This is a genomic window from Paenirhizobium cremeum (assembly GCF_022884085.1).
GTDB classification, from domain to species: domain Bacteria; phylum Pseudomonadota; class Alphaproteobacteria; order Rhizobiales; family Rhizobiaceae; genus Allorhizobium; species Allorhizobium cremeum.
This window is the reverse complement of record NZ_JAGGCS010000007.1, coordinates 113,081-226,742: the sequence shown is the minus strand read 5'-3', so window position 1 is coordinate 226,742 and position 113,662 is coordinate 113,081. Positions and strand designations below refer to the sequence as shown.

The 113,662-nt window shown below is 63.1% G+C and carries 98 protein-coding genes and 3 pseudogenes (2 of these 101 cut by a window edge); 54 read left to right on the top strand and 47 right to left on the bottom strand.

The features are described 5' to 3' along the window. The 3 genes in view from J5N58_RS14860 to J5N58_RS14850 are tightly spaced (at most 45 nt apart) and all read right to left on the bottom strand, a layout consistent with a single transcriptional unit that may run on beyond the window. On the bottom strand, window positions 1–602 hold the 5' portion of the coding sequence (locus J5N58_RS14860) for an ABC transporter ATP-binding protein (protein ID WP_112826999.1). Its footprint begins 229 nt before the window's first position; 602 of the gene's 831 nt are visible here — the first part of the coding sequence; it begins with the start codon at window positions 600–602; the stop codon falls past the left edge of the window. A 12-nt stretch (window positions 603–614) separates the two neighbouring features. Beyond that, entirely contained in the window at window positions 615–1,616 is a 1,002-nt protein-coding gene (locus J5N58_RS14855) for an ABC transporter substrate-binding protein (RefSeq protein WP_112827000.1), read from the bottom strand. Between the two features lie 45 nt (window positions 1,617–1,661). Beyond that, the gene (locus tag J5N58_RS14850; protein ID WP_244711417.1) at window positions 1,662–2,744 is read right to left on the bottom strand and encodes a 4-oxalomesaconate tautomerase; all 1,083 of its coding nucleotides are present in this window, start codon (window positions 2,742–2,744) and stop codon (window positions 1,662–1,664) included. Between the two features lie 114 nt (window positions 2,745–2,858). Between J5N58_RS14850 and J5N58_RS14845 the strand changes: the two genes are divergently transcribed. Continuing rightward, the gene (locus tag J5N58_RS14845; RefSeq protein WP_112827002.1) at window positions 2,859–3,758 is read left to right on the top strand and encodes a LysR family transcriptional regulator; all 900 of its coding nucleotides are present in this window, start codon (window positions 2,859–2,861) and stop codon (window positions 3,756–3,758) included. Between the two features lie 256 nt (window positions 3,759–4,014). Here the strand turns inward: J5N58_RS14845 and J5N58_RS14840 are convergent, their stop codons facing one another. Together J5N58_RS14840 and J5N58_RS14835 are read right to left on the bottom strand one after the other, a co-directional pair. After that, window positions 4,015–5,067 (bottom strand): Gfo/Idh/MocA family protein, encoded by a 1,053-nt coding sequence (locus J5N58_RS14840; protein WP_244711415.1) that lies wholly within the window; start codon window positions 5,065–5,067, stop codon window positions 4,015–4,017. A 1-nt stretch (window position 5,068) separates the two neighbouring features. After that, window positions 5,069–5,851, bottom strand: coding sequence for a ThuA domain-containing protein (locus tag J5N58_RS14835; RefSeq protein ID WP_244711413.1), 783 nt, complete (start codon window positions 5,849–5,851; stop codon window positions 5,069–5,071). Window positions 5,852–6,192: 341 nt separating this feature from the next. Here J5N58_RS14835 and J5N58_RS14830 point away from each other — a divergent pair, with 341 nt between their 5' ends. Together J5N58_RS14830 and treZ are read left to right on the top strand one after the other, a co-directional pair. Beyond that, on the top strand, window positions 6,193–6,756 hold the full coding sequence (locus J5N58_RS14830) for an MgtC/SapB family protein (protein WP_342346000.1): 564 nt from the start codon (window positions 6,193–6,195) through the stop codon (window positions 6,754–6,756). Window positions 6,757–7,031: 275 nt separating this feature from the next. Further along, entirely contained in the window at window positions 7,032–8,882 is a 1,851-nt protein-coding gene (gene treZ / locus J5N58_RS14825; RefSeq protein WP_244711411.1) for a malto-oligosyltrehalose trehalohydrolase, read from the top strand. Between the two features lie 34 nt (window positions 8,883–8,916). Here treZ and J5N58_RS14820 read toward each other — a convergent pair whose 3' ends face one another. From J5N58_RS14820 to J5N58_RS26060, 4 genes are all read right to left on the bottom strand, one after another. Beyond that, on the bottom strand, window positions 8,917–9,249 hold the full coding sequence (locus J5N58_RS14820) for a four-helix bundle copper-binding protein (protein WP_112827010.1): 333 nt from the start codon (window positions 9,247–9,249) through the stop codon (window positions 8,917–8,919). A gap of 578 nt (window positions 9,250–9,827) precedes the next feature. After that, window positions 9,828–10,685 carry an SDR family oxidoreductase gene (locus J5N58_RS14815; protein WP_244711409.1) on the bottom strand — a complete coding sequence of 286 codons (858 nt, stop codon included), beginning with the start codon at window positions 10,683–10,685 and terminating at the stop codon, window positions 9,828–9,830. Window positions 10,686–10,758: 73 nt separating this feature from the next. Beyond that, entirely contained in the window at window positions 10,759–12,234 is a 1,476-nt protein-coding gene (glgA, locus tag J5N58_RS14810; RefSeq protein WP_112827140.1) for a glycogen synthase GlgA, read from the bottom strand. Window positions 12,235–13,253: 1,019 nt separating this feature from the next. Beyond that, window positions 13,254–13,553 carry a DUF982 domain-containing protein gene (locus J5N58_RS26060; protein WP_112827013.1) on the bottom strand — a complete coding sequence of 100 codons (300 nt, stop codon included), beginning with the start codon at window positions 13,551–13,553 and terminating at the stop codon, window positions 13,254–13,256. Window positions 13,554–13,804: 251 nt separating this feature from the next. Between J5N58_RS26060 and J5N58_RS14805 the strand changes: the two genes are divergently transcribed. Together J5N58_RS14805 and J5N58_RS14800 are read left to right on the top strand one after the other, a co-directional pair. Continuing rightward, window positions 13,805–14,020 carry a hypothetical protein gene (locus J5N58_RS14805; RefSeq protein ID WP_112827141.1) on the top strand — a complete coding sequence of 72 codons (216 nt, stop codon included), beginning with the start codon at window positions 13,805–13,807 and terminating at the stop codon, window positions 14,018–14,020. 6 nt (window positions 14,021–14,026) lie between these two features. Beyond that, a complete protein-coding gene (locus J5N58_RS14800) occupies window positions 14,027–14,377 on the top strand; it encodes a hypothetical protein (RefSeq protein ID WP_112827014.1) in 351 nt (116 codons plus the stop codon). Between the two features lie 30 nt (window positions 14,378–14,407). Here J5N58_RS14800 and J5N58_RS14795 read toward each other — a convergent pair whose 3' ends face one another. Beyond that, on the bottom strand, window positions 14,408–14,695 hold the full coding sequence (locus J5N58_RS14795; RefSeq protein ID WP_244711407.1) for a hypothetical protein: 288 nt from the start codon (window positions 14,693–14,695) through the stop codon (window positions 14,408–14,410). 165 nt (window positions 14,696–14,860) lie between these two features. Between J5N58_RS14795 and glgX the strand changes: the two genes are divergently transcribed. The 4 genes from glgX (at window position 14,861) to rnk (ending at window position 18,907) form a co-directional block, all read left to right on the top strand. Further along, the gene (glgX, locus tag J5N58_RS14790; RefSeq protein WP_244711404.1) at window positions 14,861–16,990 is read left to right on the top strand and encodes a glycogen debranching protein GlgX; all 2,130 of its coding nucleotides are present in this window, start codon (window positions 14,861–14,863) and stop codon (window positions 16,988–16,990) included. 31 nt (window positions 16,991–17,021) lie between these two features. Continuing rightward, window positions 17,022–17,252: a hypothetical protein gene (locus J5N58_RS14785; RefSeq protein WP_112827017.1), complete on the top strand. Its 231-nt coding sequence runs from the start codon at window positions 17,022–17,024 to the stop codon at window positions 17,250–17,252. 100 nt (window positions 17,253–17,352) lie between these two features. Continuing rightward, entirely contained in the window at window positions 17,353–18,132 is a 780-nt protein-coding gene (locus tag J5N58_RS14780) for an SDR family oxidoreductase (RefSeq protein ID WP_244711402.1), read from the top strand. Window positions 18,133–18,466: 334 nt separating this feature from the next. Next, a complete protein-coding gene (gene rnk / locus J5N58_RS14775; protein ID WP_244711400.1) occupies window positions 18,467–18,907 on the top strand; it encodes a nucleoside diphosphate kinase regulator in 441 nt (146 codons plus the stop codon). A 140-nt stretch (window positions 18,908–19,047) separates the two neighbouring features. Here the strand turns inward: rnk and J5N58_RS14770 are convergent. Then, a pseudogene (locus tag J5N58_RS14770) lies at window positions 19,048–19,188 on the bottom strand (IS5/IS1182 family transposase); the annotation flags it as partial. Further along, window positions 19,181–19,325: pseudogene (locus tag J5N58_RS14765) on the bottom strand (transposase); the annotation flags it as partial. The pseudogenes J5N58_RS14770 and J5N58_RS14765, both read right to left, overlap by 8 nt. Before the next feature lie 95 nt (window positions 19,326–19,420). Between J5N58_RS14765 and bla the strand changes: the two are divergent. Then, the gene (gene bla / locus J5N58_RS14760; protein ID WP_244711397.1) at window positions 19,421–20,383 is read left to right on the top strand and encodes a subclass B3 metallo-beta-lactamase; all 963 of its coding nucleotides are present in this window, start codon (window positions 19,421–19,423) and stop codon (window positions 20,381–20,383) included. A 151-nt stretch (window positions 20,384–20,534) separates the two neighbouring features. On the opposite strand, the gene J5N58_RS14755 is transcribed toward bla, so the two are convergent. Further along, window positions 20,535–21,524, bottom strand: coding sequence for a helix-turn-helix transcriptional regulator (locus J5N58_RS14755; protein WP_244711395.1), 990 nt, complete (start codon window positions 21,522–21,524; stop codon window positions 20,535–20,537). A 184-nt stretch (window positions 21,525–21,708) separates the two neighbouring features. On the opposite strand from J5N58_RS14755, the gene J5N58_RS14750 reads away from it, so the two are divergent. From J5N58_RS14750 to J5N58_RS14700, 11 genes are all read left to right on the top strand, one after another. Beyond that, window positions 21,709–23,844: a TonB-dependent siderophore receptor gene (locus J5N58_RS14750; protein ID WP_244711393.1), complete on the top strand. Its 2,136-nt coding sequence runs from the start codon at window positions 21,709–21,711 to the stop codon at window positions 23,842–23,844. A gap of 31 nt (window positions 23,845–23,875) precedes the next feature. Further along, window positions 23,876–24,571 (top strand): O-methyltransferase, encoded by a 696-nt coding sequence (locus J5N58_RS14745; RefSeq protein WP_244711391.1) that lies wholly within the window; start codon window positions 23,876–23,878, stop codon window positions 24,569–24,571. Window positions 24,572–24,582: 11 nt separating this feature from the next. Then, entirely contained in the window at window positions 24,583–25,710 is a 1,128-nt protein-coding gene (locus J5N58_RS14740) for an ABC transporter substrate-binding protein (RefSeq protein ID WP_113339815.1), read from the top strand. A 54-nt stretch (window positions 25,711–25,764) separates the two neighbouring features. Next, entirely contained in the window at window positions 25,765–26,958 is a 1,194-nt protein-coding gene (locus J5N58_RS14735; RefSeq protein ID WP_113426310.1) for an isochorismate synthase, read from the top strand. 1 nt (window position 26,959) lies between these two features. Further along, on the top strand, window positions 26,960–28,588 hold the full coding sequence (locus tag J5N58_RS14730) for a (2,3-dihydroxybenzoyl)adenylate synthase (protein ID WP_113466205.1): 1,629 nt from the start codon (window positions 26,960–26,962) through the stop codon (window positions 28,586–28,588). Window position 28,589: 1 nt separating this feature from the next. Then, a complete protein-coding gene (locus J5N58_RS14725; protein ID WP_113426312.1) occupies window positions 28,590–29,231 on the top strand; it encodes an isochorismatase family protein in 642 nt (213 codons plus the stop codon). 3 nt (window positions 29,232–29,234) lie between these two features. Further along, on the top strand, window positions 29,235–29,480 hold the full coding sequence (locus tag J5N58_RS14720; RefSeq protein ID WP_112827027.1) for a phosphopantetheine-binding protein: 246 nt from the start codon (window positions 29,235–29,237) through the stop codon (window positions 29,478–29,480). A gap of 3 nt (window positions 29,481–29,483) precedes the next feature. Continuing rightward, window positions 29,484–33,395, top strand: coding sequence for an amino acid adenylation domain-containing protein (locus J5N58_RS14715; protein ID WP_244711388.1), 3,912 nt, complete (start codon window positions 29,484–29,486; stop codon window positions 33,393–33,395). Beyond that, window positions 33,386–34,153: a 2,3-dihydro-2,3-dihydroxybenzoate dehydrogenase gene (locus J5N58_RS14710; protein ID WP_244711386.1), complete on the top strand. Its 768-nt coding sequence runs from the start codon at window positions 33,386–33,388 to the stop codon at window positions 34,151–34,153. The genes J5N58_RS14715 and J5N58_RS14710 overlap by 10 nt, the downstream gene beginning before the upstream one ends. Then, entirely contained in the window at window positions 34,146–35,051 is a 906-nt protein-coding gene (locus J5N58_RS14705) for an alpha/beta hydrolase (protein ID WP_244711384.1), read from the top strand. The genes J5N58_RS14710 and J5N58_RS14705 overlap by 8 nt, the downstream gene beginning before the upstream one ends. 193 nt (window positions 35,052–35,244) lie before the next feature. Then, window positions 35,245–35,898: a 4'-phosphopantetheinyl transferase family protein gene (locus J5N58_RS14700; RefSeq protein WP_162757622.1), complete on the top strand. Its 654-nt coding sequence runs from the start codon at window positions 35,245–35,247 to the stop codon at window positions 35,896–35,898. Here J5N58_RS14700 and J5N58_RS14695 read toward each other — a convergent pair. Continuing rightward, a complete protein-coding gene (locus tag J5N58_RS14695) occupies window positions 35,849–36,409 on the bottom strand; it encodes a TetR/AcrR family transcriptional regulator (RefSeq protein WP_244711381.1) in 561 nt (186 codons plus the stop codon). The two genes, J5N58_RS14700 and J5N58_RS14695, sit on opposite strands and share 50 nt — an antisense overlap. A 109-nt stretch (window positions 36,410–36,518) precedes the next feature. On the opposite strand from J5N58_RS14695, the gene J5N58_RS14690 reads away from it, so the two are divergent. Continuing rightward, a complete protein-coding gene (locus tag J5N58_RS14690) occupies window positions 36,519–37,262 on the top strand; it encodes an SDR family NAD(P)-dependent oxidoreductase (protein ID WP_244711379.1) in 744 nt (247 codons plus the stop codon). A 154-nt stretch (window positions 37,263–37,416) separates the two neighbouring features. Here J5N58_RS14690 and J5N58_RS14685 read toward each other — a convergent pair whose 3' ends face one another. The 3 genes from J5N58_RS14685 to J5N58_RS14675 all read right to left on the bottom strand — a co-directional run bounded on the left by J5N58_RS14685 (window position 37,417) and on the right by J5N58_RS14675 (window position 40,224). Next, window positions 37,417–38,409 (bottom strand): MBL fold metallo-hydrolase, encoded by a 993-nt coding sequence (locus J5N58_RS14685; protein ID WP_113438365.1) that lies wholly within the window; start codon window positions 38,407–38,409, stop codon window positions 37,417–37,419. 160 nt (window positions 38,410–38,569) lie between these two features. Further along, complete coding sequence (locus J5N58_RS14680) at window positions 38,570–39,484, bottom strand: LysR family transcriptional regulator (protein ID WP_113438306.1); 915 nt, start codon at window positions 39,482–39,484, stop codon at window positions 38,570–38,572. Window positions 39,485–39,594: 110 nt separating this feature from the next. Beyond that, entirely contained in the window at window positions 39,595–40,224 is a 630-nt protein-coding gene (locus tag J5N58_RS14675; protein ID WP_113438307.1) for a TetR/AcrR family transcriptional regulator, read from the bottom strand. Between the two features lie 72 nt (window positions 40,225–40,296). Here J5N58_RS14675 and J5N58_RS14670 point away from each other — a divergent pair, with 72 nt between their 5' ends. Then, on the top strand, window positions 40,297–41,028 hold the full coding sequence (locus tag J5N58_RS14670; protein WP_113339826.1) for an SDR family oxidoreductase: 732 nt from the start codon (window positions 40,297–40,299) through the stop codon (window positions 41,026–41,028). Between the two features lie 126 nt (window positions 41,029–41,154). Here J5N58_RS14670 and J5N58_RS14665 read toward each other — a convergent pair whose 3' ends face one another. Then, window positions 41,155–42,135 (bottom strand): hypothetical protein, encoded by a 981-nt coding sequence (locus tag J5N58_RS14665; protein ID WP_113487067.1) that lies wholly within the window; start codon window positions 42,133–42,135, stop codon window positions 41,155–41,157. 310 nt (window positions 42,136–42,445) lie between these two features. On the opposite strand from J5N58_RS14665, the gene J5N58_RS14660 reads away from it, so the two are divergent. The 3 genes from J5N58_RS14660 (at window position 42,446) to J5N58_RS14650 (ending at window position 47,636) form a co-directional block, all read left to right on the top strand. Beyond that, window positions 42,446–43,690, top strand: a complete 1,245-nt coding sequence (locus J5N58_RS14660; protein ID WP_113426320.1) for an efflux RND transporter periplasmic adaptor subunit — start codon at window positions 42,446–42,448, stop codon at window positions 43,688–43,690. After that, entirely contained in the window at window positions 43,687–46,749 is a 3,063-nt protein-coding gene (locus J5N58_RS14655) for an efflux RND transporter permease subunit (protein WP_244711377.1), read from the top strand. The genes J5N58_RS14660 and J5N58_RS14655 overlap by 4 nt, the downstream gene beginning before the upstream one ends. A gap of 164 nt (window positions 46,750–46,913) precedes the next feature. Beyond that, window positions 46,914–47,636, top strand: coding sequence for a response regulator transcription factor (locus tag J5N58_RS14650; protein WP_112827040.1), 723 nt, complete (start codon window positions 46,914–46,916; stop codon window positions 47,634–47,636). A 57-nt stretch (window positions 47,637–47,693) separates the two neighbouring features. On the opposite strand, the gene J5N58_RS14645 is transcribed toward J5N58_RS14650, so the two are convergent. After that, window positions 47,694–48,542, bottom strand: coding sequence for a MipA/OmpV family protein (locus tag J5N58_RS14645; protein WP_244711375.1), 849 nt, complete (start codon window positions 48,540–48,542; stop codon window positions 47,694–47,696). 336 nt (window positions 48,543–48,878) lie between these two features. On the opposite strand from J5N58_RS14645, the gene J5N58_RS14640 reads away from it, so the two are divergent. Next, a complete protein-coding gene (locus J5N58_RS14640) occupies window positions 48,879–50,204 on the top strand; it encodes an ATP-binding protein (RefSeq protein ID WP_244711373.1) in 1,326 nt (441 codons plus the stop codon). Window positions 50,205–50,299: 95 nt separating this feature from the next. Here J5N58_RS14640 and J5N58_RS14635 read toward each other — a convergent pair whose 3' ends face one another. Beyond that, window positions 50,300–50,746: an Rrf2 family transcriptional regulator gene (locus J5N58_RS14635; RefSeq protein ID WP_244711371.1), complete on the bottom strand. Its 447-nt coding sequence runs from the start codon at window positions 50,744–50,746 to the stop codon at window positions 50,300–50,302. A gap of 117 nt (window positions 50,747–50,863) precedes the next feature. Between J5N58_RS14635 and J5N58_RS14630 the strand changes: the two genes are divergently transcribed. Both J5N58_RS14630 and J5N58_RS14625 read left to right on the top strand, forming a co-directional pair. Continuing rightward, entirely contained in the window at window positions 50,864–51,580 is a 717-nt protein-coding gene (locus tag J5N58_RS14630; protein WP_112827042.1) for a class I SAM-dependent methyltransferase, read from the top strand. A gap of 6 nt (window positions 51,581–51,586) precedes the next feature. Beyond that, entirely contained in the window at window positions 51,587–52,270 is a 684-nt protein-coding gene (locus J5N58_RS14625) for a glutathione S-transferase family protein (RefSeq protein WP_112827043.1), read from the top strand. 184 nt (window positions 52,271–52,454) lie between these two features. On the opposite strand, the gene J5N58_RS14620 is transcribed toward J5N58_RS14625, so the two are convergent. The 12 genes from J5N58_RS14620 to J5N58_RS14565 form a co-directional block, all read right to left on the bottom strand. Beyond that, entirely contained in the window at window positions 52,455–53,960 is a 1,506-nt protein-coding gene (locus J5N58_RS14620; protein WP_112827044.1) for a tripartite tricarboxylate transporter permease, read from the bottom strand. 10 nt (window positions 53,961–53,970) lie between these two features. Beyond that, window positions 53,971–54,432, bottom strand: a complete 462-nt coding sequence (locus tag J5N58_RS14615; protein ID WP_112827045.1) for a tripartite tricarboxylate transporter TctB family protein — start codon at window positions 54,430–54,432, stop codon at window positions 53,971–53,973. Window positions 54,433–54,565: 133 nt separating this feature from the next. Beyond that, window positions 54,566–55,540, bottom strand: coding sequence for a tripartite tricarboxylate transporter substrate-binding protein (locus J5N58_RS14610; RefSeq protein WP_112827046.1), 975 nt, complete (start codon window positions 55,538–55,540; stop codon window positions 54,566–54,568). A 200-nt stretch (window positions 55,541–55,740) separates the two neighbouring features. Next, window positions 55,741–57,099: a sigma-54-dependent transcriptional regulator gene (locus J5N58_RS14605; protein WP_112827047.1), complete on the bottom strand. Its 1,359-nt coding sequence runs from the start codon at window positions 57,097–57,099 to the stop codon at window positions 55,741–55,743. Then, on the bottom strand, window positions 57,096–58,937 hold the full coding sequence (locus tag J5N58_RS14600) for an ATP-binding protein (RefSeq protein WP_113442460.1): 1,842 nt from the start codon (window positions 58,935–58,937) through the stop codon (window positions 57,096–57,098). Before J5N58_RS14600 ends, J5N58_RS14605 begins: the two co-directional genes overlap by 4 nt. A gap of 122 nt (window positions 58,938–59,059) precedes the next feature. Further along, a complete protein-coding gene (locus J5N58_RS14595) occupies window positions 59,060–59,455 on the bottom strand; it encodes a RidA family protein (RefSeq protein ID WP_112827049.1) in 396 nt (131 codons plus the stop codon). Between the two features lie 49 nt (window positions 59,456–59,504). Continuing rightward, complete coding sequence (locus J5N58_RS14590; RefSeq protein ID WP_244711369.1) at window positions 59,505–61,310, bottom strand: ABC transporter ATP-binding protein; 1,806 nt, start codon at window positions 61,308–61,310, stop codon at window positions 59,505–59,507. A gap of 2 nt (window positions 61,311–61,312) precedes the next feature. Next, window positions 61,313–62,167, bottom strand: a complete 855-nt coding sequence (locus tag J5N58_RS14585; RefSeq protein ID WP_112827146.1) for an ABC transporter permease — start codon at window positions 62,165–62,167, stop codon at window positions 61,313–61,315. A gap of 5 nt (window positions 62,168–62,172) precedes the next feature. After that, a complete protein-coding gene (locus J5N58_RS14580) occupies window positions 62,173–63,123 on the bottom strand; it encodes an ABC transporter permease (protein ID WP_113339838.1) in 951 nt (316 codons plus the stop codon). Between the two features lie 25 nt (window positions 63,124–63,148). Next, complete coding sequence (locus J5N58_RS14575; RefSeq protein ID WP_113466216.1) at window positions 63,149–64,666, bottom strand: ABC transporter substrate-binding protein; 1,518 nt, start codon at window positions 64,664–64,666, stop codon at window positions 63,149–63,151. Between the two features lie 65 nt (window positions 64,667–64,731). Continuing rightward, entirely contained in the window at window positions 64,732–66,213 is a 1,482-nt protein-coding gene (locus J5N58_RS14570) for a M81 family metallopeptidase (RefSeq protein WP_244711367.1), read from the bottom strand. Window positions 66,214–66,743: 530 nt separating this feature from the next. Continuing rightward, complete coding sequence (locus tag J5N58_RS14565) at window positions 66,744–67,832, bottom strand: D-TA family PLP-dependent enzyme (protein WP_112827054.1); 1,089 nt, start codon at window positions 67,830–67,832, stop codon at window positions 66,744–66,746. A gap of 192 nt (window positions 67,833–68,024) precedes the next feature. On the opposite strand from J5N58_RS14565, the gene J5N58_RS14560 reads away from it, so the two are divergent. Continuing rightward, window positions 68,025–68,888, top strand: coding sequence for a MurR/RpiR family transcriptional regulator (locus tag J5N58_RS14560; RefSeq protein ID WP_113339842.1), 864 nt, complete (start codon window positions 68,025–68,027; stop codon window positions 68,886–68,888). A 179-nt stretch (window positions 68,889–69,067) separates the two neighbouring features. Next, window positions 69,068–69,973: a LysR family transcriptional regulator gene (locus tag J5N58_RS14555; RefSeq protein WP_112827056.1), complete on the top strand. Its 906-nt coding sequence runs from the start codon at window positions 69,068–69,070 to the stop codon at window positions 69,971–69,973. 59 nt (window positions 69,974–70,032) lie between these two features. Here the strand turns inward: J5N58_RS14555 and J5N58_RS14550 are convergent, their stop codons facing one another. The 5 genes from J5N58_RS14550 to J5N58_RS14530 all read right to left on the bottom strand — a co-directional run bounded on the left by J5N58_RS14550 (window position 70,033) and on the right by J5N58_RS14530 (window position 75,491). After that, window positions 70,033–71,046, bottom strand: coding sequence for an aldo/keto reductase (locus tag J5N58_RS14550; protein ID WP_112827057.1), 1,014 nt, complete (start codon window positions 71,044–71,046; stop codon window positions 70,033–70,035). Window positions 71,047–71,160: 114 nt separating this feature from the next. Then, window positions 71,161–72,831, bottom strand: a complete 1,671-nt coding sequence (locus tag J5N58_RS14545; protein WP_112827058.1) for an acyl-CoA dehydrogenase family protein — start codon at window positions 72,829–72,831, stop codon at window positions 71,161–71,163. Further along, entirely contained in the window at window positions 72,828–73,727 is a 900-nt protein-coding gene (locus J5N58_RS14540; RefSeq protein ID WP_244711364.1) for an amidohydrolase family protein, read from the bottom strand. Before J5N58_RS14540 ends, J5N58_RS14545 begins: the two co-directional genes overlap by 4 nt. A gap of 16 nt (window positions 73,728–73,743) precedes the next feature. Beyond that, window positions 73,744–74,952: a 3-(3-hydroxy-phenyl)propionate transporter MhpT gene (mhpT, locus tag J5N58_RS14535; RefSeq protein WP_113438323.1), complete on the bottom strand. Its 1,209-nt coding sequence runs from the start codon at window positions 74,950–74,952 to the stop codon at window positions 73,744–73,746. A 44-nt stretch (window positions 74,953–74,996) separates the two neighbouring features. Next, the gene (locus J5N58_RS14530) at window positions 74,997–75,491 is read right to left on the bottom strand and encodes a MarR family winged helix-turn-helix transcriptional regulator (RefSeq protein WP_113438324.1); all 495 of its coding nucleotides are present in this window, start codon (window positions 75,489–75,491) and stop codon (window positions 74,997–74,999) included. A gap of 118 nt (window positions 75,492–75,609) precedes the next feature. On the opposite strand from J5N58_RS14530, the gene J5N58_RS14525 reads away from it, so the two are divergent. The 11 genes from J5N58_RS14525 to J5N58_RS14475 all read left to right on the top strand — a co-directional run bounded on the left by J5N58_RS14525 (window position 75,610) and on the right by J5N58_RS14475 (window position 88,695). Further along, window positions 75,610–77,061, top strand: coding sequence for an aldehyde dehydrogenase (locus tag J5N58_RS14525; RefSeq protein WP_113438325.1), 1,452 nt, complete (start codon window positions 75,610–75,612; stop codon window positions 77,059–77,061). 91 nt (window positions 77,062–77,152) lie between these two features. Beyond that, a complete protein-coding gene (locus J5N58_RS14520; protein WP_244711362.1) occupies window positions 77,153–77,983 on the top strand; it encodes a p-hydroxycinnamoyl CoA hydratase/lyase in 831 nt (276 codons plus the stop codon). A 30-nt stretch (window positions 77,984–78,013) separates the two neighbouring features. Further along, the gene (locus J5N58_RS14515; protein WP_112827064.1) at window positions 78,014–79,513 is read left to right on the top strand and encodes an AMP-binding protein; all 1,500 of its coding nucleotides are present in this window, start codon (window positions 78,014–78,016) and stop codon (window positions 79,511–79,513) included. Between the two features lie 289 nt (window positions 79,514–79,802). After that, a complete protein-coding gene (locus tag J5N58_RS14510; RefSeq protein WP_244711360.1) occupies window positions 79,803–80,888 on the top strand; it encodes an ABC transporter substrate-binding protein in 1,086 nt (361 codons plus the stop codon). A 1-nt stretch (window position 80,889) separates the two neighbouring features. Further along, window positions 80,890–81,942, top strand: a complete 1,053-nt coding sequence (locus J5N58_RS14505) for a FecCD family ABC transporter permease (RefSeq protein ID WP_244711358.1) — start codon at window positions 80,890–80,892, stop codon at window positions 81,940–81,942. After that, window positions 81,939–82,697 carry an ABC transporter ATP-binding protein gene (locus J5N58_RS14500; protein WP_113466221.1) on the top strand — a complete coding sequence of 253 codons (759 nt, stop codon included), beginning with the start codon at window positions 81,939–81,941 and terminating at the stop codon, window positions 82,695–82,697. The genes J5N58_RS14505 and J5N58_RS14500 overlap by 4 nt, the downstream gene beginning before the upstream one ends. After that, on the top strand, window positions 82,694–84,004 hold the full coding sequence (locus tag J5N58_RS14495; protein WP_113442475.1) for a hypothetical protein: 1,311 nt from the start codon (window positions 82,694–82,696) through the stop codon (window positions 84,002–84,004). The genes J5N58_RS14500 and J5N58_RS14495 overlap by 4 nt, the downstream gene beginning before the upstream one ends. Then, entirely contained in the window at window positions 83,997–84,506 is a 510-nt protein-coding gene (locus J5N58_RS14490) for a hypothetical protein (RefSeq protein WP_112827069.1), read from the top strand. Before J5N58_RS14495 ends, J5N58_RS14490 begins: the two co-directional genes overlap by 8 nt. Before the next feature lie 359 nt (window positions 84,507–84,865). Then, a complete protein-coding gene (locus J5N58_RS14485; protein WP_113426340.1) occupies window positions 84,866–85,822 on the top strand; it encodes a DMT family transporter in 957 nt (318 codons plus the stop codon). Window positions 85,823–85,912: 90 nt separating this feature from the next. Next, complete coding sequence (locus tag J5N58_RS14480; RefSeq protein WP_244711355.1) at window positions 85,913–86,902, top strand: ROK family protein; 990 nt, start codon at window positions 85,913–85,915, stop codon at window positions 86,900–86,902. Window positions 86,903–86,937: 35 nt separating this feature from the next. Further along, the gene (locus J5N58_RS14475; RefSeq protein ID WP_112827072.1) at window positions 86,938–88,695 is read left to right on the top strand and encodes an amylo-alpha-1,6-glucosidase; all 1,758 of its coding nucleotides are present in this window, start codon (window positions 86,938–86,940) and stop codon (window positions 88,693–88,695) included. A 110-nt stretch (window positions 88,696–88,805) separates the two neighbouring features. Here J5N58_RS14475 and nagB read toward each other — a convergent pair whose 3' ends face one another. Beyond that, entirely contained in the window at window positions 88,806–89,570 is a 765-nt protein-coding gene (gene nagB / locus J5N58_RS14470) for a glucosamine-6-phosphate deaminase (protein ID WP_244711353.1), read from the bottom strand. Between the two features lie 82 nt (window positions 89,571–89,652). Beyond that, complete coding sequence (locus J5N58_RS14465) at window positions 89,653–90,783, bottom strand: ABC transporter ATP-binding protein (RefSeq protein ID WP_244711351.1); 1,131 nt, start codon at window positions 90,781–90,783, stop codon at window positions 89,653–89,655. A gap of 333 nt (window positions 90,784–91,116) precedes the next feature. On the opposite strand from J5N58_RS14465, the gene J5N58_RS14460 reads away from it, so the two are divergent. From J5N58_RS14460 to J5N58_RS14450, 3 genes are read left to right on the top strand one after another with little or no spacing between them, the layout of a single operon-like run. Beyond that, window positions 91,117–92,358, top strand: a complete 1,242-nt coding sequence (locus J5N58_RS14460) for an ABC transporter substrate-binding protein (protein WP_244711349.1) — start codon at window positions 91,117–91,119, stop codon at window positions 92,356–92,358. Then, window positions 92,355–93,302, top strand: coding sequence for a carbohydrate ABC transporter permease (locus J5N58_RS14455; RefSeq protein WP_244711346.1), 948 nt, complete (start codon window positions 92,355–92,357; stop codon window positions 93,300–93,302). Before J5N58_RS14460 ends, J5N58_RS14455 begins: the two co-directional genes overlap by 4 nt. Next, window positions 93,299–94,117, top strand: coding sequence for a carbohydrate ABC transporter permease (locus tag J5N58_RS14450; protein ID WP_112827076.1), 819 nt, complete (start codon window positions 93,299–93,301; stop codon window positions 94,115–94,117). Before J5N58_RS14455 ends, J5N58_RS14450 begins: the two co-directional genes overlap by 4 nt. Window positions 94,118–94,268: 151 nt before the next feature. Here the strand turns inward: J5N58_RS14450 and J5N58_RS14445 are convergent, their stop codons facing one another. Beyond that, window positions 94,269–95,468, bottom strand: a complete 1,200-nt coding sequence (locus tag J5N58_RS14445) for an ROK family transcriptional regulator (RefSeq protein WP_244711344.1) — start codon at window positions 95,466–95,468, stop codon at window positions 94,269–94,271. Between the two features lie 492 nt (window positions 95,469–95,960). Here J5N58_RS14445 and J5N58_RS14440 point away from each other — a divergent pair, with 492 nt between their 5' ends. Both J5N58_RS14440 and J5N58_RS14435 read left to right on the top strand, forming a co-directional pair. Further along, entirely contained in the window at window positions 95,961–97,676 is a 1,716-nt protein-coding gene (locus tag J5N58_RS14440) for a GMC oxidoreductase (RefSeq protein ID WP_244711342.1), read from the top strand. A 235-nt stretch (window positions 97,677–97,911) separates the two neighbouring features. Further along, window positions 97,912–99,837: a PhoX family protein gene (locus tag J5N58_RS14435; RefSeq protein ID WP_244711339.1), complete on the top strand. Its 1,926-nt coding sequence runs from the start codon at window positions 97,912–97,914 to the stop codon at window positions 99,835–99,837. Between the two features lie 135 nt (window positions 99,838–99,972). Here J5N58_RS14435 and J5N58_RS14430 read toward each other — a convergent pair whose 3' ends face one another. Both J5N58_RS14430 and J5N58_RS14425 read right to left on the bottom strand, forming a co-directional pair. After that, window positions 99,973–101,364, bottom strand: a complete 1,392-nt coding sequence (locus tag J5N58_RS14430) for an NAD-dependent succinate-semialdehyde dehydrogenase (protein ID WP_244711337.1) — start codon at window positions 101,362–101,364, stop codon at window positions 99,973–99,975. A gap of 515 nt (window positions 101,365–101,879) precedes the next feature. After that, complete coding sequence (locus J5N58_RS14425) at window positions 101,880–102,152, bottom strand: usg protein (protein WP_112827080.1); 273 nt, start codon at window positions 102,150–102,152, stop codon at window positions 101,880–101,882. A gap of 280 nt (window positions 102,153–102,432) precedes the next feature. Between J5N58_RS14425 and groES the strand changes: the two genes are divergently transcribed. From groES to J5N58_RS14405, 4 genes and pseudogenes are all read left to right on the top strand, one after another. Continuing rightward, the gene (gene groES, locus J5N58_RS14420) at window positions 102,433–102,747 is read left to right on the top strand and encodes a co-chaperone GroES (RefSeq protein ID WP_112827149.1); all 315 of its coding nucleotides are present in this window, start codon (window positions 102,433–102,435) and stop codon (window positions 102,745–102,747) included. A gap of 51 nt (window positions 102,748–102,798) precedes the next feature. Further along, window positions 102,799–104,506, top strand: a pseudogene (gene groL, locus J5N58_RS14415) (chaperonin GroEL). 260 nt (window positions 104,507–104,766) lie between these two features. Then, window positions 104,767–104,994: a hypothetical protein gene (locus J5N58_RS14410; protein WP_112827082.1), complete on the top strand. Its 228-nt coding sequence runs from the start codon at window positions 104,767–104,769 to the stop codon at window positions 104,992–104,994. Window positions 104,995–105,280: 286 nt separating this feature from the next. Next, a complete protein-coding gene (locus tag J5N58_RS14405) occupies window positions 105,281–106,051 on the top strand; it encodes an SDR family NAD(P)-dependent oxidoreductase (protein ID WP_244711334.1) in 771 nt (256 codons plus the stop codon). Between the two features lie 5 nt (window positions 106,052–106,056). Here the strand turns inward: J5N58_RS14405 and J5N58_RS14400 are convergent, their stop codons facing one another. The 3 genes from J5N58_RS14400 to J5N58_RS14390 are packed head-to-tail and all read right to left on the bottom strand — an operon-like array spanning window position 106,057 to window position 109,435. Further along, window positions 106,057–107,271, bottom strand: a complete 1,215-nt coding sequence (locus tag J5N58_RS14400; RefSeq protein ID WP_112827084.1) for an SAM-dependent methyltransferase — start codon at window positions 107,269–107,271, stop codon at window positions 106,057–106,059. Beyond that, the gene (locus tag J5N58_RS14395; protein ID WP_113438336.1) at window positions 107,268–108,080 is read right to left on the bottom strand and encodes a DUF1365 domain-containing protein; all 813 of its coding nucleotides are present in this window, start codon (window positions 108,078–108,080) and stop codon (window positions 107,268–107,270) included. Before J5N58_RS14395 ends, J5N58_RS14400 begins: the two co-directional genes overlap by 4 nt. Continuing rightward, the gene (locus J5N58_RS14390; RefSeq protein WP_244711332.1) at window positions 108,077–109,435 is read right to left on the bottom strand and encodes an NAD(P)/FAD-dependent oxidoreductase; all 1,359 of its coding nucleotides are present in this window, start codon (window positions 109,433–109,435) and stop codon (window positions 108,077–108,079) included. Before J5N58_RS14390 ends, J5N58_RS14395 begins: the two co-directional genes overlap by 4 nt. A gap of 262 nt (window positions 109,436–109,697) precedes the next feature. Here J5N58_RS14390 and J5N58_RS14385 point away from each other — a divergent pair, with 262 nt between their 5' ends. The 3 genes from J5N58_RS14385 to J5N58_RS14375 are packed head-to-tail and all read left to right on the top strand — an operon-like array spanning window position 109,698 to window position 111,310. Next, on the top strand, window positions 109,698–110,231 hold the full coding sequence (locus J5N58_RS14385) for a sigma-70 family RNA polymerase sigma factor (protein ID WP_112827150.1): 534 nt from the start codon (window positions 109,698–109,700) through the stop codon (window positions 110,229–110,231). Further along, window positions 110,228–110,893 (top strand): ChrR family anti-sigma-E factor, encoded by a 666-nt coding sequence (locus J5N58_RS14380; protein ID WP_113339866.1) that lies wholly within the window; start codon window positions 110,228–110,230, stop codon window positions 110,891–110,893. The genes J5N58_RS14385 and J5N58_RS14380 overlap by 4 nt, the downstream gene beginning before the upstream one ends. Window positions 110,894–110,905: 12 nt before the next feature. After that, window positions 110,906–111,310, top strand: coding sequence for a DUF2177 family protein (locus J5N58_RS14375; RefSeq protein WP_112827088.1), 405 nt, complete (start codon window positions 110,906–110,908; stop codon window positions 111,308–111,310). Window positions 111,311–111,448: 138 nt separating this feature from the next. Here J5N58_RS14375 and J5N58_RS14370 read toward each other — a convergent pair whose 3' ends face one another. Both J5N58_RS14370 and J5N58_RS14365 read right to left on the bottom strand, forming a co-directional pair. Beyond that, complete coding sequence (locus J5N58_RS14370) at window positions 111,449–113,104, bottom strand: OFA family MFS transporter (RefSeq protein ID WP_112827089.1); 1,656 nt, start codon at window positions 113,102–113,104, stop codon at window positions 111,449–111,451. Between the two features lie 181 nt (window positions 113,105–113,285). Then, window positions 113,286–113,662, bottom strand: partial view of a sensor histidine kinase gene (locus J5N58_RS14365; protein ID WP_112827090.1) — the final stretch only. The gene runs 1,648 nt beyond the window's last position; 377 of the gene's 2,025 nt are visible here — the last part of the coding sequence; its start codon lies beyond the right edge, outside the window; it ends in the stop codon at window positions 113,286–113,288.

Genomic DNA, 113,662 nt, shown 5'->3' with positions numbered 1-113,662 from the left:
GCGCGCCGTTCCTCCTGCCAGAGCCGCAACAGCTCATTCTGCATCAGGTGTCGGGTATGGATATCGAGCGCCGAGAAGGGCTCGTCCATCAGGATGACCTTGGGGCCGGTAATCAGCGCCTGCGCCATCTGCACCCGCTTGCGCTGACCGCCGGAGAGCTGATGCGGGTAACGGTGCTCGAACCCTTTCAGTCCGACTTTCGCGAGCCACGTCATCGACTGCTCGCGTCGTTCCGCGGCGCCCACACCTTTGAACATGGGGCCGAGCTCCACGTTCTCCAGCGCCGTCTTCCACGGAAGCAGCGCATCCTGCTGGAACAGATAGCCGATGTCGTTCTGGACACCGCGCACCGGCTGGCCGTCGATCGAGACTGTGCCGCTCGACGGTTTCAGCAGGCCGGCGATCGCGTTCAGAATAGTGCTCTTGCCGCAGCCGGTGGGTCCGACGATGGCGAGAAACTCGCCGTCGGCGACGCTCAGATTCACGTCCTGCACCGCCACATAGGCGCCGAAGGACATGGTGACGCTGTCGATGGAAACCATCGACTTCGCCTGACGCGGACTGTCCGCCGGGGGTTTTGTCTTCACTACAGCCAATGCCATGACCTCCTCCTGTCAGTTGGCGACGACGGTGCCGACCTTGTCGACGAACGCGTTCGTGTAGGTCTTCGTCAGGTCGATTTCAGCCGTCGCGACTTTTTCGTTGAAACTCTTCAGGACGGCGAGCGGCGTCTTGATGTCTTCCTCGTCGATACGCCCGTCCTTGGAAAAGATCGCCTTCGCGTTCTCGACCGCCTTGATGTAGGTATCGCGATCCCCGGAGATGAACTCCTTCGGCAGCTTGTCGACGATCTCTTCGGCGGAGTGGCTGTTCATCCATTCCAGCGCCTTGACGGTCGCATTCGTGACCTTCTGGACGGTCTCGGGATTGTCGTCGATGTAGCTCTGTGTCGCGTAGAGAACGGAGGTCGGATAGATGCCGCCGTAGATCGCCTTGGCGCCTTCGTCGCTGCGTCCGTCGATCAGGATCTTGCCGACACCCTTGGCCTCGATGAAGGTTGCCGCAGGGTCGTAGTTGACCAGGAGGTCGACCTTGCCCTGTTCGAGTGCGGCGACCGCCGCCGAGCCGGAGCCGACGCCGATCAGGGAGACGTCGTTTGCGGACAGGCCGTTGCGCTGAAGATAATAGCGGACGAAGAAGTCGGAAGACGAGCCTGGCGAGGTGATGCCGATCTTTGCGCCCTTGATCGTCTCCGGCTTGGCCGGATCGAATGCGCTGCCCTTGCCGCCGGCCAGCACGAGCCCGGAGTTGCGGGCGAGCTGCACGAAGGCGACGACGGCCTTGTTCTGCGACTGCATCTGGATCGTGTGGTCATAGAAGCCGACTGCAATATCCGTCGAGCCGGCCACAAGCGCCTGAAGCGTCTTCGAGCCGCCCGATGCGAAGTTCTCGACGGTTACGTCCAGGCCTTCCTTCTCATAAAGGCCGAGACCCTGGGCGACCGGGAAAGGCAGATTGTTCAGGTTGTAAGAGCCGACACTGATGCGGACGGGGTCCGCGAAAGCTGAACCGGCAAAAGCGACTGTTGCCGCGAGGGCGAGCATGAATTTACGCATGATATTCTCCTCCTGTTGGTGGTGCCCTCCCGGCAACCACGGTTATTATGCCGCACAACCCAGTTGCGTGACAGGTTTTGCGAAGACTTGTCCGTCGAACAGCCGCCTGGCTGTCCGCAGTATCCCGGCAACGATCTTGCCGTCTCTTTCATGAAGCTTGACATTCAGCTGGCCGCTGGGGTGCTCGATGGAAAGCACCAATGGCGGTTTGCGGGCGCCGACAAGAAGGGAAGCAACCGTGCCGTCGGTGATGCAGGCGGTCGCGATCCCGACGGCGCCGGTCGTCGCAAGCGAGGGATGGCATTGATGCGGCATGAAATAGCGCACATTGATGTCACCGCCTGAATTCGGCCTCGATATGAGGACGGGCTTCGGGGTCACCTGGTTGCGCACGTCGCCGAGGCCCATCCGCTCGCCGGCCGCGATGCGCAGCGTTTCGAGCCGTTCCAGCAATGCCCTGTCGGCATTGAGTTCGGCCGCTGTCTCGAAGCCACTTGCGCCGATCGCGGCTGCCTCGATCAGCATCATCGGCATCGCACAGTCGATGCAGGTGACAGCCACGCCATCGATCACGTCCACCGGCTTGCCGGTCGGAAAAAGCTGGCCTGTCCGCGCTCCCGCGGCATCCATGAATGTCAATGCGATCGGTGCTGCACGGCCGGGAACGCCGTCAATTGCAGCATCGCCGAGATAGGAGACGACGCCGTCCGGAGTGGGAACTTCGGCGTCGATCAGCTTGCCGGTGTTGACGTTGTAGATCCGAACGAGCGTCGTTCCCCTGCGTGCGGGGACAAGCCCGGCTTCGATGGCAAAGGGGCCAACCGCAGCCAGCATGTTGCCGCAGTTCGGGGAAGTATCGACGATCTGTTGATCGACGCGCACCTGCGCAAAGAGATAGTCGACATCGGCGCCGGGAATACTCGGCGGCCCGACAATGGCCACCTTGCTCGTGACGGGGTTGCCGCCGCCAATGCCGTCGATCTGCAGCGGATGGCCCGAACCCATTACCGAGAGCAGGATCCTGTCGCGCTCACGAGTATCGGCGGGAAGATCGTGTGCGAGGAAGAACGGTCCCTTCGATGTGCCGCCTCTCATCAGTACGCAAGGGATCGCGAGCAGGTCGTTCATCGCTTGTGCTTCCGTTGAAATTATGTCATCGCCGTATCAATTGGCGCCGTTTGATCCAATTATCGGAAGAAGCGTTTATTTGTGAAATGCTAAGAATCGGAGGATTGATGCAAGATGAGCATTAATTGCGAGATACTCGATCTTCGAGCCTTCCTAAGCGTCGTGGAACTGGAGAGCTTTCATCGCGCGGCCGACGCTCTGCATCTGTCACAGCCGGCGCTGAGCCGCCGCATTCAGAAACTCGAGCAGGTCATCGGGGCGCCGCTCCTGGAACGGACAACCAGGCATGTGTCCGCGACAGCTCTCGGTACCGAGCTCGTGCCGCTCGTCAGGCGCATGCTGGAGGAGTTCGACGGTTCGCTTTTTGCGGTCCGTGACGTCGGACCCAATCGAGGCGGACTGGTGACGATCGCATGCCTGCCCACCGCGGCGTTCTATTTCCTGCCGACCGTTATCCGCCAGTTCAATGCGGAGTATCCGAACATCCGCTTTCGTATCCTCGACTTGCCGGCGACCGACGGTCTTCAAGCGGTGGCGCGAGGGGAGGTGGAGTTCGGCATCAATATCATGGGCACATCGGACCCGGATCTGGTGTTCGATCGGCTCGTGGAAGATCCGTTTGTGCTGGCTGCACGCAGGGATCACCCGCTCGCCGCCAAGTCTACGGTCGGATGGGCGGAGCTTGAGCCCTACCATCTGATTACCGTTCATCGATCGAGCGGCAACAGAACCCTGCTCGACGCGGCCCTGGCAAAATCGAATATCAAGCTGCGCTGGTTCTACGAGGTAACCCATCTGTCCACCTCCCTCGGACTGGTCGAGGCAGGCCTCGGGATTTCGGTGCTGCCCCAAATGGCAACCCCGCGGGAAGATCATCCGTTTCTGGTCACCCGCCCCATCCGCAATCCGGAGATATCGCGCACCATCGGCGTGGTTCGCCGCCGCGGCGGCACCTTGTCCCCGGCGGCAGAGCGGTTTCTCAAGATGCTGATAGATGTATGGGGAGGCGATTGAGACGCATGAGGGAGCCGACCGCGTCAGGTCGGACGCTTCACCGGCCACTCGCGGTCGTCATTGACCTCAAGCTCCGCCTCACGTCTCGCCCTGTTTTTATTTAAGGAAGATGGCCACGGGAAAGGCGATGCCGGTGGTGGACGTCGCTTTCGATGCATAAATCAGGGTCGAGCAGCCCCTTCAAGGCGATTGCCGGAGGTCCATTCTCGCCTCTCCCGCGCATACCGCGGTCTTTCTCGCAAAGCCGTGGCTCCGGTCAAAGCGGCAGCTCACGGCGTTCGATCTCCGCCAGCATGGCGAGGTCGAGGACCTTCTGGAGTTCGGCGGCATGGCGGAAACTCGGCTCCTGCACTCTGCCGTCCCGGATCGCAGCGACGAACTTCTCATAATTCGTCGCAATGGGATCGACGTTGATCTCCCGCCAGACGGCAAGTTCCACGTCTTCCTGCAGGCAGGCCCTAAGCCTGGAGGCATCCATCCTGTGGATCACCTCAAGCGCCCCCTTGTCGCCATGCATGCGCAGCCTGAGTTCGTTCAGATGCCCCGTTGCCCAGCGGCTCGCGTGAATGACGCCAATCGCACCGTTGGTAAATTCCGCCGTCATGGTGAAACTGTCATTGGCGTCGAGTTCATATTCCCCGATGCGGTTGCCGGGCACCTTTTCATAGGTTTTTAACCGGGCAAAGATGTGGTCGATATCGGTTGCGGCGCCATAGGCCGCGAAGTCGAGAATATGAATGCCGACATCGCCCAGGACGCCGTTGGAGCCGTGTTTGGTCGAAAGCCGCCAGAGCCACTGGGTTTCGGTCGACCAGTCGCCCCAGGCCCTCGATACAAGCCAGCTTTGCAGATAGGACGCCTCGATATGCCGGACCGTCCCGATCTCGCCCGCAAGCACCATCTGCCGCGCTTTTTGAACCTGCGCGACATTGCGGTAAGTCAGGTTGACCATGTTGACCAGACCCGAAGCCTCCGCCGCAGCCGCCATTTCGGAGGCCTGCGCATATGTTTCGGCAAGCGGCTTCTCGCACATCACGTGCTTGCCGGCCTTCAGGAGCCGAAGCGTCGTCGGATAATGCACGCGGTCGGGCGTGACGTTGGTGGCAGCGTCGAACTGTCCCCATTCGATGGCTTCTTCAAGGGAGGTGAAGCTGTTCGCAATGCCGTGGCGGACTGCGAAGGCACGCACCTTCGCAAGGTCGATATCGACGGCGCCGACCAGCTTGACGCCGGGAATGGTCGAGAAGTTCATGGCATGCCTGTCGGCCATGCCACCTGTTCCAAGAACCAGAAGACGAACGGGTTCCATGTCAGCGATACCCTGCCTCGCCGGCCTGGTGCAACTTCGGGCCTCGTTCGGAAATGGGTTCGGGTGCGCTGTCGACCGGCACGTTGGGCGCCTCGTGGCATTGGATCGGCGCGGGCTGGGGATTGCAGGCCCAGTGAACCGCGTTGCGGATCACCTTCTGTACGGTTGCGTCATGAAAGGTCGGATAGGTTTCGTGTCCGGGACGGAAGTAGAAGATGTTGCCGGCCCCGCGCCGCCAGGTGAGGCCGGAGCGAAACACCTCTCCGCCGGCGAACCAGGAAATGAAGACGGTCTCCAGCGGTTCCGGGACAGAAAAGAACTCGCCATACATTTCCTCGTTCTCCAGCACGAAATTGTCGGGAATGCCGGAGGCGATGGGGTGTCCGGGATTGACGGTCCATATGCGTTCCCGCTCTCCGGCCTCGCGCCATCTCAGCGCGCACGGCGTGCCCATCAGCCGCTTGAAGGGTTTGCAGAAATGGCCGGAATGAAGAACGACGAGGCCCATTCCTTCATAAACGCGGCGCGCAACCCGCTCCACCACCTCGTCCGACACGGCTCCATGGTCCCGGTGTCCCCACCAGATCAGGACATCCGTTTCGTCGAGACGGTGGGCAGGCAGTCCGTGTTCAGGCTCCTGAAGGGTTGCCGTCGATGCGGCAATCGCCTCGTCGCGCCGGAGCGCCTCCGCAATCGTCGTGTGCATGCCGTCCGGATAGATGCGGCCGACCGTCTCGTTGAGGTGTTCGTGAATGTTTTCGCCCCACACGATTGTTCTAATCATCGTCACTGGTCTCCGGTTTGCTGATTGCCCGGCCTGGGTTCATTGGGGCTGCTCCGCATTGGCCGGTCGCTGGCAGGCAAATCGCTCACGATCGGACGGCGGCATCGTCGCGACATGGACCTTGTGTCCGGACCGCCCCGGCCGGCGCGACAGTCGCCGCAGGCGCGGCAGGCAGCCTCCTCGTCATATATGTCTCCTTCCGAGAGCGTGGATATCTGGCCAAGATAACAGCCTGAAACCGCTTTGGTTCCGGCGGCGTCCGCCGAATGCTCGCTTGCCGTGGGCGGCGGGCCCATCCCCGGAAGCGCTCCGGCCGTTTTTCGGCAAGGCAGGAACAAGGCGTGGCCACGGACGTTGTGGAGACCATGGAAACGATCCTCGCCGATTTCGCCCACGAAACCCATCTCTCCATGGGGGCGGTGACGCTGCGCCTTCTGATTGCCCTGATTTGCGGTGCCGTTGTCGGTATCGAACGGGAGTGGCAGCAGCGGCCGGCGGGATTGCGCACCCATATCCTCATCTGCCTTTCCGCCGCGGCGCTGGCGATTTCGGGCATAGAGATAACCTATCTTTCGACCTTCCAGTCGGATGCGATCAGGATCGATCCGCTGCGCCTGATTGAAAGCCTGACCAGCGGGGTGGCCTTTCTGGCTGCGGGCACCATCGTTTTTGCCCGCGGTGAGGTGAAAGGGCTGACCACCGGCGCCGGCATGTGGCTTGCCGGCACAATCGGTCTGGCTGCCGGGCTCGGCCTCTGGCAGATCGCGGTTGTCACCACCGTCTTCGCCGTCATCGTTCTCTGGCTTCTCCGCCGTCTGGAGGTAGGCCTGAAATTTCGGGAAGGCGGGGACACGTCTTCCGACCAGGGCAAGCAGACAGGCAAGGACCCGCATCCTTCTCCGTGACGCTTGCCACGTGGGCGGGCAGAACACGACATCTTCGAAAACAAGCCGATCGATTTGAGGTCAGGTCATCTCTCGTCGTCCTGTCGTCTTTCCTGCGCTTTGAATTTGAAGGTTCGCCGGGATCGAAATCCGTCACAGCGTCTCTCAGCGAGAGCGGAAGCCGGCAATGTCGGGCCGCGTTCGCCCGGAGACCCGCATCGGGAGGAAAATAGCTGCGGCGGAACCGCTGTGCCGGTCACGGAGTTCAAGCCTTGCAGACGATCGCGGAGGCGGCAATGAACGAAATCCCGGCCAGCAACACTTCGCTCACGGGGTCCACGGAACGGCTCCTGTTTCGCAAATGGGGCGCCGAGTTCGTCGGCACCGGTCAGGTGCGGTTCCGGTTATGGGCCCCAAAGGTGGAGGAGGTCGGGCTGAAGCTCCATGGCAACGATGCGCCGATGTCTCCGACGGGGGACGGCTGGTATGAATTATGGGCGGACGGGGTTTCGGTCGGCGATCCCTATCAGTTCATTCTGCCGGACGGGCGGATGGTTCCCGATCCCGCCTCGCGACAACAGCAGCGGGATGTTCACGGTCCCTCGCTGATCGTCGATCCGACATCGTTTACCTGGCAGAATGCCGAGTGGCGGGGCCGTCCCTGGCACGAGGCGGTCATCTACGAATTGCATGTGGGGGCTTTTACGCCGGAGGGAACCTACGAGGCGGCAATCGGCAAGCTCAAGGACCTCGCGGAAATCGGGATCACCGCCATCGAAATCATGCCTCTGGCTGCCTTCAGCGGGGCGCGGGGCTGGGGCTATGACGGCGTGCTTCTCTACGCTCCCCATCCCGATTACGGTCCCCCGGACGATCTGAAGCGACTGATCGATTATGCGCACGGCCTTGGAATGATGGTCTTCCTCGATGTGGTGTACAATCATCTCGGCGTGTTCGGAAATTACATGCCGCTTTATGGTCCCGCGTTTTTTAAGGAAGGCGGGACGCCCTGGGGCCCTTCGCTTAATTTCGATCTGCCGGAAGCACGGGAATTCGTCGTCCAGAATGCGCTATACTGGCTCGAAGAGTTCTTCTTCGATGGACTGAGGTTCGATGCGGCCGATTATCTGGCCGGGACGGGAGACAGGAAACCCCTCCTCGACGAGATCGGCGAAAGGGTGCGGCAGGAGTTTCCCGATCGACTTGTCCATCTCGTCATCGAGGATCCGCGCAACGTCACCGGACCCCTGGAGGATACGGAGGGACGTGGCCCGCTTTACCGGGCGGAGTGGAACGACGACTTTCACCATGTCGCCCATGTCATCGCGACGGGCGAAACGATTGGCCATTTCGCGGACTTTGTCGACGACCGCTGGAACAGGATGCGAAGGGCGCTCGCGGAGGGTTTCGTCTATCAAGGGGAGCCCCGGCCGTCACACAAGGGACGGCCGAGCGGCGAGCCGAGTGGGCATCTTCCGCCGATCTCCTTCGTCAATTTCCTGCAGAACCACGATCAGGTGGGCAATCGTCTCAAGGGAGACAGACTGCGCAGCCTGGCAGACGGCCAGCTGGTCGACGCCCTGTCGGCGATCCTCTTGCTCAGCCCGCAGATTCCCCTGATGTTCATGGGCGACGAGTTCGGTTCCCGCCAGCCGTTCTGCTTTTTCTGCGATCATCCGGAGGAGAACCATGCGGCCGAAAGGGACAACAGGCTGCGCGAGGCGGCGAATTTCCAGCAAATAACGGATCGCGACGTGCCGGATCCCAATCTTTCTGCGACATTCCGGATGTCGAAGCTGGTCTGGGAAGAGGCGGACAGCGAGGACGGGCGGCGTCACCGCAAGTTCATTGCGGATCTCCTGCAGAAACGCAGGCACCTGATCTGGCCTTTCATCGAAAGCCTCGCAGAGGTTTCGGGGCGAAGTCTGGACGCGGTCGACGGTGTCGTCGCCATCGACTGGACAGCGGGGGATTGCCGGATTGAACTGCGGGCGAACCTGACCGGGGATCTGCTATCCTGCGCGCCGGTGACCGGGAATGTTTTCTATCGATATCCCGCCGATCTTTCGGTCGATATCGGCACGCGGGATTGCCGTCTGCCCGGCTATACCGTCGTCTTTGCCGCGGCGAGGCTCCAGCCGCAATAGCGGCCGGCCTCGTCGCTGTCTCGTTGCGGGATAATTATGCAGCCATTTTCCGGCAGCTCTCGGCGCAGCGGCGGCATGCGTCCACGCAGCTCTGCATATCGCCGATCGCTTCGCAGTCGCGGGCGCATTCCTCACAGATTTCCGCGCATTCGCGGCAGACATGCCTGTGGTGCTGCGAACCGATCAGCATGAAATGGGCGGCCGTGCGGCATATTTCCGCACAGGCGGACATCAAACGGAAATGGGACGGTTCGGTATGCCTGCCGCCGGTTTCCAGGCAATGCCCCATCGCTGTCGAAAGGCACTCGCGGTAGCACGCCAGACAATGATCGATGCAGGTTTTCATCTCGGGTGAAATATGTTTCACGAGGTTTTCCTCCGTCGGTTGGTTGCGTGACCTAACGGCATGGATGCGGAACCGTTCCCTTTTGCCTCTCCATGCGGCGCAAATAATCCGGGGAAGGGCAGGAATTCTGGAACTCTCCGCCGGGGCGCGAGTTAGACACTCGTTTTGAATATCGGGAGAAACCACATGGACGAGCGGAGCAGGGAAGAACGGATTCGCCAGCGTGCCTACGAGTTGTGGGAGGCGGAGGGGCGGATCGACGGCCATCACGAACGGCACTGGCACGACGCCAGCGAGGAGCTTGAGCAGGCGTCGGCCATCTCTGAGGCCGGCGAACAGGCGGATGACGCAGGCGCAAACGTAGCCGCCCCGAAAGTGAAGTCCAGGGCGGTCCGTCCGTCCAAAACAGCCTGAAGACGTCGCCCCGAGACGATTTTCCATGCGGCGGCCTGGGCCGCGATGGGCAGGAAGAGCGTCTTCAGCCTGTACACTCCGGCTGAAGGCGCTTTATCCGGAACGCCGGTTCGGTCTTCCGCTCGCGTTCCCGGCTTGTCGTGCCGGCGAGCGGCGCATCGCCGCGACGCCATGGCAGGGCTTTTCTAAAGGATCGGCTTGCCGCCGGTCACGGCGATCGTGGCGCCGGACAGAAAGCTCGAGAACGGATCGGCGAGCATGACATAGGCGGTTTGAAGCTCCGCCGGCTGGCCGGGCCGCTTCATCGGAACCTGAAGCCCGAAGTCGCGAACCGCCTTTTCCGGCAGGGTCGATGGTATGAGCGGTGTCCAGATCGGACCGGGCGCCACGGCATTGACCCGGATTTCCCGGTTCGCAAGCATCTGCGCGAGGCCGGCGGTGAAGTTCTGGATCGCGCCTTTGCTCGTTGCATAAGCGAGCAGCGACGGATTGGGGGCGTCGGATTTGATCGAGGCCGTATTGATGATGGCGCCTCCAGCCTTCATATGGGGAACCGCCGCCTTGGCGAGGTAGAACATCGCATGGAGATTGACCCGGAAGGTCAGTTCCCACTCCTCGTCCGAAATCTCGCCGATATCGGAAAACGAAGCCTGATGCGCGGCATTGTTGACGAGAATGTCGAGCCCGCCGAGTTCCCGAACCGCGCGTTCGACGATGTCCCGGCAATGGGCCGAAGACTGGATGTCGCCGGGGACCGTGACGCATTTTCGGCCGGCATCCCGCACCCATTTCGCCGTTTCTTCCGCATCCTCATGCTCGTTCAGATAGGAGATCAGAAGATCGGCGCCTTCGCGGGCATAGGCGATTGCGACGGCCCGGCCGATGCCGCTGTCGCCGCCGGTTATGACCGCGCGCAGGCCGCGCAGCCTGCCGGCCCCCCGATAGCTTTTCTCGCCGTGATCCGGCATGGGGTCCATGGCGGCCGTTGTCCCTGGCATCGGTTGCTGCTGCGGTGAAAAGGGAGGCGTGGGATAATTGGTCATCGGATGCTCCTTCCGTTTCATAGATGTTCAAACCACAAACCGGCCCCGGAAGTTCCGGCAAGCTTTTGGTTTTTCAGAGGGAACCCCGGTCGAGCGCGCCAGTGGAAATACGGTTCGTATTTGCGGTGACGAGCTCCCGGTAGAGCTCTGCATATCGTCCTGCACTGCGGCCCCAGCCGAAATCCGCCTTCATCGCCTGCGACTGCAGCCGCCGCCAGAATACGGGGCGGTCGAAGGCGGCCAGCGCCCTGTCGAGCGCATGATAGAGGTCTTCGATCGATCCCGGCTGGAACTGAAAACCGGTGGCGACCCGGGCCTCCATCGCCGCTTCGTTCGCATCGATGATCGTTTCTGCCAGCCCGCCCGTTCGCGCGACCACGGGGATCGCCCCATATCGCAACGCATAGAGCTGGGTCAGTCCGCAGGGTTCGAAACGGGAGGGCTGGAGGATGATGTCGCTGCCGGCATGCAGCAGGTGGGCCCCGGGCTCGCTGTATCCGATATGCATGACCACCTGGCCGGGATATTGCCGTGCCTGTTCCAGGAGCGGGTAGGCGATGGCGGGATCGCCCTCCCCGAAGATGACGAGTTTCGCGCCGCGGTCGACGATGCCGGGAACGACGGGCGCCAAGAGGTCTATGCCCTTCTGCCAGGTCAGACGGCTGACTACGGAGACGATCGGGCGGTCGTTTTCGATCAGCCCGAATTGTCGTTCGACCGTGCGCCGGTTTTCCCGGCGCCTTGCAAGCGTGCGCGTGTCGTAGCCTGCCGGAATATAGGGGTCCTGCGCGGGGTCCCAAATTGTCTGGTCGATGCCGTTGAGGATGCCGCGCAAGGCTTCCTTGCGCGTGAAAAGGATACCCTCCATCCCCATGCCGAGCCCCTCGGTCATGATTTCGCGGGCATAGGTCGGCGAGACGGTCGTCACGGCATCGCTGAGGGCTATCCCGCCCTTCAGGAAGCTGATGTCGCCGTAGTATTCGAGGCAGTTTACATCCAGAAGGGAGGCCGGCAGGCCGAGAGCATGGAACACCTCGGTGGAGAATTGTCCCTGAAAGGCGAGATTGTGAATGGTGAGAACGGCTGGAACGGCCAATCCCATGCTGCGCATGTAACAGATGGCAAGCGCCGTCTGCCAGTCGTGGAGATGCGTGATGTCCGGACGCCAGCCTTCGATGCCGTCGGCGGCGATCCGGGCCGTTGCCAGCGAGAGGGCGGCAAAGCGCTTCCAGTTGTCGTGATGGTCCGTGCCGCTCTCGTCGAGATAGGGCCCACCGCCGCGCCGGTAGAGTGCCGGACAATCGAGGATCAGAAGGTCAAGGCCTTCGTGGCGACCTTGCAGCACCCGGGCGTCTTCTCCAAGCAGGGGAAGATCGAGAACGGCGACGAGATCCCGGCAAGCGGCAAGTACGCCGGGATAACCGGGGATAAGCGTTCGTGTTTCGACCCCGTGTGGCGACAGCGCCCTGGGCAGGGCCCCCACCACATCCGCCATGCCGCCCGTCTTGACGAGGGGAAAGACCTCTGATGCGGAAGACAGCACGCGAATGCGATCCGGAGTGTTTACTTTACCGCTTCTCGCGGTCCGCGGCGTGGCGTCGGTTGCCACGGCCCGTTTTCCGGCGCGGCTCGGCATTTCCATTGTCATGAGGTTTTCAAGCGACGCCATCCTGCCGTTCTCTCTGTCATCCCTGTCGAAAAGCGAAAGGCGCACGCGTTACTCGCGCGGCCATGTTGCCAGTGCCGCGCTTTATGCGCGCCGTTTTGTCAATGCGAGGTCATGAATTGCTTCGAAATCGATTTGCGGCGAAGGAGATGCCTGGACGTTGGCGGATGACCATCGAAAGGGTTCAGTGCTGAAATCGACGGTCTGACGGCTTTGGCGACCAAGACATCCTCCCCGGAAAACCTGACAACACAACGAAGCCGAAATCGCTTTGTTCCGAATTTTGAGGCAGCCGTGGGCGCCCCGCGGGAACTGGCGGTCGGGAGCGGATGGAGAGCCGGGACGATGGACCGGCAGGAGAGATATCGCCGGCGATTTCCGGCTCTCCGCCGGCGCGTGCCACCTGCATGAGATTGTCGCAGAGGTCGGCCAGCTTGACCCGCATGGGCCGCTCGGCCGACATCGATTGGGTGCTGCAATTCGGAATCCATCGCCGTATCCCCGCGCTTGTCGGGCTTGTCTGCCGCTGCCCGGTGAGGTTTCGGCATTCGGCTTGACGACGCTTGACCAGAAGTGTTGCTGCCGACGGATGAGGGAATTTGACGGGAAGGAAACCCTGGCGCAGTATGCGCAAACTACGTCATCGGGTTCAGGCAGATGTCGGACACATTCTTTCGGAAAAGCGGGAGTCTAAGCCCGGACGAACTCGCTCGGGTCCAGGGAATTTTCGACCGCGCCTGCGCCCGCTTCAATCTGCCTGCGGACAGCGATGCCGCGAAGGAAGCCGCGGTCCAGCTCATGGACCTATACCAGCATGGCATTCGCGACGAGGAAATGCTCCTCGCCATGCTTAGGAACTGAAGGCTGAGGACTTTGCGCTTTCCTGCTTTTTACCTTGCCGTTCAAAGCAAGAGATCATGATGCGTTCTGTAGACGGGAGGACTTGCCGCTCTGACGGCGCATGCCATTCCGGCCTCCCCACAGGCTGAAAGAAAGCTCTCCCGCGCTATGGCGAGTGGGGTCATCTTGCCGAGAGCCCCCCTGCACGCATTGACGGCGCTGCGGTGTTGAGGCCCGCCAGGCAGAGGCCATGCCTTTTCCAACAGCTCCAGTGCCTCCTGCGGCGAGGCGAGCGTTCTAACGTCGTTTTGCTGAAATCTGACTGTGACCCATGATGACCACGTGGCGTTTCTGGTCTGCATTTCCTGATCCTCGCGCCTCCCTGTCGGCACATAACGGAGGAGTGCGCTGATTGTTCCTTACCATTCACGTCACGCGCGCCGCGATTCCGAGGTTCACCTTCAGGCCCGCGCATGCGATCGCCGCGGAACCGTCTCGCGCCACGGCTGGCGCGGAATGGTTCGGGCAATCCCGCTCTTTTCGGCCATCCAGCCCAGAGGGGAACCTTCGCGTCCTTCTTTCCGTTTCTTTCATCGAGGAAAGGAGACGCTCCATGACCAGCAACACGCATGCGAAGCAGAAGCGGAAGGAGATTGAAGGCCAGTTCGCACCGGCTCAGGCCGGAGGCAAAAACGATGGCGTCGCGAGCGCCAAGCCTACAGTTATTACCGGCTCCGAGGATGCAACCGTCCATAAATGGCCGCCGGGCACCAAACGCCCGCCGAAGGACTGGGACATCAACCACGATCCTGCAGAGCACGGGGAGTGACGCGCCATGTCCGAATTGAATATCTACCGTCTGGTTCCTTCCGCGCCCGTCGGCGATCCTCGTTGGCAGAACAATCCCTATCAGGAGGAAATCGTGGTCCGCGCCCACTCCAGCGGCGACGCCAGGATCGTTGCGCAGGAGGCCGAGCTTGACTTTCCGGATGTGAACGCAAAGCCGGCCGAGGGTGTGCAGACCGATATGGCTTCGGCATTTCGCAATGAGAAGCTCTTCACAGTCATTCGCGATGATAGCGGCCGGTTTTCCCCGGAAGGCCCTCGCGGTGTTCTGGCCGGTGACATACGTCGCGGGGTGATTGCTGCCGGACATCGTCCGGCTCACGGGCCCATCGCGGGTTGACCCGCTGAACGGCGCTTGCGTGCGGGAGCCTCAATCGAGCCTGGGTCTCACCAGCCTGATGAATCCGGCGGGAGAGAGTGGCCGCGTCTCGACGAGCGAGACATCCGGTCTGCCGAGGCCCCATTTCTCTATGCGCGACCGGGAAAGGCCGCACCCAGCCCAGACGATCGGCAATGGGGGCGGCCTCTGGCGTTCGATGAATTTCTTGAAGCGACCGGTCTTGCCGTTTTCCGTCTTGTCCTGGCGAAGAAAAGCGAGCCGGTTCCCCGCCCATTTGCGGATCTCGTCATGGCCAGTGGTGGCGGCGGTGCTGCTCATGGACACCTCTTGTTCTCGGTGATTTCGACCTTTGCTGTCCAACACATCGGCAAAGTTTCGGGTTCCCTTTCGGTCGCCGCAAGCGCCGGCGCCATCGATGGACGGGGAACCAATCCCTCGGTGAGGTCTTCTTGTTGCGGTTGTCCCCGAAGGAGCATGTGCCGCATGAACAACGAAACGACTTCCAGACGCATCGTCGCCGGAAACTGGGAAACGCTTGGCGCGAATTTCGATGGAGAGGGCGTGAATTTCGCCCTTTTTTCCGCCCATGCCGAGCGCGTGGAACTCTGCCTGTTCGACGAAACAGGTCAGCACGAGGTCCAGCGGCTGGACCTGCCCGAATACACCCACGAAATCTGGCATGGCTATGTGCCGGGACTGAAACCGGATGCCCTTTATGGCTTCCGGGTGCACGGATCTTATGACCCGGCCGGCGGCCATCGGTTCAATCCCAACAAGCTCCTGCTCGATCCCTATGCGCGGGAGCTTGTCGGGGATATTGCCTGGTCGGCCGCGCATTTCGGTTACGATACCGAAAGCCCGGACAAGGACCTCAGCTTCGACAAACGCGACAATGCAGCGGGAATGCCGAAATGCCGGGTGCTCGATCCCTCCGGCTGGACATGGGCGGGAGACAGGAAGCCGAACATCCCCTGGTCACAGACGATCTTCTACGAGACGCATGTGAAGGGCTTCACCCAGCTTCATCCGGCCGTGCCGCCCGAACTGCGCGGCACCTTCGAAGGACTGGCCCATGACGCCGTGGTCGATTATGTCAAAAGCCTCGGCGTTACCTCGGTCGAACTGCTTCCGGTCCATGCCTTTCCCGACGAATCCTATCTCCTGGACAAGGGGCTGCGGAACTATTGGGGCTACAACACGCTCGGCTTCTTCTCGCTGGCTCCGCGCTATTACGGTCCGCGTGGCCTTGCGGGTTTCCGGGACATGGTACGGGCATTCCACGATGCCAATATCGAAGTCATTCTGGACGTGGTCTACAACCACACAGCGGAAGGCAATGAGCTTGGGCCGACACTGTCGTTTAGGGGAATCGACAATTTCTCCTATTATCGCACCCTGCCCAGCGAGCACCGCTATTACATCAACGATACCGGCACCGGGAATACGCTGAACACCTCCCATCCCCGTGTGCTGCAGATGGTGATGGACTCGCTGCGATACTGGGTCGAATGCCTGCATGTCGATGGCTTTCGCTTCGATCTCGGAACCATCCTGGGCCGGGAGCCCGAGGGCTTCGACCAGCGCGGCGGATTTTTCGATGCCGTGACCCAGGATCCCGTGCTGTCCCGGGTGAAGCTCGTGGGCGAGCCATGGGATATCGGTCCGGGCGGTTACCAGGTCGGGGGCTTCCCGCCTGGCTGGGCGGAGTGGAACGACAAGTATCGCGATACGCTTCGGGACTACTGGAAAAACACTCCCCATACAGCCCCCGACTTCGCCACCCGCGTGCTCGGCTCCGGCGATCTCTACAACCAGCGGGGCCGACGTATCTGGGCGAGCGTCAATTTCATCACCGCGCATGATGGCTTCACGCTGCACGACCTCGTTTCCTATGACGGCAAGCACAACGAGGCGAACGGCGAAAACAACAACGACGGTCACAATGACAATCGCAGCTATAATTACGGTGCCGAAGGCCCGACGGACGACGAGTCGATAAACGCCGTGCGCGAACGCCAGAGGCTGAACTTCATGGCCACGCTGCTATTGTCTCACGGCACGCCGATGTTTCCGGCCGGCGACGAGTTCGGCCGCAGCCAGATGGGGAACAACAACGCCTACTGCCAGGACAATGAGCTGAGCTGGCTGCATTGGGAGGACATGCCCGCCTCGGGCAAGCGATTGACCGATGCCGTGAGTCGACTGATCGCCATGCGCCGGGCACAGCCCCTGCTTCGTCGCGACGACTGGCGCGACGGCACAGCCATCACCTGGGTCAATGCGGGAGGAGGGGAGCAACTGCCGGAGCATTGGCAGGAAAGCTTCGGCATGACGCTCGGCGTTCATCTCCATCGAGATGATCTCGATGCCGCCGAGGGGGCCTGGCCGGATGTCCTCATCCTCTTCAATCCGAGCGATGCCCCGGTGGATTTCGTCATTCCGCCGGTCCGGGGCGAGAGCTGGCAGCTGGCATTCTCCACGGACGCGCTTTTTCCCGAAGAGCCCGTTCTTGCCCGCGCCGGAACGGGCTTCGAGCTTTGGCCGCGAAGTCTGGCCCTCTTCCGTTCGCCCGACCGGAAAATCGAAGCGGAGGCAGGAACCCGGACGGGTTAGCAAACGTTTGTTGCTTGTCAGGGAGGACGCCATGGAACGCGAGGAATTTTACGAGATCGTCGCCGACGAGAACGGCTGGGCGATGCTCATCGACGGCGTGCAGCACGATACCTATCCAAGCTGCCATCTGGCGGTGGAGGCGCTGCGGATGAGGAGGGCCCGTGAGCTTCGCCTCAAGGGCAAGATCGTTTTCAGGGTCCAGACGGCGGGAAACCATATGGCGAAACACGTACTGGGGATGGGCGGTATCCTGCAGACCTGAGGCATGTCGGGCAAAGGCCGCAACGGCTCTGAAAGACCTGTACACGCCTTGGCGGGGAGAGGGTCCCCGTTCGGCTGTCGAACAAACCGGGAGAAAAGGCATGGAGGCTGGCAAGGTGGCATTGGTGACGGGAGCCGGATCGGGCATCGGCAGGGCCGCCGCCCGGCGCCTCTCCCGCGACGGCTTCGCCGTTGCCGCGCTGGGTCGAAACCGGCAGGAGATTCTGGCCGTCGCCAGGGAACTGACGGACGAGGGCGCCAGTGCCTTTGATGTCGTGGCCGACATTTCCATAGACGAGGAGATGCGGCTTGCCGTTTCCCAGGTCGCAGAGAGGTTCGGGCGGCTGGACGTGGTGGTGGCCAATGCCGGTATCAACGGCACCTGGGCGCCGATAGAGGATCTGCAGCCCCATGAGTGGGACCAGACCATGGCTGTCAATCTGCGCGGAACCTATCTCACCCTTCATCATAGCGTGCCCTATCTGAAGGCGGCTGGCGGCGGCTCGGTCGTCGTGATTTCCTCGATCAACGGCACGCGGACATTCACCACACCCGGCGCGACCGCCTATTCCGCGACGAAGGCGGGTCAGATGGCGATGGTGCAGCAGCTGGCGCTGGAACTCGCAAGGCACAAGATACGTATCAACGCGGTCTGCCCCGGCGAGATCGATACGAACATCAACGACAATACTGCGCTGCGCGGCGAAGACGAAACCGCGATACCGGTGATATGGCCGGAGGGACAGGTTCCGATCACCGGGGGACGCCCCGGCAGGGCGGAGGATGTCGCCGATGTCATCGCCTTCCTTGCGGGCGAGGGCGCGCGCCACATCACCGGCACTCCGATATGGGTGGACGGCGGACAGGGACTTCTACGCTGAAGCATCGCGAGGTCGTGTTGTGCGGTGAGGTCGCAATTGGCGCGGCTCGTCGCCTGGGGCGGTATAGCGCCCGGGACAGCCTTGCTTGACTTCCACCCCTGTCGCACCCATGTTTGGGGCATGTCGACCGAGCGCTTCCATATAGCCCTTCAACGGGTGTGCCTTATCGCAGGCATGTGACCCCCGGCCCGGTCGCGTCGCGACCCGGTCGTGGGGCATCGGTAGCTTCCCGTCAGTCGGGAATCTGAGCTACGAAGCGACAATCCCTTGAAAATTTTCGAATGACAGCGGCGCGTCCAGCGTCCTGCTGCGTTTTTGTACAGGACAATGAACAATGGCTCCCGAAAAGAAGCTGCATCGCAAACCTCCTATCATCGTCACCAGGTCTGACTACGAGAGGCTGTCGCGTCTGGCGGAGGCCCACGCTTCGCGCAATCCCGAAGTCTCCGAGGAACTGCTGGCGGAGCTCGACCGTGCCCGCATCGTGCAGGATGACAAGATCGGCCGCGATGTGGTGCGTATGGGTTCCACCCTCCGCTTTACCAGCGATCTTGGTGAAGACCGCACTGTCACGCTGGTGTTTCCGGGCGAAGCGGATATCGCCGCCGGCAGGATTTCCATCCTCACGCCTATCGGTGCGGCGCTGATCGGTCTGTCCGCCGGCCAGTCCATCGACTGGACGGCGCGGGACGGTCGTGTCCATCGCCTCCATGTCGAACAGGTGGGCCCCTTGGAGCCGAGCTTTGTCAAAGCCGTTCACGCGGTGGCACGATGATCCGGGTCCGTCCGCTGCCTGAGGCTGATCGTTTATCGCATCCCCGCCGCGCCCCGACACGCGTCTTTGCGTGAACCGGAACGAAGCCGGGAAAACGGGGAAAGCGTTCCCCAAGACCGTTCGCGCGTTTTGGCGGAGGACTAGGGCGTGGACTCATAAAGCTGCAGCCACAAACGGATAGACGCCAATTTGACAAAAGCGAGATAGTTGGCTGCTAGCTTGTCATAACACGTGGCGACTCGGCGGCACTGCTTGATCCGATTGAAGAATCGCTTCTCGCCATGGCGCTCCCGAGCGTAAGACCCAGAAGATTCCGTTGAGAATTCGGTGGTCGTCCACACGGGGGAACTCCACGCGGTTTGCTTGGGAGCATAGGCCTTATGACATTCCATTCGTCGATGGTGAGTTGATATCGCATTGCTGTGTACCCCGGCCATGCGAGTAGAAGGAGCCGATGGCCTCTACGCGCAAGTGTGGTATATATTCAATTTTTGAGGGAGGAACGACATGCGCATGAGCATTCTTCTTTCACCCATCGCCGCAGCGGTTCTTGTTCTTGCGCTACCTGCCGCAGCCCAGGAACTCTCCGCCAAACCTGAACTCCCTACCAAAGAGCAACTGGCGAAGGACAACAATCTCTTTCTAACAATCGCCCGCAAAGCACTCAAATGGGATGTGCCAACGGAGCCGGTGCACATTGCAGGTCCACTGTACTTTGTTGGCACGGCGGGGCTTTCCTCTTGGCTTTTTGCCACGTCCGAAGGACACATTCTGCTAAACACCGGGATGCCTGGCTCTGGACCGATGATAGTGGATTCTATCAAGAAGCTCGGCTTCAAGGCGGAAGACATCAAGATCATTATCAACGGACACGGACATGCGGATCACGCAGGTGATTTTGCCTTCATGAAGAAACTCAGCGGCGCACAGCTTGCTATCATGGAGCCTGATGTTGCGATGATTGAGGACGGCGGGAAGAGCGACTTTCACTACGGCAAGGACTGGAAGATCATGGGACAGCCGCCCGTCAAGGTCGACCGGGTGCTCCGTGATGGTGACACAGTCAAGCTGGGCGAGGTTATACTTACCGCCTACAATACCCCCGGCCACACACGCGGCTCGACGACGTGGGTGACGACGGTGGTCGAGGGCGGGAAGGTGTATTCGGTGGCGTTTCCGGATGGCGGGGGATTCAATCCAGGATATCGCGTGGCCGGTCCAGCCCCCTCTTACTCCGGTATGACAGAAGACTACCGTCGAACACATCACACATGGGAGATGCTCAAGCCGGATATCTGGGGTGGGCACCATACCGAGTATTTCGACCTCGAAGGAAAGCGCGAGCGAGCCAAGACGGAAGGCGTAGCAGCATGGGTCGATCCGGAAGGCTACCGTCGCTTTGTTGCGGGAAAGAAATCAGCGTTTGAAAAAGAGGTTGACGAAGAGCTGAGCGAACCTCAGGCGGAAGGAAAGTAATAATCACGCCGGGTGCTTTGGGACAGCACCCGTTTATGAGTTCACGGCCTAGAGCATTTCCGGCGAAAACGGAATCGCCTCCAATGCTCTATCTCTTTGGTTTCACGCAATTCCGAACGCGAAACCGGTTCCCACTTTTGCTGGAAGTGCTCTAGCCGCGCAAGGCTTTCGGCGGAACGCCGAATTCGCGCCGGAAGGCGGTGGAGAAATTCGCGGGGCTCGAATAGCCGGCGAGATAGGCAGCGCGGGCGATCTGCATGCCTTCGCTCTCGATGGCGAGCCGAGCCTGCCTGAGCTTCGTCGTGCGAACGAAGCTTGCCATGGCAGTGCCTCGACCGAGCCGGATCAAGCGGTGCAGCGTGTTGACGCCGACCGACAGATGGGCGGCGATCTCCTCGGCGGACGGCAGCCGGCCCGTGCAGCCGAGAATATAGTCTTCCGCCTCGTCGAGTTTTCTTTCTTCCGATGCCCGCAGCGCCGAAGACGGCGCTGCAATGTCAGCATTGCTGACGGCAAGCAGCTTGAAGCACTCGTGAATGACGGTGAGGGTCTGGGCTTCGAGGAAGAGGCGGCGGAGGCACGTTTCCTCTTCGGGCGGCGACATGATTCGGTTGGCCAGTTTCAGGAGCGCGGGCGTCGGTTGCCATGACAGCAGTTCGAACTCGGAACGGGCAAAGCGCTCGATCGCGCCGGCGGTGCAATCCGCGAACATGTCGCCGGCCGCCAGCCATTCCGGCTCGATCCTGATCTTCAGCTTGCGGATGTGGTTGCCGACGCTGGTGTGATTGCGGAAACGTTCCCCCTGGCGATTGGCGAGCATGCAGGCCGCCGGGATCCAGCGCGAGGAGGGCGGCACCCGCTGCGGAGAAGGCAGGCGCCGGTTGCCGATCTCAGCATCGACCTTTCCCTCGAAGAAGAATTTGATCGACAGGTGAGGCCTTATTTCGGTTTCGGCGGTCAGGTCGCAGAGACTGACGACGTCCGAGACGTGCACGCTGAGCCCGCGCCGAAGCTCGATGTCGAAGAACCGCCCGCGCATGATCGAGGAATCGGTTCCGGGATCGTTTTCGACCATCGAGATGGTTCGATTTTGCCGCCGCACGCGGTCGATGAAGTCGCCGGCCCGGATGATGTCTCCCATGACGCCCTCCAGGAAGGATGGGTTTCGAATTCGCAAAAGAAATTTTGCGGTGCGCAAAAGACCTCGGCATTGGTCGGCACAGGTCCTTGCTATATAGAAAACATGAGTAATGCAATCATATTAATTCGAAAATCGCGGGGGCCTTGTGAAAGTTCGGGTTGTGCAAACTGCGTTCAGGGGATCGGTGAGCATTCTGGCAGTTCTGGCCGCATGTGCGGCGGCGGCTCAGGATTCGACCGTTCTCAAGGAAATCGTGGTCACCCAGGATGGGGACCAGACAGACAAAAGCGGCGATACCTTCGTCGCCAAGAGCGCGCGCTCCGCGACGAAGACGGGCACGCCCCTCATCAAGACGCCGCAGGCGGTCTCGGTGGTGACGAAGGCGCAGTTCGAACAGCAGGGTGCCGTGACGGCGGCTCAGGCCCTGCGTTACACGCCGGGTGTCACGCCCGACATCCGCAACAACGACCGCTACGACATCGTGCCCGTGCGCGGCATGGGTATGGCCAACTACCAGAATTTCATCGGCTATCTCGACGGCCTGCGCCTGCAGCGCGGGCTTTCCTTCTCGCAGCCGACCGTCGAGCTCTTCGACGTCGAGCGCATCGACGTCGTGCGCGGGCCGTCCTCGGTGCTCTACGGACAGATCGCGCCCGGAGGCTTCGTCAATCTCGTCTCGAAACATCCGACCGAGGAGCCCTATCACGAGACCGGGCTGACGGTCGGCACCGACCGTTATGTCAAGGGAACGCTCGATCTCAGCGGTCCCGTCGCCGGCAGCGACGTCTTCTTCTACCGGCTGGCGGCCTCCGGCCGCTACAACGAGACCAATATGGAAGACGTGACCTCGAAGCGGCTCTCGGTCTCTCCCTCGCTCATGGTCAAACCGGAGGAGGGCACCAGCCTCACTTTTCTGTTCAACTATTCCGACGATCCGGCCAGCGCCTATCCGGCCGGCATGCCGGCGGCCGGCACCGCCTATGCGAACGGCAGCTATGCGGACATTCCCTACGACTTCAACGTTGGCGATCCGGACTTCGACAGCTTCGAGCGCCGCACGACGCGCCTCGGCTACGAGTTCGAGCATGAATTCAACGACACCCTGACCTTCAGGCAGAACCTGCGCTACATGCATGTCGATAGCGAGCATATCGGCCTCAGCGCGCGCTCGATGAGCGGCACCACGATTACCCGGCTCGCCTCGCATCTCGAGGAAGATGTCGACACCTTCGTCGTCGACAACCAGCTCCAGGCCGATTTCGACACCGGGCCGTTTGCCCACACGCTGCTCTTCGGCCTCGACTATCAATATGCCGATGCCGACCGGTTGATGGGGACGGGGTCGGCCTCGTCGATCAATTACCTCAATCCGGTTTATGGCGGGGCGATCGCCGTCCCGGCGTTCACCTCGGACACGCGACAGCTGACGAACCAGACCGGCCTTTATGCACAGGACCAGATCGAGTTCGGCAAGCTCAACGTGACGTTCGGCGGACGCTACGACAGCTACGACATAAAGACCGACACGACGACGCTCGCAACCGACGTCACCACCTCGGCGGAGCAGGACGGCGACGCCTTCACCGGCAGGGTCGGGGCGGCCTATCTCTTCGATTCGGGCATTGCGCCCTATGTGAGCTATGCCACCTCGTTCGAGCCGCCAAGCGGACTCGGCTATAGTGCGGCCGGCGGCGTTATCCTCGATCCCGTCGAAGGCCGGCAGATCGAAGCTGGCGTCAAATACCAGCCGGAAGGCTCGGACAGCTATCTCGCGGCCTCGGTCTATCGCCTCGTGCAGTCCAACATGACGACCTCGGATGCCGCTCATTCCGGCTACTACCTGCAGGTTGCTGAGGTGACGACGACGGGTGTGGAGCTCGAGGCCAAGCTGGCATTCGACGCCGGCTGGGATGTCACCGCAGCCTACACCCATATGGACGCGGAGATGACCGAGAACGCGACGGCTGCCTATGTCGGCAACCGTCCCTATGCCGTGCCTGAGGACACGGCATCGCTCTGGGTCCATTACAGCGTCCAGGACGGAGCGTTCGAAGGCCTCGGACTCGGCGCCGGCGTGCGTTATGTCGGCTCGACTTACGGCGACGAGGCCAACAGCTTCAAGGTCTCCGCCTTCACGCTGTTCGACGCGGCGCTCGACTACGATTTTGGCCGCCGCAATCCCGATCTCGCCGGGCTGAGCCTGAACGTGAGCGCGAGCAACATCTTCAACAAGGAATACGTGTCGAGCTGCAGTTCGACGATCGCATGCTTCTATGGCAGCACCCGCACCGTATACGCCACGCTGAAATACAAGTGGTAAGCGGCAAACAAGAACGAGAATGGAGAGCAGAATGCCGAAGATCTCGGACCAGCAGATCCGCCAGTACGTCATCGATTGCGGCACGCGCCAGACGCCGCTCCTCAGGCGGTTGCGGGAGCAGACGCTGGCGCTTGCCGAAGGTCACATGATGACCACCCCGGCCGCCGGACAGTTGCTCGCGCTTCTCGCCAGGAGCATAGGAGCAAGGCGTGTGCTCGAAATCGGCACGTTTACCGGATATAGCGCCCTGTGCGTCGCGGACGTCCTGCCGGAGGACGGCATGCTCGTCGCTTGCGACGCCAGCGAGGAATGGACGGCGATCGCGAGATCCTACTGGCAGGAGGCCGGTGTCGACGACCGCATCGACCTGCGGCTCGGGGATGCCACGCAGACCCTCGAGGGGATATTGGCGGAGGAGGGTGGCGCCGGCTTCGACTTTGCCTTTATCGATGCCGACAAGGAAAGTTATGACGCCTATTACGAGCTTTGCCTGAAGCTCGTGCGGCCGGGCGGCCTGATCTGCTTCGACAACATGTTCTGGGGACGCTCGGTGGCCGACCCCGAGGATATGCGCCCGGAAACGGTGGCGCTTCGAGACCTCAACCTGAAGATCCAGTCCGACGATCGGGTGGACATGTCGCTCGTGCCGCTCGGTGACGGCATGACCTTCATTCGCCCGCGACCGCGCGCCGTCGAACGGGCGGCGGTAGCAGGCGTGGCCGCCTGAGGGCCGTCGCCATGACCGGACCGAGACATGCTGCCGTGTGGCCGGGAGCGATCCATCGTCTGGCCGCATTGCTCGCAGCCATGCTCTTCACGCTGCTGCCGGCTTACGCCGCAGAGGCCGGGATCGTTGCGACCGACCTGAAGGGTCGCGAAATCCACCTGGAGCAGCCCGCCCGCAGGTTGGCCGTCGATGATCCCCGCATCATCATCGCCCTCTCGTTCACGGGCAAGGAGGCCCCGGCGCTTGTCGCGGCCTGGCCGCACGATGTGGCGCGAATCGGCGAAGATCTCTACCGGACCTATCGCGCGCGCTTTCCGCAGATCGACGGGCTGCCGAAGATCGCCAGCAATCAACAGAACCTTGCGGTGGAGGAAATCGTCGCGGCGAAGCCGGATCTGGTCGTGCTTTCGCTCTATTCACACGTTGCCCCGGAACAGATCGCACAGCTCGAAGCGCTCGGCATACCCGTCGCCTATGTGGACTTCACGCTCGATCCGCTCGCCCATACCGGCGACAGCATTCGCCTGCTCGGCCGGTTGACGGGGAACGAGACCACGGCAGACGCCTTTGCCGACTTCCGCGACGGGGAAATCGCCAGGCTGGTGGCGCGCGTGGACGCGGTTGCCGCGGCCGGATCGCCCTCCGTTTTCATGGAGACGCACGCCTCGGAGACAGAGGCCTGCTGCAATTCTCCGGGAACGGAAAACTTTGGCAGGGTGCTCGCCCTCCTCAAGCTGCGGAATGTCGGCGACATCCTGAAGGGGCGGCCGTTCGGGCAGGTGAGTGCGGAGCACGTGATCTCTTCCGGCCCGGAAGTCTATGTCGCGACTGGCGGTCCCTACATGGAAAAGCGCAACGGCCTGCTGATCGGCCCGTCCTACGACACCGGCACGACGAATGCCTCGCTTGCAAGGCTGCTTTCTCGGCCCGGCTTTTCTAGCCTCCCGGCGGTCTCATCCGGCCGTGTCCACGGCATGTCGTCGCAATTGCTGGCGCCCGGCTTCGACCTCCTGGCCATGCAACTGATCGCCGCATGGTGCTATCCGCAGGCCTTTGGCGAATTCGATGCCGCAGAGGCTCTCCAGGTTTTAAACGCCCACACCGCTGTGCCGCTCGAAGGCACCTACTGGACGAAATGACCCGCCGGACGCCACGGCGTTCGTCGGTAGGAAACCCAGACACAGGAGTCCGCTATGGTCCATCCGTCGACCTTGAATGACGTACTGCCCGAAGATCGGGTCTTCCCGGCAAACCGGCCGTCCTACGTGCTCCGGTCCGGCGACGAGACTCTGCTTGCCTACGGCGTCGCGCGGGAGCTGCCGGGCGGTGCCATCGCCGATCTGGCAGGCCGCGTCCGGCGCCATTTCGAGGAAAATCCGGCCGGTCCCGATATTCTGGTCGGCGCAATCCCCTATGCCCGCGAGGCATCGGCCCATCTCCTTCATCCGGAAAAGGTGCTCCGGGTCATGGGACGCCACGAATTCGCCGCGCCGGCCGGCCATATCGAGACCCATGCCCATGGCATGCAGGTGACGGCGGACCCGTCGGCAGACGCCTTCTCGGCGGCCGTCGCCCGCGGGCTCGCGCGGCTTTGCGAGGCGCCTGACAGCCTGCGCAAGATCGTCCTGTCGCGCAGCCTCAGGATCACCGTCGGAAACGACATCTCCGTTCCCGCTCTCATTGCCAGGCTCGCGGCGGACGACGCCGTCGTGACGTTTGCGACGCCGCTGCCGCCACGGGACGGGACCCCTCGCTTCCTTGTCGGGGCGACGCCGGAACTCCTTGTCGAGCGACGGGGATCGCGCGTCTTCTCCCACCCGCTCGCAGGCTCGGCACGGCGCAGACCCGACCCTGCCGGCGACCGCGAAGCGGCCGATACGCTGCTGCGCTCGGAGAAGGATCGGCGCGAGCATGCGCTGGTGGTCGAGCAGATCATGGACGTACTTTCCCCTCTGTGCACGGAGCTCGCCGCGCCGGAGGGGGTGACGCTCAAGGCCACGCGCAGCATGTGGCATCTCGGCACGCGGATCAAAGGCGTGCTGAAGGATATCGGAACGTCGAGTATCGAGCTGGCGGCGCTCCTGCATCCGACGCCGGCGGTTTGCGGCATGCCGCGCAGAGAAGCCGATGCGGTCATCCGCGATCTCGAGGGCTACGACCGAAGTTTCTACGCGGGCGCGGTCGGCTGGTGCGATTCCTCCGGCGACGGTCGCTGGTATGTTTCGATCCGCTGCGCCGAGATCGAGGGCCGGCATGCCCGCCTCTATGCCGGCGCGGGGATCGTGCCGGGCTCTACTCCGGAAGGAGAACTGGCCGAGACCGCCCACAAGTTTTCCGCCATGCTGGAAGCCTTCGGCCTTTCCGCCGCGCAGATCGGAGAGGCGTGAGATGCTCCCGCTTCGACAGACCTGGCCGCAACATCTTGCCGACCGCTATCGGGAAAAAGGCTACTGGCGTGGCGAAACCATGTTCGGGGTGCTGAGAAGGACGGCGGCCGCCTATCCGGAAAACCTCGCCGTCGTCGGCACCGACGGGCGGTGGACTTACCGCGAACTGTTCGAGCGGGCCGAACGGATCGCCCGCGGACTGATTGCCGCTGGCCTTGCGCCCGGAGACCGGGTGGTGGTGCAACTGCCGAATTGCGCGGCCTTCCTTTCCGTCGTCTTCGGCCTTTTCCGCGTCGGCCTCATTCCGGTGTTTTCGCTTCCGGCGCACAGGGAGGCGGAGATCACGCATTTTCTCCGCCGGGCCGAAGCGGTCGGCTACATTCTCGCGGACCGGCATGGCGGCTTCGACTACCGAGAGCTCGCACGCAAGGTTAGACAGCAGGTGACGGCGCTCCGCCACGTCTTCGTGGTCGGAGAGGCGGAGGAGTTCCAAGGGCTCGACGACCTGCCTGCGGGTGAAGTGGCGCTTCCGGACGAGCCGCGTCCCGACAGCGTTGCCTTCCTGCAGATTTCCGGTGGCAGCACCGGGCTTTCCAAGCTCATCCCGCGCACGCACGACGACTATATCTACAGCTTCCGGGCAAGCGCGGAGATCTGCGGGATGACCCCCGACACCGTCTTCATGGCCAGCCTGCCGGTCGCCCACAACTTTCCGATGAGCTCGCCGGGCGTCTTCGGCGCGATATATGCCGGCGCGCGTATCGTCATGTGCCCGTCGCCGAGCCCCGAGACGGCGTTCCAGTGGATCGAGACGGAGCGGGTGACGATGACGGGGCTGGTGCCGCCGCTGGCGTTGCTCTGGATGCAGGCCGCGGGGCGGACGGCCTTCGACATATCCAGCCTCGACGTGCTGCAGGTCGGCGGCGCCAAGTTTGCGCCGGAGGCCGCGCGGCGGGTCTCCTCGACGCTTCGATGCAGGCTGCAGCAGGTCTTCGGCATGGCCGAGGGTCTTGTCAATTATACCCGGCTCGACGATCCGGAGGACCTGGTGACGGAAACCCAGGGGCGGCCGATCAGCCCCGACGACGAGATCCTGATTGTCGATGACATGGGGCAGCCGGTGCCGGCGGGGGAGCGGGGTCTCCTCCTCACCCGCGGACCCTATACGATCCGCGCCTATCACAACGATCCCTCCGCCAATCAGCGGGCCTTCACCGAAGACGGTTACTACAGGACCGGCGATATCGTGCGCATGACGCCCGAGGGATACCTCGTCGTCGAAGGCCGTGCCGGCGACCACATCAACCGCGCCGGCGAGAAGATTTCCGCCGAGGAGATCGAGGATCACCTGCTCGCCCATCCGGGCGTGTTCGATGCGGCAGTGGTGGCGATCCCCGATCCCTATCTCGGCGAGCGCAGCTGCGCCTTCGTCATTCCGGACGGGCCGAAGCCCGCCACCGCCGATCTCAAGGCTTTCATCCGGGGGCGCGGGCTCGCGGAGTTCAAGGTGCCCGACCAGATCGTCTTTGCCGAGAGCTTCGAGACCACGGCGGTCGGAAAGGTGAGCCGCAAGGTGCTGCGCCAGCGACTGCGGGACGCACTTCTGCTGCGCGAGAAAGAGGAGGCGTAAAATGGGACTGCCGAGGATTGCGCCTTACGACCTTCCCCGCGACGACGAGCTTCCGACCGCGCGTGCGCCGTGGCGGCTCGAGCCGCAGCGCACCGCGCTGCTGATCCACGACATGCAGAACTACTTCATCGGCGCTTTTGCCGCCGATGCTGCACCGATCGCGCCGGTGGTCGAGAACATCCGGGCTCTCGGGCGCGCCTGCCGTGCCAAGGGCATTCCGGTCTTCTACACGGCACAGAACGGCAATCAGGACCGGCGCGACCGCGGGCTTCAGGCCGACCTCTGGGGACCCGGCATGACGAGCGCGCCGGAGCACCAGCACATCGATGCGCGCCTTACGCCCGAGGACGGGGACATGGTGCTGGTCAAGCACCGCTACAGCGCCTTCCAGCACAGCAATCTCGCCCATCTGATGCGCGTTCGGGGCAGGGACCAGTTGCTCATCTGCGGCGTTTACGCCCATATCGGCTGCACGCTGACCGCTGCCGATGCCTTCCAGAAGGACATCGAGCCCTTCCTCGTCGCCGATTGCCTCGCGGATTTCTCCCGCGAGAAGCACGATATGGCGCTCGCCTATGCCGCAAGTACGTTTGCGGTGCCGCTTGGGCTTACCCGTGCGCTTCAAGAGATCGGGGGAGCATAAGCCATGACCGATTTCACCATGGAGACGCTTCGCCGGGACATCGCCCGGATGATCCATGTCGATGCTTCCGAGATCGGCGACGCCGACAATCTGATGGACCTCGGGCTCGACTCCATGAGGGCGATGGCGCTCGTCCTCTCCTGGGAACAGAAGGGCCTCAAGCTCGACTTCTCCCAACTCGCAGCCGACGTCACGCTCGCCGGCTGGTGGGCCGTCGTCGCGCGGCAGCAGGACATGGAAAGGACCTGAGTCATGGCATCCTCGGCCGATATCGTGCGTTCCGACAACTCCGCCGCCCCGGAAGTCCATCCGCTCGGCGAGGCCCAACGCGGATTGTGGTTTGCCCAGGCCCTCGATCCGGAAAATCCCGTCTTCAACACGGGCCAGGTGATGGAGATCTGCGGCGCGCTCGACGTCGAGCGGTTCACCCGTGCCGTCGGAAAGGTCCATGCGGAAGCCGGAAGCCTGTCGCTACGCATTCTTGACGACAGCCGGCAGATCGTCGAGGCCTGCGCGGAGCCGCCGCTTTCGATCGTCGACCTATCGCAAGAGGCCGATCCGGCCGCCGTCGCCCGCAGCGATATCCGGCGCGACATGGAAACGCCGCTCGATCTCGCCCGGCAGAGCCCGGCCCTTTTCCGGCTCTATCGGCTCGGCGAAAACCGCTTCTGGTGGTATGCGCGGCTTCACCACGTCATCGCCGACGGTTTTGCTGTCCATCTCGTCCTCTCGCGGGTGGCCGAGCTTTATAACCGTGGCCCGGCGGACGCAGGCCCGGCGCTTTCTCCCCTCGAGATCGCGCTCGAACAGGATCGGCTTTACGGGCGCTCGCCGCAATATGCCGAGGATCGCAGCTTCTGGACTGACGCCCTGAGGGACATGCCGGAGGTGGCCGGCATCAAGCCGGGACAGGCTCTCACCGCCCACAGCTATCATCATGAGACGCAGCCCGTGCCGGTGGCGCTGTCTGACCGGCTGCGCGATCTGTCGATCGCTCTGAAAACGGGTTGGAGCGACATCGCGACCGCCCTGGTAGCGGCCTATTACGCCCGTTTCGTCGGGCAGCAGGATGTGACGGTCGGCGCGACTTTCATGGGGCGTTTCGGTTCGCCGGCAGCGCGCGTGCCGCTGATGCTGATGAACATTCTGCCGGTGCGCCTGAAGATCGACGAGGACCGGCGCCTCGGTGACTGGCTCGCCGCGGCCGCCGCGACGCTTGCGGCGGCGCGTCGCCACGGGCGCTATCGCCATGAGCATATCCGTCGCGATCTCGGCCTCGGCGGTGGCCAGCGGCGGCTGTTCGGTCCGCTGGTCAACGTGCTGCCCTACGAGGAGGATCTGAGGCTCGATGGCGCCACGGTCACTATGGAGCGGCTCGGAACCGGCCCCGTCGACGACATCACCTTCTCCTTCCGTGGCGACCCCATGCGGGCGAACCTGTCGGTCGAGATCGACGCCAATCCGGACCTCTACGGCATGGCGGAGGTCCGTGCGCATGCGGAACGCTTCCTGCACTTTCTCGACCGGGCGGTCGAAACCGCACTCGCCGACGGAACGCTTGCCGATGTCCCGACGGTGACGGACGCCGAAGCCGCATGGCTGATCGGAACGCTGAACGACACCGGCCATGCGGTGGAGCCCCTAACGCTCGTGGAGGTGATCGAAAGAGCCTTCACCCGGCATGCCGGGCGTGAGGCGCTTCGTTTCGACGTCGAAAGCCTGAGCTACGCCGAACTGGACCGCCGCTCGGCAGCACTCGCCCGGCAATTGATCGCGGCCGGAGCCGGTTCCGACCGTCGGGTCGCCATGGCGCTGCCGCGCTCATCGGAACTCCTGATCGGGCTCGTCGCCATCCTGCGGAGCGGCGCCGCCTACATGCCCGTCGATCTTTCCCATCCGGCCGAGCGGATCGAACGCATGCTCGCCCGCGGCATGCCGGTCCTCGCGCTCGCGCCCGAGGGCGCAGTGCTGGGAGATGTGCAGGTGCTTGCCCCTTCCGCCTGGACAAGCGAGCCATCCAGCGACCTGTTGCCGGCCGTCGATCCCCGTGATGCGGCCTATGTGATCTTCACCTCGGGCTCGACCGGCGAGCCGAAAGGGGTGCTTGTCGAACACCGCGCGATCGTCAACCGGCTGGAATGGATGAAGGAGCATTATGGATTTTCGACCGATGACGTCATCCTGCAGAAGACGCCGATGACCTTCGACGTTTCGGTCTGGGAATTCTTCCTCTCCTTCTTTGCGGGCGGGACCCTGGTGATGGCGCCGCCGGAGGCGCACAAGGACCCCGAATGGCTTGCGCGCCTCATCCGGGAGAACGGCGTGACGACCGCGCATTTCGTGCCGTCGATGCTTTCGGCCTTCCTCTCGGAACCCAAGGCGCAGGGCCTTTCGTTGCGGCGCGTCTTCGCAAGCGGCGAGGAATTGACGGCCGATCTGCGGGACCGCTTTCATCGGGAGATTTCCGCCGAACTCCACAATCTCTACGGTCCGACCGAGGCCGCGGTCGACGTCAGCTACTGGGCGGCGTCTGCCGACGATCGCTCCAATCCCGTCCCGATCGGCCTGCCCGTCTGGAACACCCGTCTCTACGTCCTCGACGCCCGCCTGCGGCCGGTGCCGCCGGGTGTTGCAGGACGGCTCTATATCGCCGGAGTGCAGCTTGCCCGTGAATATGTCGGGCGGTCAGACCTGACGGCCGAACGTTTCGTGTCGGACCCCTTCCATGCTGGCGAGCGGATGTATGATACGGGCGACATGGCGCGGTTGCGGCCGGACGGCGCCATCGACTATCTCGGCAGGCTCGACAACCAGATCAAGCTGCGGGGCCTCAGGATCGAACTCGGCGAGATCGAGGCCGCCATCCTCTCCCATCCGCACGTCACCCAGTCCGTCGTGATCCTGCATCGGGCGGGGGCGGACAAGCGGATCGTCGGTTACTACGTTGCCTCGCCCGCGGTCGAGGAGGCGGCATTGCGCCGGCATCTGGAGAACCTCCTGCCCGACTACATGGTGCCGGCGGTGCTCGTCCACCTTCCCGCCATGCCGCTCTCCGCCAATGGCAAGCTCGACCGCAAGGCCCTGCCGGCACCGCACTTTTCCGCGGGGCAGGGCGAACCTCCGCTGCCCGGCTCCGAGCAGATCGTTGCGGATCTCTTCGCCACCCTCCTGGAACCCGATGAACCGATCAGCCGCGACGACGACTTCTTCGCTATCGGCGGCCATTCGCTGCTGGCGGTGCGCGCGGTGCAACAGCTCGGTCGCCTCTTCGGTCGCGATATCGGGCTCGGTACCCTGTTCCGCCACCCGACGGTGAGGCGGCTTGCCGCCCATCTCGACGGCGAGGTGAGGGCGGCCGACAACGGATTGCAGCCGCTCATCAGGCTCAACGTCACCGACAACGATGCGCCGCCGCTCTTCATGATCCACCCCGCCGGCGGAATTGCCTGGTGCTATGGCGGCTACGCGCGCGCACTTGCCGCCGAACGTGCGGTCTGGGGTATCCAGGCCGATGCACTCGATCCCGGCCATCCCGAACCGGAAAGCCTCGAGGCCATGGCGCGCGCCTATGCCCGACGCGTAGCGGAGGTGGCGGGTGCCCGGCCGGTGCATCTTTGCGGCTGGTCGGTCGGGGGTATCATCGCCCATGCGGTCGCAAACGCTCTCGTCCGCTCGGGCCATACCGTCGGATGCCTCGTCATGCTCGATTCCTATCCGGCGGACTGCTGGCGCAACGAGCCGGACCCGGGTCCCGACGCCGGACTGAAGGCGCTTCTCGCCATCGCAGGCCATGACCCCGACCGGCTTGCCGACCTGCCCATGACACGGGATGCGGTCGGGGATTTTCTCCGTCGTGAGGAAAGCCCGTTCGCAGCGCTGCCGGAGTCGGCCTTCGACGGCATCGTGCGGGTGGTGTGTGGCAACAACCGCCTCGTGCGCGCTCATGTTCACGAAACCTATCCCGGTACAATTCTGCATGTGGCCGCAGCGCCTTCCGGGAAAAGGCCGCTCTCGCCGGCGGATTGGCGAGCTTATGCGGGTGCGGTGAGGGAGCACCGGGTGCCGTTCATCCATGCGGAGCTGACGGCGGCGGCGGCAGTGGAGGCGGTCGCACCGCTTCTTGCCGCGGAAATGGCGGCGCGGGAGGATCGCGGATGCAATTGACGGGACTGGCAGGCAAGGCGGCGTTCGTGACCGGCGCGGCCGGGGGCATCGGCCGTGCCGTGGTCGATGGACTGGTCGCATCGGGGGTAAGGGTTTTCGCGACGGACAGACAGGCGGAGCCGGGCTGGAGCGCTGCGGAGGGCCCCGTGCGAGGTACGGCACTTGACATCAGCGACGAGCGTGCCGTTCAGCGCGTGATTGCCGAGGCGGAGACGGAGATGGGCGGTTTCGACTTCGGCGTGAACGTCGCCGGCATCCTCGATACGACGCCCGTTGCCGATCTTAAGGGTGACGTCTGGCGCCGGGTTTTCGACGTCAACTGCCACGGCGCCTTTTTCGTATGCCAGGCGCTCGCCGCCCGCATGGCGGAACGCAGGCAGGGTTCCATTGTCGTCGTCGGGTCGAATGCGGCCGGCATTCCGCGGAAGAACATGGCGGCCTATGCCGCCTCGAAGGCGGCGGCCACCATGTTCGTCCGGTGCCTCGGTCTGGAAGTGGCCGAGCACGGCGTCCGCTGCAACATCGTTGCACCCGGTTCGACGCTGACGCCGATGCAGACCGGCATGTGGACCACGCCGGCCTCGCAGGAGCAGGTCATCGAGGGCGATCTCGCAAGCTATCGGACCGGCATTCCGCTGAAGAAACTCGCCATGCCCGAGGATATCGCAAACGCGGTGCTGTTTCTTCTTTCCGACCAGGCCGGGCACATCACCATGGCCGATCTCTATGTGGATGGAGGCGCGACGCTGCGTGGCTGAAAACAAGAAAAACATGCGCTTCCAGGCGCTCGAAAATGGCGCGCTTGCCGCGAGAAGCCTCTTCGTTCCGGATTGCGAGCATTTTCCGTTGCCGGGCGCCGATGGCCGGAACCATGAGATCTATGTCCATGTGCCGGCGGTGGAGCCTCCGCCCGGCGGCTTTCCGGTCCTCTACCTGCTGGATGCGAACGCCGATTTCCTTCTTGTCGTGGAGACGCTGCGACGGCTCTCGCGTCGTCCGAAGGCGAGCGGCATCCGTCCGGCGGTCGTGGTCGGCATCGGCTACCCGGACGGCCCGGACTATGATCTCGACCGCCGCTACGAGGATTTCACCCGCGGTCCTCCCGAAATCGACGATGCCGGATGGCAGGCGAGCACCTGCCACGGCGGGCAGGCGGCCTTTATCGATTTCGTCGAAAACCGGCTGAAGCCCTTCATCCGGTCGACCTTTCCCGTCCGGGAAGATCTGTCCGCCCTGCTCGGCCATTCGCTTGCCGGATATCTCGTGCTCGACTGGCTCTGTCAGCGGCCGCAATCTTTCCGGGCATTCCTGGCGGTCAGTCCCTCCATCTGGTGGGGGCGTGAGGCGATGCTTGGCCGTCTCGCCGGTCGGAAAGCGCCCTTCGACGGCCGTTTTCGGGCCTATCTGACGGTCGGCCAATGGGAAGAGGAGCCGGCCCCCTGGCAGGCCGACCTCGCGGCGAACGCGTCGTATACGTCGCTTCGCCGCCGGCGGGCGATGATCGGCAATGTACGGGCCTTTTCCGAGCACATCGGGGAGGCCTATGGCGACGGCGTGACCGTGCGCTGCGATATCGAAGATGGCGGCGAGCATTCGAGCTCGCTCATCACCTGCCTGCCGCGCGCCCTGCGCTTTGCCTTCGATGAAGGCGATTGAACGGCCGTTTGTGCAAGGGGCGCCCGCGATACCGGCAGCGGAAGGGGAGGCAGGTCGCTTGCGCCGAACGGCAGGACACATCGGCAAAGACAGCCCGCCTTCGGCGGCCCCGCTTGATCCGGGGAACGTGCGGCTGCGGTGGCTGCGGACCGAGGATATCGAAACGCAGCCGATCGAAAGGTTGTCCGGGCTCTTGAGCGCTTTTGAACAGGACCGGGCAACGCGCTTTCGCCATCGCGCGGACAGGGCCGCCTACGTTGCCGCCCACGCGCTGCTGCGCCTGATGCTGAGTGAAGCCCTCGGCGGCGATCCAAGGGCGTGGGCATTCGAGACCGGCCCCACCGGCAAGCCGGCGCTTGCGGCCGTTCATCGTCGACCGCGGCTTCACTTCAATATCTCGCACACCCGCGGCCTGGTCGCCTGCGCGATAGCGGGCGTACCCGTCGGCGTCGATGTCGAGGCGAGCGACGGCGACGTACCCCCGGCTGTGGCCGCACGGTTCGCGCCAGGCGAACGCGCAATGCTTGCGAAAGCTGAGGGCCTTGAATACCGCTCGATATTCTTCCGACTCTGGACACTGAAGGAGGCCTATCTCAAGGCAACCGGGGAAGGCCTCTCCGGACGTCTCGACTCTCCCGCCTTCCAGCTCGATCCTCTGCGCGCGACGTTCCTGCCGCAGGAAGGTGATCCCGGCGTGTCAGGCAATTCCGGCATCTGGCGATTTTTCGAGTTTCTGCCCTGCGCCGGATATCGGCTCGCGCTTGCGGTGCGGAGCGCGGAACGGGTGTCCCTGGACGTTATCGCCGGCGATCGTGGGAGACCTGGCGCTCGACGATCCCATCGATGAATATACTCACCAGATGTGCGATGCGCGCTTCCGGCGAACTGTCGTGCTCGGTCGCGAGCGATATCGCGGTCGCCACGCAGACTATGTCGTTAAAGCTGATATCTGGCCGAACGGCGCCCGCCTCCTGCGCCGTATGCAGAAGTCGGGAACCTTCCTCGCTGGTTGCGCGGCAGCCGGGCGTTCCGATCTGTAGAACCGTCCCGAGAGACGCCGCAAAACCGCGATAAACATTCGAATACCGAACGAGTTCCTCGAGGTAGGCGCGCAGGGCGTTCAAGGGTTCGAGAGCGCCTGCCCGGACGCGGCTCGCCTCGGCGAAAGCCAGGAATCGGGCGCTATAGGCTGCGGCGAGCAAGTCTTCCCGCGTCGGGAAGCGGCGATAAAGCGTCGCGATCCCGACCCCGGCGCGCTTTGCGACCTCATCCAGCGAAACGCCCGCGCCCCGCTCCATGAAGACTTCTTCGGCTGCGGCAAGGATTCTTGCCTTGTTCAGCTGCGCATCGGCGCGCAATGGGGTCTCCTCAGCCAAAAAATCTGCCTAACCGTCACTTGTAAGTGGAGTTTATCTCCATATAGTAAGTGGAGCAATCTTCCACTTAATGCGAAAGCGAGCGAACGGCATGACGAAACGATTTGAGGACAAGGTCGTGGTGATCACGGGCGGAACGGACGGCATAGGGCTGACGACAGCCAGGTTGTTCGCCGCGGAAGGCGCCCATGTCTATGTCACGGGACGGCGGCAGGAACGCCTGGACGAGGCGCTTGAGAAAATCGGCAACGGTGCCGTTGGCGTTCAGGGCGATGTCAGCGAGCCTGCAGCGCTCGACAGGCTTTATGCGCAAGTCAAGCGTGACCACGGCCGTGTCGATGTGGTCTTCGCCAATGCCGGCGTGTCCGAGTCCGCGCCGATCGGCGCCATTGAAGAGGATCATTTCGACCGTGTCTTCGGCATCAACGTCAAGGGCACGGTCTTCACCGTGCAAAAGGCTCTGCCGCTGATGTCTGCCGGTGGCGCCGTCGTACTGGCCGGGTCGGGGGCGGGAGCCAAGGGCTTCGCAAACCTGTCCGTCTACAGTGCCACGAAGGCGGCGATCCGCTCCTTCGCTCGAACATGGACGACCGATCTCAAGAGCCGGGGCATTCGTGTGAACGTCGTTTCCCCCGGCATGGTTCAGACACCGGCCATGAAGACCTATCTTCGCAACAATGCCGGTGCCGAGGAATGGATGCAGCAGGCCATTCCGTTCGGCAGGCTCGCCGAGACCGAGGAGATCGCCAAGGCGGTTCTGTTTCTGGCATCTGACGAAAGCAGCTTCGTCGGCGGGGAGGAGCTGTTTGTCGATGGCGGCTTCGTGGCGGTCTGAAAAGGCGTAGCGGTTTCGTGACCTCGCGAAACCTTCGAACGGGTTCGCCGCGAAACTCCCTCGTAAGCGTCGGAGTTTCGCGGCGGAATTTTCACGCTGGAATTTTCACGGTGGCCGCCGATCGTGTCGGGCGAAACCGGGGCCTTGCCAAGTTTTACTTGATAAGCCCGGCTTCTCCATCGGAATAGTTCACCGGCATCCAGTCAAATTGCTGACCATCCTGCAGAACGTTGCCGATGCCGGGAAACGCGATGTGGGCGCCGGCGACAAGATATCCTTCCGCTATCGCTTCGGCGAAAGCCTGTTTGCGGGACTTTACCGCGCTGGGGCGGTCGACATCGAACTCGATCGTCACCTCCGGCTGCTTGAACTGAACGATGTCGCCGTGGGTGATATCCCCCCAGAACACCAGCTTCTTGCCGCCACTCTCGACCACGATGGAGCTATGGCCGGGGGTATGTCCGGGGCGCAGGATCGAACGGAAACCCGCGATGGCCTCCTGATCGTCCTTGAAGCTTTCGACCTTGCCGCGCTGCAGGTATGGGCGCAAACACTCTTCCGCTTCCTTGAACAATTGCTGGTTCAGGCCCGCAGGTCGCGCATCCGCCGGCGTCTTCAACCAGAAATCCAGTTCCCGCTCGGGAACATGCACGGTTGCGTTTTCGAAGACCACTTTTCCATCGCGGACCAGACCGCCGGAATGGTCGGTATGGACATGGGTCAGGATGATATGGTCGATCTGCGCGGCGCTGTAACCCGACGCTTCGAGATTGGACGCCAGATGTCCGACCTCCTTGCCCAGATAGGCCCCGGTTCCGGCGTCGATCATCACGAGACGCTTTCCGTCGTTGACCAGGAAGGCGTTGACGGAGGTATCCGTCGGGATGTCGCGGAAAGCCGCGCGCAGCAGTTCGGCGGCATCCTGAGCGGTGACGTCACGGTACATCTCGGGAAGCGGAAGGGGCAGAGTGCCGTCCAGCAGTGCCGTAATCTCGAGATCGCCGAGCGCCATCCTGTAGAAGCCGGGCGCCTGAAAGCCCTGTTTCGGAGCAGCCGCGAGGGTGAGGGAGGGGGCGCCCGTAACAGCGGCGACGGTTGCCAGGGCAGAAGCCGCCTTGAGGACGTTTCGTCTTGTAATGTTGTCCATGACAATTCCTTCATCGATTTCCGCCGCGAAAAAGTTCAATAATGAACGATGCGGCGCTTGCGGAAGGAAAGTAGGCTGGAGCGGCCCGTGTGATTAGGTTGCCAAGTCGGATCGCGCTGTCAAGAATCTGGCTACAATCGGCAGGGCACGGCCGTCCGTCTCATTGCGCCTGCAATGTCTCCTCAAGGTGCTCCGCCAGATAGTCGATAAACGCCCTCACCTTGAGGGGCTGGACACGGCCGCCGGCTCTCACGGCGTACAACGTGGCGCTGGGCCCGGACCATTCGGGGAGAATGCGCACGACCTCGCCGGACGCGACCGCCGCTTGAACCAGGTAAGGATTGGTAAGCTGGATCCCCTGTCCCCTGACCAGGAATTCGAACAATGCTTCCGGATCTGTCGCAACGATTGCCGGATTGATCGGATAATCGACAACCTCGCCCTCTGTCGCAAGCGGCCACGAGTGGTAGGGGCGGCCATAAAACAATTGGGTCACAAGGCAATCATGGTCTTTCAACTGCGATGGGTGTTCTGGAACTCCATGCCGTTCGAGATACCGCCTGGAAGCGTAAAGACCTGTCTGAAGATCGGCCAGACGACGAGCGGCAAGATTGGAATCCGGCATCTGACCGTTCCAGAGGCGGCATGCCACATCGATGTCCTCGTGCACGATGTTTTTTACTTCGTGGTCGAGCAGCAGCTGGAGCCTGACCTCGGGATAGGCTTCCCGAAAGCCGACCAGCAGCGGGGCGATAGCCTTGGTGACCAACCAGTGGGGTGCGGTCACTCTCAACCATCCGGAGGGCTTGCCGTGCACTTGTTCGACGGCGCTCTCGGCGTCGCCGATAAGGCGGGCGAGTTCCTGGCAGCGCTCGAAATAGATGGAACCCGCCTCCGTCAGACGGATATTGCGCGTCGTGCGATGGAGGAGCTTCACCCCCAGCCTTTGCTCCAGGTCCTGAACCTTCTTGCTCAGGCGCGCCTTGGACGTCCTCAGGCTGTCTGCCGCAGCCGTAAAACTCCCTCGCTGGACCACCTCGATAAACGCCAAAGTATCGCTCATGTCGCGAAGCATCAGTGCCTCCTCAGCCTTGACGGCTCCGCAGCGAATGCTGCGACACCTCAGATCGAGCCGAATGTTGATTTCTGTTAGGATGCGTCCCGGCGTCTGGCAAGCGCACTCGGCTACCCGCCGGACATATCGAGATAGGCAAGGCACATGACGATGAGCTGTTTGCGGATTGCGATCTGTTCCGGCGCGGGCAGGTTGCGTTCGAAAACGTTCCTGACGGTTCCGAAAATGACAGACAGCAGCGTCACGTTCACGAGGTCGATATCGGAATAATTCGCGGTCGGAGCGCTCTGCAGCATGGCTATGGTCGCCGCGTCCATGCGTCTGGCGAAAGCCTCGATCAGCGCTTCGTTGTCCAGTTCGACCGCGGAGCTGTAGAGCGCGCGGGTCACGTCGCTTCGCTCGGTCTTTGCCTCCCAGTAGGTGGTGACGAGCGCCTCTATCATCTCCTTCGTCGACTTGCCGTGTTGTGCGAGGCAGGCCTTTTCCACACGCTCCGCCAGTCGGTCGAGATAACGCTCGTTGAGCGCGTAGAGCAGAGCCTGCTTGTGCGGAAAATACTGATACATGGTGCCGACCGAAACACCGGCGCGCTCGGCCACGCGCGTGGTGGTCAGCCGGTGCGTTCCCTCGCCGATCAAAACCTGAATGGTCGCCTCGAAAATGGCGTCGACCGTCGACATTGCGCGCGTCTGACGCGGCTTTTTGCGGGCCTTCAGATGGCGAGGCGGCGATACATCCATATGCGAATCCCGAAAACGAATGATCCTTCATATATTGAGCGGCGTGTTTCGCCAATATCCGAAGGACATGCGATGACTGATACGAATAGAATTGCGCTTGTGACAGGTGCCAACAAAGGCATCGGGCTTGAAATCGCGCGGCAACTCGCAAAGGCCGGTGTGACCGTGCTGATGGGTGCCCGCGACCTGCAACGCGGACAGGCTGCCGCCGGCGAGCTGGTTCAGGCGGGACTGGCGGTGGAGGCGATCGAGGTCGATCTCAACAATGAGGCGACGATCGCGGCCGCCGCCGCCGCGATTTCCTCAAGACATGGCCGGCTCGACATCCTCGTGAACAATGCCGGCATCGTCGACGCCGAAGACGGCCCGCCGACCGTCGCAACGGTTGCTGCGGCGCGAAGGCTGATGGAGACGAACTTCCTCGGCACGCTGGCCGTGACGCAGGCCATGCTGCCGCTGCTGCGCCGATCGAAGGCCGGACGCATCGTCAACCTGTCCACGACCCTTGGATCGTTGGCCGTCAATGGCGATCCCACGTCTCCCTATTACGAGGCGCGGCTGATGGGCTACAACGCCTCCAAGGCGGCGCTCAACATGCTGACGGTGCAACTGGCGGCAGAGCTGAAGAACACCCCCATCGTCGTCAACTCGGTCGCACCGGGCTACGTGAAGACGGATCTGACGGGCGGCAATGGCTTCATGACGCCCGAGGAAGGCGCACGCCTGCCTGTCGAGTACGCATTGCTCGGCGCCGACGCCGTCTCTGGCCGGTTTGTGGCGCCGGACGGTCCCGTCGCCTGGTGACGATGGTTCATGTGGGCTGGCACTGCCGGCCCACATGATACAGCTCGCTGTCGCCCCGCCGCCACCGCAGAAAACAGCCCTCTCCTCCGTTGCGAGACGCCAACCCGGCGAAGGCGCGTCCGCCGTCTAGTCTTCCGCTGGATGCGCGAGCGATCGTGTCCGGTGATCCCATCGCCAGCATTTGCGTCCCGTCAGGCGTGTTCCGCCCCACCAGCGGTCGATGCCGTGCGTCTCGACGAAATCCAGTTCGCCGGCGAGGATTTTATGGCCGACATCCGTCAACCGCACGCGGCTCTCTCGAAACCTGTCCCACGCATCGGCGTCCTCAAAGAAATCGTCAGCGCCGAGGCGCCCTTCCAACCCATCAATGAGCGGAGCCGCGCCGGACGCCAGCGAGCTGAGCAGGGAGACGATCTGCGGCAGGTCGATGAGCCTTGCCGGCTCCCGGTAAAACGCGCCGAACAACTCGTTCACCTTGGCGCCCTCGATGCCGATGGTCTCAAGCGCCAGCCTTTCGCATGCTCCGAGCCCTGTATCCCGTCGAGGCAGGTCGTCCAGCAGCGCGTCCCTTGCGTTTTCCAGAAACGGGAAAAGAGCCATATCCTGGTGCCGCAGGCCAAGCCAGGCCTCCGGCGTCGGGGCGCAATAGGCTGACCAAAAAGACGCCGCCGCGCTCAGATGCCGTTCCTCCACCTGCGTCGGCGATGCCACTCGCTCAGGTAGGGTGCTGGCGTCCACCTGGCCCCATCGAGCAGACGCATGCACGAGAAAAAGCCTGCGGTGGTCGATGCCGGCGGCAAGCGCCCGGGTGAGCAGCAGCGTCATCAGAAGCTGGCTGTTGGGGTCCGGATCGATGTAGAACTCGCAGCGCTCGACCTCACCCAATCGAGAGAAGACGCCCGCGATGTCGGGCTCGACAGCGGGAGGAAGCGAAGTCTTCCCGCCTCCCGGAGGAAGGCCGTGCTTCGGTTGCGCCGAGGCGATCGGCGCGCGGATCAGCCGGGCAGGCAAAGGAACGATCTCCGGCCGGGGCGAGGAGGTCGCATGGACTGCCTTCAGATATCCGGCAGCGGTGTCGTCACAGGTCAGGCACAGTCGGGTTTGCACGTCAGATCCTCATTGCCTCGAAGTGGGCAGCTAGCCAGAGGATGATGACGTCAAAGTGACCCGGCCTGCCCTTATCGAATGATCGTCGTCGCATCGGAACATCCGCCGCGGCTGATGGAACCGGTTTCCACCGGCATCCTTCTACACGAACGCCTTCATGCAGAAGCCGATGTCCCGGTATTTTTCCCGGGAAGTGTCCGCAACAAATAGCAACAGGATGAAACGCCATTCCCCGGCCTGATCTTTAGGGTCGGGTTTGAGATCGTCTGCGGCTCGTGATTTTTCCGCAGGCCAACGAAGAGGTCGTTTCATGCATGGGAAAACGTGGCCGGGTCGGCTTGTTGCCTGGCGAACCATCGGCGCCGCGGTTGCCTGCTTTGCTGTCGCCGGTACGAATGCAGCGTCGGCAGGGGCGGTAGAGCAAATGCCGGTGACGGTGGTCGTCGCCCGCGAGGCGCCGGTGACAGAGCAGATCGCTGTGGTCGGTACGCTCGCCGCGCGCGAGGAAATCCAGGTCCATTCCTCTCTGGAGGGCCGGGAGATCAAACAGATTCTGGTCGAGGTCGGTGAGCGGGTGGAGGCCGGCAAGCCTCTGGCGCTTCTCGATGCCGCCGATACCCTGTTGGCGCTGGACAAGAATGCCGTCAGCATGCAGCGCGCCAAGGTGGCCATCGCCGCGGAAAGAAGCAAGGTCGATATCACTCTGGTGAGCGAGCGGGAGGCCTGGAAGAAGCTTGAGCGAAGCCGCTCCCTTCAGCCCAAGGGAGCCGTCTCGGATCAGACGCTGGAGGAGCACCAGAACGCCTATGACCGCGCGGTCGCCGAGCTCGCTCTGGCCCGCCAGTCGCTTGCTCTGGCCGAAGCGGATGAGCGGATCATAGCGAGCGAGCGACGCGAGATCGAGCTGACGCTGGAGCGCTGTACCCTCCGGGCACCGAGCGCCGGCGTCGTACTCGATCGCCGCGCCCGCCTCGGCGCCGTGCCGTCCAGTTCGGACGACCCTCTTTTTACCATAGCGCGCGACGGCGCGATCGAGTTTGTGGCGGAGGTGACGGATGGCAATTTCGTTCGGCTGAAGGAAGGCATGGCGGCCCGGATTGCCGTGCCCGGCCTCGATGTGCCGGTGTCCGGCACGGTGAGACTGACCGCCGCGCGGCTGGAACCGAAGACGAGGAGCGGTTCGGTCAGGATCGAACTCGACAGCGATGAGTGGCTGGTCCCGGGCGCCTATGCCCGCGGCGAGGTCGATACCGGGACGCGATCCAATGTTCTGCTGCCGGGAACGGCCGTCAAAAGCGCCGGCGGGATAAGCAGCGTCTACGTCGTCAGGAACGATCTTGTCTCGGTGCGCAACGTCAAGGTGGGCGTGCAGCGGGACAATCTCGTCGAAATCCTGGACGGTCTCGGCGATGGCGAGATGGTCGTGCTGAAGGCAGGCGGCTTCCTCAGGGATCGCGATCGTGTGACCCCCGTGCTTGCTTCGGTCGAGGGCGGTGCGCCGCGCGAGCTGTCGGAAGTCGTCGCACCGGCCGATGCGGAAGGAGTTCGTCGATGAACGCCAATCTGTCGGCCTGGGCAATCCGCAAACCGCTGCCTTCCATCCTGTTGTTCGTCATCCTGACGGTCGTGGGCCTCTACAGTTTCTCGCGCCTGCCGGTGACCTATTTCCCGACCATCGTCACGCCTCTTGTCAAAGTCACCATAGAACAGTCCGGGGCAACGCCGACCGAACTGGAAACGGAGGTTACGCGGCTGGTGGAGGATGCGGTCGCTTCCCTGCCGGGGCTGAAAGAGCTCAAGTCGACGATCGACCAGGGCCGCTCGGTCACCTCGGTCGAGTTCGAAGTGGGCAAGGTTACGCCCGACCGGGCGATGGTCGATGTGCGCGATGCACTTGCCAGGGTGCGTGCCGATCTGCCGCCAACCATCGACGAACCTATCATTGAACGGGTCGAGGAGGAGGGGCAGTCTGTGGTGACCTACGCGGTCGCCAGCCGGAACATGACCGTTGCTGAACTCTCCTGGTTCGTGGACGATGTGGTCTCCCGGCATCTTCAGGGTCTGCCCGGGGTCGGACGCATCGACCGGGTCGGCGGCGCCGATCGCGAAATCCGTATCGAGCTCAATGCCGACAGGCTTCACGCACTCTCCCTTTCCGCGAAGACGGTCAACGACACTCTTTTTCAGTCCCAGGTGGACGCCTCGGGCGGTCGCAGCGACGTCAGCGGCCGCGAGCAGGCGCTGACGACGATGGCCGCGGCCAGAACCGTTTCCGATCTTGCGGATCAGCGCATTGCCCTTTCCTCCGACGCATCGGTCCGCCTGGGAGACCTCGGCCAGGTGGAGGACAGCATTGCGGAAGCTCGATCCTTCGCTACGCTCGATGGCAGCGATGTCGTCGGTTTCTCCGTCTACCGCACTCAAGGGGCCAGCGACGTTTCCGTTGCGGCCGCGGTTGCGGCCGCCGTTGCAGACCTCCAGGCTGCCCATGTCGAGGTCGGGTTCCGCCTCGTAAACGACAATGTCGCCTATACAGCCGGCAACTACAGTTCGGCGATGCACACGCTTGTCGAAGGCGCGATCCTTTCCATCGTCGTTGTGTTCCTGTTTCTCAGGGATTGGCGCGCGACGGTCGTTGCCGCGGTGGCCCTTCCCCTGTCCATCATTCCCACCTTTTTCGCGCTGGAGTTTCTCGGCTTCTCGCTCAACATTCTCAGCCTTCTGGCAATCACCCTGGTCACAGGTATTCTGGTCGATGACGCCATTGTCGAAATCGAGAATGTCGTGCGTCACCGCAACATGGGCAAATCCGCCTATCGGGCCGCTCTCGATGCTTCCGACGAAATCGGTCTGGCGGTCATCGCGATTTCGGCCACGATCATCGCCGTCTTCGCGCCGGTGGGAATGATGAGCGGCGTCGTCGGGCTGTATTTCCGCGAGTTCGGCCTGACGGTTGCCATTGCCGTCTTCTTTTCCCTGCTGGTGGCGCGGCTTATCACCCCTATTCTGGCTGCGTATTTCATGACAGGAAGTCCTCCGGTCGAGGCGCCCAAGGGATTCTTTGTCGCGACATATGAGCGGCTGCTTCGGTTCAGTCTGCGCTGGCGATGGATGACCGTCGGAGCCGCGGTTGCATCCTTTGCCCTTGCCATGGTGGCGCTGCTGTCGGTTCCAACGGCCTTCCTGCCGGAGGAGGATACCGGCCAGCTGACCTTGACCATCGAGCTTCCGCCGGGTGCGACCCTCATGGAGACCCGTGCTGTCTCCGACGACGTGTCCCGTCGTATCTTCGGCTTCGAGGAGGTCGAGGGCGTATTTGTCCAGGCGGGCTCCAGCATGTCGGGTCAGCAGGACGTTCGCTATGCCACCGTGCTGATCGATCTCACGCACAAGTCGGAGCGTTCGCGGTCATCCTTCGAGATCGAGACCGACATGGAAAACCGGCTCGCCTCCATGACGGATATCAAGTTCCGCTTCCTGAACAGCCGCGGCGGGCGCGACATGTCGTTCGCCGTGCTCGGGACCGACGGCGCCAAGGTGCAGGCTGCCGCCGACAGGATCGTCACCGAAATGGCGACGGACCCCATGTTCACCGGGCCGGCGGCGGAGAATGCCGCGATGCGGCCGGAACTCCGCTTCAAGGTGCAGTCCGACAAGGCGGCCATGCTCGGTGTCTCCCCCACCGAGATCGCCGACCTCATTCGGGTGTCGACCGTCGGCGACAGCGATAGCCGTCTGCCAAGCCTGCTCGACGGCGCCCGACAGATCCCCATCCGCGTCGTCATCGACCGGCAGTCGCGCGACGATCTCGGCAGGCTGGAACTGCTGACGGTCGCGAGTGCGGATGGAACGCGCATACCGCTGACGGCGGTCGTGAACGCCAGTTTCGACGAGACGGTTTCCGCAATCGAACGTTCGGATCGCAGCCGCCTCGTTGAGATCGGTGCCGATATGGCCTCCGGCACGACGTCAGGACAAGGCATGGAGCGGCTCTTGCAGCTCGAAAGCGTCAAGAACCTTCCCGATGGGGTGCGCATCCAGGCAACGGGCGATTCCGACACCGAGGGCAGCGTTTTCGAGAGCTTCGCCGTTGCCATGGGATCGGGGATCATGCTGGTTCTGGTCGTCCTGATCCTGCTGTTCGGCAGCCTGCTCGCACCCTGGACCATTCTTGCATCGCTCCCGCTTTCAATCGGCGGCGTTGCGGCGGGTCTTCTGTTCACCGGCAATGCCATGTCCTTGCCCGTTGTCATCGGCATCCTGATGCTGATGGGCATCGTCACGAAGAATGCGATCATGCTGCTGGATTTCGCTATTGAGCGGGAGGCCCATGGCTTGCCTCGGTTCGAGGCCATCGTCGAAGCCTGCAGCGAAAGAGTGAGGCCGATTATCATGACCACGCTCGCCATGGCGGGTGGCATGGTGCCTTCCGCCCTCGGGATGGGAGACGGAGGAGAATTCCGCTCTCCGATGGCAATCGCGGTGATTGGCGGACTGCTCGTATCCACGCTGTTGTCGCTGATCGTCATTCCCTCGCTCCATCTCATTGTCTCCAATCTTGGCGATCGCATTGCCCGAAGCGTCAGGCCGTTCCTCCAGCCGGCCGATGCCTAGGGCGCTAAGCGCGCAGCCGATTGCAGGCAATGCAAACGGGAAGGGGGCGGGCCTGCGTGGCCCGGCCCCTTCTTCCGTGGATGCGTCGCAACAAAACGTAACGAACCGAAACAATGGACGCTTTCGTGGAATGCATGCTGTAATGACAGTCGAGGGAGTCAGACATGCAGCCATCAGCGGCAAACGCACAGATATTGATCGTCGAGGACGATCCCGAAATCGGCAAGCTTCTTGCTATGACGATGCGGGAGAACGGCATGACACCGACGGTCGCCGAGGACGGTCATGTCATGCAATCGCTTCTGCGCAACAATAGCTTCGACCTTATTATTCTCGACGTCATGCTGCCCGGCGAGGATGGCCTGACGCTCTGCCGGAGAATTCGCGCCGAAAAGACCACTCCGATCATTCTGCTGACGGCGCTCGGCGAAGAGGTCGACAGGATCGTCGGCCTCGAAGTCGGCGCCGATGACTATGTCACCAAGCCCTTCAGTCCGAGGGAAGTCGTTGCCCGTGTGCGAAGCCTTCTGAGACGCGCCTCCTACGGCCTGGTTTCGACGAACAGCCAGCGCAAACTGCGGTTTGACGGGTGGCAGATCGACCCGCTTCGTCGCCAGTTGCACGATCCAAGCAATGCCCGTGTGGCGCTCACCACCACCGAGTTCGATCTGCTTTTGGCCTTCTGCCGCAATCCGGGGCGGGTCATCACCCGCGAGGAACTGCTGTCGCTCACCCATGCCGGACTTGCCGGACCGATCGAGCGCAGCATCGATGTCCATATCAGCCGTCTGCGCCAGAAGATCGAGGTCGACCCACGCGAGCCGGCGCTGCTGCAGACCGTGAGGCTCGGAGGCTACACATTCACGGCGGCGGTCGAGGAGGTATGAACGAAAATGGCCGGGAGCGGGGCTCCCGGCCACAGCGCAGTCCTGGCAGGCCGATCGTCAGAACTTGTATCCGAGGAAAAGTTGCGCGGATGGCTGGAGCTTTTCCTTGACGATCGGGCTGTCGGCGGCATCGCCGGTCAGGATGCCGAGGCCCGCCTGGCCGCGGATCAGCCAGTTCTCACTCAGGAGATAGGTCGCGGCGACGGAAACTTCGACGCGCTTGAGGCCTGCTTCGGCCTTGTACTGGGGCAAGCCCGAGGCTGCGGACTGGGCCGCGTTCACGCCAAAATAGGCTTCCATGTGTTTGTCGTTTGCAAGAATGGCTTCGGCATTCGCCTCCAGGATGAGCCGTTCCGTCACCGGTGCCGAATATCCGATGCCGACCGTGCCGATGAGGCTTTCGCTTCCGCCGAGCGTCTGGTCGACGGCGGCATAGAATTCCACCGGCCCCCATTCATAGCTCGCCTTCGCCCCGAGCGTCGCGGCAAAGTCGATATCGCCCAAGCCGCGCAGGTCGGCATGATCGCTGTCGTCCCGGCCGGATTCATAGCCGACATTGGCAGACAGGGCGAAGTCTCCGTAGCGAAGGGGGGTCACGGTCACGCCGCTCGGGTCGATTTCGAGCCATTCGCCATAGGTGAACACCACGAAGGGCACGGGGCTGATCTTGAACTCGTCGCTGCCCTCGTATTCCGGCTCGTATATCCCCCCTCCGCCGACAATAAGGCTCCAGTCGGGCTTCACCGGCTCGTTGGTCATGCGGGCGTTGTCGAATGCCATGTCCTGCGGCGGCTCCGGCTCGGAGGGATCTGCGGCAAACGCGCCTGCTGCCATTCCCGTTATGCCCAGGGCGGTAGAGAGCGCGAAGGACGAAACGCGCAGGTGGTTCTGTCGGACGAGAAACATGTTTGCTCCAGAATTGGGGTTATTCAGCCTGAGGTTGGGGTGGCCGACAGGCGAGAGGTTTGACGCCACCAGTTTTCACAGAAGCGGCTTCTGCGGGGTGTCATTATGTTGCGGTTTGTTGCGCGGCTCTTGCCATGAGTGACGGCCGCGGGCGGGAGGGTGGACATGAAACGTAATATTTCCGGCAAAGCCGATATGCTCTGCCTGTGCTAAAGCAGTTCCACCGAAGGTGCGTCGCGGTGCTGCGTCCGGAATTGCAGAAAAAAGAAAGGGCCGACGCAGTTCCGCGGATCAGGGAAAAGCGTGGCAGCTCGGGGACAGTCGGATGGAGCCTTCATGAAAATGCGCCTGCTCTTCACCCTCAGGACGATCCACGCGCAGATTGCCGTGATCGTGGTTCTCGCGCTTCTGATCGTCGTCACGGCCGCACCCATCGTCGAGCGCTGGCTCCGCGACGACTACCATACGCCCGACATCGAGCAACTTGCCGACCGGCTCCGCGCGGTGGCCGATATTCTGGCGGTCGCGACACCGACCGAGCGGGAGGCCATTGTCGAGGCCGCCCGGCGTTCCGGCTGGGACATGACGCTCGAGCCGCTGTTATTGAGCATGCAATTTGCCGGAGCGTCCGAAGGGGAGCGCCTCTCCGACAGGATCGTCGAATGGCTCTTCCCGCCGGATGACTGGACAGTTCCACTTGGAGGCTGGCGTACGTTTCTCGGCGACAGACGCGTGGTCGCCATGCAGGTCGACGATACGTCGATGATTGTTTCGACCGTTGCGACCGACGACATCTTGCTGATTACCGATTTCATCGGCCAGGGAACCTATTATGTCGTGGCGATCCTCACGCTGGTGTTCCTTTTCTCCTCCTTCGCCATCTGGTCGATCCTGCTTCCGCTGCGCCGCATCGCGCATGCGGCTGGCAATGCGGACCTCAGCAACGACGCTCCGATTTTCGAGGAGCGCGGCAGCAGGGAAATCGTTGTCGTCGCGAAGGCGCTGAACAGCATGCACAACCGCATATCCGTGATGATGGAATCGCGCACCCGGATGCTGAGGGGGATCAGCCACGACCTGCGAACACCGCTCACCCGGCTGAGGATGCGCGCGGAAAACTTGCCGGAAGGCGCCTCCCGGGATGCAATGCTGTCGGATATCGGTCGCATCGACGGCCTGCTGACCGAGAGCCTGGACTATCTTCGCGACAATCACCGCCAGGAGAGCATCGAGCGGACGGACATAGCCAGCCTTGTCCAGACCGTCTGCAATGAGTTTGCCGATGTCGGCTTCAATGTCGAGTACCGGGGCCCGAACCGGCTCACGGTCAATTGCCGGCCGCTCGCCCTGACCCGTGCGATAACCAATCTCTGCGACAACGCCACGAAATTCGGTCGTTCGGTTTCGGTCGAGCTCCAGCAGGAAAGGGACGGCGTGGCGATCGACATATCGGACGACGGCCCGGGCATTTCCGGCCAGGACAAGGAGCGGGTGCTGGAGCCCTTTTTCAAGGCCGATGCCGCCCGAAATGGACCGAATGACGGCTTCGGGCTCGGCCTGCCGATCGTGGCCGAAATCGTTCAGGCCCATGGCGGTCGTCTGCAACTTCTGGACCGGCAGCCCCACGGGCTGCATGTTCGCCTGGAGCTACCCTTCGGCTAACCGACCGCTGCGCTCACCGGCTCTTACGTTCGCTCCTTCCAGCCGAAAATGCACCGGAAACTCTGACCGAAACGGCGGGGTTTGAAGAGTTCAGATCACAGGATCTTTTTTCCGCAATCTTCCGACGGAGCCTTTGAACGCTGCGGCATCAACTGATCCAGGGTGACCGTTCCAAACCGCTCCAGGAGCAGGCTTTCGGCGCGCAACATCGTATCGGAGAGAGCCGCATTCACGCTCTTCTCGATCATGCAATCCGGATGCCTGCTGCGAGAACCGATGGCAAAGAGCGTGGGCCGGTCTAGCGCTTCGTAGACGGCAAGCAACGAGATCTCCTTGAGGGGCCGGGCCAGGCGCCAGCCGCCGCCATGCCCTTTGCCGGAGGTGACGTAGCCCGCCCTGCGCAAGCCGGCCATGGTCCTGCGAAACACCGCGGGATTGGTGCCCATGCTGACCGCCAGAACCTCCGAGGTCAACGGCGCCTCGGCCTGCGCCAGATGCAGAAGCACATGCAGTACGTCCGATAGCCTCGTGTCCTTGTTCATCGCCTGCCTCCGCCGACGCGGTCTCCTCTCGTTATGTCGTGAAGTCATGTAACAGTTGTTGATGCGTGATGCCAGCGCATGTTATGCATCTTCATCTGATACATAAGAGGGCGCATCATGAATGGCAATCTCAGCGCTTTCCTGGACCCGGCCTCCGTGAGCGCCTACGTCCGCGAAACGCCAGGCAAGGTGCCCGGTCTCGCAGACCTGCACAAAATGACGACGCTGCTTCTCGCGGAACAGGCGCCCGATGCGGCGCATATGCTGGTCGTCGGCGCTGGCGGCGGTCTGGAGATACTGGGAATGGCGCGGGCACGACCGGCCTGGCGATTTACCGGCGTCGATCCGTCCCCGGCCATGTTGGAAATTGCCCGAGATACGACCTCGGCCTGCGCCGGGCGGGTAGATCTCATTCTCGGTACGGCCGTTGACGCGCCTTCAGGTCCCTTCGACGGAGCAGCCTGCCTTCTTACCTTGCACTTCCTCGACAAAGGCGAGCGGCTTCAGACCCTTCGGGAAATCCGCGAGCGTCTGAAGCCGGGCGGTGTCTTTGTCGCGGCCCATCACGCGAATGTCGACGGTCAGGCGGAAGCCTGGCTGGCGCGGTCTGCGGCCTTCGCCGGAGGCGTAAACCCGGACCCCAGAAAGGCCGAAGCATCTGGAAGAGCGATGGCAGAGCGGCTGCCGCTCCTCTCGCCGGATGAGGAAGAAGAATGCTTTCGGCAGGCGGGCTTCCGGGAACCGGCGCTGTTTTATGCCGCCTTTTCGTTTCGCGGCTGGGTCATGACCGCTTCCGGTTCGATGACGCAGGCAACTGGAAAAGAGACCGGGTGATCGCCGATGGAGCTCTTCAACTTCGCCTTCGGCCCCTATCCGCAAAGGCTGAACATCTATCTGGCCGAGAAGCGGCCGAAAGATGTGGCCGTGACGATATACGAAGCGCCTGACAAATTCGCCGGCGTGCCCCCGCCCGAGGTCAAGACCCTCACCCCCATGGGGTCTCTGCCGATCCTTCGGGATGCCGACGGCACCGTCATCGGACAGTCGCTGGCGATCCTCGAATACATCGAAGACCGTGTCCCGGAGCCGGACATGCGCGGGAACACTCCGGCAGAGAGGGCTCAGGTCCGCCAGTTCATGCATATGTTCGACGAGGCGCTGACATTTTTCGCGCTCTGGGCGCGTCACGGCAGCCGCCTCGGACACGGTGTGGTGCGCTCGAGCCGGGAGGTCGCCGAAATCTGCGCAGGCAGGTATTTCGATCGGCTGCGCGAAATCGACAGAATGATGACCGGAAGCCTGTTCCTTGCCGGGGAGCGGGTCACTATCGCTGACTGCGTCGCGATGGCAACGCTGCAATACGCCAACGACTTCTATGCGGTGCCAATCCCGCCCGGATGCATCGATCTGCAGCAGTGGTTCGACCGTTTCAGCCTACGCCCCAGCGCCACACGGCCGCCCTATCCCGAGGAACAGCGGGCCAAGGCATACGGTCTGATGGAGCAGACGGAAATTTTCGCCTGAACGGCGCTTCGGATCGGTTGAGGTCTGCGAAAATCGCAGAAGCTCAGAGATCGACGGTTCCGAGCCATCCGCGCGGGACGACGAGTTCTCCAGTATGCCGCAGCAGGACGCCGGTTGTCCGGATAGACGACCGGCGTCCCGATGGCTGGCGGGGCAGCCTCGTTCTCCGATTAAGCCTTAAGGCTCACTCCTCGTCCTGGAATACCTCCTCGCGCTTGGCCCGCACGTTCGGCATGAAGACCACGATGAGCACGAGGGTTGCGAGGAGAAGCAGGCCGGCGCTGATCGGGCGGGTGACGAAGGTCGTCGGGTCGCCGCGCGAGAAGATCATGGCGCGGCGCAGGTGTTCCTCGAGCAGCGGGCCGAGCACGAAGCCGAGCAGCAGCGGCGCAGGTTCGCAGCGAAGCTTGACCAGGACATAGCCGATGAAGCCGAAGAAGGCGACCGAATAGAGGTCGAAGACGTTGGACTTCACGCTATAGACGCCGATGGAGCAGAAGGCCATGATGATGGGAAAGAGCACGTAATAGGGCACTTTCAGGAGCCGGACCCAGAGGCCGATCAGCGGCAGGTTCAGCACGACGAGCATCAGGTTGCCGATCCACATCGAGGCGATGATGCCCCAGAACAGGCTCGGTTGTTCGGTTGCGACGTTCGGCCCGGGGACGATGCCCTGGATAATCATCGCGCCGATCATCAGCGCCATGACCGGATTGGCGGGAATGCCGAGGGTCAGAAGCGGGATGAAGGAGGTCTGGGCGCCGGCGTTGTTGGCCGATTCCGGCCCGGCAACGCCCTCGATGGCGCCCTGGCCGAACTCCTTCGGATTGCGCGACAGCCGTTTCTCCACCGTATAGGAGGCGAAGGCGGCGAGGATGGCGCCGCCACCGGGCAGTACGCCGAGGATCGAGCCGATGCCGGTGCCGCGCAAGACGGGCCCCGCCATGCGCCGGAAATCCTCCCGCGTCGGCATGAGGCCCTCGACCCGGCTCATCAGCACCGAGCGCGACTTCTCGTTTTCGAGATTGCGCAGGATCTCGGCGATGCCGAAGACGCCGACCGCGACCGCGACGAAGTTGAGCCCGTCGGCGAAATCGACGATGCCGAGCGTGAAGCGCGGCGTGCCCTCGAAGATGTCGTTGCCGACCAGGCCCAGCAGCAGGCCGAGGATCAGCATGGCGAGCGCCTTGACGATCGAGCCGTGGGCGAGCGCGACCGACATGACAAGGCCGACGACCATCAGCGAGAAATATTCGGCAGAACCGAACTGCAGCGCGACTGCGGTGAGCGGCGGGGCGAAGATCGCCACCAGGAAGGTCGAGACCGTGCCGGCGAAGAAGGAGCCGAGCGCGGCCGTGGCCAGCGCCGCGCCGGCGCGACCCTTGCGCGCCATCTGGTAGCCGTCGATCGCCGTCACCGCCGAGGAGGATTCTCCGGGCATGTTGATGAGGATCGCCGTGGTCGAGCCGCCATATTGCGCGCCGTAATAGATGCCGGCGAGCATGATGAGCGAGGAGACGGGCGAAAGCTGGAAGGTGATCGGCAGCAGCATGGCGATGGTCGCCGTGGCGCCGATGCCGGGGAGCACGCCGATCAGCGTGCCGAGCAGCACGCCGATCAGGCAGAAGAGCAGGTTTTGCCAGGTTGCGGCGGTGGCGAAGCCGAGAACGAGATTGTCGAAGAGTTCCATCGCAAGCCTCCTAGAAGCGTGTCCACGGGCCGAAGCGCTCGAAGGGCAGTCCAAGCGCGTAGCTGAAGACTGCGACCGAGAAGACCGTAATGCAGAGCGACAGGATCAGAGCCCACATCACGTTCATCCGATGCGACGCGAAACAGGCAAAGAAGGCGCAGAGGAAGAGCGAAGGCACGAAACCCAGGCCGCGCACCGTCAGGCCGAAGATGACCGGCGCCGGCAGGATGAAAAGCATGCCGCGCCAGGCGATCGGGCCGATCGGCTCGCCCTGCTTGCGGAAGGACTGGATGAGGATCACCAGTCCGAGAAGGATGAGCAGCGCCGCCAGCAGCAGCGGGAAATAACCCGGCCCCATGCGGAAGGAGGTGCCGATCTCCAGCCCCAGCGACTGGATGGTGAAGAAGAGGCCGACGCCGATGAAAACCAGCCCGCTGATGAGGTTGGTGCGATCGAAAGTTGGATTGTTCATGATGTCCCCGGCAGTTGCCCCCGGCGGTCGGCCTGTGCGGGACGATGGCCGGCGGGTCGATGTTTTATCCAGGCGAGCCCCTCCCCCGGTGCCTTGCGCCGGGGGAGGGGATGCAGGCGAAGGCCGGCGAGGCTCAGTCCGCGTATTGGCCGGCCGCTTCGATGATCGGCTTCCAGCGGGCGATCTCGCTTTCGAGCTTGGCCTTCAGCGCTTCGGGCGTGGCATCGGCCTCGGGTGAGGGCGCCGTGCCGAGTTCCTTGAAGCGGGCGGCGACATTCTCGTCCTTCAGTGCCTTCTTGAGCGAGGCGCTGAGCTTGTCGACCGTCTCCTTCGGCGTGCCCTTCGGGGCGTAGACGCCATGCCAGATCCCGACCTGGAAGTCCTTGAGCCCGCCCTCGGCTGCCGTCGGCAGGTCGGGGAAGATATCGAGCCGCGCAGGCGACGTCACGGCATAAGCCTTGATCGTGCCGCCCTGGATCTGCTTGGTGGTGTTGGTCGTCTGGTCGCACATGATGTCCACCTGGCCGCCGAGCAGGTCGGTCATGGCCGGACCGGTGCCCTTGTAGGGGACGGTGACGAGCGGCGTTTCGATCGCGCTCATGAACAGCATGCCGCAGAGATGCGAGGCCGCGCCGATGCCGGCATTGGCGACGGTCACCTTGTCGGCATTGGCCTTGACGTAGTCGATCAGGCCCTTGAGGTCCGTCGGCTCGAGATCCTTGCGGGCGACGATGGTCATCGGAACCTCGGTGACGAGGCCGACATAATCGAAGGCGTTCAGGGTGTCATAGGCGAGATTGCGATAAAGCGTGGCCGATGTCGCCATGCCGATATGGTGCAGCAGAAGGGTGTAGCCGTCGGGTTCGGAGGTGGCGACGCGGCCCGCTCCGAGCGTGCCGCCGGCCCCGCCGACATTCTCGACGATCACCTGCTGGCCGAGATCCTTGGACATGGATTCGGCGACGAGGCGGGCCACGGTGTCGGTCGGGCCGCCCGCGGCGAAGGGAACGACCATGGTGATGGTGCGCTCGGGATATTCCGCGTGAGCGGCGCCGGCGAGCAGCGTCATAGCAAGGGCGGTGGCGGCAAAAAGCGATTTCGATATCATGGACGATCCTCCCGTCATCAGGTCCAGTCGCCGGCAAAGCTCCTCCAAAGCCGGCGCTGAAAACGGGTTTTTCACGGCTCGCACCGCAGCAACAACCTGACGCATGTCCGAAATGATATGCTTACAAAAGTTTTGCGGCGCACCATGGGTGGAATCCCTCCCAAGGCAGCGGGGGCGTGGGTGGATTTCCACCCATCCGCTCAGTCGTCGGCGATTTCGCCGTTGGCGAGACGCTTGCCGAGGCCGTATTTCTGCATCTTCTCGTAAAGCGTCTTTCGGGAAATGCCGAGCTGCTCGTAGACGGGCCTGAGGCTGCCGCCATGGGCGGCGATGGCGTTCGCAATCAGCTGTCGCTCATACGAGCCGACCTTGTCGGCGAGGCGGGTGCCGGCGCGTTCCCCGACGCCGTCGGGGATGGCTTCGTGCATGGGCAGGCCGAGCACGAAACGGTCGGCGGCGTTGCGCAGCTCGCGGACATTGCCGGGCCATTCGCGTTCGGAAATCTCGGTGACGACCTCGGGCGGGATATCGACCGGCTCGCGGCCATAGCGTCCCCAGGCCTCGCGGACGAGCTGGAAAAACAGCAGGGGGATGTCCTGCCGGCGTTGCGCGAGCGCGGGCACGCGCAGTGTCGCGACGTTGAGCCGGTAGAAAAGGTCGGCGCGGAAGGCGCCGTTCGCCACGGCCTCCTCGAGATCGACCTTGCTGGTGGCGATGAAGCGGACGTCGAGCGGCACCGCCTCGTTGGAGCCGAGCCGGGTGATGGTCCGTTCCTGCAGAACGCGCAGGAACTTCGCCTGCAGATCTATCGGCATCGAGCCGATCTCGTCGAGCAGGATCGTGCCGCCGCGGCCATGCTCGAACTTGCCGTAGCGGGCACGCAGCGCGCCGGGAAAGGCGCCGGCCTCGTGGCCGAACAGTTCGCTCTCGATCAGGGTCTCCGGCAGGGCCGCGCAATTGATGGCGATGAAGGGACGGCTCGCCCGGCTGCTGACATCGTGCAGCGCGCGGGCCACCACCTCCTTGCCGACTCCGGTATCGCCGATGATAAGCGTGTCGGCGTCGCTTGCGCCGATGGCGCGGAGCCGGTGGCGAAGCTCGACCATGACGGCGGTGCGGCCCGGCAGCCGGGCCTCGATATCGTCGCGCTTGCCGGCGGCGGCGCGCAGCCTGCGGTTTTCCAGCACCAGTTCGCGGCGATCGAGCGCACGGCCGATCGTCGTGGCGAGCACCGGCATCGCGAAGGGCTTCTCGATGAAATCATAGGCGCCCTCGCGCATCGCCTTGACCGCAAGCTGCACGTCGCCATGGCCCGTAATCAGGATGACGGGTATGTCGTGGTCGATCTCGCGGACGCGCTGGAGCAGCGTCATGCCGTCCATGCCCGCCATGCGGATATCGCTGATGACCACCCCAGCAAAGCCCGGGTTCACATGCGCGAGAAGATCCTCGGCGGCGGAAAAGGTCTCCACCTTCAGGTCGTGCAGTTCTAGGGCCTGGGCGGTGGACACGCGCAGGTCCTCTTCGTCGTCGACGAGCAGGATATGCGCCTCGCTCATTCGGCGGCCTCTTGCTGCGCGGCAGCGGCATCGAGTTCGATGCGGAACACGGCGCCGCCTTCGGGGTGATTGGAAACCGTCAGGTTGCCGCCGAAATCCTTGACGATGTTGTAGGAGATGGACAGGCCGAGACCGAGACCCTTGCCGACGCCCTTGGTGGTGAAGAAGGGGTCGAAGATGCGCTCGGCGATGGCCGGCTGCACGCCGGGACCGTGATCGCGAACCTCGACCACCACGCGCTCGCCCTCGCGGCGGGCGTTGATGTGGATGCGCCGGTCGTCGAGCCCTTCCACCGCATCGGCGGCGTTGGAAATGATGTTGACCAGCACCTGCTGCAGGCGGACCGAGCCGGCGCGCACCACGGGCGGCGGGCTGCCGAGATCGCTCACGACCTCGGCCCGGGCCGTCGCCAGACGGGCGGAGACGATTTCCAGCGTATCGAGGAGCACCTCCTCGACCGATACCGGGGCGAGCTTCTCGTTCGGCTTGCGGGCGAAGTTCCTCAGATGCCGGCTGATCGAGGCCATGCGGTCGATCAGGCTCGATATGCGCGCGAGATTGCCGCGCGCATCGTCATAGCGCTCCCGGTCGAGCAGCAGGGCCGCGCTGTCGGCGTAGGTCTTTGCGGCGGCGAGCGGCTGGTTGAATTCATGGCTCAGGGCTGCCGACATCTGGCCGAGCCCTGCCAGCTTGCCGGCCTGGATGAGGTCAGCCTGCGTCTTGCGCAGTTCGAGGTTGACGCGGGCAAGGTCGGCCGTGCGCTCTTCGACGCGGCGTTCGAGCTCGGCCTTGGCGCGGCTTTCCATGTCGATGCGCTCGTTGAGCCGTGCGCGGCGCTGGATCAGCACACCGCCGGCGAGGCCTGCGACACAGATGAGAAGCACGAGTGCGGCGATTGCGGTGCGGGCCTGGGAATGGACGGAGCCGGTGTCCATCAGCACGTTCACGGTCCAGTCGGCTTCCGCGACATATTGCGAGAGCGCCAGATATTCGCGGGCGCCGTCCGGCTCGGCGATCCGCATCAGTGCATGGCTTGCGAGACGGGAGCGCTCAATCGGCAATTCCCTGAGCACGGCGTCGGAATAGCGCCGCGATTGCGCGGTCCGAGCCAGCCGCTCCCGGGTCAGCGGAAGGACGCTGGAATAGAGCCAGGCCGGGCTGCCCGACATGAAGATGATGCCTTCGGGGTCGTTGACGATGATCTTGTATTCACCGCCGCGCCAGGAGTCCTCGATCGCGTCGATATCGACCTTGAAGACGATGACGCCCCTGATCGATCCTGCGACACTGACAGGCGAGGCGAAATAATAGCCCCGCTTCGCCGAGGTCGTGCCCAGCGCATAGAAACGCGCCTGGCGGCCCTGCGCCGCATCCTGGAAATAGGGTCGGTAGCTGAAGTTCTGTCCGATGAAGGTGGCCGGATCGTCGTAATTGCTCGCGGCGATCGTTTCGCCATCCATCGTCATCACATAGATGTCGGAGGATCTGAGCAGCGCGTTGATTTCCCGGAGATAGACATTGGCCGCCATCCTGAGCCCCTGGTCGGCGGGCCGGGTCAGCAGTTCCTTGATGTCGTCGTGATCGGCGATCAGCGCCGGCAGGGGCTCATAGCGCTTGAGCTGGCCCGACAGCGCAGACACGGCGAGCCTCAGCGCGCTGCCGGCCTGCAGCGAGGCTTCGTTCATGAAGCGGAGCGTGACGAAGGGCAGGCCCCAGCCGATCACCGCCACGGCCGCGGTAAGCAGCAGCGCCGCCAGCAACACAAGGCTTCGATGTGCGTGTCTCAGCGTCTCCTCCACTGACTGCGAAACCGCCGACGGCGATTGGCCGGCCAGCATCGCAGATTGCGGCCTTCATTCCAAGCAGCAGCGCTCGCGGAGTGTGCAGGATCGTCGTGCCGGGTGTCGCCGGACAAGGCGTCGTTGCACGACGCTCCCGCATTTTGGGCCGTCTGACCGGTTCAATCCAGCGGCTTGTAGGCGACGACGTCCATCTCGACCTTGACGTCGACCATCATGGGCGACTGAACGGTGGAACGTGCCGGAGGATGATCGATGAAGTGCTTCTGGAAGACGGCGTTGAAGCTCGAGAAATCGCGGGCATCGTCGAGCCAGACATTGACCTTGACCACATGGTCGAGCGTGCAGTCGGCGAGCGCCAGAACCGATTTGATGTTCTCGATCACCTGTTCGGTCTGGACGGCGATGTTGCCGACGACGACCTCGCCGTCGACGGTCGGAACCTGGCCCGACACATAGACGAAATCGCCGGCGCGGACGGCCTTGGCGAAGGGGCGGCGCTGGCCGCCGGCCTGAGGGTCGGCAATGTCGTAACGGATGAGTTTCTTGCAGCTCATGAGTTCGTCTTTCTGTTCCGGTGCAGTGGGTGCTGGGTCTCTAGGTTTTTCAGTGCGCGTCCTGCACGAAATGGCCGGGCGATACTTCGCGATAGCTCCGCTTCGGCGCGACGTAATCGAAGGGCCGCACCGGGCTCTTGATCTCTTCGGTCAGCGGCGGCGCGGTCCGCCCGCGGCGCGACGGATCGGGGATCGGCACGGCCGAGATCAGCCGGCGCGTATAGGGGTGCTGCGGATTGTCGAAGATCGCTGCCCGCGGGCCGATTTCGACGATCTCGCCGAGGAACATCACCGCCACCCGATGGCTCATCCGCTCCACCACGGCCATATCGTGGGAAATGAAGAGATAGGCGAGGCCGTGCTTTTCCTGCAGGTTGAGCAGCAGGTTGGAGACCTGCGCCTTGACCGAGACGTCGAGCGCGGAGACCGCCTCGTCGGCGACGATGAATTTCGGGTTGAGCGCAAGCGCGCGGGCAATCGAGATGCGCTGGCGCTGTCCGCCGGAAAATTCGTGCGGATGGCGGTCGGCCATCGCAGCCGAAAGGCCAACCTGCTCCAGGAGTTCCGCGACGCGCTCTTTGGCATTCCTGCGGCTCAGCAGGCCGTGGGCGAGCATGGGTTCGGCGATGGCGGAGCCGACCGTGATGCGGGGGTTCAGCGAGGCGAACGGGTCCTGGAAGATCATCTGCGAGGTGCGCCGCATGGTCCGCAATTCCCGCATCCCGGCCTTGGTCACGTCCTTTCCGTCGATGACGATCGAGCCGGCGGACGGCGTGAGAAGCCGGATGATGGCACGGCCGGTCGTCGACTTGCCGCAGCCGCTCTCGCCGACCAGCGACAGGGTCTCGCCCGGACGAAGATCGAAGGAGACATTCTCCACCGCGTGGACACGGCCATTCGGCAGGTCGAAGCGAACGGTGAGATTGTCGACCTTGAGGATCGGTTCGGCGGTCTGCGCGACCGGCGCCATCTCGCGGCCGTCGACGGCTTCGCCCGTGGACGCATCGACTTCGGGGAAACGCTTCGGTGCAGCCGCCGCGCCCATCGTGCCGAGGCGGGGGATCGATGCGAGCAGCGACCTGGTATAGACGGCCTTGGGTGCGGCAAAGATCTCGGCGGTCTTGCCGGTCTCGATCATGTCGCCACGGAACATCACCACGGTGCGGTCGGCGATTTCGGCCACGACGCCCATGTCGTGGGTGATGAACAGCACGCCCATGTTTTCCTCCCGCTGCAGTTCGCGCAAGAGGTGGAGGATTTCGGCCTGGATCGTCACGTCGAGGGCGGTTGTCGGTTCGTCGGCGATCAGGAGCTTCGGGCGGCAGGCAAGCGCCATGGCGATCATCACGCGCTGGCGCATGCCGCCGGAGAACTTGTGCGGATATTCGTGCAGACGGGTTTTCGCCGCCGGAATGCGGACACGCTCCATCAGTCGCAAGGTTTCGGCTTCCGCCTCCTTCCACGACATGTCGCGGTGAAGCACCAGGGCTTCGGCGATCTGGTTGCCGATGGTGAAGACCGGGTTGAGCGAGGTCATCGGCTCCTGGAAGATCATGCCGATTGCGCCGCCGCGCACCGAGCGCATTTCCGCTTCGCTGGCCTCAAGCAGATTTCTGCCTTCGAGCAGGATGCGGCCCTGCGAGCGCGAGCGGCCCGGCGGCAGAAGCCGCATCGTCGACAGCGCGGTGACGCTCTTGCCCGAACCGCTCTCACCGACGATGGCGACGGTTTCGCCGGCATCCACATGCAGGCTGATATCGCGGATGACGGCCTTCCAACCTTCCGCCGTCTTGAACGAGGTTGTCAGGTTCTCGACCGAAAGCACCGGCCGAGCGGTTGTGGTGGTATCGGTCATGGTCAGCTTTCCTTGGCGAGGCGCGGATCGACGAGATCGCGCAGGCCGTCGCCCAGCAATTGCAGGGAGAGGACGGAGAAGACGATGGCCAGCCCCGGAAACACCATCAGCCAGGGGGCGTTGTTCATATATTCGCGGCCAGACGCCAGCATCGTGCCCCAGGTCGGCATGTCGGTGGAAACGCCGACGCCGAGGAAGGAGAGGCTCGCTTCCGCCAGCATCGCGGAGGCGAAGACGAAGGTCGATTGCACGAGGATGGGGGAGGCAAGATTGAGCAGGACGTGGCGCGCGAGGATCTGCCAGGTGGGCAGGCCCATGGCGACTGCCGCTTCGATATAGGGCAGTTCGCGCAGCACCAGCGTCGAGCCGCGCACGATGCGGGCAAGACGCGGCGCATAGGTTATGCCGAGCGCCAGGATGACGGTGGAGAGCGACGGGCCGAGCGCTGCGACCAGCGCGATGGCAAGCAGGATGTCGGGAAAGGACATCATGGCGTCGAGCAGGCGCGAGATCGGCGCATCGAGGCTGCGGAAGAAGCCGGCGGCAACGCCGAGGATCACGCCGAGCACGGTGGAGATGACGACGACGCCGAGGCTGACGAGAAGCGAGATGCGGCCGGCAAAGATGGCGCGGGAGAAAATGTCGCGGCCGAATTCATCCGTGCCGAAGACGTTCGTCATCGACGGCGGCTTGAGCTTGTTGACGATGGACAGCTTGTTCGGCGCATAGGGCGCAATCCAGGGCGCGAGGATCGCGGCCAGAACGACGACCGTGAGGATGATGGCGCCGACGAGCATGGCGCGATTGCCGAACAGGCGGCGCAGGCCCGAAGCGAAGGGCATGGAAACGGCGGCCATCGTGGTCATAGGCGCACCCGCGGATCAACGAGAATATAGAGCATGTCGACGATGAAGTTGATGAGCACGTAAATAGCGGCAACGACGAGGAGCGCGCCCTGAATGACGGGGTAGTCGCGGCGCAGCACGGCCGAGACGACGAGATTGCCGACTCCCGGCAGGCCGAAGACGGTCTCGGTGACGACGGCGCCCGCGACCAGCATGGCGATCGACAGGCCGATGACGGTGATGATCGGGATCATCGCGTTCTTCAATGCGTGCTTGAGGACGACACGGCCTTCGCCGGCGCCCTTGGCGCGGGCGGTGCGGACGTAGTCGTCGCCCAGCACATCGAGCATCGCGGCGCGGGTAAAACGGGTGATGAGGGCCGAGTTGACGATGCCGAGCGCCACGGCCGGCAGCACGAGGTGGTGCAGGCGTTCGAGGAACGGCGTTTCCGGCCCGCCGTAACCGGAGGCGGGGAACCAGCCCTGGCCGACGGCAAAGAACTGGATCAGCATCAGGCCGAGCCAGAAGCTTGGCACGCTTGCCGCGACCATGGTCAGCGTCACGACGATCTGGTCGAAGATCGTGCCGCGCTTGACGGCCGACAAGATGCCGACCGGCAGCGCGATCGCGACCGCGATCAGGATCGAGAAGAGAGTGAGGAAGAAGGTCGGCTCGGCACGTGCGGCAAGCGCCGTCGTGACCGGCTGGTCAAGGAAGATCGACTGGCCCAGATCGCCCTGCAATATGCCGAGGACGAACTGGCCATATTGGACGATCATCGGCGCATCGAGCCCCATCCTGCTGCGCAGTTGCGCAACGTCTTCCGGGGTCGCATCCGACCCCAGCATGACGGCGGCAGGATCGCCGGGCGTGACGCGGACGATGATGAAGACCACCGTCACGACCAGGGCGAGCACGATTGCCATGCCCCCCAGCCGTTTCAGCAGCGCCAGTGCGATCCTTGCCATAGTCGGTTCCCAGTCTCTTTCAGCCTTACTTCTTCGGGCTCACGTTCCAGAAATGCGGCCAGTAGGTTGGCTCGTAGCCGGAAACGCCGTCGGCAACGCCGGAAACGGCATTGAAGTTGCCGACCTTGTAGAGCGGTGCATCATCGTAGATCACCGTCTGGATGCCTTCCCAGGCCTTTTTCTTGGCATCGTCGGTCGTGGCGTCCATGTAGGCCGCGACGGCCTTCGCCTTCTGCTCGGATACGTACCAGCCCGGATAGGTGTCGGTGATGGTGTTGATCGTGGTCGGGTCACCCGGGAAGTTGGAGTGGGTGATGAAGATGTCCCATTCCTTCGGATCGGCGCGGCGGGTGGTGAGCGTTGCCCAGTCGACGACCTGCAGGTCGACCTTGAAGCCGGCGGCTTCGAGATAGGCCTTGGCCACTTCGCCGATCTTGTAGTGGAATTCGTACTGGCGGCTGGTCATCAGGCGCAGCGGCGTGCCGTTATAGCCTGCTTCCTTCAAGAGCTTGGCGGCCGTTTCCGGATCGCCTTCGCCGTAACGGGCGACGCCGGCCTCGGTGTGCCAGAAGGAACCCTCGGGGAAGATCGAGGCGTCGACGCTGAAAAAGCGGTCGTCGGAGAAGGCGGCCATCATCATGTCGTTGGCATTGAGCGCGGCCTGCACGGCCTGACGGAGCTGCTTTTTGACGAGCAGGCCTTCCTTCATGTTCATGTTCATCGAAGCCCAGCCGGCGTTCTTGAAGATGACGGGCTTGGCAACGCCGCTCTTTTCGACGCGCTCATAGGCGCTGACCGGCAGGGAGTCGGCATAATCGAACTGGCCGGAGATGAGCCCTTCGACACGGGTATTGGCGTCGGGAACCGGGACGAAGCGGATTTCCCCGGCGATTGCCTCGCGCTTGCCGGCATAATTGCTCGGCGTTCCCTCGGGCGACTTGTAGCCGTCGTAGCGGACGAGCTGGGTATACTGGTCGGGCTTGCGCTCCTTCAGGGCATAGGGGCCGGTGCCGACGAATTCGGTCAGCGTGTCCGCGACCTTTTCCGACGGCAGGATGACGGAAGCCTGGGAGAGCGTGGCGAGGAGCGGCGCGTAACGGGACTTCAGCTTGATGACGACGGCGTGGTCGCCGTCTTCCGTCAGGCTGTCGACGATGCCGGCCACCTGCTTGCCCTTGGAGTTGATCGCCATCCAGCGCTTCAGCGAGGCGGTGACGTCCTTGGCATCGAAATCGCTGCCGTCGTGGAACTTCACGCCCTCGCGCAGCGGGATCCTGTAGGTCAGGCCATCCTCGGAAATCTCAGGCATGCCGGCGGCGAGCAGGGGAACGGATTTCCATTCCGCATCGTAGGTATAGAGTGTCTCGAAAATATGCTGGTCGATGGTCAGAACGATGTCGGTCGGCGTCTGCATGACGTCCAGCGTCGGCGGTTCACCGATCGTCGCGACGGTCAGAATGCCGTCGCCGCCCTGCGCGAATGCCAGGCTGGCAGTGCTGGCAAGCGCTGCCAGCGTCGTAAGAACAAGCGCACTCTTTTTCATGGTCTTCCCCTTGTTGCGTTCGGTTCAGTCAAAGATTTCGGCCGGCTTTCCTTCCGACCGAGAATTCAGCCGTCGAGCCCCAACGGGTCCGCAACGCGCGGCCAGAGCTTAAGGCTCGCCTTGCGATAGGGCGTCGTTGCGGGATCGGTTGGATAGGACGTCGGCGCGGCGATATAGACGATCTCGGAGGAGACCGGCTGGAAGCCCGCATAAAAATGGTTGGTCGACTTGATGAGCAGATAAGACTTGCCCGAGAAATCGATGCCCTGGTTGGAGAAAATGTCGGGCTCGTAGGTCTGGGTCCGGCTGGTAATCAGCACGATGTCGATATGGGTGCCGACCGGGCGGATAACTGCGGCACTGCCGAGCGTCACGCGGGAGTTGCGGAAACTCTGCCAGCCGGTATCGAAAACCTTTTGCACGGTGATGCGCAGGTCGAGCGGCTCTCCGCCTTCGGGGCTCGATTTGCCACCGACGCGCAAGGCAATTTCAGCGCCTTCGCCGGCCGCATGGCAGAAGCTGACCGCAATCGGGTCCCAGATGGTCGCGACGGCGAAATCATCCATGCCGCGTTCCAGCATGCGGCGCAGGATATGGGTCGCGTCGCCCGCCACGCCGCCGCCGGGATTGTCCCAGACATCGGCGATCGTCACCGGTTTTTCCGGATGCGCGGCGCGGATCGCAATCGCCTTGTCGAGACCGGTCTCGGTATCGAACATCGGCATCGCGGTGGTCTTTCGCAGACTGTAAAGCTCCCGCCCGAGCCTTGCCGCCAGTTCATCGCCCTTTGCCTTGTCGTTGTCGGTGACGACGACGATGCGCGTGCCCATGTCGGGCAGGTCGCCGGCCATGAAGCCGTGGATGACGGAGGCGGACAGGATGCCGTCCTTGCCTTCCATCGCCTGCATGCGGTCGACGAAGGAACGCATCGGCTCGCGGCTGGTCGGGAAGATAGTAATCATCCGGCAGTCGAAGGTGGAGATCACCGGCCTGATTTCGCCGCGCAGCGCCCGGAGCGCCAGCTCGACGACATGCTCGCCGCGCTGTTCGAAATCCGTATGCGGAAATTCGAGGAAGGCGGCCATGATGTCGAGATTGGCGACGCGCAGCGCCGTCAGATGGCTGTGCGGATCGAATTCGGCGGCAATCAGAACGTCGGGTCCGACCATGTCGCGGACGCGGGAGAGCAGATCGCCTTCCGGATCGTCATAGCCTTGCGCGGCCATCGCGCCATGCAGGCCGAGTACGACGCCGTCGACGGGCATGGCCGCCTTCAGCTCGGCAAGGATCTGGTCGCGCAGCGTCTCGTAGGTCTGCCGCTGGATGAGGCCTGCAGGCTCCGCCCAGCAGGACGTGCCTTCGATGACCGTGAAACCCTCAGCCTTGCCGCGGCGGCGCAGGATCGGGACAACCGAGGAACAAAGGGTCGGCGTATCCGGATGCTCGCCCGGTCCGGCATAAAACGCCGCCTTGAAGGCGTTCATATCCGTCGGCACGGGGGAGAAGGTGTTCGTTTCAGTTGCCAGCGAGGCAGTGAAAATGCGCATGTCTGCTTTCCGAATACACGTCGGCCCATAGGCCGCCATAAAGCTGGCCTGGATGCCGTCGCCATGTTTTCCTGGTTTGAAGTTTGCCGGAGCCGCTTCCGCAAATGCCGCCGGGGCGACAGTCTCAGCGCTCTCGGATCGTCTGATTGCCAGTCTTCCTCAGTTCACCCATTCACCGTTTCGGTGTAATTTATTTTCTTCATAATGCGTCAGATCCGCGAGAAGTCAATATATTTTCCAGATATCGTCAAATTTCTGTAATTTATTTTCTTAAACGTCAAAAACGAGGAAGAATTTTCACCTGAGGCCATCAGGTGAAAATGGAGCGCACGGGCCAAAGGGCCGACAATGTATTTGGGAATCAAGAATTTCCGCAGCGTCCCGCCGCGTGACGTCCGCCAGAGGCGCGGAAGGCGCCATGAAAAAGGGCGCCCTCCAGGGGCGCCCTTTTTTCATCGTGCTGCGACGGTTGCCCCGGTGCGGTCGATGGCCGTCGCTTGATAACCACGAAAAATTTCCGGATAGCCGGCTTACCAGACGGTACCCCGCGCATCGACATTTTCGACCCGCGTGACGATGCCGTTGCGATGGAAGACCATGCGGTCGAAGAGGTTGGTGACGACGCAGGTATGGTTCGGCACGACCTTCACCATCGCGCCGATTTCCGCGAACGGCCTGGTGCAGCCGGAAATATCCACGACGGCATGTTCTTCCGAGAGCGAGACGATACGGGCGCCCTCGAAGCCGACGATCGAACCGTAATCCGAAAAGCCGAGCAGATCGGAAGTCAGCGCCTTCGAGCCGCTGTCCAGCACGGCGCGATCCGGAGCCGGGCGGGAAACGACGGTCGCGAGAATGTGCATGGCGAGGTCATCTTCCGTGCAATGGCCGGCGCGCACCATGCTTCGGTCGTTGTAGACATAGGTGCCGGCGCGATGTTCGCTCGCCGATGGCACCAGATGGGCGGAAAAAAGGTCCGGCGATCCACCGCTGGAGCGGACCGGGCATTCCATGCCTTTTTCGGCGAGCAGCGCCATCGTCCGGGCCATGAAAGCCTCGACCTGCGCGGCGCCGCCGATGGAGGGGTAGGTCATGATCCCGCCGAAGCGCAGGCTGGGCGCGGCTGCGATCCTTTCCGCAAGCGCCACCGCCGCTTCCGGCGTCTGCACGCCGCAGCGCTTTCCGCCCGTGTCGCATTCGACCAGCACGGAAAGCGGCCTGTCGGCGTCGAAGGCCGAGGCGAGACCGGCGACCGTCGTGTCGCTGTCGGCGACCACGGCGAGTTTCGCGATGCGGGCATTCAGCGCTTTCAGGCGGACGAGCTTGGCCGGCCCAAGGATGTTGTAGGTAATCAGGATGTCGTCAAAACCCGCATCCGCAAAGACTTCCGCTTCCGTCACCTTCTGGCAGTTGAGGCCGACTGCGCCGGCTTCCACCTGCTGGCGGGCGATGGCTGCGATCTTGTGTGTCTTGATATGCGGGCGGAAAGCCTTGCCGTGCGTGTCGCAATAGGTCTGCACCCTGGCGATGTTTGCGGCGAGCCGGTCCTCGTCGATGACGGGCATGGGCGTTGCGACCTGTTCGAGCGGCGTGCCGGGTTCCGGCCACGGATAGTTCATGATGGGACCTCGTTGGGGCAGGATGCGCCGCCGGATGAAGTGATTGCGGCGCGAGGGAGGTTACTTTTATTTTCACGAGAATGGCAAGTTTCATTGATGCCTGTCCGCATTATGCTATCAGATTGCGTTCTGGTGAAATTCATTTTCACCGATGGATGATTTTTCTCCCATGCTGCTGAAGGAGAAGACCGGATGGACCTGTTTCACGCCCTTTCCGACGAAGACGGCAGGCTTTCGGGCCTCGAGACAAGACTGGCGCAGTTTGCCCTGGAGAATGTGGATTTCGTCGTCAATTCGTCGATCATCGAACTGGCGGAGCGGGCCGGGGTGTCTCCGCCGACGGTTACCCGTTTCTGCCGCCGGCTGGGTTGCCAGGGCTATTCCGACTTCAAGGTGCAGCTTGCCAAGATGGCCTATGTCGGGCTGCGTTACCTGAAGCCCGAGGCGCCGACGGCGACCGCCGAAGAGGTCGCCAGCGATATCGTCTCGAAGGCGCAGAACGCTCTTTTCGAAGTGCATCGCCAGCTCGACCTCAGGGCGATCGAAAAGGCGGCGCAGATGCTGCGAGGGGCCGAATTCATCCAGGCCTTCGGTTCCAGCGGCAATTCGGCGATGATCGTCAACGAGTTGCACAATCGTCTGTTCCGGCTCGGCTGCCGGATCAATTCGTCGAACGACCATGGCATGAACCTGATGATCTCGGCCGCCGCGCAGCCCGGAACGGTCGTCTTCGGCTCGTCGTTCACCGGCCGCGACATGGGGCTCGTCCATTGCCTGGAGCTGTTGCGCCAGCACGCGATCCCGACAATCGTGATGACCCAGGGCGGCTCGCCGGTGGCGAATGCCGCAGACCTCGTGATCGCCATCGAGATGCCGGAGGGCAAGAACATCTTTCGCCCGACCTCGACGCGCTACGCCTATCTTGCGGCGATCGACATCCTGGCGAACATGGTCGCCTATGCCGACCGCAACAGGGCGCTGAAATCGCTGCGTCCGATCAAGGAAGAGCTGGTGCGCAATCGCGACGGCGACGACCGGCAGCTTCTCGGCGACTGAGTGTAGAACCGGCTTTTCCCAAGGGCGATTGCCCCTTCTGGCCTGGATCGCACAAAGGACGCATGGTGGATCAGGCTCGCATTCACCGCATTTGATCGTCCGGTTCACATATTGCGGACGGAAGCCTGTGGACATGATAGAACGGGCCCGGTTCGGTGAAATCAGATCACAGGTTCGGCATGGACAACCGCGCAGGCGAAATGATGGTATTCGTTCGGGTCGTGGAGGCGGGGAGCTTTTCCGAGGCTGCGCGGCTTATGCTGATGACGCCGTCGACGGTATCCAAGCTGATCGCCCGTCTGGAGGCGAGGCTTGGCGTTCGACTCATCGAACGTTCGACCCGCAGGCTGGCCCTGACCGTCGAAGGACAGTTCTATTATGAGCGCAGCCAGGCGCTGCTCGCCCAGCTCGACGAGACCGAGCAGCAGATCGCACACGGAGGAGCAGAGCCCGAAGGCATCGTCCGCATCACTTCCTCGGTGAGCTTCGGCACCACCGCGCTGGAACCCATCCTGCCGGCCTTCTTCGAAGCCTATCCCAAGGTGATCGTCGATCTTTCACTCTCGGACGAAGTGATCGATCTCTATCTCGACCGCACGGATATCGCGATCCGCGTCGGCAAGCTTCCCGACTCCAACCTGATGGCGCGCAAGCTCGGCGAGACCAAGCGGTGCATCGTGGCATCGCCCGCCTATCTTGAACGCCACGGCACGCCGACGGCGCCGGAAGAACTCGTCCATCACAATTGCCTCGGCTTCAATTTCCGTCGCGCGATGCCCGTCTGGCCGATGCGCGAAGGCGGGCGGATCGTGGAGCGCATGCTGAGCGGGTCGCTGCTGGTCAACAATGGCGATACGTTACGGCGGATGGCGATTGCCGGCGTCGGGATCATCCGCCTTGCCGATTATCATCTGCGCGGGCCGATCGAGCGCGGAGAACTTGTCGAGCTTCTTGCCGACAGCGATATCGGCGTCGTGGACGAGGTTCACGCCCTTTATCGCGGATCGCAATTCCTCCCCGCTCGCGTGCGCGCGTTTCTGGATTTCGCCGTACCGCGCATGCAGAAATTTCTGAAGCCGCATTAAAAACCAAGCCGACCGAGGCGCTATGGCGTCTCGGTCGGCAGGAGCTTTGATGGCTTGGTTCAGTCTTCGATCGGGAGCGGGGCTGCCGGATCGACGAGACCGCCATCGCGCAGTTCACGCCAGAAACTGGCCGGAATGGTCTCGCGCAGGGCGGCGCCATCCTCGGCGATCCGGGCCGGACGGCTGGCGCCCGGGATGACTGCGGCAACCGCCGGATGGGCAAGCGCAAACTGCAGGCCCGCAGCCTTCATCGAGATGCCGTGGCGATCGGCGATCGCCTTGATCGCAGCGACCTTGGCGAGGATCTCCGGCGTCGCCGGCGCATATTCGAAGTTCGGACCGCCGACCAGTGCGCCTGAACTGTAGGGGCCTCCCACCACGATCCCCAGACCACGTTCTGCCACCGTCGGCATGACGCGCTGCAGGGCGCGATCGTGATCGAGGAGCGAATACCGGCCGGCCAGCAGGAAACCGTCCGGCCGGGGCTCATCCAGCGCCAGCAGCAGCTCGATCGGCTCGACCTTGTTGACGCCAAGGCCCCAGGCCTTGATTACGCCTTCGTCGCGCATCCGGTCGAGGGCGCGGAACGCGCCTTTTCGGGCCTCCTCAAACTTGCCGAGCCATTCATCGCCGTAGAAATCCTGTGCGATGTCATGCACCCAGACGATATCGATATAGTCGGTCTTGAGGCGCTTCAGGCTGTCCTCGATCGAGCGGTAGGTGGCATCCTCGGTGTAGTCGTTGACGATCTTGTTGGGGAGGCCATATTTGAAGACGTCGCCCTTCTCTCCGAGATCGCGGGCGCTGATGTCTTCGACTTCATCGAGGATCAACCTTCCGACCTTGGTGCTGATGACATACTGGTCACGCGGCTTGCCGGCGAGCGCTCTTCCCATGCGGATTTCGGCGAGACCTGCGCCATAAAACGGCGCGTTGTCGTAGTAGCGGATGCCGTCGTTCCATGCGGCCTCGACGGTTGCGAGCGCTTCCTCCTCGGGAATATCGCGAAACATGTTGCCGAGCGGGGCAGCGCCAAAGCCGAGTTTGCTGTGCAGAATATCCTTGAGTGTCATTGCAGGAGCCTTCCGTTTTCATCCCGAACCCAGCGTTCGGTGTCGGAATTCAAAATAGGCCCCGCGGGCAATCGGCAGTAGCCGGACGCCGATCTCAGAACTTTGGAAGACAATTCACAAGTCAGCTGCGAGCATCCCGTGCAGGCAGTAGCCCTCCTCCTTCCGGTCAAAGCCCGAAGCGGCTCCATTCCTCTCCAATATCATGGCGATAATCTCGGCCTTGTGCCGCAGCGATGACGGAAGGAACATCGCCTGACGTGCGGCCAGAGCGCGGAGCCGGGTGGGGTCCGGGGCGTGATCGGCAACTTTGGCCAGGCGGCGCCAGATGGCCGCATAGGCCGTCTCGACGGTCAATCGCATGAAGGCATCGGCCGCCGGCGCCGGGTCTTCCGCGGCAAGCATGCGCGTGCGCGCCTGCTGCCACAAGGACAGCGCGTCATCGGCGCCAGCGGAGCCCACAAACCGCGCAAAGGCGTTTGCGGCGCTCCCGCCGTCGTGGCGCAACAGCCGTGTCGCCAGCGTAAGCGCGTGGATACCGTTCGCACCCTCGTAGATCGCGGTGATGCGGACATCGCGCAGGATCTGCTCGACCCGGTATTCCCGCAGATAGCCGTATCCGCCCAGCACCTGGATCGCGAGATTGGCGGCGGCGACGCCACCCTCGGTGCAGGCGAACTTGCAGACGGGCGTGAGGAAATCGACGAGTTCGGGCGCCTCCTGCAACTCCAGTTCGACCAGGGCGACATGGCAAAGCGCGCGTCCCGCTATCGCGATGGCCTCGGCCTCATCGAGCATCCGCTGCACGTCCGGGTGGCTCGCGAGCATCGCCGGACCCGTCTCGCCGGCGATTTTCCCCTGCCGACGGCCCCGGGCATATTCGGTCGCGATCCGCGTCGCGCGGGTAGCATGGGCAACCCCCTGCAAGGCAACGTCGAGGCGGGCGTGGTTCATCATGGTGAACATGGCCTTCAACCCTTCACCCTCATTGCCGACAAGCTCGGCCGGTGCGCCATCGAACAGCATCTGGCAGGTCGGCGAGCCATGCAGGCCCATCTTCTCCTCGATCCGCGTCACCGTCACCGGCAGCCTTTCGCCGGCATCGTCATGGGAGGGAACGAGAAACAGGCTGAGCCCGCGTGTGCTGCCCGCGGCACCTTGCGTGCGGGCGAGCACGAGATGGAGGATACGCGGTGTCAGATCCTGATCACCGCCGGAAATGAAGATCTTCTCGCCCGAGATGCGCCAGCCATCTGGTCCCTGTTCGCCACGGGTCCGGATGCCCGAGAGGTCGGAACCGGCGCCGGGTTCCGTCAGCGCCATGGTGGCCAGCCACTCGCCCGAGGCGAGACGCGGCAGCCAGCGCTCCTGCTGATCGGGTGTGCCATAATCGACAAGCGTTCGCGAGGCGCCGGGAACGAGGCCGGCAATCATCTGCAGCGCATGGCTCGCCCCGGCGAAAATCTCCGTCACGGCCCCGAGAACAGGCGCCGGCATGCCCTGGCCGCCCGTCTCTTCCGGAATGGAAAGTCCCGGCCAGCCCTGTTCGGCGAACGCGGCATAGGCCGCGACCAATCCTTCCGGCATATGCACGCGCCCATCCACGAGCCGGCAACCCTCACGATCGGCGGCTTCATCGGCCGGCGCAACGACGCCCTCGGCCAGTCGGGAAAACTGCCTGATAACCTCCTGCACGAGATCGTCGTCCCAGGCTGGAATTCGCCCGGCCCCGGCGACATGCCGCAGCGAAAAAAGGATGGTCTCGACGGGTGCTTCGAAGGGGATCATGGATTTTCTCTTTTCTCATCGGCAGACGACAGGCCGAGCAGCCGGATGGCATTTTCCTTGAGGATCTTCGGGCGGACGGCGTCCCGGATCGGCAGCCCGGCAAATTCCTCGAGCCAGCCTTCCGGTGCAATCATCGGCCAATCGGAGCCGAAGAGCATGCGCTCCTTCAGCAGGGTGTTGGCGTATTGGATGAGGATCGGCGGGAAATAACGTGGTCGCCAACCCGACAGGTCGATCCAGACATTGGGCTTGTGTACGGCGACGGCGAGCGCCTCTTCCTGCCAGGGAAAAGAGGGATGGGCCATGACGATCGGCATGTCGGGGAAATCGACGGCCACGTCGTCGAGATACATCGGATTGGAATATTTCAGCCGCATTCCGTTGCCGCCCCTCATGCCCGACCCGACGCCGGTCTGGCCGGTGTGGAAGAGCGCGGGAACGCCCGCCTCCGCAATCGCCTCGTAGAGCGGCCAGCACATCCGGTCATTGGGATAGAAGCCCTGCATGGTCGGATGGAACTTGAAGCCCCGGATGCCGAAATCGGCGACGAGGCGTCGCGCCTCCCTTGCGCCCATGCGGCCGCGGGCCGGATCGATCGAGGCGAAGGGGATCAGGATGTCGGGATGGCGGGAGGCCGCCTCCGCGACCTCCTCGTTGGCATAGCGCCGATAGCCGGTCTCGCGTTCGGCATCGACGGGAAAGATCACGGCAGCGATGTTCTGCTCCCGGTAATGGACCGCCGTCTCGTCGACGGTCGGGGGATGCTGCCACGGCGCGCGAAAATAGCGCGCCATGGCAGCCTGCAGATCGTCATAGCCGTCGTCGGCGTGGCAGCCGCAGGGCTCCTCGGCGTGGGTGTGAAAATCGATGGCCCGAAGCGTCGAGAGGTCGAGCATGCGGCTGCCCTCTCCGTCAGGCCATCTGCAGGCTGCGCCCACGGCGCACCAGCAGCAGAACCGTCGTCAGGCCGGCCAGAAGCGTGATCGGCACGAGAGCGAACATCACGTCGGAGGGTGTGCTGCCGCCGGCCACCAGGAAGCCCGCGAGCAGGGGCCCCGCAATCGAGCCCAGCCGTCCGACCGCGACCGCAACGCCGACGCCCGTGCCGCGGATCTCGAAGGGGTAGCATTGCGGCGCCACGCCGTAGAGAATGGCCTGTACGCAGAGGATGGCACCGCCCACCAGCGCCCCGGCGACAAGCGTCAGGCCGAGATTGGCCGGCAGCAGGCCGAGCATGAGAAGGGCACCCGCTGCCGCGGCAAAGCCGAGGGCAACCGGCATGACCGGGTTCTTCTGGTCGAGCATGCGTCCGCCGATGAGGCTGCCGACCACGCCGCCGAGATTGAACAGGATCTGCACGAACGAAGCCTCGTTGCGGGCGAGACCGCGGGCGACGAGGAGTTGCGGCATCCAGTTCAGGAGCAGGTAGACCACCAGCAGCCCGAGGAAGAACGACACCCAGAGCGCCGTCGTGGTGATGAGCGTCTGCGGCGCGAAGATGCGCGATACGGCGCCTGAGACGGTTTTCACCTCGCTCTTCTGCACCCGCAGCGGCGGCAGCAGGGTATGGATGAACGGCGCGAGAATGAGAGGCATGACACCGCCGACGACAAAGATCGAGTGCCAGTCGTCGCCATGCAGGCCGAGCATGGCCACCCCGCTTGCGACAGCGCCGCCGAGCGGCACGCCGGCATACATGATCGCGACGGCCCGCCCGCGCCGCGCCGGATCGGTCGATTCCGCCGCAATGTTCACGAGGTTCGGCAAGGCACCGCCGAGACCCACACCGGTCAGGAAGCGCATGACGACGAGCTGTTCGAAGCTGGAGACGAAGGCCGTTGCAACGGAAAAGATGCCGAAGGTCACGAGCGAAAGCACGAGACCGGTGCGCCTTCCCCATCCGTCGGCAATGCGGCCGCCGGCAAGCGCCCCGAAGATCAGGCCGAACGTTGCGGCCGAAAAGAAGAACCCGATTTGTTGCGGGGTCAGCCCGAAAGCCGGCGCGAGCTTGGGCACGGCGACACCGGCGGCCTGAAGGTCGAAGCCTTCGATGACGGCCGCGAGAAAGGCAAGCGAAAGCGCTCGCCGCCCGCCGGAGCGGTGGTCGATATTGGTTTGCATTACTTCCTCCCAGAAAGCGGGGCCTCTCCCCCGCGGTTTCGGGCCTAGCCCTGCTTCGGCCCATCCTCCTGCCAGATCTTCGCCAGAAGCCGGCGAAGTTCCTTCTGTTCAGCCGCGCTCAGGCGGCAAAGCATGTTGCGCTCATGGTCGGCGATCAGCGCCAGCCATCGGGCGGCTTCCTCCTCGCCGCGGCGGGTCGGGAAAAGACGCTGGATTCGCTGGTCGGACGAATCCGCCTCACGCAGGAAAAGCCCGCGTTCCTCGAGATCGGCCAGGATCGAGACGATATTGGCGCGCTGCATGCCGAGCGCGCGACAGATATCGGCCGAACTGATGCCGGGCATCTCGACGATGCTGAGCAGCACGCTCATCGGCACCGGCCGCGTATTGGCCGGCTCCAGCGCCGAGACGGCGCCCTGCAGGTCGAAGACCGACGCACGGCGCAGGTGATAGCCGACCAGATCCTCCAGCCGGACGATCGAAGCCTCGACGTCCTCTTCTCGCTTCGGCATTTCCAGTGGCATTTCGTCGTCCTTCACGATGTCCTCTTGCAATATCCATAATGCTATGCGACATAGCAGTCAATCCGCTATGTCGGATAGCGGTTAACCCGCCGGCAGATCGTAACCGCTGCCGGGTCGCTCTGGGAGGAGCCAGATGACTTTTGTTTCCATGCGTATCGCAGGGGCGGAACGCGCCGCCACCACCGGCCGGACCTTCCGGCGTCTCAATCCCGTCACGGGCGAGGTTGCGAGCGAGGCTGTGGCAGCCACCGTCGCGGATGCCGTTGCGGCGGCCGATGCGGCAGCGGCGGCGTTCCCCGCCTGGGCGGCTCTCGGTCCCAATGCGCGCCGCGCCACCCTTTTGAAGGCCGCCGATGCGCTGGCAGCCAAGGGCGACGCCTTCGTTGCCGCCATGGCCTCGGAAATCGGAGCGACGGTCGCCTGGGCACGGTTCAACGTCATGCTCGCTTCCTCCATGCTGCGCGAGGCCGCGGCCCTCACAACGCAGGTTTCCGGCGAAGTGATCCCCTCCGACAAGCCGGGCTGCCTGTCCATGGCGATCCGCGAGCCGGCCGGTGTCGTGCTCGGCATCGCGCCGTGGAACGCGCCGGTCATCCTCGGTGTGCGCGCCATTGCTACGCCGCTTGCCTGCGGCAATAGCGTCGTCTTCAAGGCATCGGAAATCTGCCCGCGCACCCATGCGCTGATCGTCGAAGCGCTGGAGGAGGGCGGTCTTCCGGCCGGCGTCGTCAGCCTTGTGACCAATGCGCCGGAAGACGCAGCCGACATCGTCGGCGCCTTGATCGATCACCCCGATATCCGCCGGATCAACTTCACCGGCTCGACCAATGTCGGACGCATCATCGCGGAACGCGCCGCCCGGCAGTTGAAACCCGTCCTGCTCGAACTCGGCGGCAAGGCTCCTCTTCTCGTGCTGAAGGATGCCGATGTCGACGAGGCGGTAAAGGCCGCGATCTTCGGGGCCTTCTTCAACCAGGGCCAGATCTGCATGTCGACCGAACGCATCATCGTCGTTCCCGAAGTGGCGGAAGAGTTCGTGGCGAAGTTCACGGAACGCGCCAAGGCGCTGAAGGCCGGCGACCCCCGCGACGGCAAGGCTCCGCTGGGCGCCGTGGTCGATGCCCGCACGGTTGAAAAAGTCGAAGCGCTGATCGCCGACGCCGTTTCCAAGGGTGCCACCGTCACCGGTGCAGGCGCAGCCGATGGCGTGCTTTTGCCTGCACAGGTGGTCGACAAGGTCACCTCCGACATGCGCCTCTATTCCGAGGAGAGCTTTGGTCCCGTCGTCGCCATACTCCGCGCCAGGGACGAGGACGACGCGGTGCGTCTGGCCAATGACAGCGAGTACGGACTCTCGGCCGCCGTCTTCAGCCGCGATACGTCGCGCGCGCTGTCGGTCGCGCGCCGCATCCGCTCGGGCATCTGCCATGTGAATGGCCCGACCGTGCATGACGAGGCGCAGATGCCTTTCGGCGGGACCAAGGCCTCCGGGTATGGCCGCTTCGGCGGCAAGGCGGGTATCGCCGAGTTCACCGAATTGCGCTGGATCACCGTCGAGACACAGCCGGGCCACTTCCCGCTCTGACGGGACGGGGACAGCGCCCGCCGCCAAGATCAGAAGCCGGCGACACGCTGCGCCGGCCCGCTCCAATTGATGCATTTCCAAGGAGGGCCACATGGCCAACGATACCGATACTGTCGCATTTGATGTCATCGATGGCATCGCATGGGTGCGCTTCAACCGTCCCGACAAACGCAATGCGATGAGCCCGACGCTCAACCGGGCGATGATGGAGGTGCTCGACGAACTCGAGTTCCGTTCCGATGTCGCCGTGCTGGTGCTGACCGGGGAGGGGGCTGCCTGGACGGCCGGCATGGATCTCAAGGAGTATTTCCGGGAAACGGAGGCCGAAGGGCTCAAGGGGGTCCGCCGGTCCCAGCGGGAAAGCTACGGCTGGTGGCGCCGGCTGCGCTGGTACCAGAAGCCGACCATCGCCATGGTCAACGGCTGGTGCTTCGGCGGTGGCTACGGTCCGCTCTTTGCCTGCGATCTCGCATTCGCGGCGGATGAAGCGAAGTTCGGCCTCTCGGAAATCAACTGGGGCATCCTGCCGGGCGGCGGGGCGACCAAGGTCGCCGTGGAGTTGCTGCCCTTCCGCAAGGCCATGTATCATGCGCTGCTGGGTGAGCCGATCGACGGAAAGACGGCTGCCGAGTGGGGCCTCGTCAACGAAAGCGTGCCGCTTGCCCAGCTCAAGGATCGGGTGAGCGAGGTGGCGAAGATCCTGCGCGCAAAGAACCCGGTCGCGCTCAAGGCCACCAAGGACGCCATCCGCCGCGTCGGCGTGATGACCTATGACGAGGCGGAGGATTATCTCGTCCGCGCCCAGGAGGCTGCAAACTCCTTCGACAACGAGGGACGCAAGGAGGGCATTCGTCAGTTCATCGACGAAAAATCCTACAAGCCGGGCCTTGGGGCCTATGACAAGGACCGCAAGGTTCGCTGAAGCCCGAGGAGGAGAAAGGGAGGAGGAAAAATGCTGGACTTCATTTCACCCGATCCGGTGGCGCTTCACGCGCGCCTCCGGCCGGCGGCGACGGCCTGCGTCGATCTTGCCGGCAATCGGCAGTGGACCTACCGGGAACTTGACACGGATATCCAGCGCGCCGTGACCGTGCTGGGCGCCGAAGGCATCGTGAAGGGCGACCGGGTGGCTGTGCTTGCCCGCAACAACGTGCATCAGGTCATCCTGCAGCAGGCGCTGATGCGGCTCGGCGCGATCTTCGTTCCGCTCAACTGGCGCCTGTCGCAGCAGGAACTCGGGCAGTTGCTGAGGGACTGCACGCCGTCGATCCTCTATACCGACGAGGATATCCCGGAACTGCCGCCCGGCTGCCGCGCGAAGAGCTTTCGCAATTTCGCCTCCGATGTCGCGGTCGCGGAGCCGGGAGCGCGATGCACGCCGCACTCCGGTCACGACACATGCATCATTCTCTATACCTCCGGCACCTCAGGCGTGCCGAAGGGTGCGCTGCTGACCTCGCAATTTCTGCTGGCGACCGCGGTGAACTTCAACATCCTGGGCGAGGTGGACACAGGTTGCGTGTTCCTCTGCGACAGCCCCATGTTCCATGTCATCGGCATCGTCACGCAGATCTGGCCGCCGATGCTGCGCGGCGGCACCTTCATCGTCTCGCCCGGCTTCGATCCCGAACTGACCAATGAGCGGCTGGGCAATCCCGATTTCGGCGTCACGCATTATTTCTGCGTGCCCCAGATGGCGGAAGCCCTTCGCCATGCGTCGAACTTCGCGCCCGAACGGTGGAGCAGGCTCAAGGCGCTCTTCACCGGGGGCGCGCCGAACCCGCCGGCTCATATCCGCTGGTGGCTCGATCACGGCGTGCGCATGGTCGACGGCTACGGCATGACCGAAACCGGGACCACTCTCGGCATGCCCCTGTCGCAGGAGCTTCTGCGCGCCAAGGCGGGCGCGGTCGGCCTTGCGGGACCGCTGACAGCCATAAGGCTGGTGGATGAAGACGACCGCGACGTGCCGGACGGGTCTCCGGGGGAGATCCTGGTCTTCGGGCTCAATGTCGTCACCGGCTACTGGAACCGGCCGGAAGAACGGCAGCGCAGCTTCACGGCGGATGGCTGGATTCGAACCGGCGATGTCGGACGCCGCGACGAGGACGGTTTCATCTCGATCGTGGACCGCCGCAAGGACATGTTCATCTCCGGCGGCGAGAACGTCTACCCGGTCGAGATAGAGGCAGCGCTTGCCGAACATCCCGGTGTCCGCGAGGTGGCGGTCATCGGCATTCCAGACGAGCGCTGGGGCGAGGTTGGACGAGCCTATGTGGTCATGGCCCCGGATCGGCGGCCCGACCCTGAGGAACTCGCACGGCATTGCCAGTCGCTGATCGCCCGCTACAAGGTGCCGAAGGAGTTTCGCTTCGTCACCAGCCTGCCCCGGACCGGCTCCGGAAAGGTGATGAAACACGTGCTGCGCCGCGAGGCGCTTGTGGAACTCTGATGCGAGGCGTTGCCTTCGCCCTGGCAAGGCAACGCTCTTCTCTCGACCGAACGATTGCGACTCAAAAGCCGGGAAGATCGATCTCCCCAGGCTGACGCAGCGTCGGGAGGCCGCTCTCTTGTCGGTTCCGTACCTGGATGCCGGCACGGAACCGGCGCCGATCGGTGGCATGCCGTATCCCCTGTGGGACGCCCCGATGTCCTCACGACACACAAAAATTCCAAAAAACTTGACACTATCAATCATATTTAGGATGGAGATATAGCACTAAATTTTGAGGGACAGTTTCATGTTTTCCAGACGGAACGAGCTGGCGATCGCTCTTGCGCTCGTTGTTACGCAACCGGTCATTTCATTGGCGGAACCGATCACCATCATCGACCATGAAAAGCGCACAGTGACGCTGGCAAAGCCGGCCGAGCGCATCGCCTCGATCCCGATCCCGATGGCCTCGACCATCATCGCCATGGACGGCGGAACGTCCAAGCTCGTCGGCATGAACCCGACCGCCAAGTCGGCGATCGTCGAGGGCGTGCTCGGCAGGATCTTCCCCGAGGCCAAGGACATCCCCTCCGACATCACCGCGCCGAACTTCATTCCGAACGTCGAGGAACTTGCGGCCACCAATCCGGAACTGGTGATCCAGTGGGCCGATCGCGGCCCCGACCTGGTCGACCCGATCGTCAATGCCGGCCTCACCGCGCTGCTGATTTCCTACGGCACGGAGGAAAAGACCAAGCAGTACCAGGCAATGGTGGCGACCGCGATGGGCAAGCCCGAGCGCGCCGATATGATTAACGGCTGGCGCGATCAGGTGGCCGCCGAAATGGCCGCGAAGTCGAAGGACATTCCGGCGGAGAAGAAGCCGAAGGTGCTTTATCTCGGGCGCGCGCTCGAGGGGCTGACCGCTTCCGGCGACAAGGGCAATTACAACGCCTTTTATATCAATCTGGTCGGCGCCACATCGGCTTCCGCCAAGGTTGAAGGCCAGGGCACGACGATCAGTCCCGAGCAGATCGCCGAGTGGAACCCGGACGTCATCCTCCTCAATAGCTTCGAGGCCAAGCTCGGCGTCGGGCGGATCTATGACGACCCGATCCTGTCGCTGACCAAGGCCGCCCAGGAAAAGCGCGTCTACAAGATGCCGCTCGGCGGTTATCGCTGGGACCCGCCGAACCAGGAAAGCCCGCTGACCTGGATGTGGCTCGCCAATCTCCTGCATCCCGACATCTTCCAGTACGACCTGCGCGGCGAGATGAAAAAAGCCTACAAGACGCTCTACGACTACGACCTGACCGACGAGGACATCGACGGCATCCTGTGGATCGGCATGCAGGGCGACGCCACGAACTACGCCCAGTTCAAGGCGAAGTAAGATGGCGATGGCCGCGACGGAGAGCGGGCGCCGAAGCCGGATCGGCTTCAGGATTGGCGCGTTCGGGCTCATGGGGCTGGTGCTCGCCGCCGCCATGCTGTTTTCGATCGGGGCCGGACGCTTTTCCGTCGATGTGACGCGCATCGGCGAGATCCTGCTGGCGGCGATCCTGAACCCGGATGCCGTGCCGACCCAGATGGACGAGCGTATCGTGCTGCTCGTGCGTCTGCCGCGCGTGCTTCTGGCGGCGCTGTCGGGTGCGGCGCTCGCCGTTGGCGGGGCGGCGCTGCAGGGCGTGTTCCGCAATCCGCTGGTCTCGCCGCAGGTGCTCGGCATCAGCCAGGGTGCAGCCTTCGGCGGCGCGCTCGCCATCCTGTTCGGCTATTCCGGTTTCGTCCTGCTCGGCATGGCCTTCCTGCTCGGCCTGTCGGCGCTGGTTCTGGTCGGGCTTCTTGCCCGCATCAATGGCCGCACTGAGGTCATCACCGTGATCCTGGCCGGCATGATCGTCGGCGCGCTGTTTGCCGCACTGGTCTCGGTGGTGCAGTTCGTCGCCGATCCCAATACCTCGCTGCCCGCCATCGTCTACTGGCTGATGGGGTCGTTCTCCACCGCCACCTGGCCCCGCCTGTGGCTCGCCGTGCCGGGCATGGGGCTTGGTCTTCTTGCCGTCTGGCTGTTGCGCTACCGCCTCAACCTTCTGGCGCTCGAGGAGCAAGAGGCCCGTTCGCTCGGTGTCAATCCCGACCGCGAGCGCTGGTATGTCTTCATCGCCATTTCGCTGATGACCGGAACCTCGGTGGCGGTGGCCGGCATCATCGGCTGGATCGGCCTCGTCGTGCCGCATGCTGCGCGCATCCTGGTTGGCGAGGATCACCGCGCGCTGATCCCGGCCTCGGCCCTGCTGGGTGCCGCCTATCTGACGCTGATCGACACCATGGCGCGCACGCTGACGGCGGCCGAGATCCCGCTTGGCGTCCTGACTGCGCTGGTCGGCGCGCCGGTGTTCGGCTACCTGCTGCGCCGCCACTTCAAGGAGACGAACCGCACATGATCGGTCTTGAAGACGCTTCCGTTTCCTTCGGCGCCCGCACCCTGTTTTCCGGCATCAGCTTCACCGTGCCGGTCGGCCGTTCCATGGCGGTACTCGGCCCCAATGGTCGCGGCAAGACCACGCTGCTGCGGGCCCTGCTCGGTTTCCAGCCGCTGGCGAAGGGTCGCCGCAGCGCCCCGAAAATTGCCGGCTACGTGCCGCAGCACGGCGCCTCGCAGGCCAAGCTTTCTGGCCTCGACGTGGTCATCATGGGTCGGGCGGCCAGGCTTGGCCTGTTCGGCCAGCCCTCGGCGGACGACCGCGCGGCGGCCGAGGAGGCGCTGGTCGAGGTCGGCGCCTGCCATCTGGCCGAGCTTCGCTACGACCGCATGTCCGGCGGCCAGCGGCAGATGGTTCTGATCGCCCGTGCCATCGCCACCGGATCGCCGGCTCTGGTCTTCGACGAACCGACCTCTGCGCTCGATCTCGGCAACCAGTCGCGCACGCTGGAACTCTTGAACACGCTCAGGCTTCGCCGCGACAAGGCGATCCTGTTCACCACCCACGACCCCAACCATGCGCTGGCGGCGGCCGACGACGTGTTGCTGATGATGCCCGGCGGGCGCGAAATCCACGGTACCGTCGCCGAGATGATCGAGCCCCACAAGCTGTCCGAACTCTACGGCGTGGCGATGCGATGGGTGGACGTCACCGGACCGACGGGCGAGACGCGCCGGGCGATCCTGCCCGCCTTCGCCGGAATAGAGGCAGCATGACCACGATCTATCTGAAATCCGCCTACGATGACCCGTCCGAGACGGTGAAGGCGGCCGCAGCCGAGGGCGTGGTGACGATCGTCGAGCAGTCGGCGCTGACGGCGGATATGCTTCTGGCCCACAGGGGCCTGATTACCGGCAACCAGCTCGACCAGAATGCCATGGTCCTGATGCGCGACGTGCTTGCCGCCTTCCTCGACGCCGGCGGACGCTGGTTTTTCAACGGCCACATGGTGCGGCCGCTGGTCGAGGGCATGGCCCAGTACCGGCCGATCGAGGCGCCGAAGCGCGCCGATTTCGACCTTTCCTCCGTCAACCCGCATCCGTTGTTTTCCGGCATCGACCTTTCGAAGCTCGAGACCAACAAGGGCGTGGCGGGCTTTTACGGCCGGGGCTGCAATCCGCTGCCGGAAGGCGCCGTGGCGGTGAACGGTCTGGGGTCGGCGAAGGTGCCGGTCGATTGGGTCTGGGACCGGCCTGGGGGCGGACGCATCTTTTCCCATGCCGGCAACGATCTCGGTTCCATGGGGCTGGAATGGAACCTTTCGGGCGAGCTGACGCGCCGCATGATTGACTGGACCCTTGGCGGCGCCTGCCTCGACCCTTGGCCGACCGCGTCGTCATCGTCGGCGGCCGAAGAATTGCTTGCCGAGCCCGAAACCTACGGCGGCATGCGCATGTCGAGCCGGACCGGGAGGCGCATTGTCGCACCGTCCTGTGGTACCTACTACCATATCCGCAGCCTGGAAGGACCGCGCTATACCGAAGCGTTCGACGTGATCTGCGCGCCCGAACAACTCGCCGATATCCTGCGCCCCGACGATATTCTGTGGGTTCCCTGCCGCACGCCGGTGCAGCGCATGATCGCGCAGAAAGCCGTGCTTGCCCGTCATCTGGCGGCGGGCGGTACTGTGGTCGCGCTCGGCGAGAGCCGGTCCGACCTGTGGCTGCCGAAAGTCGACTTCACCGGCACTCCGACGAACTGGTGGTGGTGGCTCGATCCGGCAGCCGATCTCGGCGTGCGCGTCACCGAAGCTGCGGCCCGCCATCCGCTGATGGCCGACATCGGCGACCGGGAAGCGACCTGGCACCTGCATGGCTGGTTTACGCCGCCGGACGGCGCCACGGTGCTCGCCCGTGACGGCGAGGGCCGGGCGATCCTCTACGAGGACAGGGTTTCGACGAAGGGAACGATGATCCTTTCCTCGCTCGACCCGATGTTCCATCACGGTTCGCATTTCATGCCGGCCACGACCCGTTTCCTCGACCGCTTCGTTCCCAACCTGAAAGCCCTTGCAGATGTCTAATGCCATTACCGTGCTCGACAACGGCCACCCGATCAGCTTCACCTTCGACAGCATCAACGCCTATCACGGCGGCGGCTTTCCGGGCGGCGTGGCTCATGCGCTCAAAGCCATGCAGGCGGCGTTTCCGCTGCTGTCCGACACGCCCTTGGAACGGCGCGAGGTGACGATCGTGACCGCCTTTTCCGGCCCCGGCGGACGCGATGCGCTGGAAATGGTGACCCGGGCGCTCACCGAGGGGCGGTTGACCGTCGACAAGTCGATCGGCGGCAAGGACGTCATCACCGACCCGCCCGGACCCTACGTGTTCCGCTTCAGCTATCGCGGCCGCACGGTACAGGCTGTGATCCGGCCCGGCCATGTGAAGGAAGAATTCGTCACCCTCGGCGCCAAGAAGGACAAGACGCCCGATGAGATTGCCCGTCACGAGGAATTGAAGGCCGAGATGGCCTACCGTTTGCTGCCGCTTGCTCCGCAAGAGGTTTACGCCGTCAGCCTGTACTGACGGGTTCCGGCCTTAGACCGGGCAAACTGCCCGTTGCAAAGCGGAGGCAGCCGGCCATGCCGCCGGATCGCGCGGTCAGCGCTTATCTTTGTTGTCGTGGCACGGGCGATCCGGCGGACGACCCCGCAACGAAGATCGGCGTGCGGCGCGCGCCGGAAGTTTCGCCATTAACCGACAAGCGGTCGTTATTAAGGTCCGTAACGAGGGTTTGCGGACCCCTCGGCCTTGCTGTGCCCACGGGAGCCAAGCTTCCGTTTTTTATCCGGCGTTCACGTCGCAAATTAATAGTTCGTCATGGTGACGAATGTTTATTTCGCTGCTATAGAAGACGATAGTGCAATTCGTTTTCGAGGGCAGACATGGCATCGCCGGCCACCGCCAACCGACAGATGGGTCAATCCGCGACCGCATTCCCCACAAACAAGGCCAGGGCGGCGGCATACATGCTGATCGCAGTCACCCTGTTCGCCTTTCTCGACAGTTGCGCCAAGATCGCTTCGCAGGATCTTCCGGCCATCGAGGTCGTGTGGTTTCGCTTCGCCATTCACTTCGCGCTGGTGGCCGTCGTCTTCAATCCCTGGAACACGCCTTCGGCCTGGAGAACGGCGAGCCCCAGGCTGCAACTGGCGCGCGCTTCGGTGCAGATCGTCTGCACGGGCCTGAACTTTCTGGCGCTGAGCTACCTGCAGATCGCCCAGACGCTGTCGATCCAGTTCATGGGGCCGATCTTCGTCACGTTGCTCTCGGTGGTGTTTCTCGGGGAGACCGTCGGACGCTACCGCTGGGGCGCGATCCTCGTCGGTTTTCTCGGCGTTCTGGTCATCACGCGGCCGGCGCCGGGCAGCTTCGAACCGGCGTTCGGCATCATTCTGCTGTCGGTGCTGGTCGGCGCGAGCTACAGCATCATGACGCGGCGTCTGGCCGGAACGGATTCCCCGGGCAGCATGCTCTTGATTATGGCGGGGTTGCCGGCGGCGATCCTGACGCCGCTCATGCCTTTCGTCTGGGTCTCGCCGGGCGAGCCGCGCCTTTGGGCTGCATTGATCGGCGCGGGTTTTTTCGGGGCCCTCAGCCATTATTTCTACATCCATGCGCATCGCTATGCGCCGGCGTCCTTCCTGGCGCCGCTGCAATATTTCCAGTTCCTCGCCGTACTGCTCCTCGGCTACGTGATCTTCGGCGACGTTCCGACGGTGTGGACCTTTGCGGGCGCTGCCATCCTCATCGCGTCGGGTCTGTTCATCTGGTATCGCGAGCGCCGCCTGGCGAAGGAAACCTCAACTGCGCAATCGGAAGCGACGGCGCTCGGCGAATAGATCCCTCGCCGACAGTATCGTCCTTGACACCGATATCGCTCGCCGCATAATAAATTCGTCAACATGCCGAACAAATATAAGGACAGTGCTGTGTCAGCCATTTCGACGCCTGCCGCCTCCGAGAATGCCCTGTCGCTGGCGGCCAATGCCCGTCGCCCTGCGGACGGAAGCCATGTGGTCGGCATCGACCTTGGCGGCACGAAGATCCTTGGCGGCATTGCGGATGGGAGCGGCGAGGTTCTGGCGACCCTCAACGAACCGACTGCGCATGGACAGGGAGCCCCGGTTCTGGCCCAGATGGCGCGTCTCGTGCAGGATCTGGCCGCCAGGGCAGGTATTGCCGTCTCGGACGTCCGGCAGGTCGTCATTGGCGTACCCGGCGCCGTTTCGCCCAGTACCGGCCTTGCTTCGCTTTCGCCCAATCTGGAGCTGCCGGAGGGGCGCCCGCTGGCCGCATTGATGGCCGAGCGGCTGCCTTGTCCCGTCATCGTCGAGAACGACGTCAATCTCGCGGCCTATGCCGAGGCCAGCGCCGGCGCCGGTCGCGGAGAGCGGTCGCTTGCCTTCGTCTCCTTCGGCACAGGCGTCGGCATGGGTCTCGTCCTGTCCGGAGAACTGATCCGCGGCGAATTCGGCCGGGCAGGGGAGATCGGTTATCTTCCGGTGGGGGCGGAGCCCCATGCGCGTGCGCCGAAATCCGTGAACGGCCTGTTCGAGGATGAGGTCGGCACCCTCGGCATCCGCCGTCGCTATTCCGAAAACGGCGAGACGGTTGCTGACATTTTCGAGAAGGCCGCCCAGGGCGACCGCGAGGCCGAAGGCGTGATCGACGATATCGCGCGGACGGCCTCGGTCGGCATAGCCGCCATCCATAGCCTGATCGATCCCACGCTGACGGTCATCGGTGGCGGCATTGGCAGCCAGGCCCGCTTCTTCGATCTGCTGAAGACTTATTTGCGGCCGCTTCTGCCTTTCGACTGCCGTATCGAGCCAAGCCGGTTCGGTTCCCAGGCGGGCATGATCGGCGCCGTCATGCTTGGCCTGCATCTCGCCGGGGACGCGCACCGTCGCCCGGCCTAACCCGGCTTTCGCCAATCGCACGGAAGGAAACAGCAATGACCGAGACGAAACAGCCTCTCGCTAAAGCAAGACCGGACGGACAGGTGGCGAGCCGCGAGGCCCTCCAACTCGCCTTCATGGCGCCGAGACTGCAAGGTGACTTCTATCCCGAGGGCAGGCTGGAAGTCTCGCTCTGGGGCTGTGGCCGGATGGCCAATATCTTCCTGGAACCCTGGACCGGCCCGTTCGTCTATGCCCCCAATCGCCTGAGCGCGGATCGGCAGGGTCTCCATGTCGCTCAGTCCCAGCCCGTTCTGGTGCTGACCAACAGTGTGCTGCGCTCTGTCCAGCCGGCGCGGCGCTGCGCATGGTGGGGTTCGCTGGTGCGGCCTGAAAAGGTGGTTCACCGCGGCAGGCGGCGCATTGCCAAAACGCCCTGGGGCGTGACGATCGTCGAGGACCGGGGGGATGGCGTCATCGCCGTCGCCGTCGGCGCGGGCATGGAAGAGGCCGAGCGTGGCCTGTCGCTCACCACCGAACAGATCGTCGCCGAGTGCCAGGCGCATGTCGAACGATGCGATCTGCTGCCGTCGGCGCCGCCCCTGCTGCGCAGCATGGCGCTCCAGAGCGCCCATGCCTCCCTCTCGTCGATCCGGCGAGCCGAAGACGGCCGGTTTTTAGGCCTTGCAGCCGGCCAGGCCTACAGCGCGCCGACCCGGACCTACTACCGTGACGGCTACTGGACGCTCCAGGCCCTGCTTTTCCTTGAACCGGATGCGGTGCGCGAGCAGATCGACCTTCTGGCGACCGGCATCCAGCCGGATGGCGAGGCGCCGAGCGGCGTCATTCTGACCGGTCCCGCACAGGGGCTCGAATGGGAGAAATACCGAACCACCGCGCCGGAATATCGCATGGAGCATCTGCGCCCGACGGACTGGTGGAGCGATCATTTCGATAGCCCGCTATTCTTTGTCCTCACCATCGGCGACTATATCCGCACCACCGGCGATACGGACGTCATGCGAAGGCACTGGCCGGTCGTCGAGGCAATCTTCCGTCGTTACATCGGCTTCGACAGCCATGGAACCGGCCTGCCGGTCAAGCCGCGACACGACCGGGACTGGGCCGACAATGTCTATCGGCACGGCTATGTGTCCTACGACGTCGGCTTGTGGATCGGTGCGCTGGACGTGATCGCGCGCCATGGCGCGACCTGCGACGCCTCCGTGGCGCAGGAGGCTTCGGAACTCGCCGTCCAGGCGCGCAATTCGCTCGACGGCGCTCTGCTCCAGCCTTCGGGCTGGTATGCCGACTACGGGATCAAGGGCGATTTCGTCGAGGATCACCTCACGCTCGACAGCCTCACCCTGTTGCGCTTCGACGCGGTCCCGGCAGAGCGTGCCCGAACGGTTCTGGGGCACGTGCAGGCGCTTCTCGAGACCCGTAACAACGACCGCCAGCCCTATGGCGACTGGGGGGTGATGTGCGCATGGCCGCCGTTCAAGCGCGTTGCGGATACACGCGCCAAGTCGGCTTTCGCCTATCGTTATCACAACGGCTCCGACTGGCCGTATCTCTCCGGCCTCTATGCCGAGCAGCGGCTTCGTTTCGGCCTTGACGGTTGGGATTATCCGATGCTGCGATGGTGGAAGACATGCCTTGAAAACGGGTGGATCGGTTCCGTCGAATATTTTGCCCCGCCTTTCGGTCGAGGGTCCCTGCTGCAGGGATGGACGGGCATGCATGCGGCCGCAATTCTCGAATACAGGGAGGCGATCGAGGCGGCGATCGCCAAGGGAGCGGTCGTCGAATAGACGGCCGCCGGTCCCAGGTTCGGGCTTTGCGGACACGCTGAAGCGATCCCCGTTCGAAAGAGCAGGGATCGCTTCTCTTTTTGGGCGGTGTTAAAGGCGAGCGCTACCGCTTAGCCGGACAGGCCGGCGGCCGCCTCGGCGTCAACGATCCACTCGACGTTTGCGTGGTCGCTGAGCGCCGATGCAGGGCAATCGATGTCGAAACCGCCCGCATGCGCCCGTACAACGGCGTCGCGCTTGGCCGGACCCGTTGCGAGCAGCAGGATGCGGCGGGCCTGGAGGATTGTCGCGATTCCCATGGTGATGGCGAAATGGGGCATTCGCCCATCGGGAAAGAAGGCGCGGTTGGCATCGAGCGTGGAGGAATGCAACTCCACGACGCGGGTGCGGCTGTCGAGGGGGGAGCCGGGTTCGTTGAACCCGATATGGCCGTTGCGGCCTATCCCGAGCAACTGCAGGTCGATCGGTCCGGTCGCGGCGATGGCGGCTTCGTAGCGTGCGGCGGCCGCGGAAGGATCGCTTGCATGGCCGTCGGGCACATGGGTACGCGCCTTGTCGATATCGACATGGTCGAACAGCAGCCGGTTCATCGTCGATCGATAAGCGGCCGGATGCTCGCTCGCCAGGCCGACATATTCGTCGAGGTTGAAGGTGGAGGCCGATGCGAAGCTGACGTTGCCGGCGCGATAGGCTGCAACCAGCTCCGCATAGACCGGTTCCATCGTGGCGCCGGTGGCAAGCCCCAGTACGGCATCGGGCTTTTCCTTCATGAACGCGACGATGCGGGCTGCGACAAGCCGCGCGGCTTCCCTCGCATCGGGAGCCACCGTGACGCCGGAGCGTCTGGCAGGCAGGCGGGCGCTGTTGGTCTGCATGGTTTTCTCGTCAAGGCAGGGTGGATCATGCCGTCCGCCCGTCAGGCGGCCGGTCGTTCGAGAAGGTTCGGGCCTAAAGGCTTCAGGCGGCGACGCGGGTGCCGTCGGCGCGCCGCTTGGGAAACGATACGCCCGTTTCGGCATGAAAGAGGTGCAGGCGGGCCGGCTCGATCACCAGTTCCAGAATGTCGCCCTCCTGGGCCGGCACATGGTCGGGAAGGTGCAGCACCACATCCGCCTCGTTGCCCTCCAGCTTTCCATAGACATAGGTTTCCGTGCCGACGCTTTCGGCATAGGTCGTCTCGAAGCGCACGGCATGGCCTTCGCCCGATGCTGTGCGGCGCAACTGGAAATGATTGGGCCGCGCGCCCAGCGTCGCTTTCTCGCCGACCTTGCCGGTGGCCCCTTCGACCGGCAGCGAGAGCGCGCCGAATCCGGGAACGTCCACGGTCACGCGCTCCGACTGGGCGTCGAGAATGGTACCCTCGAAGAAATTCATCCGGGGCGAACCGATGAAGCCGGCGACGAATTTGTTGGCTGGATAATCGAAAAGCTCGAGCGGCGCGCCGAACTGCTCCAGCCGGCCGCCATTCAGCACGGCGATACGGTCGGCCATGGTCATGGCCTCGATCTGGTCGTGGGTCACGTACATCATGGTGGAGCCGAGCCGCTTGTGCAGCCTGCTGATTTCGCCACGGGTCTGCACGCGCAAGGCGGCATCGAGATTGGAGAGCGGCTCGTCGAAAAGGAAGATCTTCGGCTGGCGCACGATGGCCCGGCCGATTGCCACGCGCTGGCGCTGGCCACCCGAGAGCTGCTTCGGCCGCCGGTCGAGCAGCGGCTCGATCGCCAGCATCCGGGCCGCCTCTGCAACGCGCGCGTCGATTTCCTCCCGGCTCATCTTGAGGTTCTCAAGTCCGAACGACAGGTTCTTGCGCACGGTCATGTGCGGGTAGAGCGCATAGGACTGAAACACCATGGCAATGCCGCGGTCGCCGGGGGGCAGGCGGGTAACGTCGTCCTCGCCGATGCGGATGGTGCCGGCGCTTGTCGCCTCAAGACCGGCAATCGAACGGAGAAGAGTGGACTTGCCGCAGCCGGACGGACCGACCAGGACGACGAATTCTCCGTCCTTCACGTCGAGATCGATGCCGTGGATAACCGGATGGGTGCCATAAAGCTTGACCACTCCTGTCAATGTCAGACCCGCCATTGTTTCGTCCTCTTTCGCCCGGAAGGGCGTCACCTTCGCGCGGAACCCTATAAGCCCAATTCGTTGCCAGTGTGACCAATTCATTATAGTTCGTCAAGGTAACGAACATATTTTATTGATCGACCCGGAAAGATATCAACCGCAAAGGCGGTGAAACGCGCGTGTGGCTGACTTTCCGAGGATTCGGCTTGACTCCGAACGAAAGGCATATTTAATTCGTCTTGGTACCGAACAAATTATTTTCGTCGAATTCCGGCTCGACCTGCTTGTCGCGCCGGGTGCCAAACAAGAACATCGTACCGGCCATGGTCGGGCAGATGAAAGGGGAACGTGATGAATGTCCTGAAACTCACCGGCGCGGCAGCGCTGGCAACGCTCATGTCGCTGTCCGGCGCTGCAGCGGCGGAACTCAAGCTCGCCTGGTACGTCGAGGACGACAGCCAGGAAGCCGCGCTGCGTACCATTCTCGACAAGTACACCGCATCGCATCCGGACACGACCTTCGATCTGCAGATCACGCCCTATGACGGCATGCTGCAGAAATTCCAGCAGTATGCGGCCTCCGGCATCATGCCCGACCTGTCTCTGACATCGTCCATGGAGCCGGTCATCCGGCCGTTCCTCGCCGACCTCAACAAGGAGATCGGGCCGGAATGGATCAACGACTTCGTCAAGGGCTGGGCCGATGGCGCCCGTCTCGGCGACAAGGTCATCGCCGCGCCGCTGAACGTGACCTCGACCGGTATCTTCCTCAACGTCGACGCCTTCAAAAAGGCCGGCGTCGAGATCCCGGCCCAGGACAAGGGCTGGACCTGGGAAGAATTCATTCCGAAGATCAAGGAAGTCGCCGAAAAATCCGGCACGCGCTATCCGCTGGTCTGGGACGTGTCGGCAAGCCGCTTCATCGTGCACCAGTTCCAGTATGGCAACCACATCTTCTCCGAGAAGGAGCCGATCCAGGTCGTTATGGACGATGCCAAGTGGGAAAAGAGCCTCGACGACTTCATCGCCATCACCAAGGACGCCATGCCGCCGGGCTTGTGGACCGGTGCAAGCTCCGACAATCCGAAGGAACTCTTCGTCGGAGGACAGGCGGTCGCCTATATGTCCGGCAGCTGGCAGATCCCGACGCTTGCAGGCAAGGCGGGCTTTGCCTGGCAGGCCGGCCCGACACCGGCGGGCACAGTGCGCTCGTCGATCTACGGCGGCGATTATCTGGTCGCCTTCAATACCAGCCCGAACCTCAAGGAAGCGGTGGATTTCATCAAGTGGATCACCTCTGCGGACGTGCAGGCGGATTATGCCAAGACCTTCGGCGTCATTCCGGCGAACCTGAAGGCCGCCAAGGTCGAATATGGCAACGAGGCGGCCTCCGCCGCGGTCAAGACCATGCAGTCCGAGCTTGACGCCAGCCCGGCCTATGCCGCGACCGACCAGGCATGGCCGGAAATGCAGCCGGTCTGGGCCGTCATCAAGCCGGCCGTGACGCAGGCCGTCGCCGGTCAGATCAGCACGGCCGAGGCCGTCAAGCAGATCCGCCAGGCCGCGCAGGAAGCCATCGAGGCTGGCCGGTGAGTGCGGTCGTCACCCAGGCAGCGGGGACGGGCGCAAGCCCGTCCGCCGCATCCCCGGCCAAGGCGGCCTTTCGCTTCGCCTGGCCTTATCTCCTGATGCTGCCGACGGTGGCGCTGCTCGTCGCCTTCACGCTCTACCCCCTGGCGCAAGGCCTCGTCATGGCCTTTTTCAAGCGCGGGGTCGTGGTCCTGCCGCAGGTACCCCAGACGTTGCCGACCTTCGTCGGCTTCGACAACTTCGTCAGCCTGCTCGGAAACGGCGAATTCAGGACGTCGCTGTTCAAGACGGTGGTCTTCGTAGTCTGCGCCGTGCCGCTGAACATCGCCTTTTCGCTTGGACTTGCGCTTCTGCTGCAGCCGCAGACGAGGCTTTTCTCCTTTGTCAGGACCGTCGTCTTCTTTCCCTCGATGATTAGCCTTCTCATCATCGGCGTCACCTGGCGCTGGCTGTTCGGCTTGAACAACGGCCTTGTCAATTACCTGCTGTCGCTTGTCGAGATCGCGCCGGTTCCGTGGCTCGAGCAGGATACCATGGCGCAGATTGCCGTCATGGTCGCCTGGATCTGGTGGCAGGCGGGCGTGAACATGATGATCTTCCTTTCGGGCCTGACCGCGATCTCGCCAGATTACTACGAGGCGGCCTCGATTGACGGCACGCCGAAGTGGCGGCAGTTCACCCACATCACCCTGCCGCTGCTGAAGCCCACCATGGCCGTGGTGGTGGTGCTGTCCTGTATCGAGGCCTTCAAGGTCTATGAACTTGTCGTCTCTCTCACCGGCGGCGGCCCGGGCAAGGCGACCGTCTATCTCATCCAGACGATCTACGAGACCGCATTCCAGAAACCGATGCAGGCAGGCATTGCCGCTGCCCAGTCGGCGGTTCTGTTCATCATCCTGATTACGCTGACCATCGTGCAGTTGCGCGTTTCGAGGAGCAAGGAATGAGCTCTCCCTATTCTCCCCTTCGCCTGACGCTCGTCGCGCTGGTCCTCCTCGTCTTCATGCTGCCGCCGGGCTGGTTGCTTTTGTCGGCTCTCAAACCGCAGGCTGAGATTTTCCAGTGGCCGCCGACGCTGTTGCCGGTGAACCCGACCTTCGAGAACTTTGCAAATGCAATCTCGAAGGCGCGCTTCCTGCTGTTTTTCCAGAATTCGGCGATCGTCGCCATTCTCTCCGCCATGCTGTCCGTGACCATCAGCGTCATGGCCGGCTATGCGCTGGCCAAGTTCCGCTTCAAGGGCGACACTGTACTCTTCATGCTGATTATGTCATCACTGATGGTGCCGCTGCAGATCGTGCTCATTCCGGTTTTTCTGGTGCTGCGGGACCTCGGCCTTCTCAACACGCTGGCCGGTCTGATTATCGCACCGGCCGCGACGCCGACCGGCGTCTTCCTGATGCGGCAGTACATCGTCAACATCCCCGACAGCCTGCTCGAGGCCGCCCGTCTCGACGGCACGCCGGAATGGCGCATCCTCCTGCGGATCATCGTTCCACTGTCCATTCCCGCGATCGGGACGCTGATGGCCTTCAACCTGGTCTGGCGCTGGAACGACTATCTCTGGCCATTCCTGATCGTCAACGACCAGGACATGTGGACGGTGCAGATGGCGATCGCCAATTCGGTCGGCCGTTTCGGCATCGACTGGCCCCGGTTGCTGTCGATGTCCGTCCTTTCCGTGCTGCCGGTGCTGGTCGTCTTCTCGGCGCTGCAGAGACTGTTGATGGGCGGCATCATGGCGGGTGCGACGAAGGAATAACCGAGCTTTCCTCCCAAGGAAGGACGACGGAAACGCCGGTTGGCGAGAGCTTCGCCAGCCGGCGTTTTCTTTTGCGGAGAGTGCCTCCCGCCGGTGCAAGCTCTGTCGCGGTAGTCGGTAGTCGCGGTAGTCGCGGCAGTCGCGTCCGCGGCTACGGATGCTGCTGCGGCAGGCGCATTTCGCTCGGCAGGTCCTGCGGCGAAAAGAGGCTGTTGTGCAGGTGGTTGAGGGCAATGGCGACGGCGCCGATCAGGGTGGCGCGCGAACCGAGCAGGCTTGCCTCGACCGCGATCGGCCGGCGCGTGCAGGCCGGCAGGGCCTCGCGGATGAGCTTTACCATCAGCGGATGGCGGCCGACATTGCCGCCGAGCACGATCTTTTCCGGATCGATCATCGCATCGACCGAAACGACGAGCAGCGCTGCGAGGCGGGCCGTCTCGCGGATCGTTGCCAGTGCGGGTGTCTCGCCGGCTTCAGCCCGCTCCAGCACCTCGCGCACCGATGTGCCGAGGCCGCCGGCAGCCCTGTAGCGCTCGACGATCCCGCGGGCGCCGATTGCGCATTCCAGGGCGCCGCGCTCGAGGCTGTCGGCCGCATAGGGATCGGCGCCGAAAGGAAGATAGGAGATTTCGCCCGCCGCGCCTCGGGCTCCTCTTATGAGCTTGCCGTTAATCATCATGCCGAGGCCGATGCCGGTTCCGAGCGAAATGAATGCGCCGCTGTCGATGCCGGTGGAGCAGCCCTTCCAGGCCTCGCCGATCATTGCGGCATTGACGTCGTTCTCGATCGTCACGTCGCAACCCAGCGCCTGTCGCAGACCCCTCACCACATCGAGGCTGCCGACGTCGCCCATGTTGGGGGCGAGCGCCAGATGGCCCGTCTCCGGGTCGACCACGCCGGGGGTGGCGACTGCGGCGAAGAGCATTTTCTCCGGCCGTATATTGGAACGCGCAAGCCCGGCCTCGACGAGGTCATGCACCTGTTCGAACTGGGCAAGGCCCGTCTTGCCGCCGGTGGCATGTTCGATTTCATGGACGATGGTGCCCGTGAGGCTGACCAGCGCCAGGCGAACGGTGTTTGCGCCGATGTCGACGCCGAGCGCGTAGCCGCCATCGGGGGCGACTTCATATGTGATGGCGCTTCGCCCGACCTTGCCGCTCACGACACCCTTGACGCGCACCCAGCCGGATTCCTCCAGGGTGCGGATGACCTCCGACATGGTCTGCTTGGAAAGTCCGGTTTTCTTGGCGAGCGTGGCGCGCGAGGTCGGGCCCTCGTTGAGAAGGATATCCATGGCCGCGCGAACGGAGATCTGTCGCAGAACGGGCGCGGGGGGCGCTCTGAGATTCATGGGCGGCGGGCCTCTTGGGTTGTGAACGGGCTGCGAACGATGCTCGGAATGATTACCTCAAGCGGGGAACTTTTGAAAGCGTTCGCCGACCTGACGAACTTAATCCCTACGCGGAATTTGATCTATTCACAGGCGGATGCCGCAATCGGCGCCCTCTCCCCGGCGCGGGGTGCTGCGGGCATCCTTTTCCATCCGCAGGGCGCTTTCCGCTCCGAAAAATCCTGTCGGCGGGTGACAGGTCTTCCTTCCTGTCGTTGGATGAGACGTGGAAGATCCCCGTCCATCCCCGGTGGGTAAAGTCGTTCGGGCAATGGCCCGGCGAGGCAGGTTTGTCGTGTCAATATCGTCTTATGAAGGGGGTGGACTGTCTGATTATATGGGCCGGAGGTATCGGTCTCAGCCCTCCTGAGAATTGAAAACGCCGGCAATAACCGGTCTGATCCAGCCTGGGTAAAGCGTGTGTGCGGTGTGCGTAAGGGAAGCTGGCATCCCATGAAAATCGAACGTCTGGCGGATCTTGATGAGAGCTCCACGATCGCGGCGGATCTCGTGATCGTGGGCGCCGGTCCCGTGGGCCTGACGATCGCCAGCGAATGCGCGGCTACGGGCAGAAAGGTGCTCGTCGTCGAAAGCGGGCTCGAAGTGGAAACCGCACAGCATGCTGAACTCAATGCGGTAGAGAACATCGGCGAGCTTCAGTCGGAAGCGCAGGTGAAAAAACGGATAGAATTCCACGGCTCTCAAGCCCAGTTCTGGTCTCCGCAGGTCCAGCCCTTCGGGGTCAGATGCCGGGCCCTCGGCGGATCGACGCATGCATGGGCCGGCAAATCTGCCCCCTTCGATGCCATCGACTTCAAGCCGCGCCCCTGGGTCCCTTATTCCGGTTGGCCGGTCGATCACGGTGAGATCGCGCCTTACCTGCTGCGCGCGACAGAGGTTCTGAACCTGAGCCCCAAGGCGCCGCCTCGACGGTTCGATGCGGAGGGGCTGCATTCCTTCTATTGGCAATTCGCCCGTTCCCGCGTCGACAAGCTCGACGTCATGCGTTTCGGCAGCGAGGTGATGGCGCAGCGGCCCGCCAATGTCCGCATTCTGCTCGATGCATCGGTGACGCATGTCGGCCTGAACGCCGAGGGGACGCATTTTTCGTATCTCGACGTCGCCAGCATGGAGGGCAGGCGCGCGCGCATCGAAGCGAAGCTCTGCGTCCTTGCCGCAAGCGGCATTGAAAACGCCCGCCTGCTCTTGGCATCCAACGACGTTCACACCAACGGTATCGGCAATCGCTACGATGTGGTGGGACGCTATCTGATAGATCATGCCGCCGCGCGTGTCGGCCGCTTCTCGGCCGATGACATGGCCGTGCCTGCTAAGCTTTTCGGGTTCTTCGGGGTTCACCACAAGAACCGTTCGCATATGTTCATGCATGGGCTGGCACTGACAGAGCGCGTGCAGGAACAGGAACAACTGCTCAACGCCGCGGTCTATTTCTCGACGGAAAGGGCGCCCGACGATCCCTGGGACGCCCTGAAAAAACTGTTGCGCTGGAAGAGCGCGAACATCAGCCGCGACCTGTTGTCGGTGGCGACGGGATCGGGGTTCCTTGCGAGGGGGATCGGCATGAGGGTCCTGTCGGACCACCGCACGCCCCAGGCCGTCAAGGACCTCGTCATCAATGCCGCGATCCGGCTGTCGCCGAACATGGTCGCAGACGAATTCCAGAGCCGAGGCTTGCCCCACAAGCTTTCCGGCCTGCGCATCGAAGCCATTTGCGAGCAGACGCCCAATCCCGAAAGCAGGATCAGCCTCAGTGCGCGGAAGGACCGGTTCGGCACGCCTCTCGCCAGGGTGGACTGGCGCATCAACGCGGCCGAGCGGCATACGCTGCTGCGGATCGCCGAACTCTCTCGCGCAGCGCTTGTAAGCCAGGGACTGCCCGCTCCCACGCTGGAGGAATGGGCGCGCGAACGCCGGCCTGAAGATATCGTCATCATCGACATGGCGCATACGCTCGGCACGACACGGATGTCGAACGACCCGAAGACCGGTGTCGTCGACAGGAACTGCAAGGTCCACGCGCTGCCCAACCTCTATGTCGCCGGCGGTTCCGTTTTCCCGACCAGCGGCCATGCCAATCCCACCCTGATGATCGTCGCCTTTGCGATCAGACTGGCCGATCATCTGAGCGCGCAACTGAGGGCCGGTTGAGGCAGAGCCGCGGCCTGCCCGCTCTCGGCTTTTGCCCTGGCCGACGTTGCCGGCCTTATACCTGTTCCGCAGATCGGGCTGGTTCGGGGTGCTGCCTCGAAGTCTTCATCGAACCGCCGTCTGCCGGGTCCGTTCGGCTGCCGCGACGATCGTCTTTTTCAGTCATATCTCTGTGATCTTGCAGCGATAGAGCCTCTGTTGGACCTGTTTCAAGACGCAACAAAGGAGAAGCGCTATGGCTAATATCGACACCAGTAAATTGTCCTGGGACGAATGGGACGAGCTGCAAAATCCGCCGCCGGCCGAAACCGATTTCGACCGCGTCGTCGAATCGGCTCTTTCTCGCCGCGGCTTCCTCGGCGGTGTTCTGGCCCTCGGTTCGGCCGCCGCCGCCATGGGCACGCTCGGCACTGCCGCCAACCTGATGTCTTCCACCTCGGCCGAGGCACAGGAAGCCGCCGCTTCGCGCTTCCCGTTCAAGCCGGTGCCGGCCGCGACCGACAACACCATCCACGTCCCGGAAGGTTATAGCTGGAAGCCGCTTGCAAAGTGGGGCCAGCCGCTGTTCCCCAACGTTCCGGACGTCGACCCGGTCAAGGGTGTGGCGGTCGAGCATTCCGACAAGGTTTTCGGCGAAAACACTGACGGCATGGAACTTTTCGTTGTCGGTGGCCATCAGATCATCGCCGTCAACCACGAATATGTGAACCCCGAGATCAACCTGCCGCATCGCGAAAAGGGCAATCCGGAGAATGCGGACGAAGTGCGCATCCTGCAGAACATGCAGGGCGTGACGGTCATGGAAGTGGCCGAGGGTGAAAATGGCTGGGAAATCGTGCTCGACAGCCCGTTCAACCGCCGCATCCACCACAACACGCCGATGAAGCTTTCCGGCCCCGCCGCCGGCTCTGACCTCATCAAGACCGCAGCCGATCCGAACGGCACCGACTGTCTCGGGACCTTCAACAATTGCGGCGCCGGCCGTACGCCGTGGGGCACCTACCTGACCTGCGAGGAAAACTTCAACGGCTATTTCGGCACCACCAATGCCGAGTTCAAGATGCCCGACGACTACAAGCGCTACGGCATCGCCGCCGAGACGCGTTATGCCTATGAGAAGTTCGATGAGCGCTTCGATGTGGCCAAGAACCCGAACGAACCGCGGCGCGCCGGCTATGTCGTCGAGATCGATCCGTCGGATGCCTCCTCGACCCCGGTCAAGCGCACCGCGCTTGGCCGCATCAAGCATGAAAACGCCGCCGTGGTGGTCGCGCGCGATGGCCGCGTGGTCGTCTATATGGGCGACGACGAGCGTGGCGAATTCCTCTACAAGTATGTCTCGAACGGCATCTACGTTCCGGGCGGCGATACCTCGAAGCTGCTCGACGAGGGCACGCTCTACGTCGCCAAGTTCGCCGACGACGGCACCGGCGAATGGCTGGCTCTGACGCCGGAAACCACCGGCATGAAGATGGACGAAATCTGCGTCTTCACCCGCCAGGCCGCCTCCAAGGTCGGCGCCACGACGATGGACCGCCCGGAATGGGTGGCGATCAACCCGGTTGCCATCGAGGCTTATTGCGCGCTGACCAACAACTCGAACCGCGCCGTTCTCAAGGACGGCAAGATGCGGACGAACGCCGGCGGCGACGTCATGGCGCTCAACGCCGCCAACCCGCGCGAGAAGAACGAATACGGCCAGATCATCCGCTGGTATCCGGAAAACGACGATCATGCCGACGGCAAGTTCAAGTGGGACCTGTTCGTCATGGCCGGCAATCCGGACGTTCACAAGGGCGATGCCTATGCCGGTTCCTCCAACATCAACTCCGGCAACATGTTCAACTCGCCCGATGGCATGATGTTCGACAGCACCGGTCTTCTTTGGATCCAGACCGATGGCGAAGACACCAATGAAGGCGAGTTCCTTGGCCAGGGCAACAACCAGATGCTCGCCGGCGATCCGGCCACCGGTCGCATCGAACGCTTCCTGACTGCGCCGAAGGGTGCGGAAGTGACGGGCCAGACCTGGTCTGCCGACAAGCGCACCCACTTCGTCGGCATCCAGCACCCCGATGCCCCCTTCCCGGACGGCGAAGGCAAGCTGCCGCGCTCGACGGTGATTGCGATCAAGCGCAACGACAATGCATTGGTCGGTTGATCGCCAGGTGTCTTGATAAAGTCGGGGGCGCCGGTTTCGGCGCCCCTTCCATTTCCGGTGTCGCGCAAAACGCGCTTGTCCAGGCCTGCCCGCGCGCCCGGCCCCTCCTTCCATGGGGAAGGGCCGGCGCATGTCTCAGAAGCGTGCGTCGATATCGACCACGCCGATCAGCTTGTGATTGACGAATTCCTTCAGCCCCAGTCCGATCAACTCCCGGCCGTAGCCGGAACGCCTGATGCCGCCGAATGGCAGGTCGGCTTCCACCTTGGTCGGATGGTTGACGAAGACCATGCCGGTCGAGATCTTCCGGGCGACTTCCGCACCATGCGCCGGATTGGAGGTGAAGACGGAACCGCCGAGGCCGAAAGGCGAATCGTTGGCGATACGCACCGCATCGGCTTCGTCCCGTGCCCGGAACAGCATCGAGACCGGTCCGAAGAATTCCCAATAGCGGGCCGGGTTGTCCTCGGCGAGATCGGTGAGGATGGTGGGCTGAACAAACGCGCCCCGATTGGGCACGGGCGGGCCGACTTCCTCGGCCTTTGCACCCAATCTGACGGCCTCGCGGATCTTCTCCTTCACTTCGTCCGCGGCGCCCTGCGACGAAAGCGGCGCAAGTGTCGTTTCGGGAGCGAAGGGATCGCCGGCGACGAGGCCGGCCACGCCTTCGCGGTATCGAGTGAGGAACTCGTCATAGACCTTGTCGACGATAATCATGCGCTTTGAGGAAACGCAGACCTGGCCGCCGTTCCAATGCCGGCCGAAGACGCCCCACCTGACGGTCTTTTCGAGATCGGCGTCCGCCAGCACCACGAAGGCGTCGGCGCCGCCAAGCTCCAGCGTCGATTTCTTCAGGGCCTTGCCGGCCTGCGCGGCGACAACGGACCCCGCGCCTTCCGAGCCCGTCAGCGCCACGCCATGCACCCGGTCGTGATTGAGGATGAGCTCGATCTGGGAACGCGTCGCGTAAAGGTTGCGGAAAGCGCCCTCGGGAAGTCCGGCTTCCTTCATCAGCCCTTCGAAGGCTGCGGCGCTCTGCGGCACGTTCGAGGCGTGTTTCAGCAGGACGGTGTTTCCCGCCGAAAGCTGCGGCGCGATGATGCGGGCGATCTGGTAGTAGGGGAAATTCCATGGCTCGATCGCGAGAAGGACGCCCAGCGGCTCGTGAACGAGGACCGCTTCTCCCTCGGCCGGATCGAGCACGGGCAGTTTTTCCGGCTTGAGCAGTTCCTCGGCATTGCGGACGTAGTATTCGAAGATCCTGGCGGAAAGCTCGACCTCTGCCTTCGCTTCGGTGAAAAGCTTGCCCATCTCGAGCGTCAGCAGTCTTGCATAGGCGTCGCTGTTCCGGCGCAGGAGATCGGCCGCCTTCTGAAGAATGCGGCCGCGTTCGGCAAACGGTGCTTCCTTCCAGGAGAGAAAGGCATCGTGCGCCTTGCCGATGGCGTCGCGGACTTCGTCATCGGTGGCGTCGGGAAATGTCTTCAGGGTTTCGCCCGTGTAGGGATTGATTGTGGCGTAGGCCATGATGGATCACCTTTCATGAGATTAATCCGTAAAACCACCGGCCGGGAAAGCGGGAGAAGGATCGAAGGGTGAAAGCGCGCGACAGGCGTTCTATGAAGCGTCTCAAGGCGCTGCATATTCCTGACCTCTCGTCCGTGGAAGACGGAGGGGAGGCATCACGGATGGCTGCGATCCTGCTCTTGACGGCCAATGCAACTCCTTGATTTGGCTGGAGCTGGCTTTCATATAGATGGCAGGTTGGCCGGCCGTCAGTAGAGCGCGGGATATAGGTTCGGCCTGTGTCGCAACATCGCGACAGCCGGGGCCGGCCGGCGCCGATGCGCCTCGATATCGGCCATGTTTTCGGCGCTGGACAGGGATTACGCCGGGTCTTCCTCATCGCGGGATTTCGATTGTCCAGGCGTTATCCACCTGGCGTGATCCCGGCTGAACCGGTCGGCGCTTCGCCGTGACGGGAGCGCCGGCCGCAAAGCCACGCTCCGCGAATGGGGAAAGGATAATGGCGCCCTCGGCCTTCAGTGCAGCTTGAACTCACCCTCGACGCGGCGCCATTCGTTCGGTCCGATCAGTCGCTGATGGGTATAACGCACGGAATGCAGCGGTCCATCGAGATTGGACCGCCAGAACTCCAGGAACCGATGCATTTCGGGGAAATCCGGCGCCAGGTCGTAATCCTGCCAGACATAGCTCTGCAGTACGGATTCGAAATCGGGAATACGATAGAGAATATGCGCCGTCGTCAGACCGTAACCGTTCAACTGGCGCTCCAGATCCGATGAAAATTGCATGCTTTATCTCCGTTGTGTGACAGTTGAAGGCTGCCGGAAAACTCTCGGACGATCAACGGATTTTTCAACGATGGAAGCCAGTTTATTGTTTCTTTCCAGCATGTTAGCAGCAAGAATTGATGAGTGCTGATTTTTTCTTTTTCGCCTCTTGAAAACGAAAAAATGCAAAACCAGATTTTACGCGCAAAACGCTCGATCGAGGTTTTGTACCCGCCCGGACTGGTCATCCGGTCCGGCATTGGGGGAACAACGTCATCATTGTTTGTCCATGGAGGAAAACATGTCGTTCCGACCGCTTCATGATCGCATTCTCGTCCGCCGGGTCGAATCGGAAGAAAAGACCAAGGGCGGCATCATCATTCCCGACACTGCCAAGGAAAAACCGCAGGAAGGCGAGGTTGTCGCCGTGGGTCCCGGCGCGCGCAACGATGCCGGCCAGATCCAGGCCCTCGACGTCCGGGTCGGCGATCGCATTCTTTTCGGCAAGTGGTCCGGCACCGAAATTAAGATCAACGGGGAAGACCTGCTGATTATGAAGGAAAGCGATGTCATGGGCATCATCGAAGCCCAGGCCGATCAGAAGAAGGCCGCCTGAGGCCCTCGCGTCATCAGTCAAATTAGATCTGCCTAACTAAGGAGTGAAAAAATGGCTGCAAAAGAAGTCAAGTTCCACAGCGATGCCCGTGAACGCATGCTGCGCGGGGTCGATGTGCTGGCCAATGCCGTAAAGGTCACCCTCGGGCCGAAGGGCCGCAATGTCGTGATCGACAAATCGTTCGGCGCTCCGCGCATCACCAAGGACGGCGTTTCCGTCGCCAAGGAAATCGAACTGGAAGACAAGTTCGAGAACATGGGCGCGCAGATGCTGCGCGAAGTCGCCTCCAAGACCAATGACCTCGCCGGTGACGGCACCACCACCGCAACCGTTCTTGCCCAGGCCATCGTCAAGGAGGGCGCCAAGGCCGTCGCTTCCGGAATGAACCCGATGGACCTGAAGCGCGGCATCGATCTCGCCGTTGACGCCGTGGTCGGGGAACTCAAGGCCAATGCCCGCAAGATCACCAGCAATTCCGAGATTGCCCAGGTCGGCACGATCTCGGCCAATGGTGATGCCGAAATCGGCCGCTATCTCNAAGATCACCAGCAATTCCGAGATTGCCCAGGTCGGCACGATCTCGGCCAATGGTGATGCCGAAATCGGCCGCTATCTCGCCGAAGCCATGCAGAAGGTCGGCAACGAAGGCGTCATCACCGTCGAGGAAGCCAAGACCGCCGAAACCGAACTCGAAGTCGTCGAAGGCATGCAGTTCGACCGCGGCTATCTCTCGCCCTATTTCGTCACCAATCAGGAGAAGATGCGGGTCGAACTCGAGGACCCCTATGTCCTGATCCACGAGAAGAAGCTGTCTAACCTGCAGGCCATGCTGCCGGTTCTCGAAGCCGTCGTTCAGTCCGGCAAGCCGCTCCTCATCATTGCTGAAGACGTCGAAGGCGAAGCCCTTGCAACGCTCGTCGTCAACAAGCTGCGTGGTGGCCTCAAGATCGCTGCCGTCAAGGCTCCGGGCTTCGGCGACCGCCGCAAGGCCATGCTGGAAGACATCGCCATCCTGACCGGCGGCACCGTCATCTCCGAAGACCTCGGCATCAAGCTCGAGAATGTGACGTTGAACATGCTCGGCCGCGCCAAGAAGGTTGCCATCGAGAAGGAAAATACCACCATCATCGACGGCGCCGGTTCCAAGGCCGAGATCGAGGGACGCACGGCGCAAATCCGTGCGCAGATCGAAGAGACCACCTCCGACTACGACCGCGAAAAGCTGCAGGAACGTCTTGCCAAGCTCGCTGGCGGCGTTGCCGTCAGCCGCGTCGGCGGTGCGACTGAACTCGAAGTGAAGGAAAAGAAGGACCGGGTGGACGATGCGCTGCATGCCACCCGCGCCGCCGTCGAGGAAGGCATCCTGCCGGGCGGGGGTGTCGCCCTCTTGCGCGCCGTCAAGGCACTCGACGGTCTCAAGACCGCCAATGACGATCAGCGTGTCGGCGTCGATATCGTACGCCGGGCGATTGAGGCGCCTGTCCGCCAGATTGCCGAGAACGCCGGCGCCGAAGGTTCGGTCATCGTTGGCAAACTGCGTGAAAGGTCCGAGTTTTCCTATGGCTGGAACGCTCAGACCGGTGAATATGGCGACCTTTACCTTCAGGGCGTGATCGACCCGGTCAAGGTCGTCCGCACCGCGCTGCAGGATGCGGCCTCCGTCGCCGGTCTTCTGGTGACGACGGAAGCCATGATCGCCGAGAAGCCCAAGAAGGAAGCCGCTCCGGCCATGCCCGCAGGCGCCGGCATGGATTTCTAAGGCCGTCGCGACCGAAGGCCCGCCCGACCCTCGCGGGGCGGGCCTTCCCTCCAGGCCGCCGAATGCGGTCCGCCGCTCCGGCTCCGGAGAAAGCCGAAGCATGAGAAAGCGGAAAATCCGCAAACCCTCATCCGTGGAAGCAATGGCAGGGATTGCTGTTTCGCGGGGAAAGCTGTCGCCCGCAACGTGGTGTAATCCATCAAGTCTGAGGGTTTCGGCGCCCGGTTTGCCGTGATAGGTTTTCGATGGGAGGGTTCAGCATGTTGCCGAATGACGCCATACTTTCTCCTGAGGATTTGAAACGGCTCCAGAACGTCTACGACCGTTATGTCGATGTTCCAAACATCGATCCGGTCGAGTTGGCGACGACGCTTATCGGGCTTTTCCAGAACGGCGCCGACAGCGAAACCGACCTCGTTTCGGGGATTGAGGCCAGGTTGGCCGGCACCCGATTGCACACGCCCGGCGCGGAAGGTTCCTTTTCCTGAGCCTTCGTTCCCGGCCAAGGGGGAACGGTTTTGCCACCGCGCCTTGTCAAGCGGATGGCCGGCCGCATCTCCTGAAATCCCCTTCCGTCGAAGCCTTGTGCGCACGGTCCCTGCACACATGACAGCGATTGCGTAACATCCCTGCCCACTCGTTGGGGCGAATGCCGTTTCCGCCTCGCCTTTTCCGCGACTTGAGATGTCCGATGCGATCCGGAGGACCGTTCGTTGCGTAGATAGGCATGCAGCAACTGCTGTGGCTGAACCGGTTCCTGGAGGGTGGCAAGTCGTGGCTCGGAGAGAACAGAACGCTCAAAAGCTCGCCTGGATCGTTGGCGCAAGTTCCGGCATCGGCCGGGCCCTTGCGCTTGAACTGTCGCGGACCGGTTATCGCGTCGCTGCGTCTGCCCGGCGTTCCGAAGAATTGGAAGAGCTTGCGCGCCGGTCGGAAGGTGCGATCCGGAGCTTCCCGCTCGATATCCGCAATCGCCAGGCCGTGCATGAGACGGTTGCCTCGATCGAAGAGGCGATGGGGCCGATTGCGCTTGCCGTATTCGTCGCCGGCACATATGTGCGGGATACGCCCAGCCGGTACGACAGCGAGACTTTCCACCGCCTGATAGATTTGAATCTGGTCGGAACCAGTCACTGCCTGGAAGCCGCCATCGAGGTCATGGTCGCAAGAGGTTCCGGCAGAATTGCGCTTGTCGGCTCCGTTTCAGGATATGCCGGATTGCCGGGTGGTGCCTTTTACGGCGCAACGAAATCCGCGCTGATGACGCTCGCGGAAGGAATGTATCCGGAATTGCGGCAAAGGGGTGTGGACATCTGTGTCGTCAATCCCGGCTTCGTCCGGACACCGCTGACCGACGTCAACGACTTTCCCATGCCGTTCATCATCTCGGCGGAGGAGGCTGCGAAGCGGATCGTCAGCGGGCTGAAAGCCGGCAGGTTCGAAATCGCCTTTCCCCGGCGCATGGTTCTTCTGCTCAAGCTGCTTCGGCTTTTGCCCTATCCGCTTTTCTTCGCCGTGACGGGCAGGATGCTTCGAAAGACTTGAGCCTTTCAGCGCCCCAATGTGAACTGCACGACATCGAGCCTGCCTGTTCGAAAACCTGCGGCGCAGTAATGCAGATAGTAGTGCCACATTCGCCGGAAGCGTTCATCGAAGCCGAGCGGCTGGATGCGTGGCCAGTGGGTGTCGAAGGCGCGATCCCAGGCGAGCAGCGTCCGTTCGTAGTCGCCGCCGAAACGCAGCCGGTCCTCGACGGTCAAACCTGCCTGCCGGGCGCAACGCTCGAAAGCGGTAACGGATGGCAGCATTCCTCCCGGGAAAATGAAGGTCTGAATGAAGTCCGCATTGCGGCGATAGCGGTCGAAACGCGCCTCATCAATGGTGATGACCTGCACCATGGCCTTCCCGCCATCCGCAAGAAGGTCGCGGATGCGACGGAAATAGACCGGCCAGTTCTCTTCGCCCACGGCCTCGAACATCTCGATGGAGACAATCTTTGAAAACCGTCCCTGGACGTCGCGATAGTCCTCGAGGCGAATGTCGGCATTTCCGCCAAGTCCCGCAAGGGCCAGGCGCCGGCGCGAGAATTCGGCCTGCTCCCTCGAGAGCGTCAATCCTGTCACCCGGCAGCCGGTTTGACGGATGGCCTGTTCTGCGAAGCCGCCCCAGCCGCAGCCGATTTCCAGGACGTGGTCGGTCGGTGAGATCTCGAGCGCGTCGATGATCCGACGGTATTTTGCAACCTGCGCCTCCTCCAGCGTCTGGTTCTCCGACGAAAAAAGCGCGGAGGAATAGGTCATCGTCGGGTCGAGCCATAACGCATAGAAGTCGTTGCCGAGGTCGTAGTGGAAAGCGATGTTCCGTCGGCTGCCGGCGCGGGTATTGGCCCTCAGCACGTGGCGGAAGCGCGCAAACCAGCGGCTAAGGACGCTCGGTGACAATATTTCGCTTAACCGGTCTTCATTGACGATTGCCAATTCGAGCAGCGCCGCCACATCGGGACTTTCCCAGTCGCCGTCCAGATAGGCTTGCGAGAAGCCGAGGCTGCCGCCGGCGATCAGTCTCCAGACCGGCCGCGCATTGTTGAGCCGCATGGTCGCCGCTGGGCCCGGCTCCGGGCCCGATGTGTGAAACTCGTCGCCATCCGGAAAGACGATCGTCAGCCTTCCGCGGGAGATGCGGTTCGCCCAGCCACGGATCATCCGTTGCCAGAGCGCCTGGCTGCGACCCGGCATCAGCCGCGTGGTGCCGTCTGCGTGACTCATATTCGCTCTCCCCCCGTGCGGGTGTCGGGTTTGACGATGGTGCGTGCTACGCGCTCGTCCGACCGGCGATGACGGTGAACGGGTATGCCCTTCAGCCAGAGTTTGAAGGCTTCCCAGTGGATTGCCGCCGTCACCTTCAACGTCATGAGAGGGTAGGTCGCGAAGGCTCTCAGAAGCATTCCATCCGTGAGAGGTGCGCGCTTGCCGGCGAAGGAGGCGTGCAGCAAGGCGCCCTCGCTGTCGTATTCGTTTATCGAGACGAGAACGGTCTCATCGGGCGGCATGATGCGGAACCGATAGCGGCAATTCATCGGCACGAATGGCGAGACATACATCTGCTTGGCGCAGTCATGGCGGACCGAGCCGTCATTGTCGGCACGGCCTTCACGCACCGGGATCACATAGGTATGCCGCTCGTGGAACGTGTTGCATACCTCGTAGAGAATGGCCTGCAACGTGCCGTCGGACGAGCGGCAGAAATAGACGGTGAGCGGGTTGAAGACATATCCCAGTATCCGGGGATAACAGAGCACCGCAATTCGAATGCCGCTGGCTGTTATTCCTGCCTGACGAAGATTTTCCTCGATCCAGCGTCGAAGGCCGCCAGTGTCGCCAAGGCCGTGGTCGGCATCGTGAAAACTGAAGACGGCGCGCCTGTTATAGCCGAACAGCCTGAGGCTCCGGCCGAGCGTTTCGATCTCGTCGAGATCGATCAGCAGCGAAAACACCCGGTAGCGGAGGCTGTGCTCCGCAGGCCGGTGGCGAGAGTGCACGACTGAACCGAAGAAGAGCGCGGATGCCTTGTTCATTCCGCAGCCATCCGCTGCTCGTCGAGGAATATGCGACCCGATTCATCCTCCACCGTCCAGGGCCTGCGCGCGCCGCCAAGCTGTTCGGCGACGGCAAGGCCGGATTGCAGGCCATCTTCATGGAAACCGCTGCCGAAATGCGCGCCGCAGAACCATGTGTGACGACGGCCCTGCAATTGCCAGAGCTGCTTCTGCGCGGCGATGGCCTTGGCGTCGAAAAGAGGGTGCGTGTAGCCTATCGTATGGTGGAATTTTTCCTCCTCGATCTCCGTCGGGGGATTGAGCGTCAGAAAGAGCGGCAGGCGTGGGTCGAGGTTTTGAAGGCGGTTCATCCAGTAGGTCACGCTCAATGCCCTGCTCTCGTCGCGACCGGTCCCTGAAAGGTAATTCCAGCTCGCCCAGACCGACCTGCGTCTCGGCATCAGGCCGGGATCGGAATGAAGAACGGCGATGTTCTGCGTGTAGTCGAATGCACCGAGAATGCGCCTTTCGCGTTCATCGGCGTCCGACAGCATCGCGAGCGCCTGATCGGCATGCGTGGCGATCACGACATGGTTGAAGCGGTCCGATTGTCCGCCGGCACACACCACCGTCGCGCCGAGATCGTCGCGACGCACGTCCACGACCGGCGAGCCGAGGCGTATCTCCCCGCGAAAATCATCCAGCATGCGCTTCACATATTCGCGGCTTCCGCCCCGGACCGTCCGCCATTTCGGCCGATCCTTCAGAAGCAGGAGGCCGTGATTGACGAAGAAGCGCAGAAAGGCCTCGAGCGGATATGCCCGCATGTCGCTGGCCTTCGTCGACCAGATCGCGGCCCCCATGGGCAAAAGATGGTCTTCGACGAAGCGCCGGCTGTAGTTTTCCCGTTCCAGAAATTCGCCGAGCGTCAAGCAGCCGGTTTCCGGGCGGCCGAGCATAAGGGGCGCCTCCCGGTAGAAGCGCAGGATATCCTTCACCATCGACCAGAAGCGCGGGCGCAGCACGTTGATCCTCTGGCCGAGCAGCCCCGAGATTCCCGATCCGGAATATTCGAAGGAGCCGTTATCGAGAGACGCGGAAAAGGACATGTCGGACTCTTGCGTCGGCACATCGAGTTCCCGGAAGAGGGCGGCAAGATTGGGGTAGTTCCGTTCGTTGTAGACAATAAAGCCGGTGTCCACCGCAACGATTCCATCGGGGCCCGCGACCTCGACGGTGTTCGAATGTCCGCCGGGGCGGGCCTCCCGATCGTAGAGGGTAACATCTGCGGTGCGCGAAAGAAGCCATGCCGCGGAAAGTCCGGAGATGCCGGAGCCGATCACGGCAATCTTCCTGCGGCTGTCGAATGGCCCTTGTTTGGCGTGACTGCTCATGACAACGCTTCCGTCTCTCTGGTTTTCGACAGGTATTACGTGATGAGGACGCAGTCGGATTGGTGGAGTGCGAATTTTTCGAGACGACGTGATCCAGGCTCGAACGTGCGGCGTAGAGGGGAACATGACGATACTCGTTCCGCCGACTTTCGACCGGTGTCATTTTGGACAGACCGCCCCTGGCGGGAAAATCGCGCGGAGGGGTGGCGAAACCGCGGCGAGGAAGGCGCGCACGACGGTTATGAATGAAAGTCCGCAAGACATGTCGAGCCTTGTCGAGGCCGTTGCGCGCGACCGCGATGTGGCGGCCTTCGAGATACTGTTTCGCCATTTCGGGCCCAGGGTGAAGACCTACATGATGAGGAAGATCAGGGACAGGCAATTGGCCGAGGAATTGATGCAGGAAGCGATGATGTCGGTCTGGAACAAGGCCGCCCTGTTCGATCCGGAAAAAGGCGCGGTTTCCGCCTGGATCTTTACGATAGCGCGCAATCTGGTGATTTCCGCCTTCCGCAAGCAGAACCGGCCCGAGTTCGATCCTGACGATCCCGCCTTTGTCCCGGCCGCCATCGAACCCGCCGATGTCGAGTTGCAGAACCGGCAGGAGGCAGACAGGCTTCTTGCGGCGATGGGGCGCCTGCCGCCCGAACAGCTTGAACTCGTGCAACGTTCCTTCTTCGGCGAGGTGCCGCACGCCACACTTGCACAAGAGTACGGCCTGCCTCTCGGAACGGTGAAATCCCGCATCCGCATGGCGGTCGCCAAACTCCGGAAGAGCCTGGGAGAACGGTCATGACCGTCCGCCATCATTTGAGCGACAGATTGCTCGCGGCCTATGCCACCGGCGAGCTTGCCGAGGGCTGGAGCCTGGCCGTTGCGACGCATCTCGCACTTTGCCCCGAATGCCGTTCAAGACTTCGCCGTTTCGAGGCCGCCGCGGGAGAAATGCTGGACGAACTTCAAGGGGACCGGGACGACATGGAAGGTTCCTGGGCGCAGGTGCGCGAGCGCTTGACGAACACGGACGTGCTCCCGAAGCCGGTCATATCCCGACCCACCGAGCGCCTGGACGGCGCCGTCCTTCCCGAGCCGCTGCGCTCATACCTTGGCGGAGATGCGCATGAACTCAGATGGAAGCCCCTCGGGCGCGGCGCTCATCACGTTCTGATCCCGACGCTGGACGACGAAACGACCGCGCGCCTGTTGCGCATCCCCGCCGGCAAGCCGGTGCCGGAGCACAGCCATGGCGGGCGTGAACTGACGCTCGTGCTTTCCGGAAGCTTTAGCGACCGCACCGGTCGCTTCGGGCGCGGCGACATCGAGGAGGCGGACGAAATGCTCGAACACCAGCCGGTTGCCGGAAAGGACGAGGATTGTATCTGTCTCGCCGTCACGGATGCGCCGCTCCGCTTCAAGAGCCGGTTCTTGCGCCTTATCCAGCCTGTTCTCGGGATCTAGGGACACTTCGTCATGCCTACCTATCTGATCGCCTATCTCTCGTCCGCGATTGTGCTGTTCGGTCTCGATTATGTTTGGCTGAGCCGTGTCGCCGGCGCCTTTTATCGCTCGCAGATCGGCGACATCCTGCGTGATCGTCCGAACATGACGGCGGCCGCGCTGTTTTATCTCTTTTACATCGTCGGTATCGTCTATTTCGCCGTCATGCCCGGCTTGAACAAGGCAAGCATGGCCACTGCGCTCGCCAACGGCGCGCTTCTCGGCCTGATCGCCTACGGTACCTACGACATGACCAATCTGGCCACGTTGAAAAACTGGTCCCTGCAGATCAGCCTTGTCGACATGGCGTGGGGCGCGGCGCTGACCTCGGTTGCCGCCGGTGCCGGCTATGCGGCGGTCGCGCTTCTCAAGGCATGACGGATAAGGAATGACCGGGGAGACGCTCCCCGATTTCTCAGGCAGGCCGCAAATGCGGAGGGGTTGCGCCTCGTCGCAATCGACGGACGAGAGCGGCGGCATGCGCGTTCGAAAAAACGACATGCCGCCATTTCTGCGTCAGCCGAACAGAGCCAGGCTGCTCTTCAGCGTAACCCATACACCCCAGAGCAGCGGAATGCCGACAACCAGCCAGGCAAGCGCGGCCTTGCCGTCGAGGCCGCCCTTGCCGATGCCGAACGAGCCCGTCGGGCCGGCCGAGGCCGCGGCGGATTTGGCCTGCAGGGAAGCGACTTCCTCGTCCGACATGAACCATTTGTCCGAAAGGGGGCGGACGAAAAGGTTGGCGACGAGACCGAGGGCCAGCATGCCGGCGAGGATATACATGGTGCCGGAATAAAGGGCCGGCCCCGGCGCGACGCCCGCCGCGACCTGTGCTTCGCGGATGTAGTTCACCACGACCGGGCCGACGATGCCGGCGGTTGCCCAGGCCGTGAGCAGGCGTCCGTGGATCGCGCCGACGAACTGCGTCCCGAAGATATCGGCGAGATAGGCCGGGATCGTCGCGAAGCCGCCGCCATACATCGACAGGATGATGGCGAATGCGAGCACGAACAGCGCCTTGTTGCCCATGTCGGCCAGCGTCGGCGCGGTCGCATAGAGCAGGATGCCGAGGATGAAGAAGGTGAAGTAGGTATTCTTGCGGCCGATCTTGTCGGAAAGCGACGCCCAGAAGAACCGGCCGCCGATGTTGAACAGCGAAAGCAGGCCGGTGAAGCCGGCAGCGATTGCCGCGATCTGGGTTTTCTGCGCCGCATCGAGCTGGGAGAAGGTGAGGTCCGGAAGCCCGATCAGCGAGCCGGCAAAGATTTCCTGCAGCATGGGGGAGGCCATGCCGATCACGCCGATGCCTGCCGACACATTCAGGCAGAGCACGGCCCAGATCAGCCAGAACTGCGGCGTCTTGTGCGCATCGCGCAGGTGCACATGGCGGGTCGTAATCATGGCCTTGCCGGTGGCGGCGGGCGTCCAGCCATCCGGCCGCCATCCGGCGGGCGGGATACGGTAGCCGAAGGCGCCGCCCATCATGAAGACGAAGTAGACGGCGGCCATGACGACGAAGGTCTGCAGCACGCCGACGGAGGTGTCCGTCTTGAAGGTGTTCATCAGCAGGTTTGCGAGCGGAGCGCCGATCATCGCGCCGCCGCCGAAGCCCATGATGGCCATGCCGGTCGCCATGCCGCGACGGTCGGGAAACCACTTAATCAGCGTGGAGACGGGGGAGATGTAGCCGAGCCCGAGCCCGATGCCGCCGATCACGCCGGCGCCGAGCCACATCAGCCAGAGCTGGTGGAACATGACGCCGAGCGCGGCGATCAGGATGCCGCCGCACCAGCAGCAGGCCGAGACGAAACCGGCCTTGCGCGGGCCGACGCGCTCCAGCCAGCCGCCCCATATGGCCGCGGAACAGCCGAGAAGAACGAAGAAGAGCGTGTAGATCCAGCCGAGATCGGCAACGCGCCAGTTGCACTCCGTGGTGAACAGCGCGCCGGCAAGCGTCAGGGAAGAGCAACTGTCCGGCGTGCTGCCGAGCGCCTTGGTGAGCGGCAGCCAGAAGACGGAGAAGCCATAGGCCATGCCGATGCAGAGATGGATGGCGAGCGCGGCCGGCGGCACGAGCCAGCGGTTGAAGCCGGGTTTGGCGATGATCCGTTCGCGATCGAGCAGCCCAGCGCCTTGATAGCCGCCCGAAAGTTGTTCCGTGGTCACAGACATTCGAATTTTCCTCCCTCTTGTCGATGCCGCGCCCGGCCGAAAAAGCTTCCGGCTCGCAGGCAATTGATAAACAGCAAGCGCCGTGCCAGCCGGCGATTCCTTCGTTATCAAGGAGTTAAGGGTAGGGCGGGTCGTTTTTCGGGGACAAAATGTCCTTCGCCTGGACAAAATGTCCGGACAATCAGTCCGCTTCGGGCAGCCAGAGTAAGAAGGTCGTTCCCGCGCCGACGGTGCTTTCGACGGACAATGCGCCGCCCTGGCGGTCGATCAGCGTCTGGCTGATCGACAGGCCGAGGCCCGTTCCCTCGCTGCGTTTCGTCGTGAAGAACGGGTCGAAGATGCGTTCTATGAGATCGGGCGCCATGCCGATGCCCGTGTCGGAAACCTCGATCGTCACGCCGGGCCTGCTGTCGCGCTGCTCATCGCGGCTGGCGAGGCGCAGAGTGCCGCCGTTCGGCATCGCATGGATCGCGTTGACGATGAGGTTGACGAGCACCTGCTGCAGCTCCGTTCGGTTCATCAAGAGGAGCCGTGTCGCGGTGTCCTCGCGCTCGACCC

What these genes read in the sequence shown, in the direction of transcription:
- J5N58_RS14410 (WP_112827082.1), top strand. Translation starts at nt 104,767, where the DNA reads ATGTTGCCGAATGACGCCATACTTTCTCCTGAGGATTTGAAACGGCTC.
- treZ (WP_244711411.1), top strand. Translation starts at nt 7,032, where the DNA reads ATGAACGAAATCCCGGCCAGCAACACTTCGCTCACGGGGTCCACGGAA.
- J5N58_RS14425 (WP_112827080.1), bottom strand. Translation starts at nt 102,152, where the DNA reads ATGCAATTTTCATCGGATCTGGAGCGCCAGTTGAACGGTTACGGTCTG.
- J5N58_RS14850 (WP_244711417.1), bottom strand. Translation starts at nt 2,744, where the DNA reads ATGAACGACCTGCTCGCGATCCCTTGCGTACTGATGAGAGGCGGCACA.
- J5N58_RS14835 (WP_244711413.1), bottom strand. Translation starts at nt 5,851, where the DNA reads ATGATTAGAACAATCGTGTGGGGCGAAAACATTCACGAACACCTCAAC.
- J5N58_RS14660 (WP_113426320.1), top strand. Translation starts at nt 42,446, where the DNA reads ATGCATGGGAAAACGTGGCCGGGTCGGCTTGTTGCCTGGCGAACCATC.
- J5N58_RS14740 (WP_113339815.1), top strand. Translation starts at nt 24,583, where the DNA reads ATGACCGGACCGAGACATGCTGCCGTGTGGCCGGGAGCGATCCATCGT.
- J5N58_RS14465 (WP_244711351.1), bottom strand. Translation starts at nt 90,783, where the DNA reads ATGGCGGGTCTGACATTGACAGGAGTGGTCAAGCTTTATGGCACCCAT.
- J5N58_RS14485 (WP_113426340.1), top strand. Translation starts at nt 84,866, where the DNA reads ATGGCATCGCCGGCCACCGCCAACCGACAGATGGGTCAATCCGCGACC.
- J5N58_RS14840 (WP_244711415.1), bottom strand. Translation starts at nt 5,067, where the DNA reads ATGGAACCCGTTCGTCTTCTGGTTCTTGGAACAGGTGGCATGGCCGAC.
- J5N58_RS14550 (WP_112827057.1), bottom strand. Translation starts at nt 71,046, where the DNA reads ATGACACTCAAGGATATTCTGCACAGCAAACTCGGCTTTGGCGCTGCC.
- J5N58_RS14505 (WP_244711358.1), top strand. Translation starts at nt 80,890, where the DNA reads ATGGCGATGGCCGCGACGGAGAGCGGGCGCCGAAGCCGGATCGGCTTC.
- J5N58_RS14735 (WP_113426310.1), top strand. Translation starts at nt 25,765, where the DNA reads ATGGTCCATCCGTCGACCTTGAATGACGTACTGCCCGAAGATCGGGTC.
- J5N58_RS14435 (WP_244711339.1), top strand. Translation starts at nt 97,912, where the DNA reads ATGGCTAATATCGACACCAGTAAATTGTCCTGGGACGAATGGGACGAG.
- J5N58_RS14815 (WP_244711409.1), bottom strand. Translation starts at nt 10,685, where the DNA reads ATGACCAATTATCCCACGCCTCCCTTTTCACCGCAGCAGCAACCGATG.
- J5N58_RS14800 (WP_112827014.1), top strand. Translation starts at nt 14,027, where the DNA reads ATGTCCGAATTGAATATCTACCGTCTGGTTCCTTCCGCGCCCGTCGGC.
- J5N58_RS14375 (WP_112827088.1), top strand. Translation starts at nt 110,906, where the DNA reads ATGCCTACCTATCTGATCGCCTATCTCTCGTCCGCGATTGTGCTGTTC.
- bla (WP_244711397.1), top strand. Translation starts at nt 19,421, where the DNA reads ATGAGCATTCTTCTTTCACCCATCGCCGCAGCGGTTCTTGTTCTTGCG.
- J5N58_RS14605 (WP_112827047.1), bottom strand. Translation starts at nt 57,099, where the DNA reads ATGAGCGAGGCGCATATCCTGCTCGTCGACGACGAAGAGGACCTGCGC.
- J5N58_RS14600 (WP_113442460.1), bottom strand. Translation starts at nt 58,937, where the DNA reads ATGCTGGCCGGCCAATCGCCGTCGGCGGTTTCGCAGTCAGTGGAGGAG.
- J5N58_RS14590 (WP_244711369.1), bottom strand. Translation starts at nt 61,310, where the DNA reads ATGACCGATACCACCACAACCGCTCGGCCGGTGCTTTCGGTCGAGAAC.
- J5N58_RS14595 (WP_112827049.1), bottom strand. Translation starts at nt 59,455, where the DNA reads ATGAGCTGCAAGAAACTCATCCGTTACGACATTGCCGACCCTCAGGCC.
- J5N58_RS14730 (WP_113466205.1), top strand. Translation starts at nt 26,960, where the DNA reads ATGCTCCCGCTTCGACAGACCTGGCCGCAACATCTTGCCGACCGCTAT.
- J5N58_RS14625 (WP_112827043.1), top strand. Translation starts at nt 51,587, where the DNA reads ATGGAGCTCTTCAACTTCGCCTTCGGCCCCTATCCGCAAAGGCTGAAC.
- J5N58_RS14450 (WP_112827076.1), top strand. Translation starts at nt 93,299, where the DNA reads ATGAGCTCTCCCTATTCTCCCCTTCGCCTGACGCTCGTCGCGCTGGTC.
- J5N58_RS14525 (WP_113438325.1), top strand. Translation starts at nt 75,610, where the DNA reads ATGACTTTTGTTTCCATGCGTATCGCAGGGGCGGAACGCGCCGCCACC.
- J5N58_RS14645 (WP_244711375.1), bottom strand. Translation starts at nt 48,542, where the DNA reads ATGTTTCTCGTCCGACAGAACCACCTGCGCGTTTCGTCCTTCGCGCTC.
- J5N58_RS14585 (WP_112827146.1), bottom strand. Translation starts at nt 62,167, where the DNA reads ATGGCCGCCGTTTCCATGCCCTTCGCTTCGGGCCTGCGCCGCCTGTTC.
- J5N58_RS14430 (WP_244711337.1), bottom strand. Translation starts at nt 101,364, where the DNA reads ATGGCCTACGCCACAATCAATCCCTACACGGGCGAAACCCTGAAGACA.
- J5N58_RS14685 (WP_113438365.1), bottom strand. Translation starts at nt 38,409, where the DNA reads ATGGACAACATTACAAGACGAAACGTCCTCAAGGCGGCTTCTGCCCTG.
- J5N58_RS14610 (WP_112827046.1), bottom strand. Translation starts at nt 55,540, where the DNA reads ATGATATCGAAATCGCTTTTTGCCGCCACCGCCCTTGCTATGACGCTG.
- J5N58_RS14500 (WP_113466221.1), top strand. Translation starts at nt 81,939, where the DNA reads ATGATCGGTCTTGAAGACGCTTCCGTTTCCTTCGGCGCCCGCACCCTG.
- J5N58_RS14650 (WP_112827040.1), top strand. Translation starts at nt 46,914, where the DNA reads ATGCAGCCATCAGCGGCAAACGCACAGATATTGATCGTCGAGGACGAT.
- J5N58_RS14395 (WP_113438336.1), bottom strand. Translation starts at nt 108,080, where the DNA reads ATGAACAAGGCATCCGCGCTCTTCTTCGGTTCAGTCGTGCACTCTCGC.
- nagB (WP_244711353.1), bottom strand. Translation starts at nt 89,570, where the DNA reads ATGCAGACCAACAGCGCCCGCCTGCCTGCCAGACGCTCCGGCGTCACG.
- J5N58_RS14640 (WP_244711373.1), top strand. Translation starts at nt 48,879, where the DNA reads ATGAAAATGCGCCTGCTCTTCACCCTCAGGACGATCCACGCGCAGATT.
- J5N58_RS14805 (WP_112827141.1), top strand. Translation starts at nt 13,805, where the DNA reads ATGACCAGCAACACGCATGCGAAGCAGAAGCGGAAGGAGATTGAAGGC.
- J5N58_RS14690 (WP_244711379.1), top strand. Translation starts at nt 36,519, where the DNA reads ATGACGAAACGATTTGAGGACAAGGTCGTGGTGATCACGGGCGGAACG.
- J5N58_RS14510 (WP_244711360.1), top strand. Translation starts at nt 79,803, where the DNA reads ATGTTTTCCAGACGGAACGAGCTGGCGATCGCTCTTGCGCTCGTTGTT.
- J5N58_RS14380 (WP_113339866.1), top strand. Translation starts at nt 110,228, where the DNA reads ATGACCGTCCGCCATCATTTGAGCGACAGATTGCTCGCGGCCTATGCC.
- J5N58_RS14845 (WP_112827002.1), top strand. Translation starts at nt 2,859, where the DNA reads ATGAGCATTAATTGCGAGATACTCGATCTTCGAGCCTTCCTAAGCGTC.
- J5N58_RS14520 (WP_244711362.1), top strand. Translation starts at nt 77,153, where the DNA reads ATGGCCAACGATACCGATACTGTCGCATTTGATGTCATCGATGGCATC.
- J5N58_RS14460 (WP_244711349.1), top strand. Translation starts at nt 91,117, where the DNA reads ATGAATGTCCTGAAACTCACCGGCGCGGCAGCGCTGGCAACGCTCATG.
- J5N58_RS14680 (WP_113438306.1), bottom strand. Translation starts at nt 39,484, where the DNA reads ATGCTTCGCGACATGAGCGATACTTTGGCGTTTATCGAGGTGGTCCAG.
- J5N58_RS14400 (WP_112827084.1), bottom strand. Translation starts at nt 107,271, where the DNA reads ATGAGTCACGCAGACGGCACCACGCGGCTGATGCCGGGTCGCAGCCAG.
- J5N58_RS14440 (WP_244711342.1), top strand. Translation starts at nt 95,961, where the DNA reads ATGAAAATCGAACGTCTGGCGGATCTTGATGAGAGCTCCACGATCGCG.
- glgX (WP_244711404.1), top strand. Translation starts at nt 14,861, where the DNA reads ATGAACAACGAAACGACTTCCAGACGCATCGTCGCCGGAAACTGGGAA.
- J5N58_RS14575 (WP_113466216.1), bottom strand. Translation starts at nt 64,666, where the DNA reads ATGAAAAAGAGTGCGCTTGTTCTTACGACGCTGGCAGCGCTTGCCAGC.
- J5N58_RS14710 (WP_244711386.1), top strand. Translation starts at nt 33,386, where the DNA reads ATGCAATTGACGGGACTGGCAGGCAAGGCGGCGTTCGTGACCGGCGCG.
- J5N58_RS14720 (WP_112827027.1), top strand. Translation starts at nt 29,235, where the DNA reads ATGACCGATTTCACCATGGAGACGCTTCGCCGGGACATCGCCCGGATG.
- J5N58_RS14780 (WP_244711402.1), top strand. Translation starts at nt 17,353, where the DNA reads ATGGAGGCTGGCAAGGTGGCATTGGTGACGGGAGCCGGATCGGGCATC.
- J5N58_RS14515 (WP_112827064.1), top strand. Translation starts at nt 78,014, where the DNA reads ATGCTGGACTTCATTTCACCCGATCCGGTGGCGCTTCACGCGCGCCTC.
- mhpT (WP_113438323.1), bottom strand. Translation starts at nt 74,952, where the DNA reads ATGCAAACCAATATCGACCACCGCTCCGGCGGGCGGCGAGCGCTTTCG.
- J5N58_RS14785 (WP_112827017.1), top strand. Translation starts at nt 17,022, where the DNA reads ATGGAACGCGAGGAATTTTACGAGATCGTCGCCGACGAGAACGGCTGG.
- J5N58_RS14615 (WP_112827045.1), bottom strand. Translation starts at nt 54,432, where the DNA reads ATGAACAATCCAACTTTCGATCGCACCAACCTCATCAGCGGGCTGGTT.
- J5N58_RS14565 (WP_112827054.1), bottom strand. Translation starts at nt 67,832, where the DNA reads ATGAACTATCCGTGGCCGGAACCCGGCACGCCGCTCGAACAGGTCGCA.
- J5N58_RS14630 (WP_112827042.1), top strand. Translation starts at nt 50,864, where the DNA reads ATGAATGGCAATCTCAGCGCTTTCCTGGACCCGGCCTCCGTGAGCGCC.
- J5N58_RS14755 (WP_244711395.1), bottom strand. Translation starts at nt 21,524, where the DNA reads ATGGGAGACATCATCCGGGCCGGCGACTTCATCGACCGCGTGCGGCGG.
- J5N58_RS14475 (WP_112827072.1), top strand. Translation starts at nt 86,938, where the DNA reads ATGACCGAGACGAAACAGCCTCTCGCTAAAGCAAGACCGGACGGACAG.
- J5N58_RS26060 (WP_112827013.1), bottom strand. Translation starts at nt 13,553, where the DNA reads ATGCAGACCAGAAACGCCACGTGGTCATCATGGGTCACAGTCAGATTT.
- J5N58_RS14555 (WP_112827056.1), top strand. Translation starts at nt 69,068, where the DNA reads ATGGACAACCGCGCAGGCGAAATGATGGTATTCGTTCGGGTCGTGGAG.
- rnk (WP_244711400.1), top strand. Translation starts at nt 18,467, where the DNA reads ATGGCTCCCGAAAAGAAGCTGCATCGCAAACCTCCTATCATCGTCACC.
- J5N58_RS14855 (WP_112827000.1), bottom strand. Translation starts at nt 1,616, where the DNA reads ATGCGTAAATTCATGCTCGCCCTCGCGGCAACAGTCGCTTTTGCCGGT.
- J5N58_RS14670 (WP_113339826.1), top strand. Translation starts at nt 40,297, where the DNA reads ATGACTGATACGAATAGAATTGCGCTTGTGACAGGTGCCAACAAAGGC.
- J5N58_RS14745 (WP_244711391.1), top strand. Translation starts at nt 23,876, where the DNA reads ATGCCGAAGATCTCGGACCAGCAGATCCGCCAGTACGTCATCGATTGC.
- J5N58_RS14490 (WP_112827069.1), top strand. Translation starts at nt 83,997, where the DNA reads ATGTCTAATGCCATTACCGTGCTCGACAACGGCCACCCGATCAGCTTC.
- J5N58_RS14580 (WP_113339838.1), bottom strand. Translation starts at nt 63,123, where the DNA reads ATGGCAAGGATCGCACTGGCGCTGCTGAAACGGCTGGGGGGCATGGCA.
- J5N58_RS14370 (WP_112827089.1), bottom strand. Translation starts at nt 113,104, where the DNA reads ATGTCTGTGACCACGGAACAACTTTCGGGCGGCTATCAAGGCGCTGGG.
- J5N58_RS14445 (WP_244711344.1), bottom strand. Translation starts at nt 95,468, where the DNA reads ATGAATCTCAGAGCGCCCCCCGCGCCCGTTCTGCGACAGATCTCCGTT.
- J5N58_RS14545 (WP_112827058.1), bottom strand. Translation starts at nt 72,831, where the DNA reads ATGATCCCCTTCGAAGCACCCGTCGAGACCATCCTTTTTTCGCTGCGG.
- J5N58_RS14725 (WP_113426312.1), top strand. Translation starts at nt 28,590, where the DNA reads ATGGGACTGCCGAGGATTGCGCCTTACGACCTTCCCCGCGACGACGAG.
- J5N58_RS14795 (WP_244711407.1), bottom strand. Translation starts at nt 14,695, where the DNA reads ATGAGCAGCACCGCCGCCACCACTGGCCATGACGAGATCCGCAAATGG.
- groES (WP_112827149.1), top strand. Translation starts at nt 102,433, where the DNA reads ATGTCGTTCCGACCGCTTCATGATCGCATTCTCGTCCGCCGGGTCGAA.
- J5N58_RS14675 (WP_113438307.1), bottom strand. Translation starts at nt 40,224, where the DNA reads ATGGATGTATCGCCGCCTCGCCATCTGAAGGCCCGCAAAAAGCCGCGT.
- J5N58_RS14385 (WP_112827150.1), top strand. Translation starts at nt 109,698, where the DNA reads ATGTCGAGCCTTGTCGAGGCCGTTGCGCGCGACCGCGATGTGGCGGCC.
- J5N58_RS14620 (WP_112827044.1), bottom strand. Translation starts at nt 53,960, where the DNA reads ATGGAACTCTTCGACAATCTCGTTCTCGGCTTCGCCACCGCCGCAACC.
- J5N58_RS14715 (WP_244711388.1), top strand. Translation starts at nt 29,484, where the DNA reads ATGGCATCCTCGGCCGATATCGTGCGTTCCGACAACTCCGCCGCCCCG.
- J5N58_RS14540 (WP_244711364.1), bottom strand. Translation starts at nt 73,727, where the DNA reads ATGCTCGACCTCTCGACGCTTCGGGCCATCGATTTTCACACCCACGCC.
- J5N58_RS14495 (WP_113442475.1), top strand. Translation starts at nt 82,694, where the DNA reads ATGACCACGATCTATCTGAAATCCGCCTACGATGACCCGTCCGAGACG.
- J5N58_RS14390 (WP_244711332.1), bottom strand. Translation starts at nt 109,435, where the DNA reads ATGAGCAGTCACGCCAAACAAGGGCCATTCGACAGCCGCAGGAAGATT.
- J5N58_RS14655 (WP_244711377.1), top strand. Translation starts at nt 43,687, where the DNA reads ATGAACGCCAATCTGTCGGCCTGGGCAATCCGCAAACCGCTGCCTTCC.
- J5N58_RS14635 (WP_244711371.1), bottom strand. Translation starts at nt 50,746, where the DNA reads ATGAACAAGGACACGAGGCTATCGGACGTACTGCATGTGCTTCTGCAT.
- J5N58_RS14560 (WP_113339842.1), top strand. Translation starts at nt 68,025, where the DNA reads ATGGACCTGTTTCACGCCCTTTCCGACGAAGACGGCAGGCTTTCGGGC.
- J5N58_RS14570 (WP_244711367.1), bottom strand. Translation starts at nt 66,213, where the DNA reads ATGCGCATTTTCACTGCCTCGCTGGCAACTGAAACGAACACCTTCTCC.